Origin of the sequence: Gemmatimonas sp. (genome assembly GCF_021298855.1) — a bacterium.
Classification (GTDB): Bacteria; Gemmatimonadota; Gemmatimonadetes; order Gemmatimonadales; family Gemmatimonadaceae; genus Gemmatimonas.
Genome location: NZ_JAJTHI010000007.1, coordinates 57,672 through 173,014, shown reverse-complemented (window position 1 = coordinate 173,014; position 115,343 = coordinate 57,672). Strand labels below are relative to the sequence as shown.

Genomic DNA, 115,343 nt, shown 5'->3' with positions numbered 1-115,343 from the left:
CGGTGCCCCCTTGTGCGTGCAGGGCAGGGGTGGCCGCAGCGACCAACAGGACTCCGGCCAGCGCGACCAGAGAGGGTACCTGCGGCACGGCGGGCGCCCTCCCCGCCACGACAGACCACAACCAGCGACGAGCGAACATGACATTCCTCCAAGAGCGGGAGCACGGGGCAGGGACTTTCCGAAAGGGCTCGGAAAAATCTTGGCGAGTATACGGGTGCGTCGACGAGTCGGGGAGAGGCGCAGGGACGATCCGTTCACCGGCCGGCCATCGCGAGGGATGACCGGCTGGTGAGCGGGGTGGGAGGCCCAGGCCGACGGCCCTCAGCGGTTCCCGAGGACGTGGCGGCATTAGCGCCGGCGGAGCATCGAGAGTGTCCGGCTCCTGGATCGCGCCACCCGAAGTGGCCAAACATGGGGATTGACAACAAAAGTTAACAGTGTAACTATAAGAACTATGGCTACCCAAGATTCGTCAGAGAGTGTGCTTTCGCGAGCGGAACGGCTCCGCCATCGCTCCGCCGCGCGGCGTGAGGCGCAGCGTGGGCAGTTGCGGGAGCTGCTGCTGGCGGTGGCCGAAGAACAGCTGCTCGAAAAGGGGTATGGCGGCTTCTCGCTACGGGAAGTCGCGGAGGCCACTCAGTACACGCCCACCACCATCTACCGCCACTTCCGCGATCGCGAGGCCCTGATCGCGGCGGTCCTGGAGAAGTGGTTTCTGCTGTTTGCCCGCGCGCTCGACGAAGCGGATCACCCTGACGCGGCTCCCAGCGAGCGCATTCTCGCCCTTGGTGATGCCTACTTGCGGTTCGCGCTGGCGCAACCGGCGCGGTACCGGGTCATGTTCGTCGACCGGCCGGACATCGGCATTCTCCCCGATGGGAGTGCGGATCTCCATGATGATCCGGCGTTCGGCGTGCTCATTCGGGTCTGTGATGCCTTGTGCACGGCCGGTGAGGCCGGACCACACCAGCCGATCCAAGTGGCCATGATGTTCTGGCTCGGCTTGCACGGGACCGCCGCCATGTCGGCGTGCTCGCAGATCGTCGACGCGCGGGCGGCACAACAGATCGGGATGGGCATTGCCCACCTCCTGCTGCGAGGGCTCCGCTCCACTCCCTAGAGCGGCGGTTTTTTTTGTGCCTTGAGTTAACGCCCATCCTTTTTCTACCTCTTCACACAGGAGTGCTTATGTTCCCTTTTCGCACCGTCCACATGGCGGCGTCTGCCGCCGCGCTGCTCATGGTGGCCACTCCACCCTGGCTTGGCGCCCAGGGGACGCGCCCGGCCACGGCCGCACCGACGCAACCGGCTCGTACGGGTTCCATTCAGGGGCGGGTGCTCGACCGCGACACCCAGCAGCCCATTGCCGAGGCCCAGCTGCAGCTGGTGGGAAGCACCATCGGCACGCTGACCGACAGCGAAGGCCGGTTCACCATCACCGGCGCGCCGGTCGGCACCCAGGCCGTCCGGGTCCTGCGCATCGGGTATCGCCCCACCACGGTGAGTGATCTGCTCATCAACCCGGGGCGCCCCACCCAAGTGGAGGTGCAGCTGGAATCGGCGGCCGCCACGCTCGCGGCCACACGCGTCGTGGCCGGGAACGCGTCGTTCGTGGCCCCGCGCAACACCCCGGTCTCGCGCATCACCATGAGCTACGAGGAGATCCGCCGCGCCCCCGGCGCCATTGGCGACGTGAGCCGCCTGGTGCAATCGCTTCCCGGGGTGCTCACCGGCAACGATACCCGCAACGACATCATCTCGCGCGGCGGCAGCCCCATGGAGAATCTGTTCCTCGTGGACGGGATCGAGGTGCCGAACATCAACCATTTCGCGGGGCAGGGCAGCACCGGCGGCCCCATCGGCATGATCAACAACGAACTGGTGCGCGACGTGGCCTTCTACGCCGGCGCGTTCGGCCCGCGCTTCGGCAATCGGCTGTCGAGCGTCCTCGACATTTCGTTGCGTGAGGGCAGCAGCGATGGTCGCCGCACCGAGTTCGACATGAGCAATGCCGGAGCCGGCATCGTGACCGAGGGGCCCCTCGGCTCCAAGGCGACGTACATTCTCTCGGGTCGCCAAAGCTATCTCGATCTGGTGGCGCCGCTCATCGGCCTGACCGCCGTGCCGTACACCACCAACTTCCAGGCCAAGGTGGCCTGGCGTCCGGGGGCCCGTGACGTGGTCAAGCTCGTGGGCATCGGCGGCTTCGATCGGATCGACTTCACGAGCACGGCAACGGACACCGAGGATCCGGATCCGCCGGGCACGACGCGTTTTCGCGGCGATCGCTGGACCGGCGGTGTCTCGTGGCAGCGCCTGCTGGGGGCACGCGGCGTGGGAACACTCGTCGCGAGCGCCAGCACCGGCGCCAATGACGTGCGCGTCCGCGAGGAGGCATTCGGCACCACTCCTGTGTGGGCCAACGATGCCCGCGAGAATGAGTACATCCTGCGCTACGACGCCACCTTCAACGTGCCACGCTTCGCCGATGTGAACGTTGGGGCCACGGCACGGCGCCTGACCATCAATTCCGCGCTCGCCTCGCCGTTCGGCGTGAACAACCCCTTCTCGGCCGCCCGCACGCGCGTCGACACGGTGGCCGTGGATCAGTCGGACGCTGTGGACATCGCGGGGGCGTATCTCGAACTTGTTCGCACGGTCGGGGCCTTCGACCTTGCCGCAAGCGTGCGCGGCGACCGCTTCGGGCAGTCGGAGGCGTCCCGTCTCGCGCCTCGGGCCGCCGTCACCTGGCGTCCGACCGGCAAGCTGAGCGTCTCCGGGACCTGGGGTCGGTATCACCAGCAGGTGCCCATCGTGTTTACGGCAAACATCCCGGCCAACGCCTCGCTCTCCCCCATGCAGGCCGATCACGGCGTGCTGGGCGCTCGCTGGACCCCGCGCGACAATCTGTTGCTCAGCGTGGAGGCGTTCGACCGCCAGTACCGCGACTACCCGGTCGCGCGCGCCTACCCGCAGCTCTCGCTCGCCAACACCGGCGACCAGAACGGGGTGTCGGACCTGCTCTTTCCCATGACCAGCGAGGGGACCGGCCGGTCGCGCGGCCTCGAGCTCTTCCTGCAGCAGAAGTTCACCGGCGCCACCTATGGCCAGATCAGCTATACCCGCTCCCGGGTCGAGCATCGGGCCCGTGACGGCCAGTGGCGGCCGGGCGGGTACGATGCGCCCAACTTCTTCACGGCGATCTTCGGGGTGAAGCGGGGGACCAACTGGGAGTTCTCCACGCGTGGCACCTACTCCAGCGGTCGCCCGCTGACGCCGCTGAACACGGTAGCCGCCGCGGCGCAGAACCGGCTCGTGTATGATGTGCAGCGGATCAACAGCGACCGGACACCGGCCTATGCCCGGCTGGACGTCCGCATCGACCGGCGCTTCCTCGTGCGTGGTTCGTGGCTCTCCACCTACATCGACCTGCAGAACATCACCGCTCGTGAGAACCGCTCGGTGCAGCAGTGGAACAGCAAGACGCGTGACGTGGAGTGGCGCGAGCAGATCGCGTTCTTCCCGGTGCTCGGCATCAACTGGAAGTTCTGAGGGCTGATGCCACCGGCGCCCCGCCCCATGACCCGCCGCCCGTGACGATCGGCGTTCCGCACCCGTTCGCACTGCCGGCGAGTCCCCCCGCACGTCCCCGGCGATTTCCCACGCCGTTCGATCGCCGGGCCGTGCATCCGCTGGCACAGCAGGCAGCGGCGGCCCTCATGGACACGCTCCAGGGGCCCTCCGCCCACGCATGGCAGCTGCACGAGCCCGGCCACGGCAAGATGTTCGGCGTGCTGGTCGTCGCGGGCCCCGACGGTGCCCTGGGGTATCTCCGGGCCTTCTCGGGCATGCTGCACGGCCAGTGGGAATGGCCGGGCTGGGCGCCGCCCACGTTCGACGCGGCGCAACGTGATCTGGTCTGGATTCCGGGCGAGGCGGAAATGCGTGGGGTGGCCGCCGAGCGCGCCGCCCTGCTGGCCACCGGGCCGTCCGACGCGACGGGGGCCGAGTCGGCGCGCCTCACGGCGGCCCTCGCGGCCCTCGATGCCCGGCGCACGGCCCGTTCGCGCGTGCTGCTCGCGCAGATCCAGGACAGTTACCGCTTCACCAACGCGCGCGGCGAGGTCCGTGCCCTGCGGGACCTCTTTGCGCCGGCCGAGCCCCCCGCAGGGGCCGGGGACTGCGCGGCCCCCAAGCTGCTGGCGCAGGCGTTTCGCCTGGGGCTCACACCGGTCGCCCTGGCCGAATTCTGGTGGGGCGCGCCATCGGCCACCGGTGATCGTCGAGCCGGTGTGTTCTACGCGGCGTGCCGGGGCAAGTGCCTGCCCATTCTGACGCACATGCTGGACGGCCTCCCCGCCGACCCGCCACCGCTGTTCGGGGCGGCGGCCATCAGCGTCGACGAGCCGCGCACCGTGTACGAAGACGACCACCTGCTGGTGGTGGACAAGCCCAGCGGGTTGCTCACCGTCCCCGGCCGCAGCGCCGTGCTGCAGGACTGCGTGGTGTCGCGCTTGCGCGCGCGCTACCCGGCGGCCACCGGCCCGCTGGTGGTGCACCGCCTCGACCTGGACACCTCCGGTCTGCTGCTCGTGGCCAAGTCCCTGGACGTGGCCAAGGCGCTGCAGCGGCTGTTCTCGTTGCGGGAGATCACCAAGCATTACGTGGCGTGGCTGGACGGCGAGGTGGCGGGCGAGCGTGGGCACATCGCACTGCCGCTGCGCCCGGACATCGACGATCGGCCGCGCAACATTCACGACCCGGTGCACGGCAAGCCGGCGCACACGGAGTGGCGCGTGCTGGGGCGCGTGCTGGGCCCCCCGGCGGGGCGCACGGCGGGGCGCACACGGGTGCTGTTCACGCCCCACACGGGGCGCTCGCACCAGTTGCGGGTGCACGCCGCGCACCCCGCCGGACTCGACGCCCCCATCGTGGGCGACCGGCTGTATGGCCGTACGCCCCCCGAGGACGACGAGCGCCTGCTTTTGCACGCGGAGCGGCTGGCCTTCGTGCATCCGGTCACCGGTGCGCCGGTGGTGGTGGAGGCGCCGGCGCCGTTCTGACGGCACGCGATAACTTGCAGCATGTCCGCGATGCCGACCGTGTTGCCGTCGTCCGCCGTCGTCCTGTCCACCGCCGACTGGCAGGCGCGCGCCGCCGCGCATCTCGCCAGGGTGCAGGTGTACACCGGGCCGCGTCGGGAACGACGGGCCCGCGGGGCCTCGCATCCGGTGCACGACTTTCTCTTCCAGTATTACCGCTACTCCGCAGCGAAGCTGGAGGCATGGCACCCTGACCCGCACGAGGCCATGGCCGACAGTGCGGAGGCCCGGGAGCGGTTCACGGCGCCGGTGTATCGTGTCGGCGACGGCACCCTGCATCGGGCGCCGGCCGGCATGTCGGCCGGCACGCGCGCAACGATGGCCGAGGTGCTGGCGCTGCTGCGGGCGATTCATGACCGCCCGGCGCAGTTCGGGTGCTACGGCCTGCACGAATGGGCCATGGTGTACGGCGGACACGAGATCCGGCACGCCGGCGTGGCGCCGCTGCGCCTGCCGCAACCGGAAATCGACGCCTTCGTGGAGAGCCGCCCGGTGGCGTGCAGTCACTTCGATGCGTTCCGCTTCTTCGCGCCGGCGGCGAAGCCGCTCAACCGGCTGCCGCTCGCGTGGGACACGCGCGCCGATGCCGAGCAGCCCGGGTGCATTCACGCCAACATGGACCTTTACCGCTGGGCGTACACGTGCATGCCCTGGGTCGGGAGCGATCTGCTCGCCGACTGTTTCGCGCTGGCCATGGCCCTGCGAGTGCTGGATATGCAGGCAGGGCCGTACGATCTGCGCGGGTTCGGGGTGGAGCCCCTCTGCATCGAGACCGCGGCGGGGCGCGACGAGTACCAGCGGCGGCAGCGGGCGCTGAGTGCGCAGGCGCACCAGCTGCGCGGACGACTCGTGGCCGCGATCGCGCACGCGCTCGCGACCTAGGGGCGCGTTCGGCTACCGGTTACCCGCCTCGCCGTACCGCGCCCGCAGCACGGCAAAGGCCGTCGCGAGCGCGGCGGGCGTACGCTGCGGCCCGGCGGGGCCGATCAGCCGCTCGGCCTGCTCGATGCGGGTGCCTTCCATGGGGTGCGTGGAGACCCATTCGAGATAGGCGGGCATGTGACCCGACTCCTCGCGCAGGCGTGCGAAGAACCGCACCATACCGCGCGGGTCGACGCCGGCACGCGTCGTGTACACGATTCCGGCCGAATCGGCCTGCAGCTCGTCGGTGCGGCTGAACTTGGCAGTGAGCGCGTTCGCGCCCAGGTTGATGGCCACCTGCGACACCCCCGAGTCACAGAGTCCCGTGAACAGGCACACCACGGTCACGGCAGCCGACAGCCCCTGCTGCGTGCGCGCCTGCCGCGCCCCGTGTGAGAGCCGCGCGTGTGCCACTTCGTGGCCGAGCACACCGGCCAGCTCGGCCACATCGCGGACGTTGCGCAGCAGACCGGTATGCACGTAGACAAAGCCGCCCGGCAGGGCAAAGGCGTTCACCGATGAATCGCGCACGATGCGAAAGGTGTACGGATACGCCACCGGACCGCCGGCCTGCACGATGGCGTTGCCGATGGTTGTGAGCGCCCGTGTTGCCGCCGCATCGTCCACCACCCGGACGCGTCGTTCGATCTCCGCCGCCGCCTCGGCGCCCAGCCGCCGCTCCTCGGTACTGTCCATGGAGCAGCCGCCGAGGAGGAGTATGCTGCCGGCCGCCACCGCGGCGGTGAAGGCGCGCGCCTCCACGCGCCGCACCCCTCGGGAGCGGCGGGGCACGGGGTCCACCAGCGCCCCGTCCTTCTCGGCACCGCCGCGGGTGTTGAACCCGGTGTTCGGACTGTGATGGACTGTCGCGTCGGGCATGAAGGGTACGGAAAAGGATGGCGAGCAATACCCCGAACGGGAAGATTCGTGCGCGCCCGCCTCGTGCATTGCCGAGTCGCGCCGCACGCCGTAGCATGCGCGTATGCCCAGCCTGTCCGGTGTTTGCCCTCCTCGCAGCGGGTGGCGCGTACGCGCCGCCGGCATGCTGGTCGTGCTGTCCGCCTGTTCCGGCGGGGATGCCGGTGGTACCGCCGTCGCTCCGCTGGCCGACGGGACATTCGCCCGCATCCAGCGCACCATCATCGAGCCAAGCTGCGCCGGGTGTCACCGCAGCGGCAGCAGCGGTGCGCGGCAGTCCGGGTTGGTGCTGTCGGCGGATTCCAGCTACCAGCAGATGCTGAATGTCCCGTCGGTCCATCCGCGGGCGCGAGCGGATGGCCTGCCGCGCATCAGGCCCTTCCGTGCCGACAGCTCCCTGCTGTACCACAAGCTCGCGTGGATCCCCGGCCACCACAGTGCCGACTACGGCAACCTCATGCCCATGGGCACCACGCAGGGGCTCAGCATGGGGCAGCTGGAGTACGTGCGCCGCTGGATCGAAGCGGGGGCGCCTCGCACGGGGCACGTGGTGGACACCACCATCCTGCGTGATGCCCGGCTGCAGGTGGCCAGCTTCACGCCGTTGGCGCCGCCAGCGCCCGGTGCCGGGCTGCAACTGACCGTGGACAGCTTCCCGGTGCCGCCGCGCAACGAACGGGAGCTGTTTCTGTACCGCACGTTGGGCAATCGGGAGGCACTGTACGTGTCGCGCATCGAATCGCGCATGCGTCCCGGCAGTCATCACCTGCTGCTGTACACCTTCGACGAGTCGCGCACCACGTTTCCGTGCAACCTGCGGCCACCGGCCAACGTCGTCCGTGATCTGCGGACGGCCGAGGGGATACCGATCGCCGTGAACATGCTGCCGATGGCCTGCCACGTGTTCTTTGCCGGCGCCATGACGCCGGAGTTCGATTACCGATTCCCGCCCGGGGTGGCGCTGCGTCTGCCCCCCAATGCGGCCATCGACCTGAACGTGCATTACGTGAACACGTCACCGGCGCCGTTCCCTGGTCAGGCGGCGGCCAACCTGTACACCGTGGATCGCAGTGCCGTACGCATCGAGGCGCGCACTCTCAACCTGGCCAACACCAGCTTCACCCTGCCGGCGCGGCAGCGCACCACCATTCGCACGGTGTTTCGTACGCCGGCCCGCACGACCGTGCTGGGGCTCACGTCGCACATGCACGCCCTGGGCGAGCGCTTCGAGATTCGCGTGCTGCGCGCCAACGGCACCGAGAGCAGCGTGTATGTGAACACCGATTGGGAACACCCGGCGTTCATCAATTTCCCCACGCCCATCGTCCTCGAAGCCGGGGACGCGCTGGTCTCCGTGGTCACCTACCACAACACGACCGACCGGGCGGTGGGGTTCGGGCTGCTCAGCACCGACGAGATGAACATCATTTTCGGTTACGCCTACTGAGCCCCCCGTCGTGCCGCGGCCGGGCACGGTGCCACCGGCGATGGACAGGGGCGGAGGGGCGCGTTAGCATAACCGTCGTTATGCGAATCAAGGATCGTCCGGCCCGCCTGCCCTCACGCCGGTGAGTCGCCCGCGCGGCGACCATGCGGCGCGACGTGAAGCCATTGCCGACATGGCGGCACAGCTGATCGCGACCCATGGCCTGGAGCAGGTGACCATGCGCCGCGTGGCGGCCGCGCTGGGTGTCACGACGGGGGTGCTCACGCACTACTTCGCCTCGAAGGATGCGCTGCTGCGGCACACCAAGGATCGGGCCTTCGATGCCACGTATGCCCGGGCCTGTGCAGCGGCCGTGGGGCCACCCGGTCTGGAACGCGTCCAGGCCGTGGTGGCGGCGGCGTTGCCCCTCGATCAGGAGCGTCGCCGGCTGTGGCGCCTGCTGGTGGCGTTCTTCGGGAGTGCCGTGGGGTCGCCGGCCCTGCGGCGCCTGCAGGAGCGCCGCATGGGCCGGTGGTACGATCTCTACCGCGATGTCGTGGCCCCGCTCCGGGAGACGGGCGACATCCCCGGCGACGCCGACGTCGTCGGGATCGGCCGGGCGCTCGCCCTTTTCGTGGAGGGGTTGTCGATTCACGTCGTCATGACGTCCCCCTCACCCAGTGCCGAGTGGCAGGAATCCTTCGCGCGCGAACAGGTCCGTCGTCTCGTCACCGGGTGATCGGAGTTCTCCATGCCATACCGTGCTGCAGTGTCGACCGCTGCCCTCATGCTCACCGCGCTGGCGATCGGGGCCTCGCGCGTGCAGGCACAACCGGCGCCGGCCGTCGCGCCCCCGTCGCGCACGATCGCCTTCACCACCACCGAAGGCACCTGGGTGTCGCTCGACGTCAGTCCCGATGGTCGCACCCTCGTCTTCGAACTGCTCGGTGAGCTGTATACCCTGCCGGTGGCCGGCGGTCGCGCCCAGCCGCTGCTGACCGGGCGGGCGTTCCAGTCGCAGCCACGCTACTCGCCCACGGGCGCCCAGCTGGTCTACATCAGCGACGAGAGCGGCTCCGACAACGTGTGGATTGCCAACGCCGACGGGTCCGGCGCGCGACAGATCACCCGCCTGCCGCGAGCCGGCATGCTGTCGCCCGCCTGGACGCGCGATGGACGCGCGATCGTCGTGACGGTGACGACGCCCTACACCACCCGCGCGGCCGAGCTCTGGCGCTACGAGGTGGCCAGCGGTGAAGGGACCCGGCTGCTGGAGAACACCAACGGACCGGCGCAGCCGCTGGTCTCGGCGCCGGCGCCCGGTCCCTACGGCCCCGTGCCCAGCCCGGATGGCCAGCATGTCTGGTTCAGCTCCGTCACGCCGCGCCCCTACGGCAGCCGCAACGGCCCCGGCAGCGCCATTCTCCGCCTGCCGGCCGCCGGGGGCGCCCCCTCGCCGGTCGTGGTGGAAGGCGTGCCCGCCATGAAACCGTTGCTCTCCCCCGATGGGAGCACGCTCGTCTACGGCACCGTGCGCGAGGGGCGCACGGGGCTCAAGGCGCGCGATCTCGCCACCGGCGCCGAGCGGTGGCTCGCGTATCCCGTGGACCGTCATCAGCTGGAGGCGCGCGCCTCGCGCGATGTGCTGCCGAATGCGGCGTTCTCGCCCGACGGTCGCTGGCTGTACGCGGCCTTCGGCGGCCGCATTCATCGACTCGGCGTGCGCGACGGCAGCGATACCGTGATTCCGTTCACTGCCGAGGTGGCACTCGACGTGACTCCCACGCTGCGCACGCCGCAGCGGCTCGATACCGGTGCCGTGCGCGCGCGGGTGGCGCACCATGTGGCCACGGCCCGCGATGGCCGCCGGGCCTTCTCCGCCCTTGGGCGCATCTGGACGACCAGCGCGAACGGTGGGGCACCGCAGCGGCTCACGCGTACACCGCAGGCGCGCGAGTTCATGCCGGCGTGGTCTCCCGATGGGCGCTGGATTGCCTATGTGACCTGGAATGAGGAGGGCGGAGCGCTGTGGAAGATGCAGGCGGACGGACGAGGGACGCCGGTCCGTCTCAGCACCACCGCAGCGTTCTGGCACGCGCCGCGCTGGAGCGAGGACGGGACGTCCATCACGGCCACCATGGCGCCGCTCGCTTCCACGCTCACGGCACCCCCCGGTGGTGTACCCGCCGATGCGCAGCAGGTGCGTGTGTCCGCTCAGGGGGGCGCGGCAGAGCGGCTCGGGCCTGCCGCACGCACCGCCGCACCCGCCGGCACCAGCGTGGCCGTGCCCGTTCCCGTGGCGCTGCCGCGCGCCAACGCCATGGGTACCGTTGTCCTGCGCGGGGCGACCGCCATCACCATGCGCGGCACGGAAGTCGTGGCCAACGCCGATGTGCAGGTGACCGATGGTCGCATCGTGCATGTGGGTCCGCGTGAGGCACGCCCCGTGCCTGCCGCCGCGCGCGTGATCGACGTGCGCGGCAAGTTCATCGTGCCCGGCTACATCGATCTCCATGCGCACTGGGGGGCGGGGCAGGGCACACTCACCGTGGCCGACTTGCCGCAGCCCGAATCCACCAACGGGCTGGCCAATCTCGCCATGGGGGTCACCACCGTGCGCGACCCGCAGGTGTCCCCCGACATCTTCGCGGTCGCCGACATGGTGGAGGCCGATGGCGTAGCGAGTCCGCGTGTCTTCTCCACGGGACCGGGTGTCTTCGGCAGCATCGACTCCCAGACGCTCGACGACATGCGGCGCACGCTGGTGCGCTACCGCGACGTATATCGCACGCCCTACATCAAGGCCTATCAGGTGGGCAATCGCCAGCAGCGGCAATGGCTCATCGAGGCGGCGCGTGAGCTGGGCATGATGCCCACCACGGAGGGGGCGGCCGACGGCAAGGAAGACATCACGCATGCCATCGATGGTTTCAGTGGCCTGGAGCACGCGGTGCCGGAAGCGCCGCTCCACGATGACCTCGTCCAGCTGTTCGCGCGCACCGGCATCGTGAACACGCCCACGCTGGTGGTGAGCTTCGGCGCGGCGCTGCCGGTGTTTCGCCTCCTCGCCGAAGAGCGCCCGCACGAGGAGGCGCGCGTGGATCGCTGGTTTCCCGACGGCCAGCTCTTTCAGCGCAGCTCCAGTCGGCTGCTCTGGTTTCCCCCGGAGGACTACCAGGATCGCGAGGTGGCGGCGGGCGCGGCGGCCGTGTTGCGCGCCGGTGGCCACATCGGACTGGGCGGCCACGGCGAAGTGCAGGGGCTGTCCAACCACTGGGAGATGGCCCTGCTTGCGCGCGGAGGCATGCACAATCATGACGTGTTGCGCGTGGCGACCATGGAAGGGGCGTACGCGCTGGGGCTCGAGCAGGAGCTGGGCAGCCTCGAAGCGGGGAAGGTGGCCGATCTGGTGGTGCTCGACGGGAATCCGCTGCAGGACATTCGCCACACGCGCGACGTGGCGTACGTGATGAAGGGCGGCACGCTGTACCGCGGCGGTACGCTCGATCGCGTCTGGCCAACGGCGGCACCGCTCACCCTGCCATGGGCTCTGCGCCGCACCGGCACCCCCACCATGGCCGCCGTGGACTCCGTGGTGCGCCACACGATGGAGCGGCTGCGCGCGCCGGGCGTGGCGGTGGCCGTCATGCGCCGCGGAGAGGTGCTGCTGGCACGGGGGTACGGCGTCGCGGAGCTCGAACATCAGACGCCCGTGACCGAGGAAACGATCTTCCAGTCGGGGTCCATGGGCAAGCAGTTCACGAGTGCCGGCATCATGGCGCTGGTGGAAGACGGCAAACTGGATCTCGAGGCCTCGGTGCGCCGCTATCTGCCCAATGCGCCGGCCGCGTGGGAGCCCATTCGGCTGCGCCAGCTGCTCGACCACAGCTCGGGATTGCCCGACTACACCGGCGACGGATTCGACTACCGGCGCGACTACACCGACGACGATCTGCTGCGCATGGCGGCGGCGCTCCCGCTGGAGTTCCCGCCTGGTGCGCGCTGGAACTACTCGAACACCGGCTACGTGGTGCTCGGCATCATCATGACGCGCGTCAGCGGCATGCCGTACCACGCGTACCTGCGCCAGCGCCTCTTCACGCCGGCGGGGATGCCCACGGTGCGGGTCATCACCGAGAGTCAGGTCATCCCGCATCGGGCGCGCGGATACGTGCCCGTGCCCGGGGGATGGGAACATGCAACCTGGGTGGCACCGCAGCTCAACACCACCGCCGATGGATCGATGCTGCTGTCGTTGCGCGACATGCTGGCGTGGAACCGGGTCGTCCGTGCCCGCACCGTACTCAGCCCCGAGAGCTGGCGGCGCATCTTCACGCCAATGACGCTCAACAGCGGTCGCCCGCATCCCTATGGGTTTGGCTGGTTCATTGGCGAAGCGGGTGGCGCGCCGCTGTACGAGCACGGCGGGACATGGCAGGGGTTCGTGACCCAGAACTCCTACTACACCGGCAGTGATCTCAGCATCGTGGTGCTGTCCAACGCGCGGACCATGGCGCCGGCGATGATCGCGTCGGCGGTGGCCGCGCTCTTCGACACCACGCTGGCGCCGGTGCCTCCGGTGACCACGCCGCGCGCCGATCCCGATACGGCGGCCACCGCGTACGTGGCGCGCATGCTCACCAAGGTCGCCGGCGGCCAGCTCGAACTCACCGACTTCGCCTTCGTGCGACAGACGATCTTTCCGCGGCTCAAGGTGGCCGTGACATCCCTGCTGGGCGGCAAGGGCGCTCCCACCCGCATGGAGTACCTCACGCATCGGACGCTTGGCGACGACGTGGAAACCGAGTACTACGCGTGGTTCGGCCGCGAGCGGTATCGGGTGATCGTTTCGCGCGGTCCGCAGGGCGGACTCACCGGCCTGCGGGTGCAACCGGAGGCCGTGCCCTGATGATCACCGGGACTTCCCGCCTGCTGGCGCGCGGGGGGCGGCGTGTGGCCGTGTCCTGCGTGGCGCTGCTCACCGGTGCCTGTGCGGCGCCACCGGCGTACGATGTGCTGCTCACGGGAGGCACGGTGGTGGATGGTACCGGCGCGGCGGCGGTGGTGGCCGACGTGGCCATTGCCGGGGATTCCATCGTGGCCATTGGTCCCGCGCTCAACGCGCGGGGAGCGAAGACCGTCGTGGACGTGCGCGGGCACGTGGTGGCGCCAGGGTTCTGGGACAATCACGCCCATCTGGTGACGCTGGACTCGCATCCCCTCGCCGAGAATTTCATTCGGCAGGGCATCACCACCATCCTGGCGCCGCAGCACAGCCAGGACCAGCCGTTTCCGCTCGATGCGTACATGGCGCGCGTGCGCATGGCGCCCAACGTGGGACTGTTTTCGGGGCATACGTGGATTCGCAAGCGCGTCATGGGGCTCGCCAATCGCGCCCCCACGCCGGCGGAGCTGGTGTGGATGACGGCGCTCGTGGATTCGTCCATGCAGCAGGGAGCGCTTGGTCTCGCCACCGGGCTGGAGTACACACCGGCCGCGTACGCCGAGCCGCCGGAGATCGTGGCGCTGGCCCGCGCGGCGGCGGCCTACGGCGGGGTGTACGTCACGCACATGCGCGATGAAGGGGCCGGCGTGCTCACGTCGGTCCAGCAGACGCTCGACGTGGGGAAGGCCGCCGGGATTCCCGTGCAGATCAATCACCTCAAGGTCACGGGCGCGGCGCAGTGGGGGTGGAGCACGCGCATCCTGGCGCTGCTCGACTCGGCGGCTGCGGCCGGTACCGCCGTGGCGTTCGATGTGTACCCGTACGAGGCCTACAGCACCTACTCCGACCTCATGTTTCCCGCGTGGGCCCTCGCCGACGGCCCGGCGGCCTTCGCGCAGCGCGTGGCCGACGGGGCCACGCGGGCGCGGCTCGTGCGCGAGATGCGCGCGCTCTTTCCCCGCCAGACCGGCCCGGGTCCCGAGACGATTCGGTTCCGTGAGGTGACGGCGCATCCGGAGCTGGCCGGACGCACACTGGCCGACTACCTCGATACCCTCGGGCAGCCCCGCACCGTGGAGGCCGCCGTGGAGGCGCTGATTGCGCTGCAGCTGGAGGGCGGCTTCATTGGCGTCTTCACGGGCATGGACGAGGGGGACATCGAGCGCTTCATCCGGCATCCCCGCGCCATGTTCGAGACCGACGGCGATCTGGTGACACCCGGCATCGGCTACCCGCATCCACGCAGTTACGGCTCGTTTCCGCGCGTGCTGTCGCGCTACGTCCGTGAGCGACGGACGCTCACGCTGCTGGAGGCGGTGCGACGCATGACGCAGATGCCGGCAGCGTGGCTGGCGCAGGGCGATCGGGGGACGCTCGCGCCGGGGATGGCCGCCGATGTGGTGGTCTTCCATCCCGATTCGATTGCCGATCGCGCCCAGTATACCGACCCGCATCACTATGCCGACGGGGTCGTGCACGTCCTGGTGAACGGCACCTTCGTGCTGCGCGCTGGCGTCATGACCGGTGCCTTGCCGGGGCGGTTTCTGCCGCGCCGGCGGCCCTCGGCAAAGCCTGCCGGTCGTGCGAGCGTCGGCAGCCCCCCAGCGTCGCCACCGTCGGCGGTATCGAGATAGTCTCCACGCATGTCGAACCTCCCCGAACTCACGCCGGGATATGCCCAGGTGCCCTCCGGGCACATTGCCAGTGTGGTGACCTTCCTCGAGATGACGTCGCCGCCGGAGCCTCGCGGTGCGGTGCGGGAGCCGGTCCCGTACCGGCTCGAGCGCATGAGGGCCGCCGACCTCACACGCTACCGCGACCTCTTTCGTGCCGTGGGTGCCCCGTGGCTGTGGTTCTCGCGGCTGCGTCTTTCGCCGGAGGCGCTCGCACTGGTGCTGGGCGACGCGGATGTGGAGGCGTATGCCGTGTGTGAGGGCGCGCAGGATATCGGGCTGCTCGAACTCGACTTCCGCGTGCCTGACGAATGTGAGCTGGCCTACTTCGGCCTCGTGGCGGATCGCGTGGGACAGGGCCTTGGTCGCGGGCTCATGCGCGAGGTGCTGGCACGCGCCTGGCACCGTCCCATTCGTCGCCTGCATGTGCACACCTGCACACTCGATCATCCGCAGGCGCTGGCCTTCTACCAGCGGGCCGGCTTCACCCCGTATCGCCGGGCGGTGGAAGTGGCGCCGGATCCGCGACTCACCGGCGATCTGCCACGCACCGCCGGTGCGCAGGTGCCGCTTCTTGCGGACCACTAGCATGCCCGCCCCAAACCTGACGTGGAATCGTTGTCGAAGCGATACGCGGGAATCATGACGCCGTTGCCATGGTCGCCAGCTTGACAGCATGATCCGTTCTGTCGTCTCCATTGTTCTGGTCGCGGCACTCGCGGCCGGGTGTCGGCCGTCGCCCACGAGTACACCCGCTCCCGTGCGAAAGGCCGTGTTCATCCTGCTCGACGGCATCCCTGCCGATGTCATCGAGCAGGTGCCGACGCCCGCGCTCGACGCGATCGCGGCGGTGGGCGGTTATGCGCGGGCCCACGTGGGCGGCGAGCTGGGTGGCCTCACGGAGACCCCCACGGTATCGGCGCCGGGCTACATGAGTCTCCTCACGGGCACGTGGGCGAACAAGCACAATGTGCGCGGCAACAGCAACCAGTCGCCCAACTACGACTACTGGAATCTCTTCCGCATCGTCGAAACGGCCGACTCCACATTGGTCACGGCGATCTTTTCCACGTGGCTCGACAACCGCACCGTGCTGGTGGGTGAAGGACGTCGCCACGCCGGCACGTTCCGCATCGATCACGCCGCGGACGGCTTCGAGCACGACACCGTCGCCTTTCCGCACGATCGCGCGTCGGCGTACATCCGCGCCATCGACGACCATGTTACCGAGCGCGCCGCGGCGTACATCGCCGAGCGCGGCCCCGACCTGTCATGGGTGTACCTGCAGCACACCGACGACGCCGGGCACGCCCACGGCGACAGCGAGGCGCTTCACGCGGCCGTACGGGAGGCCGATCAGCGCGTGGGGCGTATCTGGGCCGCGGTACGGCGTCGCGAGCGGCTCGGTGAGCAGTGGATGGTGGTGGTTACCACCGACCACGGGCGCGACGCGCGCACGGGGAAGGGCCACGGTGGGCAGTCAGCGCGCGAGCGCACCACGTGGATGGTCATCAACCAGCGGCCGCTCACCCGGCGCTTCACCACGGGGGCGGCGGCCATCGTGGACATCGCCCCGACCATTCTGCAGCACCTGCGCATAGCCCCGCCTGCTGCCGTGGCCCAGGGCATGGAGGGGGTGTCGCTGGTGGGGGCTGCATCTCGCCCGTGAAGAGACTTTCCACGGGCCCAAATGGCACAGCGCCCACCATGCAGTGAGCGCTGTGTCCTTCAGGGAACCCGGAGTGGCACTACGGATTGCGGTCGGTGCATCCGGAGTAGGCGGTGTTGTTCCGCTCCGCGAACGATGGCGTGAGCGTGACATCCGTCCCGTAGGTGCCGCCCTTGAAGTACGCGCCGGTCGGCCAGACGGCGGTCGCCGGTCGCGAATACTGACGCTGGAGGCGCCGCAGATCCCCCACCCGTGTTCCGGTGAGATAGAACCAGAATGCCCGCTCCCGGAAGAGGAGCGTGACGCGGGCATCGGCGGTGCCCGGATCGGTCAGCGGCGGCAGGATGTCGGCTCCGGTGCCGATGTTGCGCAGCGTCCGTACGGCGGCATCGGCACGTGGTTCATTGAGCTTTGCGAGCCAGGTGGTGGCATCCCCGCGGCGGAGCGCTGCCTCGGCCTCGATGAGCCGCGCGGTCACGCCGCTCACGAGCGTCGTGGGCGCCGATCCGTTGGGATAGCCGAGCACGGTAAACACCTGTGTCGATCCATCCTGACCAAGGCGCGACGTGGCCGATGTGAGTACCCGTGGGTCGCGAGCCGAGCGGTAGTCGAGCCCATTGCCGCCTTCACGATCCGAGGGGCCGAAGTTGGCGGTGTTCACCATCCAGTCGAAGATGCTGTTCACCAGAGTCGTTTGTGAAAACTCCACCGCGTACTGCCAACCGGTGGGGACGGCAATCGACCCCGCGCCATCGCCGCCGGCGCTCACCGTGGCGGCCGCCGCATCGAACTGCCCGAGATTGAGCTGCGCTCGCGCCTTCGCCACGCGTGCCAGATACCGCAGGTTCTGGTCAGTCGCCGCGTTGCCCAGTGCGGCCAGCGCGCTGTCCGCCTGCGCAATGGCCCGCTGATACAGCTGCTGCGTGGTGACGAGGGTTGCCGCCTCCGGCGCCGCGTCGTTCACGCTGGCGAGGGGCACGCCGTTGCAGAACAGCTCGCCGCCGATGTTGAGCGTGATCCCCTGCAGCGCGTAGAGCTGCCCGACATCGCGATTCCGCGTGGCACTGGCCGGCACGAACTGATTGAGCGCACGAATGGCGCGCACCACCTGCGTGTAGCTGTCGGAGAACTTGTTCCACGCGGCCGCGGGGAACGTATTCTCGTTGAACGCGCGCTGGTCGATGTGGTCAGCCCCGGGACGGGCATTGATCAACTCATCGGACAGCAGCCCCACGTAGATGTTCACCCCCACGTTGGTCGTGCCGCCGAAGAACTGGGCAAAATCACGAAGCGCGCCGGCCCGAAGCGCCAGGGCGCCGTTGGGACTCGCGGCGTCCTCCGGGCGGATCTGATCGGGTGTTTCCACACCCAGCAGTCGTTCCCGCTCGCAGCCAGCGAGTGCGGCGAGCAGCGCGAGGGCCGAGGCGCGACGCAGATGGCGCGACGATGCCGCCGCGAACATACGCTGTGCAACAGTCATGTGGGTGGTCATCTCAGTACCCCAGGTTGACGCGCAGCGTCCAGTAGCGCAGGAGCGGCGCCGAGAAGAAGTCGTTGTTTCCTCCGCCTGCGTTGTTCGCCGCTCCATTGGTCTCCGGATCGATACCGGGGAAACGGTTCCAGATCAGGCCCAGATTGCGGCCAACGAGTGCGATGGTGGTGCTGCGGGCCCCCAGCTTCGATCCCACGTTCACGGGCAGAGTGTAGGAGACCGACAATTCGCGGAAGCGGATGAAATCATTGGGAGTGAAGTATCCCCATACCGTATTGCCGAGACGCGCGCTCGTCGTGGCCACGGCGGCGGCCTGATCGGCCAACGGCGCCGACCGGTCGTTCACGGCGCGGCAGTTGCCCGAGATGCACCGCTGGTTCTCGAACCCCCACTGGTTGTAGTGCCCGCCGCGATAGTCGAACAGCGTGCTGATCTGCAGGCTGCTCTTGAAGAACGCAAAGGTGTTGGACCACCCGGCTTCACGCACTGGAAGCGTGGGTCCCTTGTACTCCGCAGTGTCCCCCACGACGATTTCGTTCTCGGTGAGGATCCCGTCGCTATTCGCATCGGCGAAGCTCTTGATGGGGCGCGCCCAGAGCGCAAAGGTGGGATAGCCCACCACGTTGCGCGCTCCCTGGGTGACGGCCAGCTGCGCACGGCCCGCGTCCACGAGCTTGTTGCGGATGATCGAGCCGTTCAGGCGACTGCTCCAATCGAACCAGCTGCGCGAAATGATGCGCATGTCGAGCGCCAACTCGGCGCCGGCGTTCGTGACGGCCGCGATGTTCTGCCACTGGCTCGCCCCGGCGCCAAAGCTTGGCGGCAGCGGATTCTGGAAGAGGGCGTCACGGGACAGCTTCTTGAAGTAGGTGGCTTCCACATTCACGCGGCCGTTCAGCAGCGCCACGTCGAGGCCGGCTTCGGTCTCGGTCGTCACCTCGGGACGGAGATCGAAGTTGCCGATGGCGGCCAGCCGCAATGCCCCGACTTCCGTGCCACCCAACGGCACGGTGTTGGCGCTCAGGAACTGCAGGGCCGCGATCGTGCTGGGCTGCACACCGGCCTGCCCCCAGGCGGCACGGAATCGCAGATTGTTGAGGAGCGTGGATTGCGGAAACCACGACTCGTCGCTCATCACGTACGAGACGGCCGCGCGCGGATACAGCGTATTGCCGGCATTGCGGCCGAACGCGCTGTTCTGGTCGGTGCGCACGCTGCCGGTGAGGAACAGCCGATCGTTCCAGGCGAAGTCCTGTTGCAGATATGCGCCGTACGTGGCGTTCTCCGACGTGAACTCGCTGCTCGTGCGAATGGACGCCGAATTGGGGGTCTGGGCGCCAGGTGGCAACGTGTAGCCTTGGACTACGGTCTCGTATTGGGTGTCCTTGAACCACTGCGCCCCCACACTCGTCTTCGTACTGATCGTGGGGGTGAGCGTGAAGCTGGCCGTGGAGCCGAGATCGACCGAGTAGCGCGAGAACGCGCTGCGCGTAGCGTCCTTGCCGCCGGTCTGCCCCGGCGGTCCCCAGCCGGTCACCGTCCCCTCATTCGCACGCGCAAAGCGGTATGAATACCCGCCCACCTGATCGAGTCCCACCACGGCACGGTTGGAAAGCCAGCTGAACGGCTTCCAGTTGAGCTGCGTCGAGCCGGTCAGACGCTGATCGCGACGTGACTGGGAAACCGACATGATGTCGCCCGTGAACTGCGCCGAGTTGCCGTTGAACGCGGTGCGGAACCCGGGAGCGAAGTACGACTGGAACGACAACCCCGCAAAGAACCCGCCATCAAAGGGGCTGAGCAAGGTCCGGTCGATATAGCCGGTGTTCACCGAGAGGTCGGCATTCTTGCCCAGCGGGAAGGTAAAGTTGCCACGAAGGGAAGTCTGATCGAGTTGGTTGGGCTCGATCTGTTCGGCGGTCGGGCGCTTGCCGCGCGCGGTGGTGAGGCGCGTGATCTCCGCGTCGGGCATGCGATACGGACCCGTCTCCTCCTGACGCTCCACACTGAAGAAGTAGCGGAGGTTCTCGGTGCCACCCGAGGCATTCACGCCGAGCTGCAGGCGAGGCTGCGTGGCGAACGGCGTGGTCTCGGGGTTCATCAGCGGATTGAACGTGGTGAGCGAATCTCGCACGCACCGCCCGAGCGACTGGTCGCTGATACGGCACAGGACCGACGCCGTGCCGGGATTGCCGTTCACGATGTTGCGACCCCAGGCACGATAGTTGTCGAAGAACTGCGCAGGCTGCTGCACTTGCCCATACTCTGCAGCGACACCCCAGCGCGTGGCGCCGGTGCGACCGCGCTTGGTCTTGATGACCAGCACGCCATTGGCGGCAGCCGTCCCATACAGCGCAGAGGCCGACGGACCCTTGAGGATGTCGACCGACTCGATCTCCTCAGGGTTGATGCCGCTGAAGTTGTTGATGCGCTGCGTCGAGTAGTTGCCAGGTACCGGCGAGTTGTCGATGCGGACGCCATCGATCACGATGAGCGGTTCGTTCGACAGCGACAGCGAGCTGGTACCGCGGATGCGGATGGAGGATGACGTGCCCGTCTGCCCGGAGCCTTGCACGATCTGCACGCCGGCGACCCGCCCCTGCAGCAGTTCGTTCACATTGGTGGCCGCGGCTTTTTCGGCGAGGGAGTCGGCACGCACCGTTGCCACCACGTTGCCGTACGACTTGCGCGACTGTTCGCCCGTTGCCGTCGTCACCACCGCGTCGAGGGTCTTGGCAGCGTTGGTGAGGGAGAAGTCCGCCACCACCTCGCCACTTGCCGGCACCGTGACCGTCTTCGTTGTTGGCTGATAGCCAAGACGCACCACGCGAATGGTGACGGATCCGCTGGGGACGCCCCGAATGACATACCGCCCGTCATTGTCCGTCAGTCCGCCAAGGCGCGTGGTGGTCACGGAGACCTGAGCGGCGGCGATCACATTGCCGCTCCCTGCCTCCGTGACACGCCCTCGCACCACCGCGGTGCCCTGTGCCCATCCTATGGAGGGGAAGAAAACAAGCCCCACAACTGCCACCGGTATCTTGCCGCGCAGCACACGCACCTCGTTGGTGGAAGGGTTGCGTCACAATTCGCTCACCAAAGTGCAGCTCACCGACCATGACGCGCCATTTCATCGCCTGGAAAATGCAGAGGGGCCATCACCGCCGATACGTGACCCGCCCCCGCGACACGGTCAGCACGACGCTCCCGCGCAGCAGCTCGCGCGGCGCGGCGCGAAACGGATCGACCGTCATGACCGTGAAATCCGCCCGCCGGCCCACGGCAATCGGACCGCCGTCGGCGTCGTCGAATCCGGCATGGGCACTCCACACCGTGTACCCGCGCACGGCTTCCTCCGCGCTCATGCGTTGCGCGGGGTACCACCCGCCCGGCGGCGCCCCGCTGGTATCCTCGCGGGTCATGGCGGAGTGCAGGCCGTAGAACGGGCTCCAGTCGGAGCCGGGAAGATCGGACGAGAACACGAGTGGGGCCCCGGCTTCGCGCAGCGTGCGCCACGCGTACGCGCCGGCCATGCGTTCGGCCCCGACGCGCGTCTCGGCCCACCCCTTGTCTTCCACGGCATGCGGCGGCTGCACCGACGCCACCACGCCCATGCTCGCGAAGCGCGCGATGTCGGCGGGCGCAATGACCTGCGCATGCTCCACGCGATGGCGCTGATTGCGCGCAGCGGGTGCCGCGCGCTGCACGGAGTCGATGAAGTCGAGCGTGGCGCGATTGCCCGCGTCGCCAATGGCATGAATGCCCACCTGGAATCCTGCCGACATGGCATCGGCCACGAGGCGCTGATCGAAGCCGTAGGCTCCCCCACTCACGCCCCGATGCCCCGGGCGATCGGCATAGTCGGCCAGCATCTGCGCCCCGCGGGAGCCAAGGGCGCCATCGTAGTACGCCTTGACGGCACGCACGACCAGCATGCCATTGGGGGCGGTGAAGGGGCCGCGGGCAATCCACCGGCGAATGAGCGCCGAGTCGCGGGCGCTGAGCATGGCGTAGACGCGCAGGGGGAGCGAGTCGCGACTCGCCAGGCGTTCGAAGCTGTCCATGACGTCGGGAGCCACGCCGGCCTCGTGCACGCCGGTATAGCCCGCTGCCGCCATGACACGCAGCGCGCGCAGGAGCTGCGCATCACGCTGCGACGGCGTGGGCAGCGGAACGGCATCATCGAGCAGCGGCACCGCACGATTGAGCACGAGTCCCGTGGGGTTCCCCTCGCCATCACGGCGAATCTCTCCGCCGGCCGGCGATGGCGTCTCGCGCGTGATGCCGGCGAGCGTGAGCGCGCGTTCGTTGGCCCACGATGCGAAACCGTGCAGGCTGCGCAAGATCACCGGATGATCGGGCACACGGGCTGACAGCAGCCGCTTGTCGGGATAGCGATTGGCCCAGGCGCCCTCATCCCACCCATACCCCAGAATCCATTCGCCCTTGGGCGTGCGTGCCGCGCGCTCGGCGATGCGCGCTACCGCCTCCGCTTCGGTGGCCACGCCGGTGAGGTTCACCCGATCAAGCGACTGTCCCAACTCGGCCACGTGCGTATGCGCATCAACGAGCCCCGGCAGCAGCGTCTGGCCGCCCAGATCCACAACCTGCGCGTTCGCGGCGGCGATGGCACGTGCACCGGAGTCGGTGCCGACATACACGATGCGTCCCGCCTTCACGGCCACGGCCGTGGCGTCGTGGCGCCAGCCCGTGGCGGAGTCGAACGGTGCATCAGGACTGGGGCGTCCGTCGCGGCCGGGCTCGGGCCACGACAGCGTGTAGACGCGGCCGTTGAGCAGCACCAGGTCGGCCTCAGCTGCGACGGACGCGTCAGGCGTGGACGACGAACAGGCGGCGAGGGCCGCGAGGAGCGCCACCGCGGCGCGCGCCGCGTGGCCACGGGAGCGGGAAAAGGCGGGCATACGCAGAAGCTACGACGCAAACGCCCGCGCCGTGGTATCCTTCTCCCCGACACCCCATCCCGGACTCACGCATGCTGCTGCGTTTCGCGACCGCGCTGGCGGTCATGGCGCTCGTCGTCGTGCCCCTGGCGTCCTCCACGCCAACACCGGTCGCGCTGTCCGCGCCAACGCCGTCGTCGTCATCGAGCGACTTTCTGTACCTGTGGGCATCGTCGGTGGACAGCAGCGGCCCCGATTTTCTGGCGGTGTACGACGTGCGTCCTCCGGCGTCCGCCACAGCACGCTACGGCCGACTGGTGACCACGCTGTCGGTACCGGGGCGTGGTCGTCGCACGCACCATACGGAGCACACGCTCGCTGCCGATCGTCAGCTGTTCGCCAATGATTTCGGGTCGGGCGAGTCCTACGTCTTCGACCTCACGCGCCCTGCGGCGCCGCGGCTCGTGCGGCATTTCGAACAGGTGGGAGCGCTCATGCACCCGCACAGCTTCTGGCGCCTCCCCAACAGCAATGTGCTGGCCACCTTTCAGATGCAGCACGACAGTGCCGGCATGGCCGCCGGGGGGCTGGTGGAGATGACTCCGGCGGGTGAGGTGGTGCGCGCCGCATCGGCCCTGGCGCCCGGCGTGGACCGGCGCGTGCGCCCCTACTCGGCAGCCATCCTGCCGGACATCGATCGCGTGGTGGTGACCACCTCGGACATGGACAACGCCGACACGACGCGCGCGCTGCAGTTCTGGCGCCTCTCCGACCTGCAGCTGCTGCAGACCATCGACCTGCCGGGCGGTGCGCGCGGCGATGAAGGCTACCGCAGCGCCGAACCCCGTGTGCTGCGCGATGGCCGCACCGTACTGGTGAGCACCTTCAACTGCGGACTGTATCTGCTGCACGGGGTGGCAGGGGCGGCTCCACGGGCGGAGCTGGTGGCGTCGTTTCCGCGAAAGCCGGGCACGTCGTGCGCCGTGCCGGTCGTGGCGGGCCACTATTATCTCATCACGGTGCCGGCATGGAGCGCCGTCGTGAGCCTCGATGTGTCGAACCCGCGCGCCCCGCGGGAGGTATCGCGCGTGACGCTTGGTCCCGATGATGTGCCCCACTGGATCGGCATCGAGCCCAACGAGCGCCGGGTGGTCATCACGGGATATCGGGCCATGAAGACGCGCGTGCTGCTCGCCGACTTCGATGGGCGCACCGGACGTCTCTCCCTTGACGAGCGCTTTCGTGCGGCTGGCAGCACCGAGCCGGGCTTCCGACTTGAAGGCGTGCAGTGGCCGCATGGCGGCAACGGCGCCGCCACGCCACACGGGGCCGTGTTCAGCCGTCCCTAGCGCCGTGGCCGGTGAAGTGCGTCAGCGGCGAGGTTGCTGGAGCATCCACGGCACGGCTCGCAGCACGGCGCCGCGCACCATGAGGGTGTGCCCTTCATTGACGCGCTCTTCGTAGACCCCGGTGGGGGTCGCTGCGGCGGCGGCCTTGACGCGCGCGGCGGGGATGATGGGGTCCAGTTGGGCGCCGAGGAAGAGCACGGGCGGGGCACCGGCGGCCGTGACGGGTGCGCCGCCGGCGAGACAGGCCACGGCGGTCAGCGCACGCGGGCGCTCCTGCGCCAGCCGTGCGGCGGCGCCGGCGCCCATGGAATGCCCGAGCAGGTACACGCGGGTGGCATCGAGGCGGTAATCGCGCCCCAGAACGGCCATGAGCGAATCGAACTGCACCGCACTGGTCATGAACGGCGTGGTCGCCAGGGACACGAACAGCAGGTCGTTCTCGCGCGCCAGACGAGCGGCGACACCCTGGCCGTAGCCGTTGGCGAACATGTTCTCGTCGCCCCCCGCGCCGTGGAGCGCCAGCAGCACGCCCACCGCCCGTGTTGCCGCGGCGCGCGGCGCGATGACCCGCATGGCCACTGCCATGCCGTTCGCACCATGATAGCTGCGCCAGAGATCTCCCACCTGTCGGGCGTACGGGTTGCGCCCTTTCTCGAGTGCGTTCACCTCGGCAGCCACGGCGCGGGCGAGTGCCCTCGGCTCCGCCAGAAACTCGGCGCTTCGCTCCGCCGACACGGTATCCACCAGAAGCGCCGCGCGGGCACGTGCCGAAACGATGGCCTGGGCGAGTGGCCCCGCACTGTCGAGACGAGTCAGTCGGGCGGTGAGGGCATCGCGCAGCGCGCGGGCCGGGCGGCCATCGATCACGACATCGCGCGGCAGCTCGCGCCGCACGTAGCGGTAGGTCGGATCCGCCATGGTGATGGCCGTGTCCATCATGGCCGCCGTCACGGCAAAGCGTCCGCCGAAGAAGCTCAAGGTGGACCGATCGAAGATCCGGTTCAGTACCGCCCGGGTGCTGTCGGCAAGGCGCGCGCTGGAATCGGCCGCCGCGTAAGCGGCATCCATGAGCAGGTAGCGCGTGGCCAGGTCGGCACGCGTGACGGCGACGGACGCGGTAGGGGCGGGGGCTTGCTGGGCGCCGGCGGTTGCCGCGTCGGATATGGACAGCAGCAGGGCAAGCGCCAGCAAACGGCGCGAGGCAAGAGGATGCATCATGATAGGCGGCAATCTCGTGATACCTGCGCGGACCTGCAACGTCGCACCGTCCCGGGCTCCCTGGACAAACCGGCTCTGCCCTTGCCGCCGTGCAGAATACCCAGCCGGCGGAGAGCGGATTTCGGCGCACCGGCTAACTTGTTCATCGAATCGCCGACCCACTTCTCCTGATGCGAGCGTTGGATGAGCACCCTTGAGCCCATCACGGTATCTGTCGAGGTGCCCTGCGACCCGGCAACGGCCTTTGCCGCCTTCACCGAGCCGGCGTCGGTGATGGCGTGGAACTTCGCGTCGCCGGACTGGCACTGCCCCCACGCCACGAACGATGTGCGGGTCGGTGGCGCTTTCTGCTATCGCATGGAGGCGCGGGACGGCTCGATGGGATTCGACTTCGAAGGCACGTTTCTGGATGTCGAGCCCGGCGCGTTGCTGCGCTTCGGGCTGGGGCCCGAGCGCGTGGTCACGGTGGAGTTCACTCCGGTAGTCGGTGGCACTGCGGTACGGGAAACGTTCACCCCCGAAGACGAGCATCCGCTCGAGATGCAGCGTGCCGGTTGGCAGGCCATTCTCGACAACTATCGCGCGCACGCCGAATCGCGCGTCCACTGATCCACGTCCCGCCACCGCCCTCCATGCCACGTCACGCTTTCGCCACCGGCGCGCGCCCTCTGATGGGCGTGCTTCTGCTGCTGTCATCCTGGTTCGCCACCGTGGGGGCGCAGGCACCGCGCGGTGCACCAGCGGGTGGAACCAGCGCTACGCGCGCCGCCGTGATGGCCGTCGTGGACTCCGCCATGGACGCCATCAATCGCGGCGACATGGTGCGGCTGTCCGATCTCATGACCGACAGCGGACAGGTCTATGCGGCGCGTGAGCGCAACGGCGCTCCGGGCTTCACCATGCGCACCGCCGCCTCGCAGCGGGCAGCGGGGCAACGGGCGCCCATCATCGAACGGGGGTTTGACGCCGAGGTGCGGGTGGCCGGCAGCATGGCGTCGGTGTGGTTGCCGTACGACCTGTGGCAGAATGGCGCCTGGTCCCATTGTGGCATCGATCAGTTCACCCTGGTGCAGGTGGGGGCGGCGTGGCGCATCGCGAATCTCACGTATTCGGTGGAGCAGCCGCCCGCCTGTCGCATGCACCCCAGCGGTCCGCCGCCTGGACATCGCCCGCCACCGTCGGTGCCCCCCGAGGCGGCTCGCTAAGCAGTCCGTCAGGGACGGCGCGCGACCTTCGCGTCTTCCAGCACCAGCGGATACACGTAGCCGGCGCCGAAGTCCTTGTTGGTGCGCACGGTGCCCGTCACGGTGACCGTGTCCCCAACCGCGGCCGTCTCGAGGGACGTGGCGGTGACATCATGCGTGCCGGCACTGGCGTTGCCGCTGCCGTCCTGGAGGTGAATCCAGTTCTTCCCCATGACGCTGGCGTTGTACTTCACCACCACGCCCCGCACGGCGACCGTCGTGCCGGCAAGCGTGGAGGCGCGGGCGTGCAATTCCCCGATGGTGCGGCCATTGGGGCCGGCCGCACGCGCCACCGGGCCAACCCTGGCGTTCACCGCCGCTGGTGTCCCCGGCGAACCGGCCATCGGGTCGGCGTTACTCGACATGCCGCTGGCACCGGTGGCACCCGCGCCCGCGCTCCCGGCGCCGGCGTTCGGATCGAGCGACCCGAAGTAGATCCGCGCAAAGGTGCGCTTGAGCGTTTGCGAGGCGAACTGCTCCATGAGCATCACGTTGTACACCGTGACGCGGTCGCCTGTTTGCACCGGTGCCTCGTTCACGGCCGCCCATTCGTCACCGGCAGTGGTTTCGAGGCGCAGATAGACGTAGGGGCCCACGGCGATCTGCTCGCGCACGGTGCCGGAGAGGGTGCCGCCGGCCACCACCGCCGCGGCTCGCGCCCGCGCCGTGGTGGGTGTGGCGGGCGGTTGGGCAGCTGAATCCCCGGCGCTGTCGGTACAGGCCACCACTGCCAACAGGCTCGCCGCTCCGACCAGCTGTCCCGCCACGCAACCACGCATGAAGCACTCGTCAAGTAAGTGAAGTCCCGTTGGACACCGCATCCGCTCCCGCCGAACGTCCCGGGTGCAGCATGGCGTTCCAATGGGCGCCGGTCATCTATGGACGGTCCGTTCTGACGACACCACCGCCCTGACAGCAGGGCGGCGTGGGCGGGTGCTCGTGACCTCATGGCCGAGCTCGCTCTGCCGGCGCAGGCCGAATGCTACATTACCGATGCCAATGCATGCCATGGCCTCCACCCGATTCGCGTGTGACTCCGTCCAAGATCTGTCCGCGTTGCGGTGATGCGTACGACGATGATGTGGACTTCTGCGCCAAGGATGGCACCCGCCTGATCCGCTCGGGCCACAGTGCGGACGTGGTGGGAACGGTCATTGCCGAGCGCTATCGCATCGAATCGCGCCTCGGTGAAGGGGGCATGGGGCAGGTCTATCTCGGCGAGCATGTCCGCATGCGACGCAAGAGCGCCATCAAGATCATGCGGTCGGCGCTGGTGACCGAACCGGAGGCGCTGCAGCGCTTCACCCGAGAGGCGGAGAATGCGAGCCAGCTCTCGCATCCGAACATCGCGGCCATTTTCGATTTTGGCGACACGGGTGACGGCATGGTGTACCTCGCCATGGAGTACGTCGACGGCGGTTCGCTGGCCGATCTGCTGCATGCCGAGGCGTTGCACCCGGACGTGGCCGCTGACATCGTCGGGCAGGCTGCCGATGGGCTCCAGGCGGCGCACGACAAGCACCTGCTGCATCGGGATATCAAGCCCGACAACATCATGCTGTCGCGTCGCCACGACGGTACGTACCTCGTGAAGCTGGTGGACTTCGGCATCGCCCGCATGTACGGCGTTGGTGACCAGAAGGTCACGCGTACCGGCTTTGCCGTCGGTACACCGCAGTACATGTCTCCCGAGCAGCTTGCTGGTGAGGGGCTGGACGCGCGCAGCGATCAGTATGCGCTGGCGCTGGTGGCGTTCATTGCCCTTACGGGCAAGCCGGCGTTCTCCGCCGAGAGCTCGAAGGAATCGCTCATCCAGCGGCTCACCAGCCGTCCGCAGGCCCTGCGCGACGCGCGGAAAGACGTGGACTGGCCGGACACGCTGCAGGACGTATTCAACCGGGCACTCTCGCCGGAACCCGCTGAGCGCTATGACTCGGTCATCGCATTCGCCGAAGCGCTCATGCTGGCGATCAGTGGGATGACGCCCAGCCAGACCGCGGCGCTCTACCGGCGCGCGCTCGAACTGCGCACGGCGAGTCTCGTGGCCCGTACGCCCGGTTCCGCGATGAGCATTTCGTCGGGGGCGCGCACGAGCGCGTCGCGCGAGACCCCGCCCGTGGCCGCCACGAACGGAGCGAACGCCGCGCGAGGCGACGCGCCGCTGCCCAAGGCGCGCTGGCCATTCGTGGTGGGCGGAGTTGCCGCCGTGTCGGTGGCGTTGACGCTCTGGGCGGTCTATCGCGACGAGCCCGTATTGACAGCCTCCGGTGATGGCACGGCTGCGGCGGTTTCGGGCGTGGCGGATTCGGCGGCCACGGTGGCGGTCGCTACCCCGCCGGCACCCACGTCGGACAGTATTCGCCCACCGAGTGCCGCATCATTGGCCGGACTGACCGGCACCGCCGCCGGTGGCCCGGGCAAGGCTGGCGCTGCGGGCGCGGCCGGCAAGCGAGACTCTGCCAGACGGGGGCGGCGCGACAGCTCGCGCGCCGACGTGGCCAAGCGCGCGAAGGCGATGGCGGACAGCATCGCCGAGGTTGCCGCCTCCCGGTCGCGCTACCCCGAGACGCCGCTGCGTGCCATGATCGCGCGCGGCATCGATGCCAAGGCGCATCAGCATCGCTTCGACGACGTGCGTGTGGTGGTGATGCCCACGCCGCTGGTGGTCTGGCGGGCCGAACAGGTGACCAGCTGGAAGTCGACGTACAAACGCAGCGACGGATCCAGCTACGAGATCGCCGATCCCATCGAACGGTGGAGCGGCTGGACGCGTGCGGCGGCCGGTCGACGTGCCGGGTATGTGATCGAGGTGTCGCCGGACCGCACGCCGTGGCCCAAGACCGACCCCGAACTGCTCGTGGACTTCAAGCGCGGCGACGTGGCCTCGGTGGAGCTGCTGCGTGATGGGCAGGCAGTCCCGCTCGATGGAGGGGCGATCGTGCCGGCGGTGGCGATTCCCGACGTGCAGGCCTCGGGGAATCGTCCGGTGTTCAACGCCTTCGTGGCCCAGCTGCCGCCCACGGCCTTTCAGCCACGCGACGACGGATCGCCGCCCCGCTTCGAGCTCGTGGTGCGTGACACCAAACGCGGGAACGTGCTGAGGACCACCCTTCCCGGGTCGCTGGTCACCCGCCTCTACAACGAACTTGCGCCCTGGCGCGACGCGCTGGCGCGGTGACCGCCCGTCGTGGCGGCTGATGCCGCCGCGACGAGCGATACGAGCCCCGCCGGTGAACCTAGAAGAAGAAGAAGGCGAACCGGCCGCCGCTGGAGCCCAGGCTGCTGAAGCGCTGGTTCACGATCGTGTTGTAGATGGAGCCGAAGGTGTACCGGATGCCGATGTTCGTGGTGATGCGGAAGCCCGTCTCCAGCGCCTGCCGCTGCAGCAGGATCTCCTCTTCGGTGTTGCCGGCGCGCGGGAGATAGATCTGGTCGTTGATGCGCGCGGCGGAGCCGCCGATGTTGAGCGAGAAGCCGCGGCCGAGGCGCAGATCCACGTTGCCGCTGAGCGTGAGCGCGTGGCGATTGAAGTCGTGCAGATAGTTCAACCAGTCGAGCGACACGTTGCTCGAGCCCCACGACTGACGGGCCACATACGACGCCGTGGCCTGCTGGCTGAACCGGGTTTCGGTGTCCCGATCGAAGACCGTCGTGCGCTGATAGTCGTAGTAGTTGGGCCCCACGTTGTACAGGAACGTGAGCTGCCGCCGCGTCTGCTCCGTCCAGGGGAACAGATTGTACTCGATGGCTGGCTGGGCGCGCAGCGCCAGGTCCTGATTGAGGAAGTCGGAGTAACCGGCGCCCAGCTTGAGTCCCGCTGACCAGTGCGACGAGAGGGAGCGCACGATGAGCGAGGTGGCATTGTACGTGCGCTGCTCGTTGGTGACCGTAAAGGCCGGGCGTGTGGCGGTCGGCGGAATCTCGAAGCGCTGCTCATTGATATTGCCGCTGAGCGAGAAGTTCATCTTCCACTTCTCGGTGGCCCGGTTGGCCGACAGCGACAGCGACGCGTTCACCGACTGCTGCCGATCCTCGGCGCGCACGAACGCATTCATGTTGGTCGTGTACGTCCAGAGGTTCCACTTGTCCTTGAGGTCGGCCGCCGACGCCTGCTGCTGCGTGGGGCGTCCGAACGGCGCGATGTAGGCCACCTGCACGCGCGAGGCGATGGGCGACCTCGCCACGTAGCGCGTGAGTCCCAGCTTGAAGACGCGGGCCAGCTCACGACGGATGCGATCGTCGGGGTCATTGGGCAGCGTGTTGAGCACCAGCGTGTCCGCCATGCCCTCGAAGGCGCGACGACCAATGAAGGTGATGGTGTTCTCGGTACCGCCGCCGCCGTTGGTGAGCCCCGAGACCAGGATCTGCACGTCGGCATCGAACCGGTCGCGCATCCAGTTCACGAAGTTCACATCGGTGACGATGAAATCGCGGTCACATCCGCGAATGCGCCCCTGGCAGTCGAGAAAGACCCGAATGGCCTGCGACTGCAGCGTGGCCGAATCGGGGCGCATGGCCCCGGGCGGCATGCCGCCCGGCGGACCACCCCCGGGTGCGCCGGGGGGGCGGCCAACCGGGGGACCTTGTGCCGCCACCGGGGCGGCGAGCAGTGGCAGCCCCACGAGAGCGGCGCCGGCCCATCGGCGCGGCGCGCCGGTGAGCGAACGAAGTGCAGAAGAGAACACGAGAGGTGTGGATTGCGGAGAGAGAAGGCGCTCACATCGGACGCGACGGTGCGCCGAACGAGATAAACCCACACCCAACGTGTGAAGCGGGCAGGGGGTTCCCCGGGCCATTGCCTACACCTGCTTGGTCTTCCACCCTCCACGCCGGAAAAAGAACGCACTGATCACCGCCAGCGCCGTGTACGCGCCCACGACCGCGATGTAGACGCCGCGCCAGGCGAGGGCGGTGTGCTGCGACATGTACCAGGCCAGCGGCAGCTGCAGCACCCAGAACACCACGAAGTTCATCCAGCTGGGTGTGCGCGTATCGCCGGCGCCGTTGAAGCTCTGCTCGAGCACCATCCCCAAGGCGTACAGCGGGAAGCCGAGCGACATGATCTGCAGCCCCGTGACCCCCACGTCACGCACGGCGCCGACATCGCTGAACCATCCCACAAGGGTGGGGGCGGTGAACCAGAACAGCACCCCGGTGAGTCCCAGCACCACCATGTTGATGCGCGCGGCCACCCACACCGCCTGTTCGGCGCGCGCGGGATTGTCTGCGCCAAGCGCCTGCCCCACCATCGTCGCCGCGGCAGCCCCCACCCCATAGGCTGGCATGAGGGCGAAGAGCAGGATGCGAATGGCAATGGTGTAGCCGGCCACCGCCGTGGCCCCGAATCCCGACGTGATGCGCACGAGCGCGATCCAGCTCATGGAGCTGAGCGCCACCTGCACCGTGCCCCACCCGGAGAGCGTGGCAATGTGCAGCATGGTGCCGGGCTCCACGCGCACGTGCCGGCGGTGCACATGCAGGTTGCCTTCCCCGGTGCTGAGGTGCCAGAGCGCCCAGAGGAATCCGACGGTGCGGCCGATGACCGTGGCCCAGGCGGCGCCTTCGATACCCAGCTCGGGGAACGGTCCCACCCCGAAGATGAGCAGCGGGTCGAGCACGATGTTGATCGCGTTGCCTACCATGAGCACGCGCATGGCGACCGCCGCATCGCCGGCACCACGAAACGCCGCGTTGATGAGAAAGAGCAGGAAGACCGCGCTGTTGCAGGCAAGCGAGACCCGCGTAAAGCCCGTACCCATGCGCAGGACGTCGGCGTCGGCGCCCATCAGCGCCAGCAGATCCCGCGCGAACACGGCGCCGGCCACCCCCAGGATCACCGAGAGCAGCAGCCCCAGCAGCAATCCCTGCACGGCGGCGCGCGCGGCGCCGTCGGTATCCTTTTCACCGATGCGCCGCGCGACTGTCGCGGTGACCCCGATGCTGAGTCCCATGGCCACCGTGTAGATGACCACCATGAGCGACTCGGTCAGGCCGATCGTGGCCACCGCGGCCGGCCCGAGCCGTCCCACGAAGAACGCGTCCACCACCGCGAAGACGCTCTCCATGGACATTTCCAGCACCATGGGGACCGCCAACAGAAAGATCGCGCGCCCAATGGCCCCCTGCGTATAGTCGTGTTCGGCACCGCGCACGGCGTCGCGGATGTCACGCCAGAGACTGGTGCGCCCGGCCTGCGCGCCCGTGTTTGTGCCGTCAGGCGTCATCAGGGTGTGGTGGGCAGATGATTCGTGTGTTGAACCGTCGGAAGACGTTTGCGGCGTGTGGTGCATGAACCCTCACGGAGGACAAAAAAACGCCCCTCTGCCAGGCGAAGCAGAAGGGGCGTGTGAACCGCGAGGCGCGACCGACGTGTCGCCGCTACCGGTGGGACCCTGCTTCGCGATGCGATACCACCGTGACGAAGACGGTCGTCACCGGCCGCGTGCAAACGCGGACGCTGGGGGTGGCAGGAATGGCGAGCACAATCATCGGCGGATCCCGGACGGTCGGAAAACAACGTGCGAGGTATCGTACCGCGACGGGGCACCGGTCGCAATAGTGGGGAGTGCGTACTCGGCTGCATACTTCGCGGATGACCAGACTTCTGCTCACCGGGGGGCTTCTTGCCGCTGTGGCGGCAGTGGCACCAGCCGCGGCGGCCCAACCGGCACCGCGGCGTTTTCCCGTGGACACCGCGTCGATCGCGACCATTCACGGCGCCTTCAAGGCCAGACGGCTGACCTGCCGCGCCCTCGTGCAAGGCTATCTCGCGCGCATCGAGGCGCTCGACCAGCGCGGACCCGCCATCAACAGTCTGGTGCTGCTCAACCCCGATGCGCTGACGATTGCCGATTCGCTCGATCGCCGATTCGCCGCCGCGGGGCCGGTCGGGCCGCTCCACTGTATCCCGCTCATCGTGAAGGACAACTTCGAAACGGCGGGGATGCAGACCACCGGCGGCTCACTCGCACTCGAGGGGTGGAAGCCGCTGCGTGACGCCACCATGGTGCGCCAGGTGAAGACCGCGGGCGCGATCGTGCTGGCGAAGAGCAATCTCGCCGAATGGGCCTTCACGCCCTACGAGACCGTGAGTTCGATTCTGCCGGGCTACACGAAGAATCCGTACGCGCTCGATCGGGTGACCGCCGGTTCGAGCGGCGGCACGGCCGCGGCGGTGGCCGCCGGCTTCGGGACGCTCGGCCTGGGCACGGATACGGGCAACTCCATTCGCGGCCCCTCGGCGCATCAGGCGCTCGTGGGCATTCGCAGCACCATGGGGCTCACCTCACGCGCTGGCGTGATTCCACTCAACGCGTCGGCGGACATTGCCGGTCCGATGGCCCGTCGTGTGGCGGATGCAGTCGCGGTGTTCGACGTGATTGCGCACAGCGATCCCGATGATGCCGTGACGGCTCCGGCCGACACACGTCGCGCCCCGCGCTACGCGGATGCACTCACGCCGGGGGCGCTCAAGGGGGCGCGCCTCGCCATTCTGCGCCAGGCGTACGATCGCCCCACGCTCGACGCGGAGGTGCGTGTGCTCTTCGAGCGCGCGGTGGCCGACCTGCGTCGCGCCGGCGCCACGGTCATTGATTCGGTGCGTGTCGATTCCCTCGACGCCATGCAGCGCCGCCAGCAGGGTGGCTGCAATCGCTTCCGGAGCGATCTCGAGCGCTACCTCGCTGCGCGCGCGCCCAACGCCCCGATCCGTTCGGTCGACGACATTCTGCGCAGTCGTCGCTACCATCCATCGGTGGAGCTGCGCTTGCGGGAGGCCGCCGCCAGCACCGACGTGCCGGAGACCACCCCCGGCTGTGTCAGTCGCGAGCGGGTGCGTGCCGATGTGCGCACGGCGGTGACCCGCCTCATGGACTCCCTGTCGCTCGACGCGATGATCTACCCCACCTGGAGCAATCCGCCGCGGCGCATCGGCGATCTCAATACGCCCCATGGGGACAACAGTCAGCTGTTCTCACCCACCACCGGCTTCCCGGCGATCACGGTGCCCATGGGGTACACGCGTGACAACCGGTTGCCGGCGGGGCTGCAGTTTTTCGGTCGCGCCTACGACGACTTCAAGCTCATCGGGTACGTGTACGACTACGAGCAGGTCACGAAGCACTGGCGCGCGCCGCAGTTTTGATGGGGTACGGCCGCCCATCGACTAGAGGGCCCGAAAGGAGTGGCCGCTGTCCCTGAGCAGGGCCTGGACCAAGGGAGCCGGATGCGCGCGAAAGTGCGCGCGCCCGGCGACGATGTTGGCAAGGCGGTCGATGCGGAACGTCCGGGGCGCGTTACGGAGACCATCGTGCACCAGCAGATACCACACCGGCCAGTTGATCGCGAGCACGTGCGGTTCGAAGGTGCGGCGCAGTGTGCGACCGTTCTCGGCCGTGTAGTCGGCGGTTACGACCTGCTCGGCCAGGAAGGCCTGCTGGAGCGTACGGAGTGCCGTACCGCTGGGACTCGCATAACTCGCCGCCACGCTCGGTGACGCCGGGGGGCCAATGACAATGCGTTCCCGCAGCGGTCGCATGCGGCGCCGCTCCCCGGCGGGAAACGCGTCGAGCAGACGGCGCCTGGCCTGGCGGAGGCCATCACCCAGGAGCGGGAACCCCAGTTGCTCGGCCAGCGCCAGCGACAGGAGTGCGGCCAGTCCTTCCTCGCGCGAAAGCAGAACCCGACCGAGCCCCCAATTGGGGTGCAGACGAAGCCCGCCGCCGCGACCCCGCTCCCCCTCGATTGGGTATCCGCGGTCCCGCAGCGACTCCAGATCCCGGAACACGGTCCGCTCGCTGAGGCCGAACTCCTCGGCCAGAGTTGCAGCCGAAATGCCGGGCCGATCGCCGAGCGTGCGCGCCAGCAGTTCGAGCCGATCCGTGCGCGGAAGTCGCCGTGATACCGTCATCGAAGAAATATGACACAAATTGACAGGGTATGCGCGATCCTGTCTGCATCCTTCAACCCACGGCGTTGCCATGAAGCACGAGTCGTCCGCCATGACGCCGGCTGAAGGTACTCGGCAGACCGCAGCCGCTGTTGCCGCCGCCGCGGCACCATTTCCCCCCACAGCGCCGTCAGTCGCGCGTCGACGCGGCCTTGATCCCCGACAGGAGCGCCACATGGTCTACGAAATCGTCAGCTACCGGTTCTTGGACACACGCCCGGTGACAGAGCAACAACAGCGCATCGAGGCGATGGGTCGGTGGGTGAAGACCCAGCCCGGCTTTGTTGGTCGCTCGGCGTTCTACGATGCCCAGGCGGACCGGTGGGTCGACCTGGTGACATGGACCGACCTCGCCTCTGCGCACGCCGCGATGGAGCGCAGCCAGACGGAGCCCTCACTGGCCACCATTATGGGCGCGCTCGACACCGGCTCCATTGCCATCGGTCACTACGAGCAGCGGTTGGTGGAGACCCCATGACCACAATGCACTGAGAACGGTCCTCGCGGGTCGGGGCTCCGTCCCGGCCATGCGAGGGGCCATGCCGTGGGTCGTCCGGCTGAAGAGCGATACACCCGGTACGCCATCAACCCCGTCCGTTGCCATGACCGTCACCTTCGACGCGCTCCTTTGCCGCTCTCCCGGCAAGGGTGGTTGGCACTTCGTCACCGTGCCGGCCGATCTCGCTCCGCCACCACAGTTCGGGTGGGGGCGCACACCGGTGCGCGCCGAGGTGAACGGCCGCTCGTGGAACACGAGCACGTGGCACGAGAAGTCCGGACGTACGCTGCTGCCGGTGCCGAAGCACGTCCGGCAGACGGCCGTCGAGGGGGACGTGGTGAGCGTGCGGATGACGTTTACGCTGTGAAATCCGAAAGCCCGCCGCAGCGCAGCGGGCTCTCGTCCCGCTCCGCTTACGATCGCCGCGCGACCAGTTCGATCTCCACGCGCGCTCCCAGCGGGAGCCCGGCAACGGCCACGGTCGTGCGCGCCGGGTACGGCTGGGAGAAGCGCGTACCGTAGGCCTGGTTCATGTGCGGAAAGTCGGCCATGTCCACCAGGTACACGTTGCACTTGATCACGTCGTCCATGGTGAGCCCCGCCGACTCGACCACGGCCTGGAGGTTGTCGAAGCACCGATGCGTCTGCGCCTCCACATCGCCCTCAATGAGCGTACCCACGGCGGGATCGATGGGCGTCTGTCCCGAGCAATAGAGGAGATCACCGGCCCAGATGGCCTGCGAGTAGGGGCCGATGGCCTTCGGGGCGTGGTCGGCGTGGGTGGCGGTACGCGGCATGGGCGGGGCGGCTGGGGTCGGACATGCTGGGGGTCGGCAGCGGGCACCCGCCCGCCGCCACCGGAAATGTGCACGTCCGCCCCCCGATCAGCGAAGTTCTCCGTCCCCGCTGCCGATAATACTGGTATGGTGCTCACCGAACTCCGTCCTGCGGCCCCCATGGCCGACATCTGTCCCATCCGGGCGCGCTTGGCGCGTATCCACGAGGGGGTGGAGTTTCCGGCGCTGTCGAAGCAGATCATCGACATGTTCTCGTCTCTGGACGATGACGCCCACTCGCTGCAGCGGCTCACCAACGTGGTGCTGCGCGAGTACAGCCTGACGCTCAGTGTGGTGAGGACGGCCAACAGCGTGCATTACCGGCGGGGCGCGCGTCCCATTCAGGGGGTGACGCACGCGATGCTGCTGCTGGGGGCGCGCACCGTGCGGCAGCTGGCCAGCAGCCTGTTGCTCTTCGAGAACTACTCCCGGAAGAGTCCGCAGCTCAAGGAGCTCATGCTCATGTCGCTGCTCACGGCCAATCATGCACGGGCGACGGCCTTGCACCTTCAGCTGCCGGAACCGGAAGAGGCGCATCTCGGCGGCATGTTCCACAACCTCGGTGAGGTGCTCATTGCCGCCCACTTCCCCGAGGATCACGGCCTCATTCGCACCCTCATGCAGGAACAGGGGAAATCCGAGTCGACGGCCACCGAGATGGTGCTGGGGTTCGCGTATGCCGATCTGGGGGCGGAGCTGTCCCGGCAATGGGGACTGCCCGACTCCGTGGTGCAGGGCATCCGCGCCCATACCATCGCCGCCACGTCGCCTGCGGCGGCCATTGCGGCCTTCAGCCATGACCTCACGCAGGCGCTCTATCGGACCGGCGCGACCTCGTCGCAGATCGCCGTCGCCGTGGAACACGTGATAGTCCAGCACGGAAGCCGCCTGAAGCTCAGCCGCGAGGACGTCACCGGCATCGTGGCCGAGACGCTCGAGGAAACGCGCGAGCTGCTCCAGTGCTCCTCGGATGCGGGTGATCGGCTCCGCTTCAAGCAGCTGGTCACCGCCGCTCGCTCAGGGCTCGGAGCAAAGGTCGCCACGCCGGAGCCCGAAAACGACGTCAAGGACACGGTCGCCCGTGAGCTCACGCTGCGCGCCCGCCTGCGCGCGGAACTGGAGGAGCATGTGGACCCCGCCGCGGGCACCTCGATCGGTGCGGTGCTGCTGCAGGCGCTCGAGGCGATCATGCGCGGTGGCCCGTACGACCGCGTGCTGGCGTGCTTTCTGACGACTGATCGCCAGCAGCTCGTGGCACGAACCGGTCTCGGGGACGGGGTGGATGCGCTGATTGAGCGATTCCAGTTCCCGGTGTCCGTGCGTGGCGGCCCGGTCGTGGCGCTCACGCAGCAGCGGCAGGCCACCTATCTCCCTGCCGACCGCAGCCTCAACCACGCGGAGCTGCGCTGGGCCCAGCAGCTCAACGTCGCGCAGTTCGGGGTGTTTCCGCTCGTGGTAAGGGGCAAGGTGGTGGGTTGCCTGTACTGCGACCGGCTGGGGGATGCCGCCAGCCCCGATCGCGCAACCATCCGCTTTACCGCGTTGATCGCCGAGCTGGTGGTCGACGCTATTGGGCGTCGCCGCAACGGGTGAACCGGCGGCGCGGGCCGGCGGCTACCGGTAGCGCCGCGCGGCGACGATGCCACCGAGGAAGCCCCCGAGGTGGGCCTGCCAGCTGATCCCGGGCTGGCTCGGGGCAATGCCGAGCACGAGGCCGCCCCAGAGGCCCGCCGTGACAAGGCTGAGCACGAGGCTCGAGACGCTGCGCGTGTACACGCCGGCCAGCAGCAGGAAGCCCAGGTAGCCGAACACCACGCCGCTGGCACCAATGTGGACCGACCCGGGTGCCCCCAGCGTCCAGGCCATCAGGCCGGCGCCGAGCATGGCGAACGCCGTAACGGGCAGGAAGTGTCGCGCGTCGCGCCACATCACCATCCACCCGAGCGCCGCAAAGGGTACGGTATTGGCGATGAGGTGATTGAGGGTGCCGTGCAGAAACGGGGCGAAGAGGATGCCGAGCAGCCCATCGGTCGTGCGCGGGACGATGCCGAAGCCGGTGAGCGCGCCCCCGAGCAGAAAGTTGACCGCGAAGGTCAGCCAGAATGCCCCCAGCATCGTGCCCAGGGTAACGGCCTGGGTACGGAGAGAGCGGGTGACCTGCCGCGTCGTGCGCGCGGCCGAGTCGGTAAGGGAGGTACGCGATCGGCGGGGCATGTGCACGAAGTGTAATGCGGGGCGGTAAGTTCGCGGCATGACGAGTCCTGCGCGCCCTACGCCAGATGAAGCGGCCACGTTTCGCCGCATCGGCTGGCGGCTGCTGCCCCTGCTGTTCACCTGCTACATCGTGGCGTACCTCGACCGGGTGAATGTGGGGTTCGCCAAGCTGCAGATGGTCGGTGAGTTGGGATGGAGCGATGCCGTCTACGGATTCGGTGCTGGCATCTTCTTCCTGGGCTACTTCCTGTTCGAGGTGCCCAGCAACCTGCTGCTGATGCGCGTTGGTGCACGTCGCTGGATTGCCCGCATCATGATTACGTGGGCGCTCGTGTCCGCTTCCTTTGCGTTCGTCGATGGCATTCCCTGGGGGCCGCTGCCGGCCCTCTTCGGGGTCACGCCCGATGTCTTCGGTTTCTACACGCTGCGGCTATTGCTGGGCATGGCGGAGGCGGGGTTCTTCCCCGGTATCGTGCTCTACCTCACCTACTGGTTCCCGGCGGATCGTCGCGGTCGCGCGTACGCGAAGTTCATGACGGCCGTCGCGGTGGCCAATGTGCTGGGGGCGCCACTCTCGGGGTTCATCATGGACGCCTTCGAGGGGGTGAACGGCTGGGCCGGCTGGCGGTGGCTGTTCGTGCTGGAGAGTGCGCCGAGTCTCGTGATGGGGATCGCGGTGCTGCTGTTCCTTCCCGACGGACCGGCGCAGGCCCGGTGGCTCGGTGAGGCCGAGCGTACGCTGGTACTGGCCCGCCTGGCGGCAGACGATGCCGCGTCCGCGACTGCATCGGGCGTGCGCGCTGGGCACGGTGGCTTGCGTGCCGCCTTCGGCAGCGGCCGCGTGTGGGCGTTGGCATTCGTGTACTTCACGCTGGCGGTGGCGTTGTACGGTGTGAACTTCTGGATGCCGACCATCATTCAGGAGCTCGGCCTCGACCGCACGGCCTACCTGCAGGTGGGCCTGCTGTCGATGATCCCGTGGGGCATTGCCGGGGCGTCGATGCTCTGGTGGGGGCAACACTCCGATCGTACTGGTGAGCGCCGCTGGCATGTCACGGCGGCGCTGCTCTGCACCACCGCCGGGTTGGCGCTGCTCGCCGTGGTCGGTACGCACGTGGTGGCCTCACTCGTGGCGCTATCGCTGGTGGCGGCGGGCGTGCTCTCGAGCATGAGCACCTTCTGGTCCATCCCGACCTCGTTTCTTCGCGGCAGTGCCGCCGCCGCGGGCATCGCGTGGATCAACAGCATCGGCAACCTCGGCGGCCATTTCGGGCCAGACCTCATCGGTCGTGTGCGGGTGGCCACGGGCAGCTCGGCGGTCGCGTTCGTCGCGCTCGCCCTGCTGGGGCTCACCGGCGCCGTGGTGATCGCGACCATCATGCGCCCGCACACGAGCGCGGTGACGCCGAACTGACATGCAGCGAACCGGAGAAACAGAGAAGTTGGGAGCCACGCGGCGCCGGCGGGGCATCGAGCTTTCGCACCGGACCCTCCTTTTCTCCGCTTCTCCAACAGTCAGTTCCCCCCTGTAAGCCGGCTGAACGGAACTGACATGCAGAGAATCGGAGAAACGGAGAAACGGGGAGCCACGCGGCGCCGGTGGGGCATCGAGCCTTCGTACCGGACCCTCCTTTTCTCCGCTTCTCCAACAGTCAGTTCCCCCCTGTGAGCCGGGTGAACGGAACTGACATGCAGAGAATCGGAGAAACGGAGCAACGGGGAGCCACGCGGCGTCGGCGGGGCATCGAGCCTTCGCACCGGACCCTCCTTTTCTCCGATTCTCCAACAGTCAGTTCGCCCTTTATGCCGGGTTGGCCAGACGACGTCAGGGGGGGTCGACGTAGGGAGCATCGTGATTGGTGACGCGCTGGATCCCATCAACGAGACGGTAGGTGCCGAAGTTGATGAGCAGGCCGACCGGCAACTGCATGAGACGCAGGTACGTAAGCACTTGCCGAGCAAAGACCGGATTGGGACGATCCGTGGCCTTGATTTCCACAAGCACCCGCTCGTTCACGAGCAGATCCACACGAAAACCGAACTGGACGCGCTGGTCCTTCCACGAGAACGGGATCATGGCCTGACGTCGAAGCGCAAATCCGCGACGATGCAGTTCACCGGCCAGTAGTTCCTCATACGCCGACTCGAGCAGCCCGGGCCCCAGCGCACGATGGATCTCGATGGCCGACTCGATAATGTCACCGGTGAGGTGATCGATGGGGCGCATGCCATACACTGACGCGTGGCATCAGTCGCGCGTCATCGCGTGCGTTACCAGGTGCCGGCGTACGGTCAGATCACGTTCTTCTCCAGCAGCGGCCGCCCTTCCGCGATGCGTGAAACACGCAGCGGCGACAGATCGAGCGTGAGATAGCGGCCCGTGGCAATGAGCTCGGCGAGGCCGCGACCCACTGCGGGCGCCTGCTGCAGCCCGTGCCCCGAAAAGCCGCAGGCCGTGTAGGCGTTGCGGTAGGGTTCGAGCTCCCCCACCAGGCCATTGTGGTCGAAACTGTTCATTTCGTAGTACCCCGCCCAGCAGCTCGTCACGCGCAGCGCATCGAAGGCCGGAACGCGTGCAGCCAGCACGGGCCAGATGAACTCGTCGAAGAGCCCGCGATCGACCTGATCGAGCGGCACATCGTCCGGGTCGCCATCACGCGGGGGCGCACCGCACAGGAAACGACCGGCCTGCAGCTCCGGCCGGAACCAGACGCCGCTCGGGTCGATCACCAGCGGCGCCAGTCCTCCGTTCGCCTCGCGCAGCTCCACGTCGGCCTCAAAGGCGAATACGTCGCGCTTGCGGGCATGGACCGGCAGGGCCACGCCGAGCTGGTCGGCCACCCGCGCCGACCACGCGCCGGCCGCAATCACGATGGCGTCGCCGGCGATGGACCGTCCTCCCGCCGTGTGCACGGCGCGCACCGTGGCCGGCCCGTCGTGCGCCTCCACCACGAAATCGACGGCCTCGTCTTCGAGGAACGTCACGCCGGCACCGACCGCGGCCATACGGAACGCCTGCAGCGCCGCATAGCCGTCGAACCACCCCTCGCCGCTCGTGGCGGTGGAAAGACCGAGCGACCCCAGTACCAGATCGTCCGCCTGCAGCCACGGGAAGTGCGTGGTGAGCGCCGCCGGCGCCAACAGCGCCGTGCTCACGTCGTGCTGCTGCTGCAGCGCATGCTGCCCCCGCAGCACCTCGGCCCCCCCCTCGGTGGCGGCCAGATACAGATAGCCCGGCTCGACGAGGCCGATGTTGGGCACCTCATCGCCCACGGCCAGCTCATGGCCGATGGCGCGATAGAACGCCAGGCTGTCCTGCGAGATGCGGATATTGATGGCGGTGGAGAACTGCTGCCGGATGGCACACACGCTGAGCGCACTCGACGCGCGCGTATACGCCAGGTCCCGTTCGATGACCGTGACCTGCACGCCATGCTCGTGAGCCAGAAACCACGCGGTGGCGGCGCCCATGACACCGCCACCCACGATGACCACGTGCAAGGGACGCTGCCACTCGCGTGTTTCCCACGGCTGCTGACTGCGCATGTGACTCCAGAGTGAATGCCTGTCGATGCGGTGCCGCCATGCCTGCCATGACGGGTGAGGCTGCCGTACGCCGCCCCCCGGCGCCTGCTGCGACCCGACGCGCCGGGTGGTACCTTGGGCCGTCGCCGCGACCGCCGGGCCGCGCCCTGCACACCAACCGCGCACAAAGTGCTTCCTCAACTCTCCGCTGAACAGGTCCACGCCGCACTGCCGTGGGGGCCACTGGCCGATGCGCTGGCCGCCGCCTTCATGGCGCCCCCCATGGCGCCGGTGCGGACCGCGCACGCCCTCTCCCCGGCGGACACCCTGCTGCTCATGCCCGCGTGGAATGCGCAGGCCATTGGCGTGAAGCTGGTCACGGTCATTCCGACCGCGGTGCATCACGGCGGCCATACCGTGGACGCGTCGTACCTGCTGCTCGACCGGGTCACCGGTGCACCGCGGGCGCTGCTCGACGGCGAAGCCCTCACCGTCCGCCGCACGGCGGCCACCTCGGCGCTGGCGGCCCGCGCCCTTATGGCGGCCCCTCCCACCCGCCTGCTGGTGGTAGGCGTGGGGCGACTCGCCCCCTGGATGGTCCGGGCGTATTGCGCGCTGCTGCCGTCGCTCACGCAAGTCGAACTCTGGGGGCGGGATGTCACCACGGCGCAGCGACTGGCCACCACGCTCCTCGACGAAGGGCTCCCGGTGAGCGCGGCCTCGCGGCTCGACGCGGCAGTGGCCGCCGCCGACATCGTGAGCTGCGTGACCACGGCGCACGAGCCGATCGTGCATGGCGCGTGGCTTCGGGCCGGGACGCACCTCGACCTGGTGGGCGGGTTTACCCCGGGCATGCGCGAGGCCGACACCGCGGCGGTGGCCGGCGCGCGCATCGTGGTGGACCACGCCGAAAGCGCGCTGCGTGAAGCAGGGGATCTCGTGCAGCCGCTCGCCGACGGCACCCTCTCCCGTGAGCAGATCGTGGGCGACCTGGGGGCCGTGCTGCGTGGCGAGGTCATCGTGCGGCGCGACGCGCATGATCGTACGCTGTTCAAGTCGGTGGGGCACGCGCTTGAAGACCTCGCCGCGGCGCAGCTGGCCACCGCGGCCCACTTTCCGGCAACCTCATGACATCGCGGTCCCAGCTCCGCCGATCGCACGGGCGCTGTTTCGTTCCGCTGCTGTTGGTCCTGGCCACCGCACCAACCACGCTGGCGGCGCAGGACACCGTAGACGTGCTCATCACCGGCGGTCGGGTGTACGACGGCACGGGCGCCGCACCGCGTGAGGCGGCGCTGGGGATCCGCGGTGAGCGCCTCGTGTTCGTGGGGCCGGTACCCGCCAATACGGTTGCGCGCCAGCGCATCGATGCGCGCGGGCAGATCGTCACGCCCGGCTTCATCGATCCGCACACGCACGCCTATGAAGGGCTGCCGCGGCTCGGCCTCGAACGGCGGCGCAATCTCTCATCGCTCATGCAGGGGATCACCACCGTCGTGCTGGGCGCCGACGGTCGGGGACCGCTGGAGGTGAAGCAGGTCCTCGATTCGGCGGAGGCGCTCGGGCTGGGCACCAACACCTACGCGCTCACGGGCTTCGGCACGGTGCGCAGCCGCGTCATGGGCAACTCCTCGGCGCCCGCCACGCCGGCCCAGCGCGCCACCATGCGCGCGCTCATCGCCACGGCCATGCAGGAAGGGGCCTACGGCGTGGGTAGCGGCCTCTTCTACGTGCCGCAAACGTATGCGCGGACCGATGAGGTCATCGACGTGGTGTCGGCGGCGAGGCCCTTCGGTGGCGTCTACGACACGCATCAGCGGGACGAAAGCAGCTACAGCATCGGGCTCTTCGCCTCCACCCGCGAAGCCATCCGCATTGGCTGCGAATCGGGACTCACCACCAACATCGGCCACATCAAGGCGCTCGGCGTGGATCTGTGGGGCAGCGCCGACAGTGTGCTGGCCATCATGCGGGAGGCCCGTGCGCGGGGGTGTGCGGTGGTGGCCGACCAGTACCCGTGGACGGCCAGCGGAACGGGCCTCAGCGCTGCGCTCATGCCGCGGTGGGCCCAGGCCGGTGGCCGCGACTCGCTGCGCCTGCGTGCGGCCGATCCCCCGCTGCGGGCGCGCCTGCTGGCCGACATGGGCGACAATCTCCGGCGTCGTGGCGGCGATTCCACACTGCTGCTCATCGACGGCACCATCGAGGCAGTCCCGTACCTGGGGAAGACCCTCAAGCAGGTGGCGGCCGAGTCGGGACAGTCCGCCGTGGAGACCGCGCTCGACCTGGTGCTGCGTGGCATCGACATGGGCGTGGCGAGCTTCAACATGACCGAGGCCGATATCGAAACCTTCATGCGCGATCCGTTCGTGATGACGAGCAGCGACGGCTCCGACGGCCACCCGCGACTCTTTGCCACGTATCCGCGCAAGATCCGGCGCTATGTCCTCGACAAGCCGGTCATCACCATGGAGCGCATGGTCGCGTCGGCGTCGGGGCAGGTGGCGGCCACCTATGGCCTGACCGATCGCGGCGTCTTGCGCGCCGGGGCCTATGCCGACGTGCTGATCTTCGATCCCGCGGAGGTGCGCGAAGAAGCCACGTACACCGAACCGCGCAAACTGGCGAGCGGGATGCGCTGGGTGTTCGTGAACGGCCGCGCCGCCGTGGCCAACGGCACCGCCACCAATGTGATGGCCGGCAAGGCGCTCCGACGGCGCTGACGCGTCGGTGTGCCGGCATAGTGCGGCGTCAGGGACGAGTCGTCATCAGGCTCGGCCAATCGGCGAAATCCGGCGTCAACACGAAAGGTGTGGTAACCGTAGCGGGTAGGTAGTTCCCGCTCTTGTTCACCACGTCTGGAGGCCAGATGGTCAACCGAATTGCCGCGACGCTGTCGTTCGCGGCACTGCTGCTTGGCGGTGCCCTCGTCGCGCCGCTGTCGGCGCAGGGCGGCGCTGCCGGCCGCGTCAGCGGAGTCGTCACCGACTCGGCGACGGGGCAGCCGCTCCAATCCGTGCAGCTCTTCCTGTCCCGCGGCACCACCCGCCTGGAGGCGCGTACCAGCACCGATGGGCGCTTCCTGTTCGCGTCGGTTCCGGCCGGCTCGTACGGGCTCGAGGCCATCCGCCTCGGCTATCGCCGCGTGCAGCGTGCCGGGGTGGCCGTCGTGGCCGGGCAGACGCTCACGTACGACCTGAAGATGACGGCCGCAGCGCTCAACCTGCAGGCCGTCGTCACCACGGGCGTGGTGGACCCCACCAGCGGAACCCGGGTGCCCTTCTCGGTCGGTCGCGTTTCGGCGGAAGATGCGCCCGTGCCCGCCACCAATGCCCTGGAAACGATCCAGGGCAAGATCGCCGGCGTAAGCGTGGTGCCCACCGGGCAGGCCGGTGGCGGTACCAACATCCAGCTCCGCAGCCCCACGTCGATCAGCAAGTCGAACGCCCCGCTGGTGGTGGTGGACGGCGTCATCCAGTCGCAGTCCTTCGACGCGGCCAGCGCCGACCTGCAGTCCATGGACATCGAAAGCATCGAGGTGGTGAAGGGCGCCTCGGCCGCCTCGTTGTACGGATCGCGCGCGTCGGCGGGCGTCATTCAGATTCGCACGCGCCGCGGCAACACCCTGGCCGAGGGGACGACGAAGTTCACGCTGCGTACCGAGTACGGGGCCAATTCGCTGGCGCGCACGGTGGACTGGGCGAACCAGCACTTCTTCCTGGCCGACGAGACCGGCGCCTACACCAATGCGACCGGTCAGCGGGTGCCGCGTGAGCAGCGCGTGCCGCGCCCCGCCTTCGAGCGCTTTCAGGATCGGCCGTATGCGCTGGGGACGTACTTCAATCAGGTTGACGAGTTCTTCGATCCGGGCAACTTCACCCGCAATTCGCTCAACATCGCGCAGAACGGCGGCAAGACCAACTGGTTCTTCGCGTTCGTGAATCAGCGGGAAGATGGCGTGGTGCTCAACAGCGGGCGCTACGACCAGAACGACTTCCGCCTCAACCTCGATCATCGTCCGCGCAGCGACCTGCAGTTCGGTGTGAGCGCGTACTACAGCAAGTCGAAGCGACTCAACCTGTACGATGATGTCTTCTTCGACCTCATCAATCAGGCCCCCGACGTCAACCTGCGGCAGCGCGACCCCGACGGGACCCCGTTCATCTTCCAGCCGGACTTCGAGGGGCGCGAAGAGAACCCGCTGTACGTGCTGTCCACGGAAAGCCGCAATCGCAACCGCGGTCGCCTCCAGGGCAGCCTCGAGGGACGCTACACGCCGCGCTCCTGGCTCACCGTCGACGCCAATCTCTCCTACGACCGCTCCGATCGCGCCACCGACTTCTTCCTGGATCAGGGCGTGAAGACGGAAGGGTTCGCCAACGGCGGTCCGGGTGAAATCTCGCGCTTCAACGGCGTGACGAACGCCCTCAACGCGTCGCTCTCAGCCAACCTGCTCAAGCGGGTGGGTGACGTGACGCTGCGCAGCACCGTGCGTGGCCTCATCGAGCGGGAGACGAACGATCTCGTCACGGCCAGTGGCCAGATCTTCGCGGCGCCCGGGGTGAACAGCCTCAACAACGCCACCGTGCGCTTCGTGTCCAGCACGAGCGAAACGATCAAGACCAACTCGTTCTTCGTGAGCGGTGCCGCCGACTGGCGCGGCAAGCTCATCGTGGACGCGCTGGCGCGCCAGGACGGCAGCTCGCTCTTCGGCCCCGACCAGCAGGTCCACTGGTACTACCGTGGTTCGGCCGCGTACCGGCTGTCGGAAGAGACGTGGTTCCCCTTCAAGTCGTTCTTCAACGAATTCAAGCTGCGCGCCTCGCAGGGGACCGCCGGCGGCCGCCCCGACTTCAATGACCAGTTCGAGACCTTCAACTTCGTGGAAGGCGGCGGTCTGGTGAAGGCCAACCTGGGCAATCGCAATCTGCGCCCGGAGTACTCGAAGGAAACGGAGTTCGGCCTCGACGCCATCATCAAGAACCGCTACTCGCTGCAGCTGTCGCGTGCGCGGCAGAAGACCACCGACCAGCTCATCCTCATTCCGCTTCCCGGCTACTTCGGCTACGCCAACCAGTGGCAGAATGCGGGCACCGTGACCGGCAGCACGTGGGAAGGCACTTTCGAGGCGCAGGTCATTCGTCGTCCCACCTTCTCGTGGCGCACCGGGTTCGTGGCCGATCGTTCGCGCAACCGCATTACCGAGTTCAACCGGCCCTGCTTCGTGACGCAGACGATCGCCTTCCGCTGCGCCAACGAAACGCTCGGCAACATGTATGGCTTCCGCTTCATGCGCGGGGCCGGTGAACTGCCGGCCAGCGTGGGGGCGCGTGCCAACGAGTTCCAGGTGAACGACGAGGGCCTGCTGGTGTGGGTGGGCGCCGGCAACAGCTTCACCGAGGGAGAAACGAAGCGGCTCTGGGGCACCAGTGCCACCATCGGCAACGGCGTGTATCGGTGGGGGCAGCCCATCACGGCCCTCGACTCGGTGGGCAATGCGGCCGTGGTGAAGATCGGTGACGGCAATCCCGACTTCCGCCTCGGCTGGTCGAACACGATTGGCTGGCGCGGCGTGCAGCTGTTCATGCTGTGGGATGCCCAGGTGGGCGGCGACGCGTACAACCAGACGCGGCAGCGCATGTACCAGTGGGGGCGTCACACCGATGTGGACCAGGCAGGCAAGCCGCAGGAGCTCAAGAAGACCACGGACTACTACGTGGCGCTGTACGCGGCGAACAGTCCGACGGACTGGTTCGTGGAAGATGCGAGCTTCGTGAAGCTGCGCGAGTTGTCGCTCAAGTACCGGCTGCCGCGCACCTTTGCCTCCGCGCTGGCGCGCCTCGGTGCCGAGCAGGCCAGCGTGTCGCTCATTGGCCGCAACATGCTCACCTTCACGCGGTACAAGGGCTACGACCCCGAGGTCGGCTCGGTCCTCAACCGCCTCGACAGCTTCGACTATCCTCGCTACCGCACGATCACGGGTAGTGTTGAGATCATCTTCTGACCGGCGCACGACTCATCATGCACACACTCAAGAAGTTCGTCTGGCCGGTGGGATTGCTCCTCGTTGCGGCGTCCTGCCAGGACCTCGATGTGGTCAATCCCAATCGCCCCGATGCGGAGCGCGCCACGGCGCAGCCGCTTACCACCGAAAACTTCGTGGCCACCTCATTCCGCACCTGGTGGCCGGTGGCGGGACACGATGACTATCCCTCGTGGGCCTTCAGCACCATGGCGCGCGAAATCACCTCGGGCTTCGCCGACTTCGGGCAGCTGGAGCTGAGCGCCGAGCCGCGGCAGGGGTGGAACAACAGCCCCGTGAACGTGCGGCGTTTCGTGAACGAAACACCATGGTTCCAGCTGTTCCGTACCGTCTCGTCCGTGAACGACGTGGTGGGATCGATCAACCGCGGGCTCGTGATCGAGAACGCCGTGCGTACGGCGCGCGCCAAGGCGATGGGCAAGTTCATGCAGGGCGTGTCGTACGGGCACATCGGCTTCTATTTCGACAAGGCGCCGATCATCGACGAGTTCACGAAGCTCGACACCGTACGGACCCCGCAGTTCACGGAGTACCGGCAGGTGTCGGCGTTCGCCATCCGGCAGCTCGATTCGGCGATCGCCGTGGCGCAGACACAGCCGTCCATGACCTTCCCGGCGGATGCGTGGTTGTACCAGAGCCTCACGCGTGACCAGTTCGTGCGTCTCGCCAACTCGTACGCGGCGCGCATTCTGGTCTACACGCCGCGCTCCCGCGCGGAGCGGGCCGCCGTGAACTGGGCGGAAGTCATCCGTCGCGTGGACGCCGGCATCCAGACCGACTACGCCCCGCTCGCCCAGCCCGATGTGTTCTTCGACGACTGGAAGCGTCTGGTGGCGCGTTTACGCACGGCGGGGCGCCCCTCCGACTTCGGCCGGCCCAGCTACTGGCTCATTGGCCCGGCCGACTCCACCAACGGGTGGGTGAATTGGGTGGCCACCCCCAACGACAACCGCCTGCCGTTCCAGATGCGCACCCGTGACCGTCGCATTCAGGGCACAACGGGGCCGGCGTCGCCCGGCAAGTATGTGGGGTACAACCTCAACAACATCTTCGCGGCCGACCGTGGCACCTTCCGCTGGTCGCACTATTTCTTCCGTCGCAGCGGTGTGGACCTCACGTGGCAGACCGGCCCGCAGCTCGCCATGAGCGTGGCCGAGATGGACCTGCTCAAGGCCGAAGCGCTCATTCGCCTCGGGCGTGCGGCGGAGGCGGTGCCCCTCATCAACAAGACGCGCATTGCCAACGGCGAACTACCGCCGGTCACCGTGGAGGGACCGCCAAACGAGCCCGGGTGCGTGCCGCGCAAGGAAAGCGGCGCCTGTGGCAGCCTCTGGGATGCGCTCCGCTACGAAAAGGGCATCGAGGGGCTCGGCATGAACGGGGTCATTGCCTTCCTCGATGCGCGCGGATGGCAGACGCTTCCCGAGAACACGCCGGTGCATCTTCCCATTCCCGGCCGTGAGCTTCAGACACTCCAGCTGCCGCTGTACACCTTCGGCGGACCCGGTGGACAGGGGAGTGCCCCGCCCCGCGATCCGGAGCGGTGCCCGGTGGCAGGGCTCGCGCGCTGTCCGGGCTGACCCGCCAGCGCCGCAACCCGGTCGAACGGCCACGACGCTCCGTCGTGGCCGTTTGTCGTCGTGACCGGATGCGCGCGGCGAATCAGGCGAGCACGGTGCGGGCTGCCTGCACCACGCGGTCGGCGCTGATGCCGAACTTCTCGAAGAGCACCGGAGCGGGCGCGCTGGCGCCGAACGACTCGATGCCGACAATGGCCCCGTGGTCACCCACCCAGCGGTACCAGCTCATGGGGTGCGCGGCCTCCACCGCCACGCGCGGCACGCCGGTGGGGAGCACATGATGGCGGTACTCCACGGGCTGCTGCGCAAAGCGCTCGAGACTGGTGCAGCTCACCACCCGCGCGCGCACGCCATGTCCCGACAGCTGCTCGCGTGCCGTGAGTGCCACGTCCACCTCCGAGCCGCTGGCCAGCAGCACCACATGCGGGACGTGACCCGCCGCGTCAGCCACGATGTAGGCCCCCTGCTTCACCCCGTCACGGGCGCGCGCCGGTTCCCCGAAATACGCAAGCTTCTGGCGGGTAAGCACGATGGCCGACGGCCCCGACCGATGGTGCAGCGCCGTACGCCACGCCTCGCTCACTTCGTCGGCATCGGCGGGGCGCAGGACCAGGAGGTTGGGAATGCACCGGAGTGCCGCCAGGTGCTCGATGGGCTGGTGGGTGGGCCCGTCTTCGCCCAACCCGATGGAGTCGTGCGTGAAGACGTAGATCGCCTGCACGCCCATGAGGGCGGCGAGGCGGATGGCGGGGCGCATGTAGTCGCTGAACACGAGGAAGGTGCCGCCGTACGGAATCACCCCGCCGTGCAGCCCCATGCCATTCATGATCGCGCCCATGGCGTGTTCGCGGATGCCGAAATGGAAGTTGCGTCCGTCGCGCTGCGCGGCGCTGAACGGCTGCGCCCCCTTCACATTGGTGAGATTGGAACCGGTAAGGTCGGCACTGCCACCCAGCAGTTCGGGCACCACACCGGCGATGGCGTTGATCACCGCGCCGCTCGCGGCGCGACTGGCCACGGCACCGCTCTTGGCATCGAACACCGGGAACGCCTGCTCCAGCTGCGGCGGCAGCTCCCCCTTCATGCGGCGTTCGAATTCCCTCGCCAGCTCCGGGTGCGCGGCTTCATACGCCTGCCACGTATGCTTCCATTCGGTGTGGGTGGCGGCGCGCTGCGCCGCGGCCTCCCGCCAGTGCGCCAGCGCGTCGGCGGGCACGAAGAACGGTTCCGTGGACGGCCACCCATAGGCGGCCTTGGTGAGCGCAATCTCGTCCTTGCCCAGCGGCTCGCCGTGCGCCTTGGCCGAGTCCTGCCGGTTGGGCGAACCGAAGCCGATGTGCGTCTTGGTGATGATGAGCGTGGGGCGCTCGGTATCCGCCTTGGCCTCGGCAATGGCCGCATCGATGGCGGCGAGGTCGTTCACATCGTCCACCTGCAGGACCTGCCACCCGTACGCCGCGAAGCGCTGTGCCGCGTCGTCGCTGCAGGTGAGCGCCGTGCTGCCGTCGATGGTGATGCCGTTGTCGTCGAAGAAGCCGATGAGCTTGCCGAGCTTCATATGCCCCGCAAAGCTTGCCGCTTCGTGCGAGATGCCCTCCATGAGGCAGCCGTCACCGGCAATGAAGTACGTGTAATGGTCGACGATCTGGTGGCCGGGGCGATTGAACGTGGCTGCCAGGCTCGCCTCGGCGACCGCAAAGCCCACGGCATTGGCAATACCCTGCCCGAGCGGGCCGGTGGTCGTTTCCACGCCCTTGGTGTGGTGCACTTCGGGGTGCCCGGGCGTGAGACTCTCCCACTGGCGGAAGTTGCGGATCTCCTCGAGCGGGAGGTCATAGCCGGCGAGATGCAGCGAGCCGTACAGCAGCATCGAGGCGTGGCCCACCGACAGCACGAACCGGTCGCGGTCGACCCAGGCCGGCGCAGCCGGATCGTGCCGCAGGTGGGTGGCGTACAGTGCGTAGGCGAGCGGCGCCAGCGCCATGGGCGTGCCGGGGTGCCCCGACTCCGCGGCCTGCACCGCGTCCATGGCGAGGGTGCGCACAGTGTCGATCGCGAGACGCACCGTCTCGGGTGACGCGGAAGCAAGAAGGGGTGACACAGCGGACACGGATCGCTCCGGAAAGTTCGGCGAGGGGGGCGCGGGCGGTGCGCCACAGCCCTGAAATCTAGCCGATTTGGGGAGGTGCGGCGCGCTGGTGGCGCGCCATTGTTGACAAGGCAGGACGCAGGGGGACGAAAGTCAGGGGGAAGAGGGAAGCCATCCACCCCCGTCCCCCTGATGCCTTCCCCCTGCGCCCTACCTTGCCAACCGCGCGCGCCCCGCGCGCGCACCCCCTACGACGCGAGGTACTGTTCCCGCGTCAGCGTGAGGTGGTGCGCCAGGTGCCCGGCCATCATCCAGACGAGTGCCCGCGCCGACACGCCCTTGCCACTGGCCACCCCGCGCTGCGCCAACGCCTCCGCGTCCAGGGACTTCACCAGCTCCAACGTGGCCGTGCGTACCGCCCCCAGCTCGCGCGCGATACTGGCGAGGGTCCGCTGGCCAGCGCGGCTGGCGGGGACCCAGTCGTCCTGCTCGAACCCGGGAAGCGGCGTGCTGTCGCCGCGCGCAATGCGCAGCAGACGATAGGCGAAGACGCGCTCGGTATCGATGACGTGGACGAGCGACTCGGCGAGCGTCCACTTGCCGGGGGCGTAGCGATACGCCGCCCGCTCCTCCGGGACCGTGCCCAGGAGTGTCTCACATTCGGTGCGCTGCGCCTCGAGCAGCTGCACCACGTGGCTCAAGCCACGCGCCGCCATGGTGCGGGCGGCCTGGTCGATGTACCCGGCATAGTAGGGGGCGAATTCGTCGTCGCCGGGGCGGAAGATATCGGTCGGCATGATTGTCACGAGGTGAAGGGAGAAATCAGAAACCGAGCGCCGTGGCAAGGGCGGGAAGGGCGGCGGCGTCGGGGAGCGCGCCCTGGGCGAGTCGTGGGGACCCGCCGCCGCGCCCCCCCGCATGCTGCAGCGCGGCGCGCAGCGTCTGCCCCGCGTCGAGCGACGCGTCCGGCGAGGCGCCGAGCAACACGGCACCGGTGGCGTCGTTGGCAACAAGCACTACGCACGGCCCCCGCGACAGCAGCTGCTGGACCAGCGGCTCGGCATCCTTCACCGCGCCGGCCACGCGATGGCGCACGCGCCGCACACCATGCGCATCGACCGCGCTGTTCTGCCACAGCGCCTCGGCTTCGTGCCCCGCCAGTTCCGCCAGCAGGCGCTTGCGGTCGCGCTCGAGCTCGGCCAGGCGTGCCACCTGCTGCTCGACGAGCGCCGGAAGATCGCCTGGCGCGGCTGACAACGGGCGCGCCGCACGGGTCAGCAACGCCGCATCGCCATGGGCCCGCCGCAGGACGCGATCGCCCGCCAGGAACTCGATGCGCGTGTGACCGCGGGTCCGTTCGGCACCGCGCAGCAGAATGGCGCCAATTTCGGCGGTGTTCGCGAGATGCGTCCCGCCGCAGGCGCTGCGGTCGAGGCCCGCAATGGTGATGATGCGCAACGTGCCGTCCCGGTCACTGGCCTTGCGCAAACCGGTAGCCGTGGCTGCCTCCTCGTAGTTCACCTGGACGGCGTGTTGCGCGCGCAACAGCGCATTGACCCGCTGCTCGATGCGGGCCAGCTGTGCGGCCCCGATGCCCTCGGCGCACGCCACATCCACCGTCGAGGCCAGATCGCCAAAGTGCACGCTCACCGTCGCCCATCCGTATTCATCGGCCAACAGCGCGGACAACAGATGCTGGGCGGTATGCTGCTGCATGTGATCCAGCCGCCGCTCCGTGTCCACGTGGCCCACCACCATGGCCCCCAGCGGGAGTCCCAAGGGCTGCGCCAGGCGGTGCGCAACGCGCGTTTCCTCGTCGATGACATCTACGACGGCCACGTCGGCCAGCGTCCCCACGTCGTGCGGCTGTCCGCCGGAGGTCGGGTAGAAGGCCGTGCGGTCGAGGTACACCACCGTTCCCTCCTCGGCCACGGCGGTGACGGTCGCGCTGAATCGCGCCAGCCGCGCATCGTCGTAATACAGACGTGTGGTGACGTGGTGATGGTCGGCCGTAGGTGCAGTCATGCGGTGGCGCACTCGGAACGGGGGATTGCGACGGCTATCTTCCCGGTATGCCGTCACCATGCCGCGAAATATGACGCGTTCCCCGCACCTTTCGGGCACCCGTCGCGCCGTTGTCGCTGCGGTTCTGGCGGCGACCACCGCCGGGGGCCTGCTCGCCTGCATTCCGGTGCAACCGGCGCCGGTCCCGGTGGGCACCATCCTGCGCGACGTCGATCCCCTGGCCGCAGGCGCTGCGCTGCCACCGGCCCCAGACGATCCCGAGCCGGCCGCTGTCGCCTCCGATTCGGCAGGAGGGGCGCGGCTGCTGCGTCTGGCCTACGTGTGGCATCTGGCGTCGCTGCATCACCCGGCAGTGGCGGTGCGCGGGGCGCCGCTCGACTCGGCGTTCATCCGTGCCGTCACGCTCGTGCGGCGCGCCACCGATGCCGACCAGCTGGCGCTGGCCTACACCCGCTTTCTGGCGTCGCTTGGCGATCCACTGACGCGCGTGGAACGTGACAGTGCCGACGTGCCCGCAGCCCCCGGCCCGGTGGTCACCGTGGCGAATGCCGAGCGGACGCGCGACAGCATCCTCGTGTTGCAGCTGCCCTCGGCGTGGCGCTACGAGGAGAGCGCGGCGGTGGGGGTACGGCAGGCGCTGGCCAGCGTGCCCTCGCGCGTGGTGCTCGATCTGCGGGCGAGCGCGCCGGGCGCACACACCGACAGCGTGGAGGCGTTCGTGGCGCGCACGCAGCTGGCCGAGCGCCTGGCATCGGTGCCCTTCACGATGAGCGGCCTGCGAGTGCGCCGGGTGGGTGGCGCGCGCGACGACGCGGGCCGGTGGTCGTTTGACGATTCGTGGCTCGGGCGTGATGGGGCGCTCATCAGCCCGGCCGATGCGGCGGCGCGCCGCGTCGTGGTGCTCGCCAACGAGCACACGGTCATGCCGCGCGCCGTGCTGGGGTTGATCGCCACGGGGCGGGCGACGCTCGTCGCGGAGCAGGGGGTGCGCGATGACGCGCTGGCCCCCAGCGTGCGTGTGCCCATTGGGGCGGGGCTGGTGGTACGCCTGCGCACCGGGGAGTTGCTGCACGCCGACGGCAGCGGCGGCCTGGTGGCCGATACCGTGGTGTCGCGCGCTGCAGCGCCCGCCGATAGCGCGCCCGCCCTGCGCGTGGCCCTCGGCATGCTGCGCAGCGGACGTTTCGTGCGCGCCTCCCGGTTGGCCCGCGTGCGGCCGCGCGCGGCGCTGCCCGGCTATTACGACAGCGACCCCTACCCATTCATGGGGTCGCGCGTGCTGGCCGGCGCGCGGGTGTGGAGTGCCATGCGCGCCCGCCATGCACATCGTGACCTCTACGACGACGACATTGATGCCGTGTTCGAACGCGCCCTACCGCGCCTCGAGTCGGCCCGCTACGCGACCGAGTACGCCGCGGCGCTGCTCTCGTTCGTGAGTGCCTTCGACGATGCGCAGGTCACGCTGCGCGGAGCGACCGTGGACAGCGTGCGCGGCGTGGCCACCTTGCCCTTTCGCGTGCGCTGGGCGGATGGACGGGCCGTGGTGACCGACGTGGTCAGCACCGAGGAAGCGCGGGCCCTCGACATTCGCGTGGGGCAGGAACTCACGGCGGTGGACGGCTTCCCGCTACCCGCCTGGCTGCAGGAGCGCCGCCGCGCGGTGAGCGCCCCCAACGATTGGTCACGGCAGCATCTCCTCATGACACTGCTGCCCCGCGGCGCCGTGGGCGCGTCGCTGGTGCGGTTGCGCGACGTCACGGGGCGTGAGCGGCAGCTTGCGGTGCCGCGCCGGGTCGAGACGATGGCGCTGCTCCCCCAGGTGGAACGGCCGTGGCAGCCGGCATCGATCGCGCTGAGCGGCGGCGTCGCCTATCTCGATGTGAATCGCCTCACCGAACAGACGGTGCAGGCCGAACTCGACCGGCACCGCAGCGCGCGCGCGTGGGTGCTGGACCTGCGCGGGACACTCGCCGACAGCAGCATGGTGGCCGCTGCCGTGCTGCGTGCGGTGCGCACGCGACCGGTGGCGGTGGTGGCGCGTGAACTGCACCGGTACCAGTCGGTACCCTGCCTGGCCGAGTCACTACGCGAGCAGACAGCCCAGTGCCCCGACGAACGGGAAGTGCGTTCGCGCGTGTCGCGTGGCGATACCACCGGACAGTATCGTGGCCGGCTTGTCGCGCTCGTGGACGAGCGGACGGCCGGGGCCATGGAGCGCCTGGCGCTCGCCCTGGAGGCCACGACGGAGATCACGTTCGTGGGCAGTGCCACGGCCGGATCCCCCGCCGAGGCCGTGGACGTGCCGCTCCCCGGCGGGCTCGTGTTGGGGGTGCCCGCGGCAGAACTGCGCCGCACCGATGGCTCGCAGTGGCAGCGTGTGGGCATTGCCCCGGTGGTCGATGCCCGGCTTACACTGCGCAGCTACCGCACCGGGACCGACGAGGTGCTGCAGCGCGCGCAGGAGTGGTTGGCACCGCAGCTCGATGGCCGTGCGGGGCGACGCCGCTGATCGTGTCCTGTCGGCCTTCCACCTGAGGTCCGTCCGCCTGCCTCCGCCGTTGCCCACGACGCTGCCCATCGAGGAGGTGCTCGACGCACTCTCCGCCGCGCTGCAGGTGCGCGGCGTGGCCGTGCTCGAAGCCCCTCCGGGAGCCGGCAAGACCACGCGCGTGCCGTTGGCGTTGCTGGCCGAGCCATGGATGGCCGGACAGCGCCTGGTCATGCTCGAACCCCGTCGCCTCGCCGCACGCGCCGCCGCGCACTTCATGGCGCGGCAGCTTGGCGAGTCCGTTGGGGGGACCGTGGGGTACCGCGTGCGCGGCGACACGCGGGTGTCGAAGCACACGCGCATCGAGGTGGTCACCGAAGGGGTGCTGGCGCGGATGCTGTCGGCCGACGCCACGCTCGACGGCTATGCGGCCGTGCTCTTCGACGAGTTCCATGAGCGCTCGCTGCACGCCGACCTTGGCCTCGCGCTGGTGCTGGAGACGCAACAGGTGCGCGACGATCTGCGGGTGCTGGTGATGTCGGCCACCCTCGACGGCGAGGCCGTGGCACGGCTCCTGGCCGACGCACGGGGGCCGGCACCGGTCGTACGCAGCAGCGGTCGCATGTTTCCCATCACCACCCATCATTGCGCCCCACGCAGCGACGAGCGCATGGACGCTGCAACGAGTCGCATCGTGCGGGATGCACTCGCCGCGTGCGAGGGCGACGTGCTGGTGTTTCTGCCCGGCATGGGTGAACAGCGCCGCACGGCGGAGCGGCTGGTGGGGAGCGTGCCGCCCTCGGTGGATGTCTTCGTGCTGCACGGCAGCATGCCGTTGGATGAGCAGGAGGCGGCGCTCGCACCGGCGCCGGCCGGACGACGCAAGGTGGTGCTCAGCACCAGCGTGGCCGAAACGAGCCTCACCGTGGAAGGCGTGCGCGTGGTGGTCGATGCCGGCTGGTCGCGCATTCCGCGCTACGATGCAGTGGCCGGGCTGACGCGGCTGCACACCGTGCGCGTGAGCCGCGCCTCGGCCGACCAGCGACGCGGGCGCGCCGGGCGTACCGCACCGGGCGTGTGCTACCGGCTGTGGGATGTGCACGAGGAGCACGGCTTTCTCGCCGCATCGCGCCCGGAGATCATCGATGCCGATCTGTCGAGCCTGGCCCTGGAGCTCGCCGATGCCGGCATTGCCGATCCGGCGCAGCTGCGCTGGCTCGACGCGCCCCGTCCCGGCCCCTTCCTGCAGGCGCGGCAGCTGCTGGCCCAGCTTGGTGCACTCGATGCCCAGGGGCGCATCACCCCCCACGGCAAGCGCATGGCGGCGCTGCCGCTCCAGCCGCGACTCGCGCATCTGGTGCTCACCGCGCAAACGCGCGGACAGCTGCCACTGGGCGCAGCGATTGCCGCGCTGCTGGAGGAGCGCGATGTGGTGCGCGCCGAGGGATTCGGCGGCGCACCGGCCGACCTGCGGCTCCGCACCGAGCTGCTGCAGCGCGGTGGTGACGGTGGCGCGCTCTCCATGTACGGCGCGCGTGCCGATCGCGACGCGGTACGGCGCGTGAAGCAGGGCGCCGACGACCTGGTGCGGCGCATCGATGGCGGCGCGCGGCTGCAACCATGGGACGATGCCGAAACGGGGGCGCTGCTCGCCCTGGCGTTTCCCGATCGCGTGGCGCAGCGACGTGCGGGAGCAGAACCGCGCTATCTGCTGCGAAATGGCAGTGGGGCGGTGCTTCCCAAGGGCGACAGCCTGCACGATGCGCCGTACCTTGCGGTGGCCGAGCTGGAGGGACAGCCGCCGGAGTATCGGATTGCGCGCGCCGCACCGCTCACGCTCGACGAGATCCGCGGCGACTTCAGCGAGCAGATCGCGCGGGAATCCGCGGTGATGTGGGACGAGCGATCGCGCAGTGTGAAGGCGGTGGAGCGCCGCATGCTGGGCGCCATCACTCTCGAGGAGAAGCCCCAGCGCGATCCGGACGCTGACGCGGTGCGCAGCACGCTGCTGGAGCAGCTCGCCCGCGTGGGGGTGGGGGCGTGGCCGTGGCGCGAGAGTGCACAGCGGTTGCGCGAGCGGCTGGCGTTCGCGCATGCGCACGATGCCGCGTGGCCCGATGTGAGCGACGCCGCCCTGGTGTCCTCACGTAGTGAGTGGCTGGGTCCCTTTCTCGACGGCGCGCGCAGCTGGGGGCACCTCGAGCAGATCGACTGGTACGAGGCGCTCGCGGGGCTGGTGCCATGGAATCAGCGCGCGGCACTCGACCGCCTCGCGCCCACACATCTCGACGTGCCGAGCGGCTCACGCATTGCGCTCGACTACCGCGATCCCATGGCCCCCGTGCTGGCGGTGAAGCTGCAGGAGGTGTTCGGCTGGACCACCACGCCCATGCTCTTCGACGGGCGGGTGCCGGTCACGCTGCACCTGCTTTCGCCGGCGCAACGCCCGGTGCAGGTGACGCGTGATCTCGCCGGCTTCTGGAAGTCCAGCTACTTCGAGGTGCGCAAGGAGCTGCGCGGGCGCTATCCGCGGCACCCGTGGCCCGACGACCCGCTCACCGCGGAGGCGACGCGTCGGGCCAAGCCGCGGGGGACTTGAGTGGTGAGAGATGAGGGAACTGCTCGTCGGAGCGAACGGAGCAGCGGAGTCACGGAGGAAACAAAAGGCATTGCAGCTCTCCGCGCCTCTGCGTCTCCGACGAGCAGTGTAAACCCGGCCCGGCCTACGCGAACGCCCCCGGCAGCACCCCAACGAACTGCTTCATTTCCTCCGGCGTCCCGATGGAGACGCGGCACCAGTCCGTGTACGGCGGAAACGCGCGGCCGATGGTGAAGCCCTTCGCGGCGAAGTACCGCTGCATCTGTTCCACCGGCTTGCCGGCCTGGAAGAACACGAAGTTGGTCTGCGACGGCGCCGCCTTCTTGCCGAGCGTCGCCAGCGCGTCGAGCAGCATCTGCCGCCCCTCGATGATCCTCCCCCTCACGAACGCCACGTACTCCGCATCCATCAGCGAGGCGTTCGCCGCGCTGAGCCCGAAGACGTTGGGATCGCCGGTGACGTACTGCGACAGCTTGCGGATGATGTCCGGCCGCGCGACCGCGAAGCCGATGCGCAGGCCGGCCAGGCCGTGGATCTTGCTCGCCGTGCGCGAGATGATGATCGGTTCGCCCTTGAGCACGAGGTCGGTCATGCTCCGGTACCCAGGCTGGGTCACGAAGTCGTAGTAGGCCTCGTCCACGACCACCGTCGTGCGTCTGGCGGCATTCGACACGAAGTCGCGCAGCGCCTGATCGTCGGCCAGATTGGACGTGGGATTGTTCGGGTTGCAGACGAACACGAGCTTCGTGTTGCCGTTGAGCTTCGCGTCCATCTGGTACAGGTCGTGATCGAATCGATGGTCGAGTGGCACCTTGTGCACCGTGATGCCGAGGGTCTCGCCCCAGCGCGGCAGGTCCTCGAAGGTGGGCCACGGCGCCACCATCTCGCCGCCGGGCGCGTTGGCAGCGAGGGCGGCGATGGACAGCACCTCGCTCGAGCCCTGGGTCACGAGCACGTGATCGACCGGCACGCCCACCTGCTTCGCGAACGTGGCCGTGAGCTCGTCGCGTACGGGCGGCATGTACCAGGTGTGCTGCGCCCAGTTGCCCATGAGGGCATCCTTGGCCTTCGGTGACATGCCGAAGGGGTTCTCGTTGAAGTTGAGGCGAATGGGACCGGCGGCGCGGCGCGCCGTGGTCACGTCACGTTCCATCTGCGTGAGCAGCGCCGAATACGGCAGCCCGCCCCCCAGCACCCGCGACATTTCCGCGGCGGGAAGCAAACCGGGAAGCGCGACGCTGGCGCCGACGCCAAGGCCGGTCGTGCGCAGCCACTGGCGCCGGGACAGGGCACCGGGAAACGGGCTGGAAGGAGACTCGGAGCTCACGCAGCACCTCGATACGGGTGGGAGGACGGGAGGCAGGGTGCCCCGCGGTAGTAGGCCGAAGGCAGAATCGACAGCCGAAACGGGGGGATCGCCAGAGGGATACAGATATCCACTATCTTGCGCGCCATGTCGTGGAAACGTTGGCTGGTCACCCTGCTGTCGTTCGGGCTCATGCTGGGGATCTCAGCGTGGGTCGTCGCGCGGCATTGGCCGGCGAACGGCATGCCGTGGCTGGCCTGGCCGGTCCACCTGGCGGCGCTGGCCACCGTGACGGCCGAGATCGCCACGCGCGCCTTCAAGATTCAGGCGTCCGCCCGCGCCTGCCGCATTCCCCTGTCGTTCGGCACGGCGTTGCGGGTCTGCCTGGCGGGAGATCTTGCGGCGGCCGTTACGCCGGCCCGCTCGGGGGCAGAGCCGGCCCGCTTTCTGGTGCTGGCGGAGAGCGGGACGGGCGCCGCGCAGCGGGTGCTGGTGCTCTTTCTCGAGCTCTTCCTGGAAATGTGGTCCCTCGTGCTGGTCTGCAGTGTGCTGGCGGTGCTCTTCGCCGGACGCGGCGCCAGTACCGGCGGGCTGCTGGCTCTGGTTGGGGGGTACAGTACGGTGGTGCTGGGCGCGGGCGCGGCGGGGTGGTTTCTCTCCCGCCGCAACGCCAACGGGCCGCCGCCGGCGTGGGCGCGTGCGCTGGGGCTGGCCGCGCCGCGCTGGCGAGCCGTGCAGCGCACGTTGCGTTCCCTGCGTGGGGCGGTGACGTCGCTGCGCCGCGCCAAGGTGGGGCTCATGCTCCTCGCCTTCGGCGGGTCGGTGCTGCACGTGCTGTTCAAGGTGGCCACCCTCCCCATGCTGGTGTTTCTGGGTGATCCCGCGTTCCCGCGCACCATGGATACCCTGGCGCCGCTCGTCCTCTGGCCGCTGGCGCTCTTTTACGGCGGCGTGGTCGTGCCGGCGCCAGGTGGCGGCGGCTTCATCGAGGGCGCCTTTGCCGCTACACTGTCCACCGCCATCCCGGCCGGGATCTTCGTCGCCGCACTCCTCTGGTGGCGCTTCTATACGTTCTATCTCTACATCCTCATCGGCGGGTTGGCTGCCGGTGACGCCGCGCTGCGCGCCCTGCGCCCGGCGTCCCCCTCGTCATGACGCCGCGTGCCTGAGTCGCGTTCCTCTGCCACGCCGCCACCGCTGTCGGCACCGCCGGTCGTTACGGATCAGCTGACTGATCCTGTGGTGGCACGATGGAAGCTTATTGGTGGCTTCATCATCATCTACGTGGTGTGGGGATCGACCTACCTCGCCATCAAGTGGGGCGTGCAGACGATCCCGCCATTCGCTCTCGGGGCGATGCGCTTTCTGCTCGCCGGGGGTGCCCTGTATGCCCTGATGCGCTGGCGCGGCGCCGCCGCCCCGTCCCGCGCCGAATGGCGCGATTCGGCCATCGTGGGCGCGTTGCTGCTCTTCGTGGGGAATGGCGCCGTCAGCTGGGCGAGTCAGCGCGTGAGTTCCGGTATCGCCTCCGTGCTGGTGGCCACCGTGCCGCTCTGGCTGGTGCTGTGCGAGGCGTACCAGGGAAAGCGGCCGCGGGTCATGCAGCTGGTGGGCGTGGTGGTGGGGCTGGTGGGGGTCGCGCTGCTGGTGCTGCCGTCGGCCCGCGCCGGCGCCGGGGGGCGGACCCCCGTGGTGGACCCGGTGGGTGCGGTCGTGCTCACGCTCGGGTCGCTCAGCTGGACCGTGGGCTCCCTGTATTCACGCGCGTCGCAGCAGGCAAAGCCGGCGGCACTCGCCATCGCCATGCAGATGCTCACGGGCGGCGTGCTGCTCAGTGTGCTGGCAGCGCTGACCGGCGACTGGGCGAGGCTGCATCCTTCAAACGTCACCTATATTTCGGCAGCATCGCTACTCTATCTGATCATCTTCGGATCACTCATAGGCTTCTCCACCTATATGTGGCTCCTCAAGGTGGCCAGCCCAACCGCCGTGGGCACCTATGCCTACGTGAATCCGCTGGTGGCCGTGCTGCTGGGGGTGGCCCTGGGTGGCGAGCGACTTCCCGCCACGGCCTTCGTGGCCATGTCGATCATCGTGGGGGGGGTCGCCCTCGTGAGCCTCGTGGACGCGCGGCGCCGGCGCAGCTGAAACGCCGGCCGCGCCGCGCCGTAGTGCCCCATGTCCCCATCCTACGGAGTCGTTGGTGCGCACACACATCAAGGTCGTCGCGCTGGTCAACCTGCTCTACAGCGCGCTGGGCATGTTGGCCGCATTGGGCACGCTGTTCGGCAGCATCTTCGGCTCCATCGCCACGCTCAATCCCATCGTCATGATCGTGGGGACGGTGGGGGGCGTGATCGCCGCCAGCATCATCGGCCTCATCAGCCTCTTCGGCCTCATCGCCGGCTTTGCGCTGCTCAACCACCAGAATTGGGCCCGCTACGTCATCCTCGTCGTTTCGGCCTTCCGTCTCTTCAAGTGGCCGTGGGGGACCGCCTTTGGCGCCTACTCCATCTGGGTACTGACGCACGACGACACCGTGCGCGAATTCTCGCTCCACGGCTGATCGTTGGTTGCCGGTAAGCGGGGAGTTGCGTAGCCTCAGGCATGCCCCTTACCCCCCTCCAGAATGAGACCCTCGGCGCGCTCGCCGATTGCATTCTGGAGGGGGCGCCGGCAGCGCAGGAATCCCGGGGGGAGTTGCTCGCGCGCTGCGACGCGAGACTCCACACCCTGCCGCCGCACCGGCGTGCCCGCATTGGCACGGGGCTCGACCTGCTGGGCTCCCGGGTTGCCGCCGTGCTGGCCGGATGCCCACCGCGTCCGATCGCCCGCCTGAGCGCCGTCGAGCGGCGCCGCTGTCTGGACGCCTGGACGGAGAGCGCACTGCCGCCAATCCGCTCCGCCTGGCAGGCTGTGCGCCGGCTGGTGCTCACGGTGCATTACGCGCGGCCGGAGGTGGCGGCCGCCATTGGCTACGACGGGCCGTTCCAAATGCGCCGGCAGTTCCGGTCCTTCGAGGGACCGCTTCCCGATGGCCCCCGCGCCACGCCCACGGAGCCGGTCGCCAGGGGGCCGGTGATCTTGCCCGGCGAGCTTCCCCACGAGCCCCTGCCGGGCGGCGTGTCCCGAGGCCTCGCGCTGACTGCCGGTCTCAGGCGACAGGCCGACGTCGTCGTCATTGGCACCGGGGCCGGCGGCGCCGTGGCGGCGGCCACGCTGGCCGAAGCGGGCTACGACGTGGTGGTCATCGAAAGCGGTCCGTGGGTGACCCGCGCCGACTTCACGGAACAGGACGCCGCTCTCTCGGAGCGGCTCTTCGCCGACGGGGGACTGCGCGCGACTGACGACGGCGCCATCGGCCTGCTGCAGGGGGGCGCCGTGGGCGGGGGCAGCACGGTGAACTGGATGATCATGCTGCGCACGCCCGACTACGTGCTGGAGCAGTGGGCACGGGAGGCCGGGACCTACGGCATGACGCCCGCCGACATGGCCCCCGTGTTTGCGCAGGTCGAACGCGATGTGCACGCGGGGCTGGTGCCGCCCGATGCCCATTCGGCCAACAATCAGTTGCTGTGGAACGGGGCGCGGGCGCTGGGATGGCGCGTGCACAGCGGCATGATCAACGCCCGACAGTGTGTTCGCTGCGGCTTCTGCAGCTTCGGGTGCCGACACGACGCAAAGCAGTCGGTACTGCGCACCTATCTGCCGCGCGCCTGCGCCGCCGGCGCTACCCTGTACACCGACCTCTCGGTGTCGCGCGTCGAGATCCTCGAACGCGATACCGGCCGCGGGACGCCTCCCCGCAAGCGCGTGCATGCCCACACGCCACAGGGCACGCCCGTCACCGTGGACGCACCCCTGGTGGTGGTGGCGGCCGGGGCCGTGGGTACGCCGGTCCTGCTGCAACGCTCAGGGCTGGGCGGCGGCGGCGTGGGGCACTGGTTGCGCCTGCACCCTACGACCATGGTCAACGGGGTGTATGACCGGGACATCGTGCCCAGCACCGGCATTCCTCTCACCACGATGTGCGACGAGTTCATCCGCTGGCGCGGCACCGAGTACGGCTTCTGGATCGAAACGCCGCCCATGCACCCCGCGCACACCGCCACCGTGCTCCCCGGCTTCGGGACGGCGCACGCCACCGCCATGGCGCGCTTCAACCGGCTGGGGGTCTTCATTGGCCTCACGCGCGACGGCGCGGCGCGTGGGGTCTCCAGCGGACAGGTCACCGTGAACCGGCGCGGCGAGATGTCCATTCGGTACCGCCTCACCCCCGACGACGAACAACGCGTGCGGGCGTCGATCGTGGCCATGGGGCGGCTGCACCTCGCCATGGGCGCGAGCGCCGTGGAGACGGTGCACGCCACGCCCATCGTGGCGCGCTCCATGGCTGCCGTGGAGTCGCTGGCGACCGCTTCGGTGGCCCCCAACCGGCTGGCGCTCTTCTCGGCTCATGTGAACGGGACCTGCCGCATGGGCACCGACACGTCGACGTCGGGCGCCACGCCCGACGGTGAGCGCCACGGGGTGCGCGGCCTGTACATTACCGACGGCTCGCTGCTCCCCACCGCGCTCGGCGTGAACCCGCAGGAAACCATCATGGCCGTGGCGCAGCTGCTGTCGTCGCGTCTCGCGGCGCGTCACCGCGGCGTGTCGCAGTAACCCGTCCTTCACGACTCTTCACCCGTTCCCACGGCATACCCATGAGCAAGGGCGAGAAGAAGCGGCGCCGGGCACTCGACGCCTACTGGGCGCTGCAGCGGGCGGCGGCGCTGGCGGCGACGCGCGTGGACGACGCCGTGCATCCGTTCGGTCTCTCGGCGTCGCAGTACGGCGTGCTCGACACGCTCCTGCAGCGCGGTCCCACGCACCAACAGGAGCTGGCGGAAGCCCTCGGGCGCAGCAAGGCACAGATGACGGCCATCATCGATGCGCTCGAAGCGCGCGGCGTCGTGCGCCGGGAGCGGCACGCTGTCGATCGGCGCTTCATCTCGGTGTATCTCACCGAAGCGGGCCGGGTGTTGCTGGCCGAAGCGGCCCCCGCGCGCACCGATGCGGTGGTGGCACTCATGCGCGAACTCAGCGGTGACCAGAAGACCCGGCTGGTGCGCCTCTGTCGACGCCTGCTCAGGGTACTCGACCCGTCGGAGCCCCCGCCGGCTGACGCGCCCGATGACGCCACGGCCGCCGAGGATGCCAGCGTCACCGCCAGCGCGGACGTAGACATCGGGATACCGACCGCCGACGCGTCCGCCGCCGACGCGTCCGCCGCCGACGCGCCGCCGTCCACCTGACCACTCCCCACGTTTACCACCGATCCCCTCATGGCTGGACGTCATTTCCTGCAGATCCCCGGGCCGACCCCCGTCCCCGACCGCCTTCAGCGGGCGATGCACCGCCAGATGGAGGATCACCGCTCGTCGGCGTTCCCGGCGTTCACGCGCCGCATTCTCTCGCGGCTGCCGCAGGTGGTGCACCAGACGCAGGGTGAGGCGTTCGTGTTTCCGGCGACCGGCTCGGCCATGTGGGAAGTGGCGCTGGTCAACACGGTCAACCCCGGCGCGCGTCTGCTCGCGCCGCGCTTCGGGCAGTTCTCGCATCTCTTCATCCAGACCGCGCGCCACCTGGGCTACCAGGTGGATGTGCTCGAAGAGCCCTGGGGTGAAGCCGCCAGCCCCGAGCGCATCGAGGCGGCGCTCGCGGCGGACACGACCCACGAGATTCAGGGTGTGCTGCTCGTGCACAACGAAACCGCCACCGGGGTCACCAGCGACGTGGCTGCGGTGCGCGCGGCCATGGATCGCGCCGGGCATCCGGCCCTGCTGTTCGTGGATGGCGTGAGTTCCATCGCCAGTCTCGATTTCCGCTTCGATGACTGGCGGGTGGACTGCGCCATTACGGGCTCGCAGAAGGGCTTCATGCTGCCCGCCGGGCTGGGCATGCTGTTCGCGAGCCCCAAGGCGCTGGCGCGTGTGGAGGCGTGCACCACGCCGCGCGCCTACTTCGATCTGCGGGCCATGCGCGCGAACAACGCCCAGGGCTACTTCCCCAGCACCCCGGCGCTTTCCCTGCTGTACGGCCTCGACGAGGCGCTCACGATGCTGCTCGAGGAGGGGATGGATAACGTCGCCCGGCGCCACCGCACCCTGGCCACCGGCGTGCGCGCCGCGGTGAAGGCGTGGGGGCTGCGCGAATGTGCGCAGCGCCCCGAGATCGCGTCCGATTCGCTCACCGCCGTCCTCGTGCCGGCAGAAAAGGATGCGCGTACCGTCATCGATCTCGCCTTCCGTCGCTACGACATCGCGCTCGGCAGCGGGCTCAGCGAAGTGGCGGGGAAGGTGTTCCGCATCGGGCACCTCGGGGACATGAACGCCCTCACGCTGGCCGGCGCGCTGGCGGGAGTGGAAATGGCACTTGCCGATGCCGGCTTCGACATCACGCTGGGGAGCGGTGTGGGCGCGGCCCTGGCGCAGTGGCGGGTGCAGGCGTGAGCACACACGACGTGCGGGTGGTGGTCACCCGCAAGATGCCGGCGGCCGTGGAGGCCGAGATCGCGTCGCGCTACGACGCGCTCTTCAATCGCACCGACGTGGCGCTGACGGCCGAGCAGATGGCGCAGGTGCTGCAGCAGGCCGACGTGGTGGTCACCACGGTGACGGACAAGTGGCATCCGGGGATCTTCGACACCACGAGCATCCGCACGAAGCTGCTGGCCAACGTGGGGGTGGGGGTGAACCACATTGCCCTCGAGGCCGCCCGTCGCGCGGGCATTGCCGTGAGCAACACGCCGGACGTGGTCACCGATGACACGGCCGACGTGGCCATCGCGCTCATGCTCATGACCATGCGGCGACTGGGTGAGGGGGAGCGGCATCTGCGCAGTGGGGCGTGGGGCGGACTGCGCCCCACCTTCATGTTGGGGCGCACGTTGCGCGGCAAAACCCTGGGCATCGTGGGGTATGGCCGCATCGGTCGTGCGGTCGCCCGCATTGCTCACGACGCCTTCGGCATGCACATCCTCTGGCAGGCGCCGCGCGACCCGCGGGTGGACGACCCCGCAACGGCGGGTCCGGCAGGCGCGCAGCGCGTGGACACCCTGGAAGAGTTGCTGCAGCGCAGCGACGTGGTGAGCCTGCACTGTCCGGCCACGCCGGAGACGCGCCATCTCATCAACGCCGAGACGCTGGCGCACATGCCCGAGCATGCGTACCTCGTGAACACCGCGCGGGGGGATGTGGTGGACGAGGCCGCGCTGGCCTTCGCGCTCAAGGAGCGCCGCATCGCCGGCGCCGGACTCGATGTGTACGAGTTCGAACCCAGTGTCACGGCCGAACTGCGTGACCTCGAGAACGTGGTGCTGTTGCCGCACCTTGGCAGCGCCACCATCGAGACCCGCACGAACATGGGCATGCGCGCGCTCCGCAACGTGGATGCGTTCGTGGCCGGTGCCGGCCTCCCCGATCGCGTGGGGTGAACGGCGCTGGCTGCCGCGCCATGGTGGGCAGGACCCGCCGCGTCCCGTTAGACTGCCGCTGTGCTGATCGCCGGCCTCGATCCCTCGCTGCACCCGACCCCGCCCGTTCCCGCGACGGCGGGGTCACTGCTGCATTTCCCGGAGATCCGCTCCCGTTTTCTGGAGCAGCCGCACGACGTCATCGTCTGTCTGCCCCCCGGCTACCACGAGGAGCCGGAACGTCGGTATCCCGTGCTGTATCTGCACGACGGGCAGAACGTGTTCGACGACCTGCCGCTGTCCCCCTTCGGCGTGCAGTGGGGGGTGGACACCACCGCGCGCGCGCTCGTGCACGCGCGGGTGATCGAACCGCTCATCATTGTCGCCGTGGGCAACGCGGGGCGCGATCGCATCGACGAGTTCACGCCCACGCGTGACAACATGCACGATGCCGGCGGGTTGGCCGATCGCTACGGCCAGATGCTGGTGTACGAGATCAAGCCCTGGGTGGACCACAGCTGGCGCACGCGGCGCACCGCACGGGACACGGCGGTGGCGGGCAGTTCACTGGGCGGGCTGCTCAGTCTGCATCTCGGGCTCACCCATCCGGCCATCTTCGGCAAGGTGGGACTGCTGAGCCCCAGCGTGTGGTGGGATGACCGCTGGATCGTGCGGCAGCTCGCCACCGGCGGCCGGCGTCCCGACCTGCGCATCTGGCTCGACGTGGGGACCGGTGAGGCACGCATGCTCAAGGGCACCCGGCTCCTGTACCGCATGCTGCTGCGCAAGGGATGGCGCATCGGCACCGACCTCCACTACATGGAGGCGGACGGGGCGCTGCACGATGAACGGGCGTGGGGGGAACGGGCGGGGCTGTTCCTGCGCTTTCTCTTTCCGGCGCACCCCTGACGACGCTGCGCGTCCCCTGTTCGGAGCAGACGATGGACAGCTTCACGAGCTTCTCCCCCAAGGCCCTCACGTTCCTGCGCGGACTCAGGAAGAACAACCGCAAGGACTGGTTCGAAGCGCATCGGGCCCAGTACGAGCAGGAGCTCAAGGCGCCGCTGGCGGCGCTCATCGAGGAGATGGACGTGCATCTGGCGACCATCGCCCCCGAGATCGTGGGTTCGCCCAGAAAGTCGGCGTTCCGCATTCACCGCGACGTGCGCTTCAGCAAGGACAAGTCGCCGTACAAGACGCACGTGGCGTGCTGGTTCTATCATGGCGACGTCGGCACCCGCATGCAGAGCGAAGCCGTCCACGGCGGCGCCGGATTCTACCTCCACCTGTCCCCGGGGGAGTGCTTCTGCGGGGGCGGTATCTGGATGCCGCCTCGTCCTGCGCTCCACAAGATCCGTGACGCGCTGGTGCACGACCTCGAGGGATGGAACGACATCGTGGGCGACAAGGCGTTCCGCCGGCGCTTCGGGGAGCTCGACCAGGAGGGGATGCTGACCCGCGTCCCGCGTGGCTATGCTGCCGATCATCCCGCCGCCGCGTGGTTGCGCTACCAGAGCTTCACCGCCGGCGCCCCACTCTCCGACGACGAAATCACCAGTCCGCGCCTGCCGCTGCTGCTGGCGCGGCACTATGCCGCCATGACCCCCTTCGTCCGCTGGCTCAACGCGGCGCTGGGGCTGGCGCCGCGCCGCAGTCGACTGTAGGGAACGGGCCGGCCGGTTCCCGCCGAGACGCATGGGTACCGCCGGCCATGAGGCCCGGCGAGATTCCCTCGACATGTCGAAGTCGCTCAAGCTCACGCTGGACATCCTGATCGGCGCCGCCGCGCCGGTGCTGATCCTCAAGTACGGCACCGCGCCGCTGGGTACCCTCCCGGCGTACCTCACGGCGGCGCTGGTACCGGTGGCGTGGGTCCTGCTCGACCTCTTCGTCATCAGTCGCCGCTTCAACTTCATCACCACCTACGGCGGCGCGTCGGCGATCATGCGCGGCGCGCTGGCGTTCTGGTATGTGGACGGCGCGCTCTTCGCCTTCAAGGACAGCGCGAGCTACCTGCTGGCGTTCGTGGTGTTCGGCGTGACGGCGCTCATGGGCAGTCCGGTCACGCGCAGCATTGCCCTGCAGGGGCTCGACCCCGACACGCCGGAGCGCGAACAGCAGATGCGCCGGCTGCTCGACGAGCCCACGGTGCGCCGGGCCATGACCCAGGCGGCGCTGCTCATTGGCGCCACCAATCTGGCGGCGGGCGGTGCGAACTACCTCATCAACCTGCGCATGGTCACGGCGTCGTTCAACACGCCCGCCTTCAACGACCAGGTGGCCAACGTCAACGCCATCACGCGCATCGTGCTGGTGCTGCCGGACATGCTCGCGCTCTTCTTCGCGTTCAGTCTCATGTACAAGGCCATGTACGCCCTGCTGCCCGGCGGCAGCGAGCAGGAGGCCGACGCGGCCGAATTCTGGACCCTGCTCAAGCGCCGCGAAGACGCCATGATGCTGACGCGCACCGATGCGGCCGCCATTGCCGATCCGGCGGCCGAGGCCCTCGCGCGGCGGCAGGCCCGCGAGGAGTTCGGGCTGAGCTGAGCCGCTGCAGTCGCCTCGGCGGACTCAGTTGCCGAACGAGCCGAAGCGCCGTCCCAACTCGCCCAGGTTGCCGAAGCGCTGGTTGACCACGGTGTTGTAGATGGAGCCGAAGGTGTAGCCGATCCCCACATTCATGTTGTAGCGGAAATTCGTCTGCAACTGCTGGCGCTGCGTGAGAATGTCGCGCTCCGACTGCGCGTTGGCGGCAATGTAGATCTGGTCGCGCACGCGCGACGCCGAGCCGCGGAAGTTGAGAGAAAAGCCGCGCCCGAGGCGCAGGTCCACGAAGCCGCTCAACGTGACATGATTGCGATTGGGATCGTGCAGGTATTGGGAGCCTTCGAGCGTGAGGTTGGTGTTGCCCCACTTCTGCCGTTGCGTGAGGGCCAGCAGGAGCGTGTGGTTGAATCGGGTCTCCTCCACCTGGTCGAACACCGTCCGACCGTAGTACTGATAGTAGTTGGGCCCCACGTAGTAGAGGGCGGTGAGCTGCCGCCGCGTGGCCTCGCTCCACGGGAAGTAGTTGTATTCGATGGCGGGCGATACGCGCACCGAGAGCTTCTGGTTGAGGACCTCGCTGAAGCCGCCGGCGATCTTCACCCCGGCCGTCCAGTGGGCATTGATGGTGCGGCCGAAGAGCGCATTGGCATTGGCCGCGCGCTGCAGCACCACCACCGAGACCGTATCGCGCAGCGCCGGGTTGGTGCGGTTGGTCTGAAACACCTTGAAGTCGCGCTCGTTGTAGCTGCCCGTGGCTCCCACGTTGATCTTCCACTTGTCCGTCGTGCGCGCGGCCGACAGCGTCGAGGAGAGGTTGGTGGTGCGCACCAGCTGCTCGCCGCTGGCGTTCACGTTGCCGTCCACACGGTAGAGCCAGAGGTTCCACCGGTCCTTGACCGCCCGCGGGTTGATGGTGGGTGCCACGAACCCATTCGCCAGCGTCAGCCGCAGGCGCGACGCGATGGGCGTGCGCGCCACGTAGGGGGCAAGTCCCAGCTGGAAGGTGCGCAGCAATTCGCGGCGCACCACGTCATCGGCATCGTTGGGCAGGGTCGACACCACCAGCGTATCCATCTTCCCGGTGTATCCCTTCTGGCCCAGGAAGTTGACGGTGATCTGTCGGCCCCCGTTGCCGGCGTTGAGCGACGTCAGCAGCAGATGCACGTCGCTGTCGAAACGGTCGCGCACCCAGTTCACGAACCCCATCTCCTGGACGAAGAACTGGCGATCGCAGCCGCGCACGCCCCCCTGGCAGTCGAGAAAAACGCGGAGCGAGCTCTGCAGCAGGCTGTCGGGGAGCACCGTGGCGCCAGCGCCTGCCGTGGCTGACGCGCCGGACTCTGGGGCACCGCTGCGGGCACCGCGCTCACCACGCGGTTGCGCCGCAAGCGCCGGAACAACAAGGAGCAGGAACGGAAACGCCGCGGCAACCAGGCACGCGGCGCGAAAGGGGAAACGCATTGAGGAACCGGATCTGGGAAGCAGGACCGGACTGATGGTCCAAATGCTGACAGGGAAGCGTGCTTCACCCGCCGCGTGCACCTGCCTTACGCACGAGTGCCGCAAAGGGTTCGCGCGGCTGGTCCCTCGCCGCCCGTTCTAGACGAGTTGAACGAGCAGGCGGCCGGTGGCGCGGGAGAAGGTGGCCGCCAGCGGTTGCAGCCCGGAGGGCGCGGGACCCTCGAGGCGCGTCCCGGCGAAGTCGAACGCCGAGCCGTGACACGGGCAGAGCAGCCGAGTCCGCTCCACAATGGACACGCCACACCCGGCGTGGGGACATTCAGCCGACAGTGCCGAGAATTGGTCGCGATCGCGGCGGACCACGATGAGGCGCGCCGGCAGAAACACGACGGCCACGGGGAGGCTGGCAGCGGCGGTCCACGCCGGCACGCGCGTGGTGTCGATCTCGACCACGTCGCCGATACGACGGACGGCATCATCCGGTGATGTCGTCAGCGGAACACCGGCCACCGTGCTCGCGTCGGTGCACGCGAGCAGTGGTCCGGACAGGGCAAGGAGGCCTATGCGCATGGCATCGCGTCGTGTCACGCACGGCATGATCAGGGTCGGCTCGAGTGATGGCACCGGCGAACGCCCAAAGGTCGTCACGATGCAGATGCCGCAACAGCAACCCGGGCAATCGTGGCCGTTGCGTGACCGCCGCGTGACAGGGCGGCGCGTGAATCGAGACATCGCGACGGCTTTGTCCAATGCGCGTGATGTCCCACGCGTATCGCCCCTCACCTCGTCCGCCTCTTCTCATGCCAACGCGTTCCGCCCCCTCCCGTGTCTTGCTCACCGCCGCCTGCGGCCTTGCGCTCGCTGCGTGCGGCGACGACGGCGACGGGATCGCCACTCCCAACGAGACGGTGGCCCCGGTTGCCCTCCGGAATCAGTCGGTCACCCCGCCACTCCTCCGGTCGCTCGTGTCCGGCGTCGAGATCTATGGCCTCGTCAGCAGCGATGACCGACTGCCGGGTTCCCCCAACTTCGTCTTCGGCGGGTCGGCCGACGGCGCCGGTTTCATCCGCAACGCCGACGGATCGTTCACCCTGCTCACCAACCACGAGGACAACTTCGCGGTCTCGCGTGTCCGCTTCGATCGTGAGCTCAAACCGCTGTCGGGCGACTACGTGGTGAACTCCACCGCCGGCCGGTACCGCCTGTGCTCGGCGACGCTCGCGACGGTGGAAGAGCACGGGTTCAGTGCCTTCATCACGGCCGGCGAGAGCAATGAGGAGTCGGAGATTCTGGCCGTGGATCCGCAGGGCCCGGCCAACACGCCCAAGTACCTGGCCGGCTTCGGGCGCTTCAACACCGAAAACGCGGTGCCGCTGCCGAAGGTGGCGTACCCCAACCGCACGGTCATCGTGATCGGCGATGACGACTCGGGCGTGGAAGGCGGCCAGGTGGCCATGTACCTGTCCAATACGGTCGGCGATCTCGACAACGGCAACCTGTACGTGCTGGCGCGGAGCGACAACAACACGCGCGAGCGCGACATGGTAGTGGGGCAGTCGTATCCGGTGGAGTTCCGCCAGGTGCGCAACCAACGCACCCTGACCGGCCGCCAGATCAACCAGGAAGGCGCCACGCTCAACGCCATCCGCTTTGCGCGCGTGGAAGACGTGGACTACCGCAAGGGGTCGGCCGCGAACAACCGCGAGCTGTATTTCGTGGCCACCGGGCAGAACAACACCGGTGTGAACGCCGACTACGGGCGCACCAAGTATGGCCGTGCCTACCGTTTGCGCCTCAGCGAGGCCGATCCGCTGCGCGGCACGCTGGAAGTGATTGCCGATGGGGATGACCGCACGGGCCCCGCCCGCCTGTTCCAGAACCCCGACAACGTGTACGTGGGGCAGAACTTCCTCTACATCCAGGAAGATGACAACGGGTACGGCGACGAGACCCACGACGCCTACATCTACCAGTACAACATCGCCACGCGCGAAATGCGTCCGGTGCTGGAGATGGATCACCGCCGCACGCAGCCCGATGCCGCGCTGTACAACGCCGTGGGTGCGCGTCCGGCCGGCAAGGCCGGCTGGGAGTATGGCGCCATGATCGACGTGTCGCCCATGCTTGGCCAGAACGACACCTTCATCATCGCGCTGCAGCCACACTCGTGGCGGGCCGACAAGTATCGTGGCGTGGACGGGGGGACGCTGCGCCCCACCGAGAATCAGGCCAGCATGATGGTCGTGGTGAAGGGACTCCCCCGCTGACGCCCCGGACACGCACCATGTGGGTTCGTGCCATTTCCGTGAGTGTCCTCGTCGTGTTGAGCGCGTGCGAACGCACGCCCTCAACCGACGCCCCCATCGCCTCCGCGCCCGCTGGCGGAGGTGATGTGCGTGCGGCCCACACGTTGGACATCTGGCGTGCCCACGTGGACACGCTGGCCGACCGGGTCGCGCAGCTTGATACGGCCGCCACGCTGTCCACGCCGGAGTCCGTGGCGCGTGCCCGCGCGGCCTTCGTGGCCGCGCGCCGGGCATACAAACATGTCGAGGTGGGGCTCGAGTACTATGTCCCCTCCACCTCCAGGAGCATGAACGGGCCGGCGTTGCCGGAAGTGGAGGAATCGGAAGGGCCGGAGGCGGTGTTCCCGCCGACCGGGTTCCAGGTGATCGAGGAGTCGTTGTACGGCGACGATCCGCTTGGTGAACAGGATGCGGTGCGGCAGGAAACAGCCACGTTGCGGCAGCTCGTGACCCGCGCCCGCACCATGATGCAGGCCCAGCGCGCCACCGATGATCGGATCTGGGATGCCGCCAAGCTCGAGCTGGCGCGCATCGGCACGCTGGGGCTTGCGGGGTTCGATTCGCCCGTCGCGGGCCACGCGTTACGCGAAGCCGACGCGGCGTTGGAGGGCGTCGCGCGTTCGCTGGCGCCGTATCGGGCCGATACGCCGGCGTGGGCCACGCTGGACAGCGTCATGGCCGCGGCGCGCACCACGCTGCAGGCCGGCACCACGCGCGAGGCGTTCGATCATTTCGCCTTCATCGTCACGCACGGCAACCCACTGGCCCGCGCCCTGCGCGACACGCGGGTTTCGCTCGGGATCGGCACGCCCGCCGAACGTCGGGCCTTCCGCATGGACGCGGCGTCGGTATTCGACTCGGCCGCCTTCGACGTGCTCGCGTTCGCTCCGCTCAATACCACACCCGCGAACGGCGAGACGGTGGCGCTTGGCCGTCAGCTGTTTCACGATGTGCGCCTCTCCGGTGATGGGCGGCGCGCCTGCAGCTCATGCCATGTGCCTGAGCAGGCGTTCACCGACGGCCGGCGCGTGAACACGGCGCGTGGCGGGGCACCGCTTGCCCGCAACACACCCACCGTGATCAACAGCGGACTGCAGCTGGGCGTGTTCTCCGACCTCCGCACGACCTACCTCGAAGACCAGGTCACCGATGTCGTGGAGAACGTGGACGAAATGCACGGCAGTCTCGACGCCACGGCGGCGTTGCTGGCGCGCGATCCCGCGCTCGCCGCTCGGTTCCGTACCGCGTTCGCCGGTACCGGCAGCCCCCCCGTCGGTCGCGACGCCGACGTGACCGCCGCGCGCCTCCGCTCAGCGCTCGCGGCGTATCAGCGCAGCCTCACCCGTCTCGACTCACCCGTGGATCGCGCGCTCCGTGGCGAGGTCGCCGCGCTGACCCTCGAGGCCCGTCGTGGCTTCAACCTCTTCGTGGGCAAGGGCAAGTGCGCCACCTGTCACTTCCTGCCGCTCACCACCGGCACCGTGCCGCCCATGTACCAGAAGTCGGAGGTCGAGGTGCTTGGCACTCCCGTGCGTGCGGTCACGGCGCGCGGCTCGGTGGATCCCGATGTGGGCCGCTATCGCCTCTCCCGCGCCGAGCCGCACAAGTACGCCTTTCGCACGCCGTCGCTGCGCAACGTGGCGCTCACGGCGCCCTACATGCACAACGGCGCCTATCCCACACTCGAGTCGGTCATCGACTTCTACAACCGTGGTGGCGGGGCGGGCATCGGCATCGCCCTCGAGAATCAGACGCTGCCCCCCGACCCGCTCAACCTCACGGCGGGTGAGCAGCGCGACCTCGTGACGTTCCTGCGGGCCCTCACCGACACGACCGGCACCGGTCGCCGGTAAGGCACCGACGCATCAACGGCGCACGGCGGAGCGCATCGGGAAGGTACCATCCGCAGCGAAACGGTGACACGTGTGCGCTCGAGACATGTCATGATGTGTCGTGACCCCTTGCCTCCTCCCTCTATCGCTCGGCACACTATGGCCATGCCCGCGCTCACACCCCGTGTCTGGACCGCCGCCGAGGTGCAGGCGCTGCCGGACGATCCGTCGCACCGTTACGAGTGCGTGGACGGGGAGCTGCTCGTGAGCCCCACGCCACGCCTGGCCCATCAGGGCGCCGTGACGGCACTGACCGTCCTCCTCGAGTCGCTCGCTCGCCCGGCGGGCATCGGGACGGCGTTCGTGGCGCCATCGGAGTGGGTCCTCGACCCGCGCACGCTGGTCCAGCCGGACCTGTACGTGGTGCCGCTCACCGACGGCCGCCGCCCGCGCACGAATGAGGAGCGCACCGAGGCGCTGCTGTTCGTGGAGATCCTGTCGCCCAGCACGGCCCGCTTCGACCGCGTGGTCAAACGTGGGCGCTACCAGCAGGCCGGCATCGAGTACTGGATCGTCGATCTCGACTCACGACTGGTGGAACGCTGGCTCCCGCACGACGAACGCCCGAGCATCCACGCCGATCGGCTCGAGTGGCAACCGGCCGGCGCGGCGTCGGCCTTCGTCATCGACCTCGAGCCGTTCTTCACCGAGGTGCTCGGCCCCGCCTGATCGAGACGGGGTCGCGCACGTGCTACCGGTCACCTGATGGTTGCCCGCCTTGAGGTTGAAGAAGAAGCGGCCGTCGGACGACTCCTTCAGCTCGTCGCGTTCGTCGAGCGCGCTGTTCCTCTATCGCCGAAATCCCGACACCCGTAGCTTGGAGCGCAGCACGCGTCGTGCGCCCGCGGCGCGTTCCCCTCTTACGGAGTCCCGATGCGTCTGTTCCGTCTCGCGGCCGGTGCGGCCGCGCTCGCTGTCGTTGCGCCGCCCGCCGCGGCCCAGTCCGCCCCCCCATCCGAGCTGGCCAAGCTCATCGAAGGCAAACTGCCATCGGTGATGCCCAAGGTGGTCGCTTGGCGCCGCGACATTCATGAGCACCCGGAGCTCAGCTTCGAGGAGAAGCGCACGGCGGCCCTCGTGGCCGATCATCTGCGCCAGTTGGGGCTCGAAGTGCAGGCCCCGGTGGGCCGCACCGGCGTCGTCGGCATTCTGCGCGGCGGCAAGCCCGGCCCCGTGGTTGCCTTGCGTGCCGACATGGATGCGCTGCCGGTCACGGAACTCGTGGATCTGCCCTTCAAGAGCAAGGTGCGCACGCAGTGGCAGGGACAGGAGGTGGGGGTCATGCACGCCTGCGGCCACGATAATCACGTCGCCATTCTCATGGGCGCCGCCGAGGTGCTCGCCGGCATGAAGGCGCAGATCCCCGGTACGATCAAGTTCCTCTTCCAGCCGGCGGAGGAGGGGCTGGGTGGAGCGCAGGCCATGGTGGATGATGGCGCACTCAAGGCGCCCGTCCCGAATGCGGTGTTCGGCCTGCATGTGTGGCCCAATCGCGTGGGGCAGATCGGCGTGCGGCCAGGGCCCATCATGGCGGCCGCCGGCAACTTCAAGATCATCGTGAAGGGAAAGCAGACCCACGGCTCGCAGCCGTGGTCGGGGGTGGACCCCATCGTGGTCTCGTCGCAGATCGTGCTGGGGCTGCAGACGATCGCCAGTCGCCAGGTGAACGTGGCGTACCTGCCCAGCGTGCTCACGGTCGGGCAGATCACCGGCGGCAACCGCAGCAACATCATCCCGGATAGCGTCGTCATGGTGGGCACGCTGCGCACCTTCGATGACGCCATGCGTGCCGACATCGCCATGCGCATCAAGCGTACGGCGGAGGACATCGCCCGGTCCGCCGGCGCCACGGCCATCGTGGAAGTGGATCGCGGCGGGCTGGTGACGAAGAACGACACCACGCTCACCGACCGCATGCTGCCCACGCTGCGGCGGGTGTCGGGGGACGTGGCGTTCATCAATCCCGTGATGGGGAGCGAAGACTTCCCGGTGTTCACCCGGGAGATTCCCGGCGTCTTCTTCTTCCTCGGGGTCACACCCAGGGACAAGGACCCGAACACCGTGCCCGTGAACCACTCGCCGCTATTCTTTGCCGACGAGGGCGCGCTCATCACCGGCGTCCGTGCCATGGCGAACCTGGCCACGGACTATCTCACTCTGGGCGCGAAGAAGTAGCGCGCGCTCAGAACGCGAACTTGAACCAGTGGGCGATGCGCGTCGCGAGGGCGCCGCGGCGGGGCAGCAATTGGTCGAGCACCGCGGGATCATCGATCCAGCGGGACTGGCCGATGAGCGAGATGAGATCGATCGTGGCGGTCACCGACGGCCAGCCGGCCATGAGCAGCGACGCCTCGCCGTCGCTGACCATGCTGCGATCGTTCTGATTGGCTGACCCGATCAGGGTATAGAACACCACCCGGTCGCGTTGCGCGGCGGGGAGTCCCTCATACCAACTGCGCACGACGTCGCCGCCCACGTCAATGCGGGCCCCCGTGGTGTCGCCGAACGAGGCGACGGCGGCGCCACGGGCCTGCAGCTGCGACATGCGGCGTGGCACGAACTCGCGGGTCAGCTCCACCCAATCGCGGCGCGCCATCACCGACCAGGCTTCGCGGCTGGCAATGAAGTTGGCCTTGAGATGCAGCAGCGGCCGTTCCCGTGCCTCGAACTCGTTGCCGTCGCGCACCGGAATCGGCAGCGCCCCCAGGGTGGCGGCGAGCTCCTCCAGCCCCTCGTACACACTGGGCGGAAAGGCAAACAGGTCGCGCAGCCACGGCTCGCGAGCCAGCGTGGTGCGCACGGACAGGATCTTGCCCGGCACGTTGCTCACGGGAATCTCCGACGCGTACAACCCCACCTTGAGCAGGCCGCCCTCGCGGCGAATGACATCCCCGAACAGCTGCTCGGCCATGACGAAGCGCCAGAGCAGCTCCCGGCTGCGAATCATCGACCCGAAGGCACGCGCCGGCGCGTTGGCCAGCGTGGGCGCAATCACCAGCACGCGCACCCCGCGCAAGGACGCCCCCAGCAGGGCACTGCCCCAGAAGGTCCCGTTCCAGAGCGAATCGGGAATCTTGATGACGGAGCCCGCAGGCATGAGCGTATACAGCAGGGCCTTCGTGACGTTGAGGCTCTTGTCCGCGTACCCGGTGCGGTTCTGCAGGAGCAACGCCCGCAGGTCGCGCCCCGGCAGGCCGCGATTCCGTTCCACGAGCGCGGCGTAGTCCGGCGCCAGCGGCAGCGGGCGCAGCACCGCGGGGATGCGGGCGGGGGACACCCCCTGACTCAGGAGCAGCTCGCGGGCCGCCGTCTTGAGCGACAGGTTGGCCGGTCCGCGCACGAGCAACGAGCGATCCTCCCAGGAGAGATTCGCGTAGTGCTCGCCGATGCCGGCCCCGGTCACGATCGATTCGCCGCGGTACGGGTCGCGCTCCGACACGTCGTACACCACCAGTTTGCGGTGGTCGCGCATCCAGGTATCCGGTACCGGAAACGCCGTCGCCACCCGCCAGCTCGTGAATGAGGGGTCGGAGACATTGGTGATGTTCACGTGGACCTTCACGAGCGACCGCAGCCACCCCTCGCCATAGTGCCGGCGCTGGGCCGTGAGCAGCGACGAGTGCGCCACGGCGTCGCGCAGCGCCTGCTGCGCCGCGGCGAGCGAATCTTCCCAGGCGCCGAACCCCGCCTTGAGCCGCACGCGGTGGTGCAGGGGATTCTCCAGCAGGTCCATCCAGAGGCGCGCCGTGTTGGCCCGATAGAACCACTCGTCGAGAATGATCAGGTACGTGGGAAAGACCCCCGTGCTGTCGTACTCGCGCACGCGCGCCGTCATGGCCGCAAGGTAGGAGCGCAGGACGTGGCGGAAGCTCATCTCGTCGGGATCGCCGCGCCCGTCCTTGCCCCGAAAGTCGTGCGTCCAGAGCACGTGGTACTCACGGGCCGCATGCACCGTGCGGCTCAGCTGGTACTGGAACTGCTCATTGATCACGTACGAGATGTCGTTCCCGTCGGTCACCGGTTCGCCCGCCATGTGCGCCACCAGCGCGTCGAGCTCCTGCTGGGTGTCGTGTTGCTCCGGCTCCAGCGCGAGCTGCAGCGGAAGCCACACGAAACGGGAGCCGTTCCACTGCGCGTGCGCGGTGCGCCGCACCTCCTCCACGATGTCGAGCACCGCACCGAACACGCCCAGGGCATCGGGAATGGCCTGGCGCGACAAGCCGCCCTGCACGTGGAGCCAGCGCAGAAACGCGCCGCGGGCCAGCAGCGCGAAGTCCCGGGTGGTGTCGTGATCCTTTGCCTGACCGAGCAGGCGGTCGTAGGGCACAATCACTTCGTCCAGCAGGACGGCGCGCGCCGCCACGGCGGCCCGCCGCCCCTCGGGGGTGACGTGCGCTGCGTCGCCGGTCCCGTCGTGCAGCGCCGCGGAGAAGGCCACATCGAGCGCCGCGTGCCACCGGCGGACTTCGTGCTCCACGGTGGTCGCCCGCGCGAGTGCGCCGATGCTCCGCAGCCGCTGCACCACGGCGGAGTCGCTGGCGCGGCCGCCGCCGCCGGTATGGTCGGCCCAGGGCACGATGAGCGCCTGGATGCGGTGCGCCGCATGGCGCGCGCTGTCCAGCGCCGCCACCGCGCCACGTCCCACGGGCAGCGGCGCATCGGGGCTCGCACGATCGCGCAGCACCACGCGATCTTCGTGCGGCCGCGTGGTGCCGAGGGGAATCTTCCGCAGGAACGGCACTTCGACGCCAACGGTGACCATGCGTTCGGGGCCGCCGCGATAGTCGATACGCATCATGCTCCCGTCGTGCCGAACGCCGCCACGGCGCACCGGATGCGTGAACGACACGAGCGGTCGCACCTGCTTGTCCATGCCACTGTAGTCCACGCCGATGCCGAGTCGCAGGAACGGCGAGACGGCGCGCAGGCGTACGCCGCCATTGAAGCGGGTGTCGAGCAGCCCACCGTACCCCTCGGCATGAAGGCCGCCAAGACCCAGCACGCGGCTGAGCAGTTCGACATACATGCCACCGCGCAGTTCGGTAACGGCCACCGCCTCGCCATCGCGGCGTTCGAGGCCGGTGGAGAGCCCACCGGTTGGCAACCATACCCCGGGCTGCCCCAGCGAGAAGGTGGTGCCGCCGTCGGCCGGCAGGCGTGCCGGTGGCTGTCCCGTCGCGGCCGCCGGGACGGCGAGGCAGGCGGCCACGAGGGTGATCCGCAGGCCGCGCCTCATCGTGCCGCTCCATGATGCATCGCTGGGCAGGCGAGCAGGTCGCTGGTCGTCGGCACCACGTGCTGCAGTCGCCATATCCCGTCCGCGTCCGGCTCGCCGAACCCCACGCGCGATCGACACGTGGCGTCGCGCTGACCACCGACGATCGCGACGAGGTCCACGAGCAACCCCGTCTTGCGCTTGATGGCGTGATGGCTGCCGAAGTGCGATTGAAACCACCCCTCCGTGGTGGCCGCGTTCGTGACGTCCACGGTCTCCACGAGCGCCGAATCGGCAGCGCGCCAGTTGCCTGCTGACCGCAGGCCGGCACGCGGCGTTCCGTTGATGCGGCGCGCGACCATCATCGCGCGATCGTTGCGCGTCACGTACACGACGCGCCGGGTGGCCGTGTAGCGCAGCGCCGGGGCCAGCGTGTCGTTGAACGCCTGGGCGTTCACGTCGGGGATCGCAAATGCAAGGGCGCGCAGCGGCGCCCGTTCGAGATCGGCGCGCAGGGTGGTGTCATGGTGCAGCGCCCGCCCCACCAGCTGGCCCCCCAGAGAGTGCGACGCGAGCACGAGTTGCGCGTTCGGTACGGCCGCCCGCACGACCTGCAGGGTCTGCGCAAACGCCGCCCGGGCGCTGTCCGCCATGGCCGCGTCGCGGTGATACCCGGCGGTGAAGAACGCCTGGGGCTGCGGTCGGCTCGCGCCCGACCCGCTGGCGGGCCAGCAGAAGACGATCCACGGCACCGGCGTACCGCTCTGCACCGACGCCGCGGCCGCATACTGCCACGCCTCGTGCAACGAGGTGCCCATGCCGTGCACATACAGCACCGCCAGGTCGAGCGGCGCGCGTTGCCTCTGCACCCGCGCACGAAGGAGCTGCACGAACCGTACGGAATCGAGCAGGACGCTATCCATGATGTCCCGCCCCAATCCCCGGTCATCGGGGGTGCCCTGGTGGCGCTGCATGACGGCCAGGCCATACTCGAGTGATGCTGCACGCGCCCGCGTGTCCCGCCCCTCGATGCGGGCACGCGCCGACACGTAGAACACCGTATCCGCGAGCCCCGACACATGGGGCGTGGCGCGGCTCAGCGAGCGGCAGGCCGGCAGCAGCAGTGCCAAGGCCACCAGCCACCCTGAACGCAGGGACGCGAGCCTCATGGTGCCCAACCTACGACCCGCGGATGCGCGCGCCAGCGGGAATGCCTGACGGGGAGCGAGAAAGGGCCGAGCCAGCCCACGTGGCTGCGGCGCGCGTCGATCGGCGCCGCCTTGAGCGCCACGACGCGCTCGGGACGGTTAGTCCAGCCGCGCCCGCGCTGCCGGTCCGCCCAACGCCTGCTGGCGCACGCTGTCCATGATGCGCGCCATGTCGGCCTCATAGGCCGCGCGCTCCTCTGGCGACCACAGGTCGTTGTTGGCGGCGGCGCGAATGGACGCCAGCATTTCGTCGACGAGCTCCCGCAAGCGGGGATTGCGCCGACGCTCCGCGCCGTCGGTGGGCCTGGAGACCAAATGGTCGGAAGTAGACATGGGCGAAATGTCCGCTTCCCGGCCGGACGGGACAAGATGGCGGAGAAGATTCCCGGCATCGCGCGTCTCCGCTCCCGCGCGCCCCTACCGCCCCTCGTCCCGCAGCATCCGCACGGCCGGGGTTTCCAGATCATCCATCTGGCCCGTGCGGGCGCTCCAGACGAACGCACCCACCGCCGCTCCCACGATGAGGATGGCCAGGGGAAGCACGATGAAGATCACGCTCATGCCGTCAACTCCGTGGTGGTCGCCGCACCGCGCGGGCGGCGGGCGAAGGTGTGGCCGTACCAGCTGCCCAGGACGACGGTAATCGAGCTGGCCGGCATGAGCACGGCGGCAATGAGCGGCGTCAGCATCCCGATCACGGCCATCCCCGCCCCGATGACGTTGTACGCAATGGAAAACCCGATGTTGCGCCGGATGACGCGCATGGTACGGCGCGCGCCTTCGGTGAGCTCCACCAGCGCGGAAAGCCCCGGACGCGTGAGGTAGATGTCGGCGGTGGCCAGGCACGCCTCGGCGCCGCCGTGCACCCCGATACCCACGTGGGCCGCGGCAATCGCGGCAGCATCGTTCACGCCGTCGCCCACCATCACCACGGTGCCCTGCTGCTTGCACCGTTCCACGAAGGCCAGCTTGTCCTCCGGCGACGCGGCACCAATGGCATCGGCTTCGCCAAAATGCAGCGCGCGCCCCACCGCGGTCACCACATCGGTGGCATCGCCGCTCAGCATCACGGTGCGCCAGCCCCGCGCGCGCAGCGCCTGCAACGACGCCAATGCGTCCTCGCGTACGCGATCGCCCATGCCGGCCAACGCCACGAGCTCCCCGTCCACCGCGATGTGTACGGGGGTCAGCGTGCGATCGATGGTGTCGAGCGCCGCCGCCACGGCGGGCGCGAGGCGTGTCGTGCTCTCGGCCACGAAGCGTGGCGAGCCGATGCGCACCAGGCGCCCGTCGATCACCCCCTCCAACCCGCCCCCCATCACATGACGCGACTGCGCGACCACCGGCACCGCGAGGCCGGGCCAGGCTCGGCGGAAGCCGTCGGCAAGCGGATGCGAGGAGCCCTCTTCCAGCGCCAGCACCAGGGGCTTCACCCACTCCGGCCCCGACCACGACGCCAGTGCCGTGCGCCCCTCGGTAATGGTACCGGTCTTGTCGAGCACGAGCGTGCCGGGCGTGGCCAGCAACTCGAGCGCGTCGCCGCCCTTGATGAGCATGCCGTTGCCGGCTGCCCGTCCCACCGCCACCGTGATGGCCAGCGGGGTGGCGAGTGCGAGCGCACAGGGGCAGGTCACGATGAGCAAGGCGATGGCGTCGTCGAGCGCCGCGCCGGCGTTGAGCTGGGTCTTGCTGGCGAAGGTGGCGACCGCGGCCACCAGCACCACGGCGGTGAAGATCCCCGCCAGGCGATTGGCCATCTGCACGATGGGCGCACGGCGGCGCGCGCTTTCCTCCACCTGTCGCAGCAGCTTGGCAATGCGACTCGTCTCTCCCGCCTCGACCACGCGCACCCGCAGCGGCGCCGCCACGTTGAGGGTGCCGGCATACACGGTGGTCCCTTCGCCCACCGACGTGGGGCGCGACTCTCCCGTGAGGAGCGCCGCGTTCACACTGGACGCCCCGCGCACCACGACGCCGTCGGCGGCGAACGTCTCGCCGGCGCGCACGTCGAGCACCATGCCCGGCAGCAGCGCGGCGGTGGGAATGTCCCGCATCTGGTCGCTCGCACTCCCCGCGTCCACGATGCGCGCGGTGCTGGGCGCAATGGCGTGCAGCAGTTCGGCCGCGTCGGCGGCCATGCGCTGCCCACGCTGCTGCAGGAACCGCCCCACCAGCAGCGCGAAGATGAGCAGCGCCAGCCCGTCGAAGTAGATGGGCCCCTCGCCCGTCACCGTGTTGATGGCGCCCCGCACGAACCCCGCCGCCAGGGCAATGGCAATGGGCAGATCCATGTGCAGCGACTTCGTGCGCAGCGACGCCCAGGCACCCGTAAAGAACACGCGCCCCGGCCAGAGGAAGGCCGGCACCGTCACCGCAAAGCTCATCCACCGGAAAAAGGTGGTGAAGCGCGCCTCCATGCCGTTCAGCTCGCCGGAGTACAGGGCGAGGGCGAGCAGCATCACGTTGATGGCGATGGCGCCCGCGATGCCGATGCGCACCAGCATGGTGCGGTCCTCGCGCCGGCGCATGTCGGCCCGCGCCACGCCACGGTATGGGTGCGGTGGGTAGCCCAACAGGTCGAGCGCCCGCGCCACGGCCGACAACGCCACGGCCTCCGCATCCCACTCCACGACCGCCAGCGAGCGGCGCACGTCGAGCTCGGCGCGAACGACACCGTTCTGCAACAGCGGCATGCGCTCCACGAGCCAGACGCACGAGGCGCAATGCACGCCCTCGAGATACAGCTCCGTGCGCGACAGCCCCTCCGGCGTGCGCGTGACATACAGCTGCGCGAACGCCGGGTGATCGAACTCCTCGTAGCTGCGCCCCGAGGCGCGCACCGGCGCCTCGCGGCGCTCGGCAAAGCCGTAGTACGAATCGAGACCGTGTTCATGCAGGATGGTGAACGCCGTATGGCACCCGGTGCAGCAGAACTGCCGTTCGGCCGCGTCGTCCACCAGTCCCTCGGGGACGGGCAAGCCGCAGTGCGCACACAGGATGGTCTCGCCCGTGCCCGGTTTCGTGCCGCTCAGTTGCAGTGTGTCAGTGGCCATGGATCTGCTCCGTGGGCGTGGTGGCCATGTGCAGCTCGTGTGAGGCCGCCGCGCGCGGCAGCAATCGGCCCGACATGGAGAGCAATCCCATGATCAGTACCACGGCGGCGCTGAATGCCGGGAGGCGGCGCCGAAACGGTGTCAGCAGCGTCTGTGCGCCCACGCCGACCGCCACGAGCGCCGGCACCGTCCCCACCCAGAACAGCGCCATGGTGGCCATGGCCGACGGTACGCTGCCGGTGCCACCGGCGGCGGCCACGAACACATAGAGCCACCCGCAGGGCAGCAGCGTGGTGAAGAGCCCCGTGAGGCCGGCGCGAATGCCGATGGGCTGCTCCCGCACCGCGTGCAGTACGCGTCCCAGGGCCCGCTGCCAGCCCTGTGGCGCCCGCGGGGCCACGAGGGAGAAGCCGCGCTGTGCGGCCATGGTGCTGATGGCCCATCCCACCATGAGCGCCCCGGCCACGAGAGTGGCGGCGCGGCTCACGCCCATCAGCGCTCCGGCGCGGGAGACGCCGGCCCCAAGCAGTCCGGCGATGGCGCCCAGGAGCAGGTAGGAGGCCAGACGCCCCACGTTGTACATGGCGTGCGCCCGCAACGCGGCGGGTTCGTTGCCCTTCGCCGATCCGGCATAGAAGCAGACGAAGCCGCCGCACATGCCGGCGCAGTGGACACTGCCCACCAGGCTGGCCACCAGAACCCCCGCCGCGGTGGTGATCACCGGCGTGCCGGCTCGGAGGCGGCGAGCGCGTGCACGGCCGTTACCCGCGCACTCGTGGAGAAGCGCTGGCTGCCGTGTGTGGCATCCACGCGCACCTCCCACTCCCCGCTGTGCGTGATGGGGAGCGTGGCCGCATAAACGCCGGGACCTTCCTCCGTGAGCAGGGCGGTGAGCGTATCGTTGGCGCGGGCATTGAAGCGGGCCATGACCGCCACGCGCGCCCCGGTCAGAGGCGCCTGTGACGCATCACGCAGCCGTACCGCCAGGCGCGTCCGTCCGGATGTGCCGATGGAGTCGATCGCGGCATCGAATCCCCAGCCAAGGCTGAGGTTCTGCCGCTCCTGCGCCATGGTGGAGTCGAAGTGGACCGCCTTGCGGTAGTAGTCGGGCTCAACCGCAAACGACGGATCATCGCTGGCGATGCGCATGACCACCACGTTCGCGGCCACGGTGCACGCGAGAATCGTGGCCACGCCAATCGGCCACCCCATGCCTGCCTTCATTGCCTGGTACTCCCGGTGGTGCCGGTGGCCGGCCCCAGCAGCCGGTACCGCACCGACTCCCGGTAGCCGCGCTCGTCGGACACGGTGATGGTGATGAACCGCTCGCCGTTCGTGAAGGCGCGCGTGGGCAGCAGCACGAAGACGCTGGTGGCCCGGGTTTCCCCGGCCTGCACGCGCAGCGGGTTCTCCGGCGCCACCACGGTGATGTCATTGGCCGTGAGGTCGGGCTCGCCCTGCAGGTCGAGCACGATGCCGTAGGCCATGTCCGCGCTGCGGCGATTCGTGAGCTTCACGCGGATCTGGTTGGACACGCGGCCGTCGGCTTCCATGGCAAACGGCCCGTCGAGCCCGCGCAACACCGTCAGGTCGGCGGCCTGCTTGTAGTACATGGTCGCGCCCAGCCCGCCCAGCAGAATGGCCAGCACCAGCGGATACAGGATGGTGCGTACCCGCAGCAGGTGCCTTGGCTTGCCGGCAATCTCATCCTGCGACGAATAGCGGATGAGCCCGGTGGGCTTGCCGATCTTCGTCATGATTTCGTCGCAGGCGTCGATGCACTGCGTGCAGTGCACGCACTCCATCTGCAGGCCGTTGCGGATGTCGATGCCCGTGGGGCAGGTCTGCACGCAGGCCTTGCAGTCAATGCAATCGCCGGCGTTGGCGTCGCGTTGCTTCGCGCCCAGTGCCCGCGGTTCGCCGCGCACATAGTCGTACGCCACGATCTTGGACTGCCGGTCGATGAGCGCCGACTGCCAGCGTCCGTACGGGCAGACGATGAGGCAGGTCTGCTCGCGGAAATACGTGAAGTTGAACCACACGATCCCCGTGAACAGCACCACGAAGAAGAACGCGCTCGGGTGCTCGGCAGGCGAACTCAGCATCCATTCGTACAGCTGCGGCGTGCCCACGAAGAACGCGAGCATCGTGTGCGACACGAAGAGCGCCAGCAGGAAGAAGGTGATGTACTTGCCCAGCCGCCGCGGCGTGAACCAGGCTCCCTGCTTGTCGAGCGCGCGAGACTGCGTGTAGCCACCATCGAACCAGCGGCCGATGGGGCGGAAGAGATACTCGAGGTAGACCGTCTGCGGGCAGGCCCAGCCGCACCACGCGCGCCCCCACAACGCCGTCACCAGAAAGATGCCAATGACAAGGCTGCCCAGGGAGAACATGAACAGCAGCGTGTCCGTGGGCAGGAACGTGTAGCCCATGAGCGTGAACTCGCGGCGCGGCAGGTCCATGAGGAAGACCGGCTTGCCGAAGAGGCGCAGATGGGGCGCAGCGAAGAAGATCGCCATGAGGAAGTACGCGACGACCTGCCGCCGCCGCCACCACTTGCCGTGCGACGGCTTGGGGCGGATCCAGCGACGCGTCCCATCCTCGTTGAGCGTGGGGAGAACGCGCCTCCCCAGCCCCGGTGGTGCGGCGGTGGTGCTCACGGTTGGCTCACGGTGTGACCGGGGTTCCCTGCGGCGCCTTGGGGTTGGCCGGTGTCGTCCCCTGCAGGGTGCTCACGTACGCCACCACCGCGGAGAGCTGCTCGGGCTTGAGCGTCTTCCCCCAGGGCGGCATGCCCTTCTCGAGCACGCCAATGGTGACGGTCTTGTAGATGTCGGCAATGGTGCCACCGTGCAGCCAGTACGCATCCGCGAGATTGGGGCCAATGAGGCCGCCGCCGTCGGGCGCGTGACAGGAGGCGCAGTAGGCCGTGTACGCCTCCTTCCCCTCCTCCATCGCCTCCTCGTCCTTCACGAGCGCCAGCAGCTGGTCGCTGCTCATGTCGCCACCGGTGGGTGCCGGGTGCGCCTTCGCATACGCGGCCATGTCGGCTTCATAGTCGGCGATGCGTCCCTTGCCGCTTCCCACCGGGCCGATGTTGAACAGGTAGATGACGGAGAAGACGATGGTGGCGGCAAACGTGAGGAGCCACCACCGCGGCATCGGATTGTCATACTCCTGAATGCCGTCGTACGTGTGGTTCAGGAGCTTGTCCTGGATGTCGTCGTTCGTGGGTCCGGCCATGGGTCAGTGCTCCGCGGTGCGGGGAGTGAGCACCACATCGTCTTCGAGCGGCAACCGGGAGGCGACCTCCATCTCCCGGTTGCGCGACGGCATGAAGGTGCGGATGGTGACGGCGATGAAGACGCCGAGGAAGAGGACCAGCGCGACTTCGGTGTAGAAGGAGAGCTGCGCGTGGGACATGATGTCGGAGAGCTTCATCAGTTGGTCCCTCCGTTCACGCGCGCGGGTGCCTGGGTGGGCGCGGCGCTCGCCGTGGCGGTCACCTTGATGTCACGGCCGAGCCGCTGCATGTAGGCCACCATGGCCACGATCTGCTTGTCCTCGAGCCCCTCGGGCCCGCCCTGCTCCCGGATGGCGGCGGCGATCTGCTTCGCCTGCTCGCGCGCCATGCCGGGGGCCTTGTTCACGGCATCACCGTACGGCACGCCCACCATGGCCATCGCGTCCACGCGGCTCTGGATGCCGTCGAAGTCGAGCGACTTGCTGAGGAAGTGGGCGTACGCCGGCATGATCGACTTGGCCGTGACGGCCCGCGGATTCTCGAAGTGCCGCACATGCCACAGGTCGGGGTACTTGCCGCCCTGACGCGCCAGGTCGGGACCGATGCGGCGCGAACCCCAGAGGAACGGGTGCTCGTAGACCGACTCGCCCGGCTTGCTGTAGTCGCCGAAGCGCTCCGTCTCGTAGCGGAACGGCCGCACCATCTGCGAGTGGCAGTTGAAGCATCCCTCGGCGATGTAGAGATCCCGGCCGGCGAGTTCGAGCGGCGTGTACGGCTTGACGCTCGCGATCGTGGGCACGTTCGACTTGATGAGGAACGTGGGGAGGATCTCGAAGAGGGAGGCCACGATGACGGCCAGCGTGGTGAGCACGGTGAAGAGCATCGGTGCGCGTTCCCACGCGCGGTGCCACTGCACCTGGTTGAAGCGCGCCCACAGGCCGTTCGCGGGTACCACCGGGTGATCCTCCACATATCGCTTCGCCAGGGGCGCCGCTTCGATGACCGGCACCTCGTACGTGGCCGGACGGTTCGCCCACGTCTTGAAGATGTTCCAGCCGAAGATCACCATGCCGACGATGTACAACGTGCCGCCCGCCACACGCATCCAGTACATGGGCATCAGCTTGAGCACGGTCTCGACGAAGTCGGGGTACGCCAGGCGTCCCGTTTCGTCGAACGCGCGCCACATGAGCCCCTGCGTGACGCCGGCGCTGTAGATCGCCACCACGTACAGCACGATTCCCACCGACGCGATCCAGAAGTGCAGCTCCATGGCCTTCTTGCTGAAGACCGGCGTCTGGAAGACGCGCGGCAGCAGCCAGTACACGATGCCGAAGGTCATGAAGCCGTTCCAGCCCAGCGCACCCGTGTGCACGTGCGCGATGATCCAGTCGGTGTAGTGCGCGAGGGCGTTGACGCTCTTGATGGAGAGCATCGGCCCCTCGAAGGTGGACATGCCGTAGGCGGTCACACCCACCACGAAGAACTTGAGGATGGGGTCCTGCGCCACCTTGTGCCACGCGCCGCGCAGCGTGAGGAGGCCATTGATCATGCCGCCCCAGCTGGGCGCCCAGAGCATCACCGAGAAGAGCATGCCCACCGTGCTCGCCCACTCGGGAAGCGCCGTGTAGTGCAGGTGGTGCGGGCCGGCCCAGATGTACATGAACACCAGCGACCAGAAGTGCAGGATGGACAGCTTGTAGCTGAACACCGGCCCTTCTGCGGCCTTGGGCATGAAGTAGTACATGAGCCCGAGGAACGGCGTCGTGAGGAAGAACGCGACGGCGTTGTGGCCGTACCACCACTGCATGAAGGCGTCCTGCACGCCGGCATAGATGCTGTAGCTCTTCAGGAACCCGGCCGGGACGGACAGGTTGTTGAAGATGTGCAGAATGGCGACCGTGACGATGGACGCGATGTAGAACCAGAGCGCCACGTAGAGGTGGCGCTCACGGCGCTTGACCAGCGTGCCGAAAAAATTCACCGCAAAGGCCACCCACACCACCGCAATCGCGATGTCGATGGGCCACTCGAGCTCCGCGTACTCCTTGGCCTGCGTGAAGCCGAAGGGCAGCGTGAGGGCGGCGGAGACGATGATCGCCTGCCACCCCCAGAAGTGGAAGTTGCTCAGACCATCGGAGAACATGCGCGCCTTGAGCAGACGCTGGGTGCTGTAGTAGCACCCCATGAAGAACGCGTTCCCGGCAAAGGCGAAGATCACCGCGTTGGTGTGCAGCGGCCGCAGGCGCCCGAACGACGTCCATTCGAGACCGAGATTGAAAATCGGATTGGCCAGCTGCAGCGCGATCAGCAGGCCAGCCACCATGCCGACCACGCCCCAAATGAGCGTGGCAAACAGGAATTTCCGGACGATCGCGTCATCATATGAGAAGCGGTCGAGCGCGACGCCGGAGACGCGTGGGGCGGCGCCGGCGGCGGCCACGCTGGTTGCGGGGGTCATCGAATTCCCTCTGGGAGTGTGGGATTTGGGTAGTGCGAGGGAGAGTCTAGGTCTTCACCATGCGCCACTCCGTCAGGAGGGTGATGGGAATGCGTCGGGGAAAACCCGATAGGGAGGTCGGACTTGGACCAATCAGTACAAGGCCATCCCCGGCGTGAGGTGCTGGCGGGTCGGGCAGGCGCGGCACGCGGCGAGGCGCAAACGGGAACTGGGCTTGGGCCGGACGCTATACTGTGCGGTATGCTCACTCCTCTCTCGCCGTCCGGAGCGGCGGTGCCGCACTCCCGCCGCGACTTCTTTCGCGCTGCCGCCTGTGCCGTTGGCGGCCTGATCATTGCCCGCCCCGCGCTTGCCATGGCGCAGCCACCGGAGCGCACGATGGTCGTGTACAAGGACCCCAACTGCGGCTGCTGCGAGGAGTGGGTGGCGCACGTGCGCAAGGCCGGCTTCACCGTCACGGTGCGCGATACCGCCGACATGGCCACCGTGAAGGCGTCGCTGGGAGTCCCCGACGCCCTGGGGTCCTGCCACACCGCGCGCATCGGCTCCTATACCATTGAAGGGCACGTGCCGGCCGATCTGATCGTGAAGCTGGTGGCCGAGAAGCCCGTCGGCCGTGGGCTGGCCGTGCCGGGCATGCCGGTGGGGTCCCCCGGCATGGAACAGGGGGCGCGCAAGGATCGCTATGACGTGCTCCTGTTCGACAAGGCCGGCAAGACGCGCGTCTACGCGTCGCGGTGACGGGCGTCATGCGGCCGGACGCTGGTATGGTGGAGCGAGAACCGGCGGTGCCGGCGCGTCCGCTTCCCGAGTTCCGGGTGGGTGACGTCGTCGTGCATCACGCCGACGAAGCGGACATTCCGGCCATCGTGGCGCTCAACAACCTGTACGCCCCCGATGGCCTCACGCTCATGCGCAGCGAGGCGTTCGTCACGGCGCATCTGCAGGATTACCAGGTCATTCGCGGCGCCGACGGGCGCATCCGCGGACAGGTGGCGCTCGACGAGTATGCGCCGTCGCTGGCCGAAATCGTGTCGCTGGCCGTGGCGCCGGACCAGCAGGGGCAGGGGTTGGGGCAATGCCTGATCACCGCCGCCGAGCATCTGGCCCGCGAGCGGGGGCACCGGGAGATCTTTGCCATCTCCCTCGCCGAAGCGCTCTTCCTTCGCATGGGCTATACGCTCACCAGCATCGAGATCTACCCGGAGAAGATTGCCCGGTACCGGTCGATCTCGCGCTCCGAGCTCTCGATCGGCCGCAAGTTCTGCTTCACGAAGGCGCTCTGACCAGCTCGGCGCGCCCCAGTACTGGCCGGGGGCGCACCCGGGGGTGAGCTTACGGGAATGTCCCCTCAGTTCGTGGATCCGCATCTGCCCCGGCGCATCGACCGGTGGCGCAGCCCGGCACTCGGTCTCGAGATGCCCATCGTGAGCTACGGTTGGCGCGGCCAGCCGGTGTTGCTCTTCCCCACGGCGGCTGCCGACTTCCTCGAGAACGAACGCTTCTGGCTCATCAAGGCCGTCGAGCCGCTGCTGCAGCAGGGGCGGATCCGCGTGTTCTCGATCGACAGCATCAACCGCCTCGCCTGGATGGATCGCGGACTGCCCGTGCCGGAAAGCGCACGGCGCCAGGCGCTCTATTCGCACTACGTGGAAGAGGAAGTGGCGCCGTTCATCCGCCACCTCTGCGGCGACGGCAGCGCCCGCGCGCTCACCACCGGGGCCAGCTTCGGCTGCTTCCACGCCGCCAATGCGTTCTTCCGTCGTCCCGACCTGTTCGGCGGCACCATCGGCATGAGCGGGTTCTTCGATCTGTCGCCCAGCTACTTCCACGGCTACTCCGACGACAACTGCTACTTCAACAATCCCATGTGGTACGTGGCGAATGTGGAAGGGTGGGCGCTCGACCAGCTGCGGCACCATTCGCGCATCGCCATCGTGAGCGGTCAGGGCGCCTATGAGCGTCCCGATTACGCGCGCGACTTCCATGATCTGCTCGACCGCAAGGGGATTGGCCACATCTTCGACCTGTGGGGGCACGACGTGAACCACGACTGGCCGTGGTGGCGCAAGATGCTTCCGCATTATCTGGAGCGACTGGGATGCTGAACGACGGTGGTTTACGGGGCAGGGAGCAGGGGGCAGGGAGCAGGGGGCAGGAAGCAGGGTTGCGGGATACATCACGCACTGCATCCCTGAGCGCTTTTTCCCGCAAGCAGATCGCTCCCCTGCTGTTCGCGGGTTGTGTCGCGGCCCTCCCCACCCCCGCCGCCGCACAGCAGCCCGCCAAGAAGACCGCCGCGACCAGCAAGGCCACGCAGGACCTCCGCAACACCACGCTCGACGTGCGTCTGGCGTACGTGCGCCGGCTGCTGCGCCTCACGCCGCTCGTGGATGGGCACAACGATCTGCCCTGGGCCATGCGTGAGGAGAAGGAAAAGCCCCTCGACGTGGAGGCGTACAACCTGCGTCGGAAGACCAAGGGGATGACCGACATTGCCCGGCTGCGGCAGGGGCAGGTGGGCGGGCAGTTCTGGTCGGTGTACATCCCCGGCGACATGCGCGACAGCGGCTACGCGCGCGTGCAGCTCGAACAGATCGACATCGCCCGCCGTGTCATTGCGCGCTATCCCGATGTGTTCACCCCTGCACTCACCGCGGCCGACGTGCGCAAGGCCTACGCTCAGGGGAAGATCGGGTCGCTCCTGGGCATGGAAGGGGGGCACGCCATCGAGAACTCGCTCGGCGCGCTGCGCGCGTACTACGATCTGGGCGTGCGCTACATGACGCTCACGCACAACGTGACGCTCGACTGGGCCGATGCCGCCGCGGGGCCGCCCAAGCACGGGGGGCTCACCAACTTCGGCAAGGAAGTGGTGCGCGAGATGAACCGCCTTGGCATGCTGGTGGACCTCTCGCACGTGTCGCCGGGGGTCATGAGCGATGCGCTCAACACCACCGAAGCGCCGGTCATCTTCTCGCACTCCAGCGCGCGCGCCGTCACCAACGTGCCGCGTAACGTGCCCGACAGCATTCTCGCGCGGCTGCCGAAGAACGGCGGCGTGGTGATGGTGACCTTCGTGCCCGGCTTCGTGTCGCAAAAGGTGGCCGACCATGATGCCGCGCTCAATCGCCTGCGCGATTCGGTGGCCAAGCGCTACCCGGGTGACAACGATGCGCAGTTCAAGGCCGTAGCAGCATGGCGGCAGGCCAACCCCACGCCCATCGCCACCATCAGTGATGTTGCCGACCATCTCGATCGTATCAAGCAGGTCGCCGGTGCCGCGCACGTGGGCATGGGTGGCGACTACGACGGCATCACCGAAACAGTGCAGGGGCTCGAGGATGTGTCGAAGTATCCGTACCTGCTGGCCGAGCTCGTGAAGCGCGGCTGGACCGACACGGAACTCCGTGGCCTCGCCGGCGAGAATGTGTTGCGCGCCCTTTCCCGGGCGGAAGCGGTATCCGCGCGCCTCCGCAAGGAGCGCCCGGCGTCCACGAAGACCATCCAGCTACTCGACCGGAAGATCACGCCCTGAAAGGAGTCCCATGACGCTCGACCGTCGGCAGTTTCTCAAGACGTCCGCCGTGCTCGGTGGCGCGGTGGGGCTCGGCCTCCCCGCCGTCGCCGAGGCCTTCACCGCCGACGGGGTGCGCCCGCTGGGCTATCGCCCCGAAACCGGCACCGCGCAGCCCAAGCCGCTGCGCATCCTCATTCTGGGTGGCACCGGCTTCATTGGGCCGCAGCAGGTGGAGTACGCGCTCGCGCGCCGGCACAAGCTCACGCTGTTCAATCGCGGCAAGACCAATGCGGGCCTCTTCCCCAAGGTCCCGCGCATCATCGGCGATCGCAACGTGGCCGGCGGCCACGACGGCCTGAAGAAGGGCACGTGGGACGTCGTGATCGACAATCCCGTGCGCAACCCGGCGTGGGTGCGCGATGCGGGGCAGGCACTCAAGGGGCGCGTGGGCCAATACATCTTCGTGTCCACCATCTCGGTGTTCAGCGACTACTCGAAGCCGGGGATGGACGAGAACGGCCCGCTGCACACGCCGGGCGCGGAAGCCATCTGGGCCAGCAACGACGGCGCGGCGTACGGCCCCAACAAGGTGCGCGCCGAGATCGAGGCGAAGACGCAGTTCGGCGAGGACAAGCTGACGATCGTGCGCCCGGGGCTCATCGTGGGCCCCGGCGACTTGAGCGACCGCTTCAGCTACTGGCCGGTGCGCATCGACAAGGGCGGTGAGATTCTCGCACCCGGCACGCCGAACGATCCCGTGCAGTATGTGGACGTGCACGACCTGAGCGAGTGGATCGTGCGGACCGGTGAGAACCACACGTTGGGCACGTTCAACGCCACGGGCCCCAAGGGACCGACGACCATCGCGGAAATGCTGCTCGGCATCAAGAGCGTCACCACGAGTGACGCCAGGTTCACCTGGGTGCCGGCGGACTTCCTCGCCGAGCAGAAGGTGCGCGCCTGGAGCGAAATGCCGGTGTGGCAACCCGCCATGGGCCCCACCCTCGGCTTCATGCAGGTGAATTGCCAGAAGGCCTACGCCGCGGGTCTCACCTTCCGCCCGCTGGCGGATACGGCCAAGAGCACGCTCGATTGGTACAAGACCCGTCCGGCGGCAGAGCAGGAGAAGGCGCGCGCCGGCATCGCGCCCGAGAAGGAGAAGGCGGTACTGGCCGCGTGGCACGCGAAGCAGGGAGACTGATCATGGCTGTCCACAACACGCCCATCAAGCCGCTGCGCATTCTCATCCTCGGTGGCACGGGGTTTATTGGCCCGCACCAGGTGGAGTACGCGCTCTCGCGCGGCCACACCGTGACGCTGTTCAATCGTGGCGTCACGAACCCGACGCTGTTCCCCAAGGTCGAAAAGCTCATTGGTGACCGCAACGCGCCGGGCGGCTACAAGGCACTGGACGGTCGCACGTGGGATGTGGTGATCGACAACCCGGTGCAGGTGCCGCGCTGGGTGCGTGAGGCCGGCGCCGTCCTGGCGCCGAACGTGGGCAAGTACGTGTTCGTGAGTACCCTCAGCACCTACAAGAACCGGGGGAAGATCGGCATCAGTGAAGCCGATGTCGATCAGCTCAACGCGCCGTCGGCCCCCGACGCCACCGAGAAGGATGCCAGCTACGGCGAGCGGAAGGTGCGCGGCGAGATGGACGCGAAGGCCACCTTCGGCGAGAACAAGACGCTCATCGTGCGCCCGGGGCTCATCGTGGGCCCGGGCGATCTCACGGATCGCTTCTCGTACTGGCCCATTCGCGTGGAGCAGGGGGGCGAGATGCTGGCGCCGGGCACCCCCGACGATCCCGTGGCCTTCATTGATCAGCGGGACCTCACCGAGTTCATCGTGCGGCTGTGCGAAGCCGACGCCACCGGGACCTACAACGTGGTGGGCCCGCAGTACGGCCTCACCATGAGCGAGATGCTGTACGGCTGCAAGGCGGTGACCACCAGCGACACCCGCTTCACCTGGGTGGACGCCGACTTCCTGCTCGCGCGCAAGCTGCGCCCGTACGCCGATCTGCCGGTGTGGATGCCGCCCCGCGGCAACAGTGCCGGGTGGGCGCGCATGAACATCAGCAAGGCGGTGCAGGCGGGGCTCACCTTCCGGCCGCTCGCCCAGACGGCGCGCGACACGCTGACGTACTTCCACCAGCAGTCGCCCGAACGACAGGCGCAGCTCAAGGCCGGCCTTGCCCCGGAGAAGGAGCAACAGGTGCTGGCGGAGTGGCGCGCCAGAGCTGGTCGCTGAGTGAAGCGCTTTCTCTCTCGGCTCGGCACGGTCGAGCCGGGCGAAGAGCGGGCCACCCTGCTCGCCGCCACGTACTTCTTCTTCGCGCTCGCCAGCTACTTCATCCTGCGGGCGGTGCGCGACGCGGCGGGCGTGGCAGCGGGCACCGACAAGTTGCCGTGGTTGTTCACCGGCACGCTGCTCACCACGCTGGCCATGAATCCGGTGTATTCGGCCATCGTGGCGCGGCTGCCGGTGCGGCGCTTCATCCCCATCGTCTACCGCATCTTCATTGCGCTGCTGCTGGGTTTCGCGGCCATCATCAAGTACGGACCGGTGACGTGGGAGCCGTACCTCGGTCCGGCGTTCTGGATCCTCACCAGCATCTACTCGCTGTTCATCCCCTCGGTGTTCTGGGGGTTCATGGCGGACAGCTTCCGCCCTGAGCAGGGGAAGCGGCTGTTCGGCTTCATCAGTGTGGGCGGCACCCTGGGCGCGCTTGCCGGGGCATTCCTCACATCGCGACTGGCGCAGGCGGTGGGCACGCCGGTGCTCATGGTAATGAGTGTGGTACTGCTCGAGTGTGCCGTGCAGGCCGCCAGGCGATTCCCGCCGAGCTTCCGCGACGATACGCGGGCGCGTGACGCGGCCGACGAATCGGTGGGCGGCTCGTCGCTGGCGGGAATTACCCACGTGCTCACGAGTCCCTATCTGCTGGGCATCTGCGCCTACATGCTGCTCTTCACGATCGGGTCCACGGTGCTGTACTTCCAGCAGGCGGAGATCGTGGGGGCGCGCTACGCCGATCGCGAGGCCCGCACGGCCTTTCTCGCCACCATCGACACGGTGGTGCAGAGCCTCACCATACTGGCGCAGCTGTTCGTGACCGGCCGGGTCATCAAGTGGCTGGGGGTTGGCGCCACCCTCGCGATCATGCCGGTGCTGAGCCTGGTGGGCTTCGTCGCGCTGGGGACCTGGGGTACCCTCACGGTGTTCGTGCTCTTCCAGGTGTTGCGGCGGGCCGGGGAGTACGCCTTCGGGCGACCGGCGCGCGAGGTGCTGTTCACCGTGGTGCCTCCCGAGGACCGGTACAAGGCCAAGAATTTCATCGATACGTTCGTGTACCGCGGCGGCGATCAGATCGGGGCGTGGTCGTACGCGGGGCTGTCGACAGCCGGATTGGCAGCGGGGACGATTTCGCTGATGGCGGCGCCCATGAGCTTCCTCTGGCTGGGGGTGGCGCTGTGGCTGGGGCGGCGGAACAGCCGAATGGAACGGGGATAGGGCGGGGGCGGGTGTCTTCGGAGGTCGGAGGTCGGAGGTCCGAAGCATACCAGAAATCGGAAAACAGAAGTCCTCGGAGGTTCGAGGCCCGAGGGGCCACGTCGGCAGGGCCTCCGACGTCCGGGAGTCCCCTATTCGAATTGACTTGACAGCGTTAGGTGAATGCCGTACTCTTCCGCTTGTGACCACCTCCGTCATCCGCACCGCATCGCTGGCCCGCCGGGAACGGCAGAAGGCCGAAACGCGTCAGGCCATCCTCGACGCGGCGCGCGAGCTGTTCGTGACGGAGGGTGTCGAAGCCACCACCATGCGGGCCATCGCGGCAAAGATCGGCTACACCCCCACGGCCATCTACCATCATTTCCGCGACAAGGACGCGCTCATCGTCGAGCTGTGCATGGCCGACTTTTCGGCGCTCGGCCAGGCGATGTACAGTATCGGGCGCATCGAGAACCCAGTCGAGCGCCTCCGTGCCATGGGCATGGCCTATACGGACTTCGCTATGGAGAATACAAGCCAGTATCGATTCATGTTCATGACACCATTAAATCATGAGCGTATTGATGCCCAAGGAAACGGATTCAAGATGCCCGATGAGGATGCCTACCAGTTCCTGTTCGCCACGGTCCAGGAAGGCATCGCCAAAGGCCTGTACCGGCCGGAGCTTACCGACCCCGTCGAACTCGCCCAGATGTTCTGGGGCGGCATCCACGGCGTGATCGCCCTCTGGTATACGCACTGTCACGACCCGCACATCGTGCTTAACGACCCGCGGCTCACGGTGCGCACCATGTGCGATACGCTCATCAAGGGCGCCGTTCGATACCCGCGCTGACCGACCAGTTCTTGTTGCTCTCCGGGCGCTTCGGCGCCTTTCTTTCGGCTCGTTGACCTAACACTGTTAGTCCAAATAGCGATGTTCACCAACAAACCGAGGTCATGTCGTCCGTGGCTCACGGCACCTGTCGTGGCGCTGCTCGCCGCTCCCCTGATGGCAGCGCTCGCCGCCACGCCGGTGGCTGCTCAGCAGTCTGGCACCGCGCGTGAGCTGCTCGACGGCTACGTCAATGAGGCGCTCCGCGAGAACCTCTCGCTCGCGCAGCAGCGGGAAGCACTTCGTCGCGCCGACGCCGGAATGCGCGAAGCCAACGGTCGCCTCCTGCCGTCGCTGGGCCTCAACGCCCGCTACTCGGAGTTCAGCGGGGTCGTGAACATCGGCGACTTCATCAATCCGGCCTACGGCGCGCTCAATCAGCTGCTGGGACAACAGCGCTTCCCCACCGATGTCGCCGCCACGTTGCCGTTCCGGCAGGAGACCAGGCTCGAGCTGCAGCTGCCGGTCTTCAACGACGCGCTCTTTGCCGCCCGCGCCGCGGCGCGGGCCCAGCGGGATCTGGTGGGTAGTGCGCGGCGCGCCGCCATGCGGCAACTCGCCGCCGATGTGCAGCAGGCGTGGCTGGGGTACGCGACCGCCGTCCGCGCCGTCGAAACGCTCGAGGCCACCGTGCCGGTGCTCGACGAAAACCTCCGGGTGAGCGAGCGCCTCATTGCCAACGGACAGGCCACCCCGGATGTGCTCCTGCGCGCGCGCGCCGAACGCAGCGAACTGCAGCAGCAGCTGGAAGACACCCGGCGGCAGCGTGATGCCGCACGCCGCGGATTCAACCTGCTGCGCAATGCCGCCGACGAGGCGCCCATCGCCCTCGTGGACGACAGCACCATGCTCGCCGCCGGCCTCACCGACGGCGACGTCCTCGTGGCGGCGGCGCTGCAACGCCGCGAGGAGCTTGCGCAAAGTGCGAGTGGCATCGCCATCGCCCGTGCGCAGGAACGGGCCGCCGCGGCGGCGTTTCTGCCGAACGTCGGCCTCGCCGCCAGCTACGGCGTGCAGGGCAACCGCTATCGATTCGACCGCGACAACGACGTGGGGATTGCCTCGCTCGTACTCTCGTGGAACGTCTTCAATGGCACCCAGGACGCGGCACGGCGGGAGCAGGCCCAGGCCACGCGCGTGGAGGCGCAATACCGGCAGCGCGAAGCGGTCCGCGCGGTGAGCGTGCAAGTGCGCAATGCCGTGGACGCGGTCACCGCCGCCCGGGCCATGCTGGCGGCGGCTGATGATCGTGCCGCCTCGGCCGAACGCGCCTTCGCCCTCGTGCAGCGTCGCTTCGCGGAAGGGCTGGCCACGCAGGTGGAGTTCTTCGGCGCCCGCTCGAGTGCCACCGCCGCCGCGCTCAACCGCGTCATCAGCCGCTTCGCCTACGCCTCCCGTGTGGTGGAACTCGAGCGCGCCGCCGCCCTGCGTGCGCTTCCCAACTGAGCCAATACAGACCATGCGCCCTTCAACCCGGACCCCCGCCATGGCGTTGCCCGCCCGCTTCCCCCGGACCCCGCTCCTGCTCGTCGCGCCTCTGCTCGCCGCCTGCGGCCGCACCGGCGACACGGCGGCCACCGATGCGCCGACGCTGCGCGCCGCCCCCGTCCCGGTCACCGTCGCGACGCTCAACCCCGGCGACTCCATGGCGGTGGTGACCGCCACCGGCACCTTCGAATCGCGCGACGAGATTCCGCTGGCCTTCAAGATCGGTGGGGTCGTTACCCGCGTGCTCGTGGACGAAGGCGCCACCGTGCAGCGTGGCCAGATCCTCGCCTCGCTCGACCTGCGTGAGATCGACGCCGCCGTGGCCAAGGCGCAGGTGGCCACCGACAAGGCCCAGCGTGATCAGGCACGGGTGCAGCGCCTGGCGGCCGACAGCGTTGCCACGCTGGCCCAGCTGCAGGATGCCACCTCGGCACTCGACGCCGCGCGCGCCGATCTGGCGACGGCCCGCGTGAACCGGGACTACGCCGTCATCACCGCACCGGAGGCCGGCATCGTACTGCGCCGTGAGGTTGCTCCCGGCAGCACCGTCGGCCCCGGCACCACGGTGATGACCATGGGCGGAACGCGCCGCGGCCGCGTCCTGCGCGCCGGCGTACCCGACCGCGATGCCCTGCGCATCCGGGTGGGAGATGCGGCCACGGCCCACTTCGACGCCCTGCCACGGGCACGTTTCGAAGGCAAAGTCATCCTCGTGGGACGCGCCGCCGATCCGCGCACCGGCACCTACGCCGTGGAGGTGTCACTCACCGGCGCCGATGCCCTGCCGAGCGGCCTGGTGGGTCAGCTCCGCATCGCCGTGAAGGGGAAGCAGGTGGCCATGCGCATTCCGGTGGATGCCCTGCTCGAGGCCGATCGCGACTCCGCCACCGTATACACCATTCGCGTCGACAGCGCCGGGGCGCCCGTGGCTGCGCCCCAGCGGGTGGCGGTGGGCGCGCTCTCCGGAGATCAGGTGCACATCAACGGGCTCGCCCCCGAGGCCCGCGTCATTACCCGCGGCGCCACGTACGTCACCGCCGGGGTGCCGGTGCGCATCATCACCACGCCGTTCCTCGACAGCATCACCGCCTCGACGACGGCCCGCGCGGCCCTGCTCACTGCGGCCGCCGGGAGGCGCACCCCGTGAACCCGCTGAGCGCCCTCACCGAATTCTCCGTCCGGCGGTGGCAGTTCACGGTGCTCATCTTCGCCATGTTCGCCGCCCTCGGCGCCGTGAGCTGGATGAACATCGCCCGCGCCGAGGATCCCGATTTCCCCATTCCCATCTTCACGGCGGTGGCCGTATATCCCGGCGCGAGCCCGGAAGACATGGAGCAGCTGGTCACCGAGCCGCTCGAGCGGCAGCTGCGGACGCTGGAGGATCTCAAGAACCTCCAGAGCACCAGCTCCGATGGCCTCACCGTGATTCGCGTGGAGTTCGAATCCGAAGTCGATGCGGACCGCAAGTACGATCAGGTCATCCGTGAGGTCAACGCGCTGCGCCCCATGCTGCCGGCGGCCCTGCAGCGACTCGAGGTGCAGCGCAACGAGAACAGCGATCTGGCCGTGCTGCAGCTGGCGCTCGTGGCGCCCTCGGTGCCGTACGCCCGCATGGACGACGTGGCCAAGCGCCTCGAGGACGCGCTCGAGCGCGTTCCGGGAGTGAAGCAGGCCGACCGCTGGGCGGCCCCACCGCGGGAAATGCAGGTGACCCTCGATCTTGGTCGGCTGGCGCAGCTGCGCCTGACGCCCGCGCAGGTGCTGCAGGCGCTCGGGAGCGACAACACGCAGATCCCCGGCGGCTCCGTGGATGTGGGCACTCGGCGGTACAACGTGGCCACGCTGGGCCGGTATCGCACCGCCGATGAGGTGGGGCGCACCGTGGTGGGGGGCCGTGACGGTGCCGTCGTGCGGGTGCAGGATGTGGCCACCGTGCAGTGGAACGACGGGGACGCGGTGCACGTGGGGCGCTACAACGGGCAGCGGGCGCTCTTCGTGACCGCCGCGGTGCAGAAGGGGCGCAACATCGCCGAGGTGCGCGACCGGGCGTGGGAGGTGCTCGACGCCTTCGAACCCACCCTGCCGCCCGGCATGTCCCTGGCGCGCGGATTCGACCAGTCCGCGAACGTCAACGCGCGTCTCTCGCGCCTGGGCTGGGACTTCGCCATCGCCATCGGTCTGGTGCTGCTCACGCTGCTGCCGCTGGGGACCCGCGCCAGCCTCATCGTGATGATCTCCATTCCCACGTCGCTCGCCATCGCGGTGATGCTGCTCTACGCGACCGGCTACTCGATCAACCAGCTGTCCATCGTGGGCTTCGTCATCGCCCTCGGGCTGCTCGTGGACGACTCCATCGTGGTGGTCGAGAACATCGCCCGGTTCCTGCGCGAGGGGTACTCGCGTACGCAGGCCGCCATCGAAGCCACCAGGCAGATCGGCGTTGCGGTGCTCGGCGCCACCGGCACCCTCATCTTTGCCTTCGTGCCGCTGCTGTTCCTCCCCGGGCTGTCGGGACGCTACATCCGGTCGTTGCCACTGGCGGTGGTGTACGCGGTGCTGGCGTCGCTGGTGGTCTCGCTCACCATCATTCCGTGGCTGGCCAGTCGCCTCATGCCGCGCCACGAGCACGCCGATGGCAACGTGGTGCTGCAGTGGCTCGATGGCGGGATCAAGCGGAGCTACGCGCCGCTGCTGCGCCGCGCCATGGCGTGGCCGCGGGCCACGTTGGTGGCGTCGTTCGCACTCGTGGTTGCCGCCATGGGGCTCGTGCCGCTGGTGGGCTTCTCGCTCTTCCCCAAGGCCGGTACCCCGCAGTACCACGTGGACATCACCATGCCCGAAGGCACGTCGCTCGCGGAGACCGACGCGGCCGTGCGCTATGCCGAGCAGGTGGTCATGCAGGACGCCAACACGCGTGGGGTCTTTGCCAACGTGGGCAAGGACAATCCCGAGGTCTACTACAATGTGTTTCAGCGAGCCGAGGCCCCGAACCGCGGGCAGTTGCTGGTGCTGCTCAACGCCTATCACGAGGAGCGGACACCGCGCACGCTCGACTCGCTGCGCACCCTGCTGGCGCTGTATCCCGGCGCGCGCATCGAACTCAAGGAGTTCGTGAACGGTCCGCCCATCGACGCGCCCATCGCGATGCGGGTGGAAGGCACGGACCTCGACACGCTGGCGCGCATTGCCGCGCAGTACGAGACGGTGTTCAAGGAGACGGCCGGTACCCAGTACGTGAACAATCCCGTGCGCCTGCGCCGGTCCGATCTCCGCCTCGTCGTGGACAAGCAGAAGGCGGGGCTGCTGGGGGTCCCCAGTGCCGAAGTGGAGCGCACGCTGCGGCTGGGCATTGCCGGTCTCGAGGCGGGGAAGATCCGCGCCGACAACGGTGACGAGTATCCGATCGTGGTGCGCATGGCGCACGAGGGACGTCCGGCGCCCGATGCCCTCGAGCGCATCTTCGTGAGCAGCATGACCGGGTCCATGGTGCCGCTCGCCCAGATCGCGCAGGTGCGCTTCGCCTCCTCGCCCACGTCCATCGACCGGCGGGACCGGCAGCGCGCCGTCACGGTGACCAGCTACGTGCAGTCGGGCTACAACACCGATGCGGTCACCCGCGAGGTCATCGAGAAGCTGGAGGCCATTCCCTTGCCCACGGGCTACAGGCTCGTGCCGGCCGGGGAGATCGAAAGCCGGGAGGAGAGCTTCGGAGGGATTGGCGGGGCCGTGGTAGTGGCGGTGTTTGCCATCCTCGCCATCCTCGTGCTCGAGTTCCGCGACTTCCGTACGACGCTGGTGGTGGCGAGCGTGATCCCGCTCGGGGTCGTGGGGGGCATCGTGGCCCTGCTGTGCAGCGGGTACACGCTGAGCTTCACGGCCATGATCGGCTTCGTGGCGCTCGTGGGCATCGAAATCAAGACGAGTATCCTGCTCGTGGATTTCACCGACCAGCTGCGCCGCGAAGGCGTGGCGCTGGACGAGGCGATCCAGCGCGCCGGTGAAGTGCGCTTCCTGCCCATCGTCCTGACCACCTTCACGGCCATCGGTGGGCTGCTCCCGCTGGCGTTTCAGGGCAGTGGACTGTACTCGCCGCTGGCCTGGGTCATCATTGGCGGGCTCGTGAGCAGCACGCTCATTGCCCGCCTCGTCACCCCTGTCTTGTACAAGCTGCTGGCGCCGGCGCTCGACGATGAGGAGGCGTCAGCCTCGGCGTCGATCCCGCTGTCTGCCACGATCGAGCCGCACGTGGCCTAGCCGGCCGCGTGCGGTGGGGGCTCACTTGGCGAGCATGGCGAGACGGTCGCCCAATGCCCCGAAGCCACGCGCCGTGGCCAGTGCGCCGGGCGTCGTCCCGTCTTCCATGCTGGCCAGCGGGTCGGCGCCACGTGCCAGCAGGAGATCGCACAGGGCCTCATCACCCCGCGACGCTGCGAGGTGGAGCGGGGTGATGTTGCCGGCGCCACGCGCCTCGACGTCGGCGCCGGCCAGGATGAGGCGCCGCACGATGCCGGGCCTGGTGGCGCCGGCCAGCGCCGCGTGCAGTGGCGTGTTGCGCGTGGCGTTCGTGGCGTGGGCGTCGAGCGGCGCGCCGTGGTCAATGAGCAGCGCTACGGCGTCGTCGCGGCCGAAGAACGCGGCGAGGTGCAGCGGGGTCCAGCCGTCGCTGCTGCGGCGCACCCGGGCGTCATCGTCATTCTCGATGGCGGCCCGCAGCGCTGCCACATCACCAAGGGCCGCCGCCTCGCAGGCGTCGAGCGGGCGCCCGCGCAGCAGCAGCGGCACGAGGGCGAGCGCCCCCACATACGCGGCGTGCAGCACCAGCGACTCGCCGCCACTCGCCCGCATGCCGGCCCGGCTGGCGTCCTCGTCCAGCAGGCGTACGACGGCCAACTGATCGTTGGCGCGGATCGCGGCCAGCAACGACTCGGGGGCGACGGGGATCATGGGACTATCCTGCGGGGCGCCTGCGGCGCCGTCAATGGCGGGCGAACGCACCGTCGGAGACGGGGGACGCGTGACGAGCCGGTAAAAAGTGGCCATCAATTCGCCCACGCCCCTGCAGCCCGTCTCGCCACGCAGTACCGTGCAGGGCCGGCCGTCCGCTGGTTCTTTCTCCCGCGTCCCTCTCGTCTCCCGCCTGTGATGCCGCCACGCCGCGCCCTGTGCTTCGCCGTCCTGCTTGCCGCCACGGCGTGCATGCGTCCCGCGCTCCAGCCCGTGCCGACGGATCGCCCCATCATCATTGCGCACCGGGGGGCCAGCGGGCACCGTCCCGAGCACACGGTGGCCGCGTACACGCTGGCCGTGGAGATGGGCGCGGACTTCATCGAGCCCGATCTCGTGAGCACGAAAGACGGGGTGCTGGTGGCGCGTCACGAAAACGAGATCGGGGGCACCACCGATGTCGCCTCGAAGTTTCCCGAGCGGCGCACCCGCAAGGTGGTGGACGGCGACACCATGACCGGGTGGTTCACCGAGGACTTCACGCTCGCCGAGTTGCGCATGCTGCGGGCCAGGGAACGGTTGTCGTTCCGGTCGCACGCCTACGATGGGCAGTTCCCCATTCCCACCTTCGACGAGGTGCTGGCGCTGGCCGATTCGCTGGGGCGCGCCCGCGGGCGGGTCGTGGGGGTCTACCCCGAGACCAAGCACCCCAGCTACCATCGCGCCATCGGACTGCCGCTCGAACCGGCGCTGCTGGCCTCGCTGCGGGCGCGCGGGCTCGACCGTCGCGATGCCCCGGTCTACATCCAGAGCTTCGAGGACGGCAACCTGCGGGCGCTGCGCGGCCAGACGCGCGTGCGGCTGGTGTATCTCGTGAGCGAGCGGGCGCTCACGCCGGCCCGCCTGCGGGACATTGCCACCTTCGCCGACGGGGTGGGGGTGAACCAGCGACTGGTGGTGGCACCGGACTCGGCGGCGGTCCCCTCCCGTGTGATTCGCGACGCACACGATGCCGGACTCAAGGTGCACGTGTGGACGCTGCGGTCGGAGCCGGTCTTTCTGGCCGCCCGGTACGGTGGCGACCCGGTCGCGGAGGTGCGCGAAATGGTGCGGCTCGGGGTGGACGGCATCTTTGGCGACTTCCCCGACGTGGTGGCGCGCGGGCTCGATCTGGCGCCGACGCGGCGCTGAGCCGGGCACGCACGTCGCACTGAACACCGGTGGCGTGCGTTGCGGGCGTACAGGCCCGAGCGCAGCTTGGGCGCATGACGGACGACCGCGATGACAAGGATCGCCCGCTCCGCGATGACATTCGCGAGCTGGGCCGACTGTTGGGTGACGCGATCCGCGAGCAGGAGGGCGACGACACCTTCGGGCTGGTGGAGCAGACGCGGCAGGCGGCCGTGCGCTTTGCGCGCGACGGCCGCGCCGAGGACCGGGCGGTGCTGCATGCCCTGCTGGACGGGTTGCCACCGCGCGTCATGCTCAGCGTGGTGCGGGCCTTCGCCTACTTTCTGCAGCTGGCCAACATCGCCGAGGATACCCATCGGGCCCGCCGGCGCCGTGCCCATGCGCGCGAGGGCTCGCCGCCCCGCCAGGGCTCGCTCGCGTTCGCGATCGATGCCGTCCGCCGGGCTCTGGGCCGCGACGAGGTGGCGTTCGCCAGACTGCGCGAGTTCTTCGCGCAGGGTCTGGTCATGCCGGTGCTCACCGCCCACCCCACCGAAGTGCAGCGGCAGAGCACACAGGTGGCCATGCAGCGCATTGCGGACCTGCTCACGGCGCGCGATCGGCTGGCGCTCACCCCCGAAGAGCAGGCGGAGCACGATCGGGCCTTGCAGCGTCAGGTGCTCACCCTCTGGCACACCCGTCTGGTGCGCGGGGAGCGATTGCGGGTGCTCGATGAGGTAAAGAACGGCATTGCCTATTTTCGCACCACCTTCTTCACGGAAGTCCCGCGCCTGTACGCGCATGCCGCCGCACTCCTCGCGGAGCGGTTCCCGCACGACGCGGGTGAGTTCGGTACCTTCCTGCAGGTGGGCAGTTGGATCGGCGGCGACCGCGACGGCAATCCGTTCGTCACGGCCGACATCCTGCGCGACACCCTGCGGTTGCAGGCGGCAGCGGTGTTCGACTTCTACCTCGAGGAAGTGCACGCGCTGGGTGGGGTGCTGAGCATCTCCAGCGTCCTGCATCCGGCTACGCCGTCGCTCAATGCGCTTGCCGCCGCCTCACCCGATCGGTCGGTGCAGCGCCTGGATGAGCCGTACCGGCGTGCCTTGAGCGGCGTGTACGCGCGCCTGGTGGCCACCATGCATCGGCTGGAGCTGCCCCCGCCCACGCGCGCGGCGCTGGGGGATGCAGCGCCATACGAGGCACCCGACGCCCTGCGCGCCGACCTGCAGGTGGTGCACGACGCCCTGGTGCACACGGGCCTGCCCTTGCTGGCGAGCGGACGCCTGCGGCACCTGCTCACGGCCGTCGCGGTGTTCGGGTTCCACCTGGCACCGCTCGACGTGCGACAGAACGCCGATGTGCACGAGCGGGTGGTGGCGGAGCTGCTGGCGCGGGCCGGTGTGTGTGCCGACTATGCCGCGCTCTCCGAGGCAGAGCGCGTGACGCTGCTGGCGGGCGAGCTGGTGAACGCCCGCCCGCTGCACTCCCCGTATCTCACCTACTCGGACGAGGCCCGCGGCGAGCTGGCCATCGTGTTTGCGCTGCGCGAGTGGCGTGCGCGCTACGGTGCGGCGGCGTTGCCCCGCTACATCATCTCGAAGTGCGATGGGGTCTCGGATCTGCTGGAGGTGGCGCTGCTGCTCAAGGAGGCGGGATTGGTCACGGGCGGTGAGGTGCCCACCCTCGGCTTGCACATCATTCCGCTCTTCGAGACGATCAGCGACTTGCAGCGCGCCGGCGCCACGATGGCGGCCGCCTTCGCGCTGCCGGCCTATCGTGCGCTCGTGCGCTCATGCGCGGACCGGCAGGAAGTGATGCTGGGCTACAGCGACAGCAACAAGGACGGCGGTTTTCTCACGAGCGGCTGGGAGCTGTACCGCGCCGAACTCGAGCTCATGCGCGTGGCGACCGACGCGGGGGTCCGCCTGCGCTTCTTCCACGGGCGCGGCGGCAGCGTCGGGCGTGGCGGAGGCCCCAGCTACGAGGCCATTCTCGCGCAGCCCGCGGGGGCCGTGACCGGGCAGATCCGGCTCACCGAGCAGGGGGAGGTGATCGCGAGCAAGTATGCCGCTCCCGACGTGGGGCGCCGCAACCTCGAGTTGCTGGTGGCGGCCACGATCGAGGCTACGCTCACCGACCACGAGAACCAGGCCCATCGCGCGGCCACCTTTCATCCGGTCATGGAGCAGTTGTCGGCCAAGGCCTATCGCGCCTATCGCGCGCTCGTGTACGACACACCGGGCTTCTCGCAGTACTTCCGCGAGAGTACCCCGCTGGCCGAGATCGCGACGCTCAACATTGGCAGCCGGCCGGCGAGCCGGAAGCCGGGCGATCGCATCGAGGACCTGCGCGCCATTCCGTGGGTGTTCTCGTGGGCGCAGTGCCGGTGCATGCTGCCGGGGTGGTACGGGGTGGGCACGGCGGTCACCGAATGGCTGGAGGAGCAGGCCGACGGCCTGGCCGTGCTGCAGCGCATGGCGCGCCACTGGCCGTTTTTCCGCACCCTGCTCAGCAACGTGGACATGGTGCTGGCCAAGAGTGACCTGCGCGTGGCGTCGCGCTACGCCGAGCTGGTCCGTGATGAGGCGCTGCGGCGCGGCATCTTCGGCGCCATCGAGGCCGAGTGGCGGCGCACCCGGGACGCGTTGCGCCTGATCACGGGCACCGACCAGCTGCTCGCGGACAATCCCCTGCTGGCCCGCTCGATCGCGAACCGCTTTCCCTACATGGACCCGCTCAATCACCTGCAGATCGCGCTGCTGCAGCGGCATCGGGAAACCGCCGAGGCGGGAGGGGCGGCCGACGCGTTCGTGCGACGTGGCATCCACATCACCATCAACGGCATTGCCGCGGGGCTCAGGAATTCCGGCTGAAGGCGAAAACGGGGGACGGCGCTCGCCCTGCTGCGGCGAACACCGTCCCCCGTCTCACGGCCGGGGCTCGCGCCGTGCGGGTCAGTCCATCGCGAATTCGCGCGCGAAGGCGACGTTGAACGAGAAGGTCTTGGCCTTGCTGCGCGTCTCCATCATGTCGGCCACGCGTTCGAGGCGCGCCGTGATGGCCATGATCTTTTCCTGCGCCTTCTTGCCCGCCTCGTTGAGCCCTTCGACCTTGTCGAGCGCCCAGAACTTGATGAGATCCTCGACGATCCTGATGTAGTCGCGCGGCCCGTAGATGCCCGCGCGGCGGATCACGTCGGCCATCTCGCGGAAGTGCGGCATGCTCACCCCCGGCATCTCGATGCTGGGCATGATGAGCGACGCCGAGACCATGGCGTTGCTGGGGTCACGCTCGAGCACGCGCTTGAAGATCTCGCGGTAGAACACGTAGTGCCGCGCCTCTTCCTTGGCCACGTTGGCCAGGACTTCACCGATGAGCGGCTCGTACTCACCGGCAAGCTTGCCGGTGTTGGCGTGGCTCACCTGCGTGGCGCGCTCCTGCAGCGACGTGTAGACGAACACCCGATACGGGTCCTTGTCCCATTCCGGCTCGAAGCCCGCCTTGAGGTACTCGAACTGCATGCGCTCGAGCACCGGATTGTCGAGGATGCGGCTGTCGTGCGCGTAGTCGTGCAGCACCGCCCCGTGCCGGTCCTCCTCGGCGGTCCAGAGGTTGTTCCACTTGGCCCAGAAGGTGTCGCCCCCCAGGTAGGTGGCGAGCAGGCGATGAAAATGCGGCAACCCCTCTTCGGTGAGCGTGTTGAGCGCCAGGGCTACCCGGGCGGGCATGCTGATGCCTCGGGCCCGCTCGCGCAGCTGCCGCACGTGGAGGTCGGGGTCCGTGTCCGGCTCGGGGGCGAGCAGCTCGGACGGAAACCACAGCACACGCTTGGCTTCGTGCGCGGTCATCAGCTCGTCCACGTCGTTCTCGAGGTCGGCGAGCACCTCGACCTTGGCCAGCGTTTCTTTACTTGGTATGAACATGCAGTTCCGATGGGGAGCGGGTCGATCCGCAAACTACTGGATGTCGCCGCGGGGGACCAACCAGACGGCTGCGTTGCGCCGTACTTCGTACCGGTGGCGAACGCATCGGGGCGGGGAACCGTTCGCACGCGTCGTGCCAGCGCGTGGGCTCTTCACTTCCGAATACGAATGAACAAGAGCGGCTGTTTGCTCTTCTAGTGATGTCTTGCTGTTCTGATGGTGTAATATCCTTTGCGATTCCGGTGTTCCACAAGCGGGGCGCCGAACCGGACGGGTCCTCGACGTCTCCGCCGATCGCCATCCCACGACCGCACTCCGCTTCCGCGCCGTGAGCGCGCTCATCCGGGCGGGCAGCGACACACGCGCCGGCGGCGCGACCCGCCGGGTCGCCGACGCGGCTAAGTTAGGGACATGGTTCCTCCAACTGCCGCCTCGAAGAAGCCCATGTACGACAGCCGGCGCGCGTGGGGTGAAGCGCGCGCCCTCATCGTGCAGCACCGCCGCTCGGTGGGGATCGGCCTCGCGCTCATGCTCGTCAGTCGCGCCTCGAGTTTCGTCCTCCCGTACAGCACGAAGAAGGTGCTCGACGAGGCGTTGCCACAGGGCGACCTCCGGCTGCTCGGCTACATCGCCCTCGCCGGCCTTGGCGCCACCATCGCGCAGTCGATCACCGGGTACGCCCTGTCCCAGGTGGTGAGCGTGGCGGCCCAGCAGGCCATCGCCCAGCTGCGCGAGGAGGTGCAGGGGCACCTCATCCGCCTGCCGGTGCGGTACTTCGACAGCACCAAGAGTGGAGTCCTGGTGAGCCGGGTCATGAGCGACCCCGAGGGGATTCGCAACCTCATCGGCACGGGGCTCATCCAGCTCACCGGCGGCCTCCTCAGCGCCATCGGTGCCATGGGCGTGCTGCTCTATCTCAACTGGACGCTCACCCTCGCCACGGTGCTCCCGCTGGCGCTCTTCGGCGCCGGGATGAGCATCGCCTTCAAGCGCCTCCGTCCCATCTTTCGCGAGCGCAGTGTCATTCAGGCCGACGTGACCGGCCGGCTCACGGAAACCCTGGGCGGCATCCGCCTCATCAAGGTGTACACCGCCGAAGAGCGTGAGAAGAAGGTGTTCGGTGAGGGCGTGCAGCGGCTCTTCCAGAACATCGCGAAGACGATCACCGGCACGTCGCTCACCGGTACGCTGGGGCTCGGGGTGGTTGGCGTCATCGGGGTGATCGTGATGTACGTGGGCGGTGGGGACGTCATTCGCGGCCGCATGACGCTGGGCAGCCTCATCACGTTCGTGGTGTTCATCGGCATGGTCACGGCACCGCTCATTTCGATTGCCAGCATCGGCACGCAGATCACCGAAGCGTTCGCGGGACTCGATCGCATTCGCGAACTGCGCGACATGGCCACCGAGGACCAGGAGGACGCGGCCAAGCAGGCGGTCCCCGCCGTGGTGGGGCATGTGCAGTTCGAGGACGTCACCTTCGAGTACGAACCCGGGGTGCCGGTGCTGCAGCAGGTCAGCTTCGACGCGCCGGCGGGCACGACGACGGCGCTGGTGGGCTCGAGTGGCAGCGGCAAGAGTACCATGATCTCGCTCATCATGGCCTTTGCGCAGCCGCAACAGGGGCGTATCCGCGTGGACGGGACGCCGGTCAGTGACCTCAAGCTGCGGGACTATCGCCGCCATCTGGGCGTGGTCATGCAGGACAACTTCCTCTTCGACGGCACCGTGCGCGACAACATCGGCTTCACCAAGCCGGGTGCCACCGACGAGGAAATCATGGCCGTGGCCAGGATCGCCAATGCCCACGACTTCATCATGGGCTTCCCGCAGCAGTACGACACGATCGTGGGCGAACGCGGCGTGAAGCTGTCGGGCGGACAGCGGCAGCGCGTGGCGATCGCCCGCGCGATCCTGGCCGACCCGCGGGTCCTCATCCTCGACGAAGCCACCTCGAGTCTCGATTCGGAGAGCGAGCACCTCATCCAGGAGGGGCTGCGCCGGCTTCGTGCCGGGCGCACGACCTTCGTGATCGCCCACCGCCTCAGCACGATCACCAGTGCCGACCAGATTCTCGTGCTGGAGAAGGGGCGCATCGTGGAGCGCGGCACCCACGCCCAGCTGCTCGCGCTGGGCGGACGCTATCGCGATCTCTACAACCGGCAGTACCAGCTCGAGCAGGACCAGTTCATCAATCCGGGCGAAGAGATCGCCGCTACCGGCTGACCTCTCAGATCCGAGCGGTCTGAGGGCAGAGTCGAGAGGCTGAGGCGGAGAGTTGAGCCCGGATCGCAGTGAGCACGAGGGGCCTAGCGGCGAGAGTTGAGCGTGGGTCCTCGATTCTCACTGCGAGCCCGCGCAACGCTCACCGCAATCCGGGCTCAACTTCACGCGGTACTCTCAACTCTCCGGCGTGAGTCTCCAGACTCGAGTCTTGCGGCCCTCTGTTACGGCTTCCGCAGCACCCGCCGGTCGAGGAAGTCGAGGGCCGATTCGAACACGCGCATCCACGACTCGTGCCGCAGGAAGCCGTGGATCTCATCGGGCAGCACCAGCTGTTCCACGGGCACGTCCTGCGCGCGCAGCCGCTGCATGAGCGTGAGCGTCTCGATGAAGCGCACGTTGCGATCGTCGTCACCATGAATGAGCAGGACCGGATCCTTCCACTGGCGCACTTGCGAGAGCGGTGACGACAGGAAGGCCAGGCGGGATGCGGCCGGATCCTCGAGTGCGTTGTAGTCGGTGAGGAAGGTCTGGATTCCCACGTTCCAGTCGTGCACGCCATGCACGTCCACGCCGGCCGCAAAGAGTTCGGGGTTGCGCGACAGCCCCTGGGCAGTGAGATAGCCGCCGTAGCTGCCTCCCCACAGCGCAACCTTGCCGGTGTCCACGTCGGCGCGCGCACGCAGCCACCGCGCGGCGGCCACCACGTCGCGGTACTCACTGGCCCCGCCGGCGCCGTAGTCGAGCGCTTCGCGGAAGTCGCGTCCGTAGCCGATGCCGCTGCGGAAGTTGAGCGAGAGCACCACCCATCCGCGCAGGGCGAGGGCCTGGTTGAAGGCATACGCGTGGTGGTAGTACGCCCCGTAGTTCCATCCCAGCAGCATCTGCCGCCGTGAGCCGCCGTGCAGGAAGATGATGGCGGGCCGCTTGCCGTTGAACCGACCGGCCGGTGGCAGGAACAGCTGCGCATGACTCGTGATGCCGTCGGCTGCCCGGATGTCCACCGCGCTCGGCACCACGAGCTCCTGGCTGGGGAAGTCGGCCGGCATCGTTTCGGGGGCGAGATACCGTGCGGCGGCGAGGGTGGTGCCCGTGGCCGTGATGATGGACGCATGCGCCGGCACCCGGGCATCGCTCCGCAGGAAGGCCACACTGCCGTCGGCGAGGGGCGTGGGCATCCACTCGATGCTGGCTCCGCCGGTGAGCGGCGTGGGCGCACTGCCGCCGGCGGCACTCACCCGCCACAGATGCCGGCGATCACGATCCCCCTGGTTCGAGTTGAAGATCAGCTGGCTGCGCGTGCGGTCCAGCGTGACGTACTCGACCTCGTGCGGGCCGCGATCGAGCTGGGTATACGCGCCGCCCGATGCCGGCACACTGTACAGATGCAGGAACCCGTCGCGCTCCCACGGAAACACGAGGCGGTCGTCGGCGCTCCAGAGCAGCTGCGTCTCCGCCTGCATGGGCCAGAAGGCGGAGCCGGTGCCGGGGGTGGCACGAAACACCGGCGAGGCCACGCCGGTAGCGACATTGGCCACCTGAATGCTCCACGGCTGGGCCGTGCGCACCGCCAGGAAGATCATGCGGCGCCGTTCGTAGGGCTGCCGCAGGAAGGCCAGCCGCGTACCGTCGGGCGACCATACCGGCGAGCCATCGGTGTCGGTACTGGGCGACATCCACCGCAGGCGCTTCGCCCGCAGGTCGTACACGCCGACATAGGCGTGCGTCCCGCGACTCGACACCACGGCCACCATGTCGCCGTTGGGCGACCAGCGGAACTCACTCGCGCTGCCACGCATGCGGAAGAGCGGCGCGGCCTCCGCCCTG

87 protein-coding genes (2 of these 87 cut by a window edge) are annotated in these 115,343 nt (G+C 68.6%); 53 read left to right on the top strand and 34 right to left on the bottom strand.

Features of this window, described 5'->3' with window-relative positions:
* A protein-coding gene (locus LW840_RS03380) for a SusC/RagA family TonB-linked outer membrane protein (protein WP_291276401.1) crosses the window boundary here: on the bottom strand, positions 1-139 show its beginning. 2,954 nt of this gene lie to the left of the window's left edge; the window shows 139 of its 3,093 coding nt (coding positions 1-139); it begins with the start codon at positions 137-139; its stop codon lies off the left edge, out of view.
* 315 nt (positions 140-454) lie between these two features.
* On the opposite strand from LW840_RS03380, the gene LW840_RS03375 reads away from it, so the two are divergent.
* From LW840_RS03375 to LW840_RS03360, 4 genes are all read left to right on the top strand, one after another.
* A complete protein-coding gene (locus LW840_RS03375; RefSeq protein ID WP_291267353.1) occupies positions 455-1,120 on the top strand; it encodes a TetR/AcrR family transcriptional regulator in 666 nt (221 codons plus the stop codon).
* Positions 1,121-1,212: 92 nt separating this feature from the next.
* Complete coding sequence (locus LW840_RS03370) at positions 1,213-3,552, top strand: TonB-dependent receptor (protein WP_291267354.1); 2,340 nt, start codon at positions 1,213-1,215, stop codon at positions 3,550-3,552.
* Positions 3,553-3,593: 41 nt separating this feature from the next.
* Positions 3,594-5,063: an RluA family pseudouridine synthase gene (locus LW840_RS03365; RefSeq protein WP_291276400.1), complete on the top strand. Its 1,470-nt coding sequence runs from the start codon at positions 3,594-3,596 to the stop codon at positions 5,061-5,063.
* Between the two features lie 21 nt (positions 5,064-5,084).
* Positions 5,085-5,984, top strand: coding sequence for a hypothetical protein (locus LW840_RS03360; RefSeq protein WP_291267356.1), 900 nt, complete (start codon positions 5,085-5,087; stop codon positions 5,982-5,984).
* Positions 5,985-5,996: 12 nt separating this feature from the next.
* Here the strand turns inward: LW840_RS03360 and LW840_RS03355 are convergent, their stop codons facing one another.
* Positions 5,997-6,902, bottom strand: a complete 906-nt coding sequence (locus LW840_RS03355; protein WP_291267357.1) for a M48 family metallopeptidase — start codon at positions 6,900-6,902, stop codon at positions 5,997-5,999.
* A gap of 103 nt (positions 6,903-7,005) precedes the next feature.
* Between LW840_RS03355 and LW840_RS03350 the strand changes: the two genes are divergently transcribed.
* The 6 genes from LW840_RS03350 (at position 7,006) to LW840_RS03325 (ending at position 16,654) form a co-directional block, all read left to right on the top strand.
* A complete protein-coding gene (locus LW840_RS03350) occupies positions 7,006-8,388 on the top strand; it encodes a hypothetical protein (protein ID WP_291273136.1) in 1,383 nt (460 codons plus the stop codon).
* A 121-nt stretch (positions 8,389-8,509) separates the two neighbouring features.
* Positions 8,510-9,106 carry a TetR/AcrR family transcriptional regulator gene (locus LW840_RS03345; protein ID WP_291260692.1) on the top strand — a complete coding sequence of 199 codons (597 nt, stop codon included), beginning with the start codon at positions 8,510-8,512 and terminating at the stop codon, positions 9,104-9,106.
* Between the two features lie 30 nt (positions 9,107-9,136).
* Complete coding sequence (locus LW840_RS03340; RefSeq protein ID WP_291276399.1) at positions 9,137-13,276, top strand: serine hydrolase; 4,140 nt, start codon at positions 9,137-9,139, stop codon at positions 13,274-13,276.
* Positions 13,276-14,946 (top strand): amidohydrolase family protein, encoded by a 1,671-nt coding sequence (locus LW840_RS03335; protein WP_291267359.1) that lies wholly within the window; start codon positions 13,276-13,278, stop codon positions 14,944-14,946. The genes LW840_RS03340 and LW840_RS03335 overlap by 1 nt, the downstream gene beginning before the upstream one ends.
* A gap of 9 nt (positions 14,947-14,955) precedes the next feature.
* Positions 14,956-15,573: a GNAT family N-acetyltransferase gene (locus tag LW840_RS03330; protein WP_291267360.1), complete on the top strand. Its 618-nt coding sequence runs from the start codon at positions 14,956-14,958 to the stop codon at positions 15,571-15,573.
* Between the two features lie 88 nt (positions 15,574-15,661).
* Entirely contained in the window at positions 15,662-16,654 is a 993-nt protein-coding gene (locus LW840_RS03325; RefSeq protein ID WP_291260696.1) for an alkaline phosphatase family protein, read from the top strand.
* A gap of 79 nt (positions 16,655-16,733) precedes the next feature.
* On the opposite strand, the gene LW840_RS03320 is transcribed toward LW840_RS03325, so the two are convergent.
* From LW840_RS03320 to LW840_RS03310, 3 genes are all read right to left on the bottom strand, one after another.
* On the bottom strand, positions 16,734-18,134 hold the full coding sequence (locus LW840_RS03320) for a hypothetical protein (protein WP_291260697.1): 1,401 nt from the start codon (positions 18,132-18,134) through the stop codon (positions 16,734-16,736).
* Positions 18,135-18,147: 13 nt separating this feature from the next.
* Positions 18,148-21,120 carry a SusC/RagA family TonB-linked outer membrane protein gene (locus LW840_RS03315; protein WP_291260716.1) on the bottom strand — a complete coding sequence of 991 codons (2,973 nt, stop codon included), beginning with the start codon at positions 21,118-21,120 and terminating at the stop codon, positions 18,148-18,150.
* A gap of 184 nt (positions 21,121-21,304) precedes the next feature.
* Positions 21,305-23,068, bottom strand: a complete 1,764-nt coding sequence (locus LW840_RS03310; protein ID WP_291267361.1) for an amidohydrolase — start codon at positions 23,066-23,068, stop codon at positions 21,305-21,307.
* A 71-nt stretch (positions 23,069-23,139) separates the two neighbouring features.
* On the opposite strand from LW840_RS03310, the gene LW840_RS03305 reads away from it, so the two are divergent.
* Positions 23,140-24,396 carry a hypothetical protein gene (locus tag LW840_RS03305; RefSeq protein ID WP_291273130.1) on the top strand — a complete coding sequence of 419 codons (1,257 nt, stop codon included), beginning with the start codon at positions 23,140-23,142 and terminating at the stop codon, positions 24,394-24,396.
* Positions 24,397-24,417: 21 nt separating this feature from the next.
* Here the strand turns inward: LW840_RS03305 and LW840_RS03300 are convergent, their stop codons facing one another.
* Positions 24,418-25,614, bottom strand: coding sequence for a hypothetical protein (locus tag LW840_RS03300; RefSeq protein WP_291269558.1), 1,197 nt, complete (start codon positions 25,612-25,614; stop codon positions 24,418-24,420).
* A 183-nt stretch (positions 25,615-25,797) separates the two neighbouring features.
* On the opposite strand from LW840_RS03300, the gene LW840_RS03295 reads away from it, so the two are divergent.
* Complete coding sequence (locus LW840_RS03295) at positions 25,798-26,223, top strand: SRPBCC domain-containing protein (RefSeq protein WP_291276398.1); 426 nt, start codon at positions 25,798-25,800, stop codon at positions 26,221-26,223.
* A 23-nt stretch (positions 26,224-26,246) separates the two neighbouring features.
* Positions 26,247-26,819, top strand: a complete 573-nt coding sequence (locus LW840_RS03290) for a hypothetical protein (RefSeq protein ID WP_291276397.1) — start codon at positions 26,247-26,249, stop codon at positions 26,817-26,819.
* A gap of 8 nt (positions 26,820-26,827) precedes the next feature.
* Here LW840_RS03290 and LW840_RS03285 read toward each other — a convergent pair whose 3' ends face one another.
* Positions 26,828-27,637 (bottom strand): hypothetical protein, encoded by an 810-nt coding sequence (locus tag LW840_RS03285; RefSeq protein ID WP_291260703.1) that lies wholly within the window; start codon positions 27,635-27,637, stop codon positions 26,828-26,830.
* Between the two features lie 251 nt (positions 27,638-27,888).
* Between LW840_RS03285 and LW840_RS03280 the strand changes: the two genes are divergently transcribed.
* Positions 27,889-30,036, top strand: a complete 2,148-nt coding sequence (locus LW840_RS03280; protein WP_291273127.1) for a serine/threonine-protein kinase — start codon at positions 27,889-27,891, stop codon at positions 30,034-30,036.
* 58 nt (positions 30,037-30,094) lie between these two features.
* Here the strand turns inward: LW840_RS03280 and LW840_RS03275 are convergent, their stop codons facing one another.
* Both LW840_RS03275 and LW840_RS03270 read right to left on the bottom strand, forming a co-directional pair.
* Positions 30,095-31,543, bottom strand: a complete 1,449-nt coding sequence (locus LW840_RS03275) for a hypothetical protein (protein WP_291260705.1) — start codon at positions 31,541-31,543, stop codon at positions 30,095-30,097.
* 114 nt (positions 31,544-31,657) lie between these two features.
* Positions 31,658-33,082 (bottom strand): MATE family efflux transporter, encoded by a 1,425-nt coding sequence (locus LW840_RS03270; protein WP_291267741.1) that lies wholly within the window; start codon positions 33,080-33,082, stop codon positions 31,658-31,660.
* A 368-nt stretch (positions 33,083-33,450) separates the two neighbouring features.
* On the opposite strand from LW840_RS03270, the gene LW840_RS03265 reads away from it, so the two are divergent.
* Complete coding sequence (locus tag LW840_RS03265) at positions 33,451-35,001, top strand: amidase family protein (RefSeq protein ID WP_291276396.1); 1,551 nt, start codon at positions 33,451-33,453, stop codon at positions 34,999-35,001.
* A gap of 21 nt (positions 35,002-35,022) precedes the next feature.
* Here the strand turns inward: LW840_RS03265 and LW840_RS03260 are convergent, their stop codons facing one another.
* Complete coding sequence (locus LW840_RS03260; protein WP_291276395.1) at positions 35,023-35,766, bottom strand: WYL domain-containing protein; 744 nt, start codon at positions 35,764-35,766, stop codon at positions 35,023-35,025.
* Between the two features lie 214 nt (positions 35,767-35,980).
* On the opposite strand from LW840_RS03260, the gene LW840_RS03255 reads away from it, so the two are divergent.
* Both LW840_RS03255 and LW840_RS03250 read left to right on the top strand, forming a co-directional pair.
* Positions 35,981-36,283 carry a hypothetical protein gene (locus tag LW840_RS03255; RefSeq protein ID WP_291273124.1) on the top strand — a complete coding sequence of 101 codons (303 nt, stop codon included), beginning with the start codon at positions 35,981-35,983 and terminating at the stop codon, positions 36,281-36,283.
* Positions 36,284-36,407: 124 nt separating this feature from the next.
* Entirely contained in the window at positions 36,408-36,671 is a 264-nt protein-coding gene (locus tag LW840_RS03250; RefSeq protein WP_291260710.1) for a DUF1905 domain-containing protein, read from the top strand.
* Positions 36,672-36,717: 46 nt separating this feature from the next.
* Here the strand turns inward: LW840_RS03250 and LW840_RS03245 are convergent, their stop codons facing one another.
* On the bottom strand, positions 36,718-37,101 hold the full coding sequence (locus LW840_RS03245; protein WP_291266987.1) for a RidA family protein: 384 nt from the start codon (positions 37,099-37,101) through the stop codon (positions 36,718-36,720).
* 126 nt (positions 37,102-37,227) lie between these two features.
* Here LW840_RS03245 and LW840_RS03240 point away from each other — a divergent pair, with 126 nt between their 5' ends.
* Entirely contained in the window at positions 37,228-38,733 is a 1,506-nt protein-coding gene (locus LW840_RS03240) for an HDOD domain-containing protein (protein WP_291269564.1), read from the top strand.
* Positions 38,734-38,754: 21 nt separating this feature from the next.
* On the opposite strand, the gene LW840_RS03235 is transcribed toward LW840_RS03240, so the two are convergent.
* Positions 38,755-39,354: a rhomboid family intramembrane serine protease gene (locus LW840_RS03235; RefSeq protein WP_291266989.1), complete on the bottom strand. Its 600-nt coding sequence runs from the start codon at positions 39,352-39,354 to the stop codon at positions 38,755-38,757.
* A gap of 37 nt (positions 39,355-39,391) precedes the next feature.
* On the opposite strand from LW840_RS03235, the gene LW840_RS03230 reads away from it, so the two are divergent.
* Positions 39,392-40,768, top strand: a complete 1,377-nt coding sequence (locus tag LW840_RS03230) for an MFS transporter (RefSeq protein ID WP_291266990.1) — start codon at positions 39,392-39,394, stop codon at positions 40,766-40,768.
* 411 nt (positions 40,769-41,179) lie between these two features.
* On the opposite strand, the gene LW840_RS03225 is transcribed toward LW840_RS03230, so the two are convergent.
* Positions 41,180-41,581, bottom strand: a complete 402-nt coding sequence (locus LW840_RS03225) for a GxxExxY protein (RefSeq protein ID WP_291267560.1) — start codon at positions 41,579-41,581, stop codon at positions 41,180-41,182.
* Positions 41,582-41,646: 65 nt separating this feature from the next.
* Positions 41,647-42,900 carry an FAD-binding oxidoreductase gene (locus LW840_RS03220; RefSeq protein WP_291267559.1) on the bottom strand — a complete coding sequence of 418 codons (1,254 nt, stop codon included), beginning with the start codon at positions 42,898-42,900 and terminating at the stop codon, positions 41,647-41,649.
* A gap of 168 nt (positions 42,901-43,068) precedes the next feature.
* Between LW840_RS03220 and LW840_RS03215 the strand changes: the two genes are divergently transcribed.
* The 4 genes from LW840_RS03215 (at position 43,069) to LW840_RS03200 (ending at position 50,502) form a co-directional block, all read left to right on the top strand.
* Positions 43,069-44,010: an ornithine cyclodeaminase family protein gene (locus LW840_RS03215; RefSeq protein WP_291267558.1), complete on the top strand. Its 942-nt coding sequence runs from the start codon at positions 43,069-43,071 to the stop codon at positions 44,008-44,010.
* On the top strand, positions 44,007-45,602 hold the full coding sequence (locus LW840_RS03210; RefSeq protein ID WP_291267557.1) for an amidohydrolase family protein: 1,596 nt from the start codon (positions 44,007-44,009) through the stop codon (positions 45,600-45,602). The genes LW840_RS03215 and LW840_RS03210 overlap by 4 nt, the downstream gene beginning before the upstream one ends.
* Positions 45,603-45,724: 122 nt before the next feature.
* Positions 45,725-48,883, top strand: coding sequence for a SusC/RagA family TonB-linked outer membrane protein (locus LW840_RS03205; RefSeq protein WP_291276394.1), 3,159 nt, complete (start codon positions 45,725-45,727; stop codon positions 48,881-48,883).
* Between the two features lie 17 nt (positions 48,884-48,900).
* Positions 48,901-50,502 carry a hypothetical protein gene (locus tag LW840_RS03200; protein ID WP_291263590.1) on the top strand — a complete coding sequence of 534 codons (1,602 nt, stop codon included), beginning with the start codon at positions 48,901-48,903 and terminating at the stop codon, positions 50,500-50,502.
* 82 nt (positions 50,503-50,584) lie between these two features.
* Here LW840_RS03200 and tkt read toward each other — a convergent pair whose 3' ends face one another.
* The 3 genes from tkt to LW840_RS03185 form a co-directional block, all read right to left on the bottom strand.
* The gene (tkt, locus tag LW840_RS03195) at positions 50,585-52,603 is read right to left on the bottom strand and encodes a transketolase (protein WP_291276393.1); all 2,019 of its coding nucleotides are present in this window, start codon (positions 52,601-52,603) and stop codon (positions 50,585-50,587) included.
* A 236-nt stretch (positions 52,604-52,839) separates the two neighbouring features.
* Complete coding sequence (locus tag LW840_RS03190) at positions 52,840-53,388, bottom strand: DinB family protein (RefSeq protein WP_291267861.1); 549 nt, start codon at positions 53,386-53,388, stop codon at positions 52,840-52,842.
* A 25-nt stretch (positions 53,389-53,413) separates the two neighbouring features.
* A complete protein-coding gene (locus tag LW840_RS03185) occupies positions 53,414-54,616 on the bottom strand; it encodes a DHHA1 domain-containing protein (RefSeq protein ID WP_291267850.1) in 1,203 nt (400 codons plus the stop codon).
* A gap of 70 nt (positions 54,617-54,686) precedes the next feature.
* Between LW840_RS03185 and LW840_RS03180 the strand changes: the two genes are divergently transcribed.
* Both LW840_RS03180 and hrpB read left to right on the top strand, forming a co-directional pair.
* On the top strand, positions 54,687-57,125 hold the full coding sequence (locus LW840_RS03180) for a S41 family peptidase (protein WP_291263587.1): 2,439 nt from the start codon (positions 54,687-54,689) through the stop codon (positions 57,123-57,125).
* A 49-nt stretch (positions 57,126-57,174) separates the two neighbouring features.
* On the top strand, positions 57,175-59,703 hold the full coding sequence (hrpB, locus tag LW840_RS03175; protein WP_291267851.1) for an ATP-dependent helicase HrpB: 2,529 nt from the start codon (positions 57,175-57,177) through the stop codon (positions 59,701-59,703).
* A 124-nt stretch (positions 59,704-59,827) separates the two neighbouring features.
* Here hrpB and LW840_RS03170 read toward each other — a convergent pair whose 3' ends face one another.
* On the bottom strand, positions 59,828-61,030 hold the full coding sequence (locus LW840_RS03170) for an aminotransferase class I/II-fold pyridoxal phosphate-dependent enzyme (protein ID WP_291267852.1): 1,203 nt from the start codon (positions 61,028-61,030) through the stop codon (positions 59,828-59,830).
* Positions 61,031-61,156: 126 nt separating this feature from the next.
* Between LW840_RS03170 and LW840_RS03165 the strand changes: the two genes are divergently transcribed.
* The 10 genes from LW840_RS03165 to LW840_RS03120 all read left to right on the top strand — a co-directional run bounded on the left by LW840_RS03165 (position 61,157) and on the right by LW840_RS03120 (position 71,012).
* Positions 61,157-62,164 (top strand): lysylphosphatidylglycerol synthase domain-containing protein, encoded by a 1,008-nt coding sequence (locus tag LW840_RS03165; protein WP_291273446.1) that lies wholly within the window; start codon positions 61,157-61,159, stop codon positions 62,162-62,164.
* Between the two features lie 6 nt (positions 62,165-62,170).
* The gene (gene yedA, locus LW840_RS03160; protein WP_291267854.1) at positions 62,171-63,157 is read left to right on the top strand and encodes a drug/metabolite exporter YedA; all 987 of its coding nucleotides are present in this window, start codon (positions 62,171-62,173) and stop codon (positions 63,155-63,157) included.
* Between the two features lie 55 nt (positions 63,158-63,212).
* Positions 63,213-63,575 carry a hypothetical protein gene (locus LW840_RS03155; protein ID WP_291267855.1) on the top strand — a complete coding sequence of 121 codons (363 nt, stop codon included), beginning with the start codon at positions 63,213-63,215 and terminating at the stop codon, positions 63,573-63,575.
* A gap of 41 nt (positions 63,576-63,616) precedes the next feature.
* Positions 63,617-65,674 carry a GMC family oxidoreductase gene (locus LW840_RS03150; RefSeq protein ID WP_291267856.1) on the top strand — a complete coding sequence of 686 codons (2,058 nt, stop codon included), beginning with the start codon at positions 63,617-63,619 and terminating at the stop codon, positions 65,672-65,674.
* Positions 65,675-65,715: 41 nt separating this feature from the next.
* Positions 65,716-66,306: a MarR family transcriptional regulator gene (locus LW840_RS03145; RefSeq protein ID WP_291267857.1), complete on the top strand. Its 591-nt coding sequence runs from the start codon at positions 65,716-65,718 to the stop codon at positions 66,304-66,306.
* A gap of 30 nt (positions 66,307-66,336) precedes the next feature.
* Positions 66,337-67,503, top strand: a complete 1,167-nt coding sequence (locus LW840_RS03140) for an aminotransferase class V-fold PLP-dependent enzyme (protein WP_291267858.1) — start codon at positions 66,337-66,339, stop codon at positions 67,501-67,503.
* Entirely contained in the window at positions 67,500-68,486 is a 987-nt protein-coding gene (locus LW840_RS03135) for a D-glycerate dehydrogenase (protein ID WP_291267859.1), read from the top strand. The genes LW840_RS03140 and LW840_RS03135 overlap by 4 nt, the downstream gene beginning before the upstream one ends.
* A 60-nt stretch (positions 68,487-68,546) precedes the next feature.
* Positions 68,547-69,374: an alpha/beta hydrolase-fold protein gene (locus tag LW840_RS03130; RefSeq protein ID WP_291273445.1), complete on the top strand. Its 828-nt coding sequence runs from the start codon at positions 68,547-68,549 to the stop codon at positions 69,372-69,374.
* A 32-nt stretch (positions 69,375-69,406) separates the two neighbouring features.
* A complete protein-coding gene (locus LW840_RS03125; protein WP_291267999.1) occupies positions 69,407-70,129 on the top strand; it encodes a DUF2461 domain-containing protein in 723 nt (240 codons plus the stop codon).
* A 73-nt stretch (positions 70,130-70,202) separates the two neighbouring features.
* A complete protein-coding gene (locus tag LW840_RS03120; protein ID WP_291263575.1) occupies positions 70,203-71,012 on the top strand; it encodes a VC0807 family protein in 810 nt (269 codons plus the stop codon).
* Between the two features lie 24 nt (positions 71,013-71,036).
* Here the strand turns inward: LW840_RS03120 and LW840_RS03115 are convergent, their stop codons facing one another.
* Complete coding sequence (locus LW840_RS03115) at positions 71,037-72,473, bottom strand: hypothetical protein (RefSeq protein WP_291276392.1); 1,437 nt, start codon at positions 72,471-72,473, stop codon at positions 71,037-71,039.
* A gap of 138 nt (positions 72,474-72,611) precedes the next feature.
* Complete coding sequence (locus LW840_RS03110) at positions 72,612-73,061, bottom strand: Rieske (2Fe-2S) protein (protein WP_291267878.1); 450 nt, start codon at positions 73,059-73,061, stop codon at positions 72,612-72,614.
* A 212-nt stretch (positions 73,062-73,273) separates the two neighbouring features.
* Between LW840_RS03110 and LW840_RS03105 the strand changes: the two genes are divergently transcribed.
* The 4 genes from LW840_RS03105 to LW840_RS03090 all read left to right on the top strand — a co-directional run bounded on the left by LW840_RS03105 (position 73,274) and on the right by LW840_RS03090 (position 78,846).
* On the top strand, positions 73,274-74,740 hold the full coding sequence (locus tag LW840_RS03105) for an alkaline phosphatase PhoX (RefSeq protein ID WP_291267879.1): 1,467 nt from the start codon (positions 73,274-73,276) through the stop codon (positions 74,738-74,740).
* Positions 74,741-74,778: 38 nt separating this feature from the next.
* Positions 74,779-76,632, top strand: a complete 1,854-nt coding sequence (locus LW840_RS03100; RefSeq protein ID WP_291276391.1) for a cytochrome c peroxidase — start codon at positions 74,779-74,781, stop codon at positions 76,630-76,632.
* 144 nt (positions 76,633-76,776) lie between these two features.
* On the top strand, positions 76,777-77,340 hold the full coding sequence (locus LW840_RS03095) for a Uma2 family endonuclease (protein ID WP_291266858.1): 564 nt from the start codon (positions 76,777-76,779) through the stop codon (positions 77,338-77,340).
* Between the two features lie 204 nt (positions 77,341-77,544).
* Entirely contained in the window at positions 77,545-78,846 is a 1,302-nt protein-coding gene (locus tag LW840_RS03090) for an amidohydrolase (protein ID WP_291266859.1), read from the top strand.
* 7 nt (positions 78,847-78,853) lie between these two features.
* Here the strand turns inward: LW840_RS03090 and LW840_RS03085 are convergent, their stop codons facing one another.
* The 11 genes from LW840_RS03085 to ccoN all read right to left on the bottom strand — a co-directional run bounded on the left by LW840_RS03085 (position 78,854) and on the right by ccoN (position 91,852).
* Complete coding sequence (locus tag LW840_RS03085; protein ID WP_291276390.1) at positions 78,854-81,907, bottom strand: hypothetical protein; 3,054 nt, start codon at positions 81,905-81,907, stop codon at positions 78,854-78,856.
* Complete coding sequence (locus LW840_RS03080) at positions 81,904-83,055, bottom strand: alpha/beta hydrolase (RefSeq protein ID WP_291266861.1); 1,152 nt, start codon at positions 83,053-83,055, stop codon at positions 81,904-81,906. Before LW840_RS03080 ends, LW840_RS03085 begins: the two co-directional genes overlap by 4 nt.
* Before the next feature lie 138 nt (positions 83,056-83,193).
* The gene (locus LW840_RS03075) at positions 83,194-83,427 is read right to left on the bottom strand and encodes a hypothetical protein (RefSeq protein ID WP_291263564.1); all 234 of its coding nucleotides are present in this window, start codon (positions 83,425-83,427) and stop codon (positions 83,194-83,196) included.
* An 84-nt stretch (positions 83,428-83,511) separates the two neighbouring features.
* Positions 83,512-83,655 carry a cbb3-type cytochrome oxidase assembly protein CcoS gene (ccoS, locus tag LW840_RS03070; protein ID WP_291263563.1) on the bottom strand — a complete coding sequence of 48 codons (144 nt, stop codon included), beginning with the start codon at positions 83,653-83,655 and terminating at the stop codon, positions 83,512-83,514.
* Positions 83,652-86,147, bottom strand: a complete 2,496-nt coding sequence (locus LW840_RS03065; RefSeq protein WP_291273441.1) for a heavy metal translocating P-type ATPase — start codon at positions 86,145-86,147, stop codon at positions 83,652-83,654. Before LW840_RS03065 ends, ccoS begins: the two co-directional genes overlap by 4 nt.
* Positions 86,137-86,868: a sulfite exporter TauE/SafE family protein gene (locus LW840_RS03060; protein ID WP_291266863.1), complete on the bottom strand. Its 732-nt coding sequence runs from the start codon at positions 86,866-86,868 to the stop codon at positions 86,137-86,139. The genes LW840_RS03065 and LW840_RS03060 overlap by 11 nt, the downstream gene beginning before the upstream one ends.
* The gene (locus LW840_RS03055) at positions 86,865-87,371 is read right to left on the bottom strand and encodes a FixH family protein (RefSeq protein WP_291276389.1); all 507 of its coding nucleotides are present in this window, start codon (positions 87,369-87,371) and stop codon (positions 86,865-86,867) included. The genes LW840_RS03060 and LW840_RS03055 overlap by 4 nt, the downstream gene beginning before the upstream one ends.
* A complete protein-coding gene (ccoG, locus tag LW840_RS03050; protein WP_291269082.1) occupies positions 87,368-88,807 on the bottom strand; it encodes a cytochrome c oxidase accessory protein CcoG in 1,440 nt (479 codons plus the stop codon). The genes LW840_RS03055 and ccoG overlap by 4 nt, the downstream gene beginning before the upstream one ends.
* A 7-nt stretch (positions 88,808-88,814) precedes the next feature.
* Positions 88,815-89,390 (bottom strand): cbb3-type cytochrome c oxidase N-terminal domain-containing protein, encoded by a 576-nt coding sequence (locus LW840_RS03045; RefSeq protein WP_291266866.1) that lies wholly within the window; start codon positions 89,388-89,390, stop codon positions 88,815-88,817.
* 3 nt (positions 89,391-89,393) lie between these two features.
* The gene (locus tag LW840_RS03040; protein WP_291266867.1) at positions 89,394-89,588 is read right to left on the bottom strand and encodes a cbb3-type cytochrome c oxidase subunit 3; all 195 of its coding nucleotides are present in this window, start codon (positions 89,586-89,588) and stop codon (positions 89,394-89,396) included.
* Positions 89,588-91,852 (bottom strand): cytochrome-c oxidase, cbb3-type subunit I, encoded by a 2,265-nt coding sequence (ccoN, locus tag LW840_RS03035; RefSeq protein WP_291273439.1) that lies wholly within the window; start codon positions 91,850-91,852, stop codon positions 89,588-89,590. Before ccoN ends, LW840_RS03040 begins: the two co-directional genes overlap by 1 nt.
* A 240-nt stretch (positions 91,853-92,092) precedes the next feature.
* On the opposite strand from ccoN, the gene LW840_RS03030 reads away from it, so the two are divergent.
* From LW840_RS03030 to LW840_RS02980, 11 genes are all read left to right on the top strand, one after another.
* Positions 92,093-92,593: a DUF411 domain-containing protein gene (locus LW840_RS03030; RefSeq protein ID WP_291266057.1), complete on the top strand. Its 501-nt coding sequence runs from the start codon at positions 92,093-92,095 to the stop codon at positions 92,591-92,593.
* Between the two features lie 8 nt (positions 92,594-92,601).
* Positions 92,602-93,138, top strand: coding sequence for a GNAT family N-acetyltransferase (locus tag LW840_RS03025; protein WP_291263554.1), 537 nt, complete (start codon positions 92,602-92,604; stop codon positions 93,136-93,138).
* A gap of 57 nt (positions 93,139-93,195) precedes the next feature.
* On the top strand, positions 93,196-93,960 hold the full coding sequence (locus tag LW840_RS03020; RefSeq protein WP_291263553.1) for an alpha/beta hydrolase-fold protein: 765 nt from the start codon (positions 93,196-93,198) through the stop codon (positions 93,958-93,960).
* A gap of 59 nt (positions 93,961-94,019) precedes the next feature.
* Complete coding sequence (locus tag LW840_RS03015; RefSeq protein ID WP_291276388.1) at positions 94,020-95,390, top strand: dipeptidase; 1,371 nt, start codon at positions 94,020-94,022, stop codon at positions 95,388-95,390.
* Between the two features lie 10 nt (positions 95,391-95,400).
* Positions 95,401-96,573, top strand: coding sequence for a twin-arginine translocation signal domain-containing protein (locus tag LW840_RS03010; protein WP_291266060.1), 1,173 nt, complete (start codon positions 95,401-95,403; stop codon positions 96,571-96,573).
* 2 nt (positions 96,574-96,575) lie between these two features.
* Entirely contained in the window at positions 96,576-97,625 is a 1,050-nt protein-coding gene (locus LW840_RS03005; protein WP_291266061.1) for an NAD-dependent epimerase/dehydratase family protein, read from the top strand.
* Positions 97,626-98,888, top strand: a complete 1,263-nt coding sequence (locus LW840_RS03000) for an MFS transporter (RefSeq protein WP_291266062.1) — start codon at positions 97,626-97,628, stop codon at positions 98,886-98,888. It begins immediately after the preceding gene.
* 181 nt (positions 98,889-99,069) lie between these two features.
* Positions 99,070-99,723 carry a TetR/AcrR family transcriptional regulator gene (locus LW840_RS02995; protein ID WP_291266063.1) on the top strand — a complete coding sequence of 218 codons (654 nt, stop codon included), beginning with the start codon at positions 99,070-99,072 and terminating at the stop codon, positions 99,721-99,723.
* A gap of 156 nt (positions 99,724-99,879) precedes the next feature.
* Entirely contained in the window at positions 99,880-101,208 is a 1,329-nt protein-coding gene (locus LW840_RS02990; protein WP_291266064.1) for a TolC family protein, read from the top strand.
* Positions 101,209-101,221: 13 nt separating this feature from the next.
* Positions 101,222-102,397 carry an efflux RND transporter periplasmic adaptor subunit gene (locus tag LW840_RS02985; RefSeq protein ID WP_291276387.1) on the top strand — a complete coding sequence of 392 codons (1,176 nt, stop codon included), beginning with the start codon at positions 101,222-101,224 and terminating at the stop codon, positions 102,395-102,397.
* Positions 102,394-105,504, top strand: coding sequence for an efflux RND transporter permease subunit (locus tag LW840_RS02980; RefSeq protein ID WP_291266066.1), 3,111 nt, complete (start codon positions 102,394-102,396; stop codon positions 105,502-105,504). The genes LW840_RS02985 and LW840_RS02980 overlap by 4 nt, the downstream gene beginning before the upstream one ends.
* Before the next feature lie 21 nt (positions 105,505-105,525).
* Here the strand turns inward: LW840_RS02980 and LW840_RS02975 are convergent, their stop codons facing one another.
* Positions 105,526-106,194, bottom strand: a complete 669-nt coding sequence (locus LW840_RS02975; RefSeq protein WP_291266067.1) for an ankyrin repeat domain-containing protein — start codon at positions 106,192-106,194, stop codon at positions 105,526-105,528.
* A gap of 198 nt (positions 106,195-106,392) precedes the next feature.
* On the opposite strand from LW840_RS02975, the gene LW840_RS02970 reads away from it, so the two are divergent.
* Both LW840_RS02970 and ppc read left to right on the top strand, forming a co-directional pair.
* The gene (locus LW840_RS02970) at positions 106,393-107,385 is read left to right on the top strand and encodes a glycerophosphodiester phosphodiesterase (RefSeq protein WP_291276406.1); all 993 of its coding nucleotides are present in this window, start codon (positions 106,393-106,395) and stop codon (positions 107,383-107,385) included.
* 74 nt (positions 107,386-107,459) lie between these two features.
* Entirely contained in the window at positions 107,460-110,243 is a 2,784-nt protein-coding gene (ppc, locus tag LW840_RS02965) for a phosphoenolpyruvate carboxylase (RefSeq protein ID WP_291276386.1), read from the top strand.
* A gap of 81 nt (positions 110,244-110,324) precedes the next feature.
* On the opposite strand, the gene LW840_RS02960 is transcribed toward ppc, so the two are convergent.
* Positions 110,325-111,293 (bottom strand): acyl-ACP desaturase, encoded by a 969-nt coding sequence (locus LW840_RS02960; protein ID WP_291261457.1) that lies wholly within the window; start codon positions 111,291-111,293, stop codon positions 110,325-110,327.
* Positions 111,294-111,704: 411 nt separating this feature from the next.
* Between LW840_RS02960 and LW840_RS02955 the strand changes: the two genes are divergently transcribed.
* Positions 111,705-113,519, top strand: a complete 1,815-nt coding sequence (locus LW840_RS02955) for an ABC transporter ATP-binding protein (RefSeq protein ID WP_291276385.1) — start codon at positions 111,705-111,707, stop codon at positions 113,517-113,519.
* A gap of 221 nt (positions 113,520-113,740) precedes the next feature.
* Here the strand turns inward: LW840_RS02955 and LW840_RS02950 are convergent, their stop codons facing one another.
* On the bottom strand, positions 113,741-115,343 hold the 3' portion of the coding sequence (locus tag LW840_RS02950) for a prolyl oligopeptidase family serine peptidase (protein WP_291276384.1). Its footprint extends 497 nt past the window's final position; the window shows 1,603 of its 2,100 coding nt (coding positions 498-2,100); its start codon lies beyond the right edge, outside the window; it ends in the stop codon at positions 113,741-113,743.

What these genes read in the sequence shown, in the direction of transcription:
- ccoS (WP_291263563.1), bottom strand. Translation starts at nt 83,655, where the DNA reads ATGAGCGTGATCTTCATCGTGCTTCCCCTGGCCATCCTCATCGTGGGA.
- LW840_RS03145 (WP_291267857.1), top strand. Translation starts at nt 65,716, where the DNA reads ATGAGCAAGGGCGAGAAGAAGCGGCGCCGGGCACTCGACGCCTACTGG.
- LW840_RS03030 (WP_291266057.1), top strand. Translation starts at nt 92,093, where the DNA reads ATGCTCACTCCTCTCTCGCCGTCCGGAGCGGCGGTGCCGCACTCCCGC.
- LW840_RS03025 (WP_291263554.1), top strand. Translation starts at nt 92,602, where the DNA reads ATGCGGCCGGACGCTGGTATGGTGGAGCGAGAACCGGCGGTGCCGGCG.
- LW840_RS03285 (WP_291260703.1), bottom strand. Translation starts at nt 27,637, where the DNA reads ATGCGTGGTTGCGTGGCGGGACAGCTGGTCGGAGCGGCGAGCCTGTTG.
- LW840_RS03095 (WP_291266858.1), top strand. Translation starts at nt 76,777, where the DNA reads ATGCCCGCGCTCACACCCCGTGTCTGGACCGCCGCCGAGGTGCAGGCG.
- LW840_RS03265 (WP_291276396.1), top strand. Translation starts at nt 33,451, where the DNA reads ATGACCAGACTTCTGCTCACCGGGGGGCTTCTTGCCGCTGTGGCGGCA.
- LW840_RS03325 (WP_291260696.1), top strand. Translation starts at nt 15,662, where the DNA reads ATGATCCGTTCTGTCGTCTCCATTGTTCTGGTCGCGGCACTCGCGGCC.
- LW840_RS03305 (WP_291273130.1), top strand. Translation starts at nt 23,140, where the DNA reads ATGCTGCTGCGTTTCGCGACCGCGCTGGCGGTCATGGCGCTCGTCGTC.
- LW840_RS03185 (WP_291267850.1), bottom strand. Translation starts at nt 54,616, where the DNA reads ATGACTGCACCTACGGCCGACCATCACCACGTCACCACACGTCTGTAT.
- LW840_RS03140 (WP_291267858.1), top strand. Translation starts at nt 66,337, where the DNA reads ATGGCTGGACGTCATTTCCTGCAGATCCCCGGGCCGACCCCCGTCCCC.
- LW840_RS03250 (WP_291260710.1), top strand. Translation starts at nt 36,408, where the DNA reads ATGACCGTCACCTTCGACGCGCTCCTTTGCCGCTCTCCCGGCAAGGGT.
- LW840_RS03040 (WP_291266867.1), bottom strand. Translation starts at nt 89,588, where the DNA reads ATGAAGCTCTCCGACATCATGTCCCACGCGCAGCTCTCCTTCTACACC.
- LW840_RS03355 (WP_291267357.1), bottom strand. Translation starts at nt 6,902, where the DNA reads ATGCCCGACGCGACAGTCCATCACAGTCCGAACACCGGGTTCAACACC.
- LW840_RS03270 (WP_291267741.1), bottom strand. Translation starts at nt 33,082, where the DNA reads ATGACGCCTGACGGCACAAACACGGGCGCGCAGGCCGGGCGCACCAGT.
- LW840_RS03105 (WP_291267879.1), top strand. Translation starts at nt 73,274, where the DNA reads ATGCCAACGCGTTCCGCCCCCTCCCGTGTCTTGCTCACCGCCGCCTGC.
- LW840_RS03120 (WP_291263575.1), top strand. Translation starts at nt 70,203, where the DNA reads ATGTCGAAGTCGCTCAAGCTCACGCTGGACATCCTGATCGGCGCCGCC.
- LW840_RS03220 (WP_291267559.1), bottom strand. Translation starts at nt 42,900, where the DNA reads ATGCGCAGTCAGCAGCCGTGGGAAACACGCGAGTGGCAGCGTCCCTTG.
- LW840_RS03335 (WP_291267359.1), top strand. Translation starts at nt 13,276, where the DNA reads ATGATCACCGGGACTTCCCGCCTGCTGGCGCGCGGGGGGCGGCGTGTG.
- LW840_RS03300 (WP_291269558.1), bottom strand. Translation starts at nt 25,614, where the DNA reads ATGATGCATCCTCTTGCCTCGCGCCGTTTGCTGGCGCTTGCCCTGCTG.
- LW840_RS03150 (WP_291267856.1), top strand. Translation starts at nt 63,617, where the DNA reads ATGCCCCTTACCCCCCTCCAGAATGAGACCCTCGGCGCGCTCGCCGAT.
- LW840_RS03020 (WP_291263553.1), top strand. Translation starts at nt 93,196, where the DNA reads ATGTCCCCTCAGTTCGTGGATCCGCATCTGCCCCGGCGCATCGACCGG.
- LW840_RS03005 (WP_291266061.1), top strand. Translation starts at nt 96,576, where the DNA reads ATGGCTGTCCACAACACGCCCATCAAGCCGCTGCGCATTCTCATCCTC.
- ccoN (WP_291273439.1), bottom strand. Translation starts at nt 91,852, where the DNA reads ATGACCCCCGCAACCAGCGTGGCCGCCGCCGGCGCCGCCCCACGCGTC.
- LW840_RS03190 (WP_291267861.1), bottom strand. Translation starts at nt 53,388, where the DNA reads ATGCCGACCGATATCTTCCGCCCCGGCGACGACGAATTCGCCCCCTAC.
- LW840_RS02990 (WP_291266064.1), top strand. Translation starts at nt 99,880, where the DNA reads ATGGCAGCGCTCGCCGCCACGCCGGTGGCTGCTCAGCAGTCTGGCACC.
- LW840_RS03330 (WP_291267360.1), top strand. Translation starts at nt 14,956, where the DNA reads ATGTCGAACCTCCCCGAACTCACGCCGGGATATGCCCAGGTGCCCTCC.
- LW840_RS03310 (WP_291267361.1), bottom strand. Translation starts at nt 23,068, where the DNA reads ATGCCCGCCTTTTCCCGCTCCCGTGGCCACGCGGCGCGCGCCGCGGTG.
- LW840_RS03115 (WP_291276392.1), bottom strand. Translation starts at nt 72,473, where the DNA reads ATGCGTTTCCCCTTTCGCGCCGCGTGCCTGGTTGCCGCGGCGTTTCCG.
- LW840_RS03320 (WP_291260697.1), bottom strand. Translation starts at nt 18,134, where the DNA reads ATGACTGTTGCACAGCGTATGTTCGCGGCGGCATCGTCGCGCCATCTG.
- LW840_RS02955 (WP_291276385.1), top strand. Translation starts at nt 111,705, where the DNA reads ATGGTTCCTCCAACTGCCGCCTCGAAGAAGCCCATGTACGACAGCCGG.
- LW840_RS03255 (WP_291273124.1), top strand. Translation starts at nt 35,981, where the DNA reads ATGGTCTACGAAATCGTCAGCTACCGGTTCTTGGACACACGCCCGGTG.
- LW840_RS02960 (WP_291261457.1), bottom strand. Translation starts at nt 111,293, where the DNA reads ATGTTCATACCAAGTAAAGAAACGCTGGCCAAGGTCGAGGTGCTCGCC.
- LW840_RS03350 (WP_291273136.1), top strand. Translation starts at nt 7,006, where the DNA reads ATGCCCAGCCTGTCCGGTGTTTGCCCTCCTCGCAGCGGGTGGCGCGTA.
- LW840_RS02975 (WP_291266067.1), bottom strand. Translation starts at nt 106,194, where the DNA reads ATGATCCCCGTCGCCCCCGAGTCGTTGCTGGCCGCGATCCGCGCCAAC.
- LW840_RS03225 (WP_291267560.1), bottom strand. Translation starts at nt 41,581, where the DNA reads ATGCGCCCCATCGATCACCTCACCGGTGACATTATCGAGTCGGCCATC.
- LW840_RS03010 (WP_291266060.1), top strand. Translation starts at nt 95,401, where the DNA reads ATGACGCTCGACCGTCGGCAGTTTCTCAAGACGTCCGCCGTGCTCGGT.
- LW840_RS03295 (WP_291276398.1), top strand. Translation starts at nt 25,798, where the DNA reads ATGAGCACCCTTGAGCCCATCACGGTATCTGTCGAGGTGCCCTGCGAC.
- LW840_RS03260 (WP_291276395.1), bottom strand. Translation starts at nt 35,766, where the DNA reads ATGACGGTATCACGGCGACTTCCGCGCACGGATCGGCTCGAACTGCTG.
- LW840_RS03165 (WP_291273446.1), top strand. Translation starts at nt 61,157, where the DNA reads ATGTCGTGGAAACGTTGGCTGGTCACCCTGCTGTCGTTCGGGCTCATG.
- LW840_RS03230 (WP_291266990.1), top strand. Translation starts at nt 39,392, where the DNA reads ATGACGAGTCCTGCGCGCCCTACGCCAGATGAAGCGGCCACGTTTCGC.
- LW840_RS02970 (WP_291276406.1), top strand. Translation starts at nt 106,393, where the DNA reads ATGCCGCCACGCCGCGCCCTGTGCTTCGCCGTCCTGCTTGCCGCCACG.
- LW840_RS03080 (WP_291266861.1), bottom strand. Translation starts at nt 83,055, where the DNA reads ATGAGGCTCGCGTCCCTGCGTTCAGGGTGGCTGGTGGCCTTGGCACTG.
- LW840_RS03065 (WP_291273441.1), bottom strand. Translation starts at nt 86,147, where the DNA reads ATGGCCACTGACACACTGCAACTGAGCGGCACGAAACCGGGCACGGGC.
- LW840_RS03245 (WP_291266987.1), bottom strand. Translation starts at nt 37,101, where the DNA reads ATGCCGCGTACCGCCACCCACGCCGACCACGCCCCGAAGGCCATCGGC.
- LW840_RS03370 (WP_291267354.1), top strand. Translation starts at nt 1,213, where the DNA reads ATGGCGGCGTCTGCCGCCGCGCTGCTCATGGTGGCCACTCCACCCTGG.
- LW840_RS03375 (WP_291267353.1), top strand. Translation starts at nt 455, where the DNA reads ATGGCTACCCAAGATTCGTCAGAGAGTGTGCTTTCGCGAGCGGAACGG.
- LW840_RS03045 (WP_291266866.1), bottom strand. Translation starts at nt 89,390, where the DNA reads ATGGCCGGACCCACGAACGACGACATCCAGGACAAGCTCCTGAACCAC.
- LW840_RS03125 (WP_291267999.1), top strand. Translation starts at nt 69,407, where the DNA reads ATGGACAGCTTCACGAGCTTCTCCCCCAAGGCCCTCACGTTCCTGCGC.
- LW840_RS03240 (WP_291269564.1), top strand. Translation starts at nt 37,228, where the DNA reads ATGGTGCTCACCGAACTCCGTCCTGCGGCCCCCATGGCCGACATCTGT.
- LW840_RS03055 (WP_291276389.1), bottom strand. Translation starts at nt 87,371, where the DNA reads ATGAAGGCAGGCATGGGGTGGCCGATTGGCGTGGCCACGATTCTCGCG.
- LW840_RS03075 (WP_291263564.1), bottom strand. Translation starts at nt 83,427, where the DNA reads ATGTCTACTTCCGACCATTTGGTCTCCAGGCCCACCGACGGCGCGGAG.
- LW840_RS03235 (WP_291266989.1), bottom strand. Translation starts at nt 39,354, where the DNA reads ATGCCCCGCCGATCGCGTACCTCCCTTACCGACTCGGCCGCGCGCACG.
- LW840_RS03290 (WP_291276397.1), top strand. Translation starts at nt 26,247, where the DNA reads ATGCCACGTCACGCTTTCGCCACCGGCGCGCGCCCTCTGATGGGCGTG.
- ppc (WP_291276386.1), top strand. Translation starts at nt 107,460, where the DNA reads ATGACGGACGACCGCGATGACAAGGATCGCCCGCTCCGCGATGACATT.
- LW840_RS03180 (WP_291263587.1), top strand. Translation starts at nt 54,687, where the DNA reads ATGACGCGTTCCCCGCACCTTTCGGGCACCCGTCGCGCCGTTGTCGCT.
- LW840_RS02985 (WP_291276387.1), top strand. Translation starts at nt 101,222, where the DNA reads ATGCGCCCTTCAACCCGGACCCCCGCCATGGCGTTGCCCGCCCGCTTC.
- LW840_RS03085 (WP_291276390.1), bottom strand. Translation starts at nt 81,907, where the DNA reads ATGAGGCGCGGCCTGCGGATCACCCTCGTGGCCGCCTGCCTCGCCGTC.
- LW840_RS03210 (WP_291267557.1), top strand. Translation starts at nt 44,007, where the DNA reads ATGACATCGCGGTCCCAGCTCCGCCGATCGCACGGGCGCTGTTTCGTT.
- LW840_RS03200 (WP_291263590.1), top strand. Translation starts at nt 48,901, where the DNA reads ATGCACACACTCAAGAAGTTCGTCTGGCCGGTGGGATTGCTCCTCGTT.
- LW840_RS03360 (WP_291267356.1), top strand. Translation starts at nt 5,085, where the DNA reads ATGTCCGCGATGCCGACCGTGTTGCCGTCGTCCGCCGTCGTCCTGTCC.
- LW840_RS03090 (WP_291266859.1), top strand. Translation starts at nt 77,545, where the DNA reads ATGCGTCTGTTCCGTCTCGCGGCCGGTGCGGCCGCGCTCGCTGTCGTT.